Below are 115343 nucleotides of genomic sequence, written 5' to 3'. Positions count from 1 at the left end.
TTGCTCCTCGTTGACACTCTCACCGCCCTCCAATGGTTTAATCCCGCCATCTGGATGCTGCGTAGCGACTTGCGCGCTATTCATGAATACGAGGCCGACGGTGCAGTACTCTCTCAAGGGATCAATGCGCGTCAATATCAATACCTGTTAATCACAAAAGCCGCGAGCATTGGCGGGTACTCCCTTGCTAACGGTATCAGTCATAGTACCCTTAAAAACCGAATTAATATGATGTTACATAAAAAGTCTAACCCAGCCCGCATGTGGAAGCTTCTGATGCTGGCTCCGATAGTAGCCGTAGCGCTTGCCGTTAATGCCGAGACCGTCACCGATGTTGTGTATGTGCAGGACGAATCATCCAATGCTATCGTGACTAATAGTCAGGAGCAGATAGCCACCTTGGTAGAGGAATTAAAAAAGGAAACCGTCACGGTGACTTCTGACGAAAAACAGAAATTTGTGGCTCAAGGAATCATTTACGATTATAGTGAGGACAATCCAACACCTATCGTGGGCGCAGTTGTAGTGATTGCAGGTACTAAAGTAGGTACTGTCACAGATAAGGAAGGAAAGTTCAAGTTGGAGGTTTCAAGTGGTGATAAACTTACTGTATCTTATGTAGGTTACGAATCAACAACTTTTGCTGTTAGTAAGGCAGTATCAGAGAAGGGAAATCCTTACAAGATTGGTTTGCTGAAGGAAAGTGCTGACTCCAAAAATAGACCTTTCGATGTGGTGGAGGAGATGCCTCAGTATCCCGGCGGCTCAGCCAAGTTGTTCGAGTATCTGGCAAAGTCTGTAAAATATCCTGCTGATGCCGAGAAGGCTGGCGTGCAAGGTCGTGTCATAATTAACTTTGTGGTAGAGAAAAATGGTGCGATTTCTGATGCTCGTGTATTGAAGAGCGTGTATCCTTCGCTCGATGCCGAGGGACTGCGTATTGTCAATAGTATGCCACACTGGATTCCTGGCAAACAGAATGGTAAGGCTGTTCGTGTCAAGTACATTGTCCCAATAACTTTCGCTCTTCATGGTTCTTCTAGTGTTGCAAAAGCTGGTGATGGCGAAAAAGTTGAGGGTGCAAACGCGATTAGTGAATTGGTAGTAGTTGGTTACGGACAGAATGCCGACGCTGCATCTGCTAATCGACCCTTGGTGGTTGTTGATGGCAAGACTGTGGAATATGCAAATATGAAGTCGATCGATCCAAAAACCATCGACCATATGGAAATATTGAAAGATAAGTCTGCCACCGATAAGTATGGCGAAAAAGGCAAGAACGGTGTGATACTTATTACTACAAAGAAATAATTCTCTCTCTTTATGATGAAAATAGTATTAACTATTGTATCCCTCGTCCTCCTGGCGGTTCAATCCGTCAGGGGCGAGGGTCTTGATTCACTTACCATCTGCCTGCAGGCTGGCGACAGTTGCATGCAGCAGTATAATACTTTCGAGGCGCTGAAACACTATCAGAAGGCTTATGCCCTGAGTGATACGTTGATAACCCGTACCAAACTGGCTGATTGCTATTACAAACGTGCCAACTATCGACAGGCAGCCGAACTGCTGAAGAATATCCCCGAGGATAGTCTTTCGCACGAAGCCTTCCGACAGTTGGCGTTCAGCTATCAGAAACAGGGTGACAACGACTCTTTTGTCTTTTGGGCTCAGCAGTTGGTTGCACGTTTCCCTATGGATGGTGAGGTGGTGGCTGGATTGACGCTTGGCTATACCAAAGCAAGTCAACCTGATAAAGGCATTATCTGTGGTTTGAAATACACACTCAAGGATTCTACTAATATAATGGTTAACAGGGCTTTAGCCGATGCCTGGTTTGTGAGTCGTAATTTCACTGCTGCTGGTATGATGTACGAGCGTTTAATGGAACAGGGCGATTCTACGTTCAATACCCTCTATTCAGCTGGCATGAGCTATTCGCAGTTGGAAGATCTGGATCGTTCTTATAAGTATCTGCTGAAGGCCTTCCTCCTAAGTGGCATGCAGCATGCAGGTTGCGCTTATCGTTTGGGTGTGGTCTGTGTTGATCAGCATAGTTATGACGAAGGATTGGGCTATCTGCATTTGGCCGAAGAACTTATGCTACCTGATACAACCGTCATGAAGGCTGTGACTCTCTCCGAGGGCGAAGCTTATTATCTCACTAAACAGTATGATAAGGCTGTAGAGGCATGGAAGCGTCATCTTACGTATAATCCTGGTTCTGTAGCCACATATTATAATATCGCCAGCGCTTATTATTACTTCTTGCCAGATGGTCAGCAGGCTAAGACTTATCTCGAAAAGTTCCTGCAAGTAGCCCGTCAAGAAGAAAAACCAACACAGCAGCTGAAGGATATGATGGACAAGGCTGCAGAGTTGCTCCGAACCACTAATTTCGGACCTTCGAAGAAGGTAAAGCGTTGACTGCATGATAATTTACAAAAAAATGCTGGTTGTCTATGTCTAATTCGTAAAAAGTTTGTAACTTTGCAGTATGATAGCGACAAACTTTTATGATGTGGCTGGACATCGGTTTTCTGTTAGTGGCGAGGATGAATACGTGGTGCTGATGGAAAACTATGCGCCTTTTGCTTGTGAAGAAGGTGAGACTGTGTTTTCGTTAAGTATTGCTCGTGGAGAAAAACCTGCCTGTTCAGAAGAACTGAGGCAGGAAGACGAGGGGCAAGTTATCATCTGTGGACATACCGATAATGGGGATGCTGTTTTTGAATTTGACTGGTGGGGAGCAACTGCTGGATGGCTTGTTTGTACTGCCGACTATCGTGTGGGACGACTTGTCATCACCGGTGAACATACAAAGATGGCTATCGACAATGCGCTGATGATTATGTTTGCCTTGGCAACGGCCGATAAACGCACAGTGCTGTTCCATGCGGCTATCGTGAGCTATCAGAATAAGGGATATATGTTCCTGGGCCCCAGTGGTACGGGCAAGAGTACGCATGCCAGGTTATGGCTGCAGTATATTAAAGGGACAGCATTGGTAAACGACGATAACCCGGTGGTACGTATCGGTGAGGATGGTATCGCAACGGTTTACGGCTCGCCCTGGAGCGGCAAAACACCTTGCTATCGTAACGTGAGCTATCCCTTGGGTGGCATTGTGATGCTCAGTCAGGCACCTTACAACAAAATACAACGCTTGGGCGGACTGCAGGCCTATGCAGCCCTGGTGCCCAGCATCAGTGGCAAGCGTTGGGACGCACGTATAGCCGACGGCCTGCATGCTACCGAGAATACCCTGGCCATGCAAGTACCCATGTGGCACCTGGAGTGCCTGCCCGATGAAGCAGCTGCCCTGCTTTGTAACCAAACCATTGCAGTATGAATGATCGCTATATCATAGAAGAGGCCATCCGACTGGTGGATGAGGGCGTGAGTGTGACGCTGCCTGTTGATGGTCGCAGTATGCTGCCGTTTATCATCGGCGGTCGTGAGAGCGTCGTTCTGCAGAAGCCCGATAAGTTAAAAGTGGGCGATATTGTTCTAGCTTGGGCGGATAATACCAAATATGTGGTGCACAGGATTATACTTTTTGATGGCGACTGCGTCATATTGATGGGCGACGGTAATTTGGTTGGCATCGAGCATTGTTCTTTGGCTGATGTAAAGGCTAAGGCCACCCATGTGGTTGATTCGCGAGAGAAGTTGCATGACCTATACACTCCATGGCGCTGCTGTGCTGGCCGGCTGTGGTGGCATCTGCGACCCATCCGACGATACCTGTTGGCCATTTATAGGAGAATGTAAAAATGTAAGAATGTAAAAATGTAAAAATTAGAAAAATGAGAATAAAGAAAGGATTTGTGCTGCGCCAGGTATGCGGTGAGAATGTGATAGTAGGTGAAGGACTGGGTGCTGTCAACTTTGGGAAGTTGTTGGCACTGAACGAAACGGCTGCTTGGCTTTGGGGACAAGCGCAAGATCTGAGCGACTTTACCATAGACCAGTTGGTTGAGAAACTTTGTGATGAGTACGAAGTGACAACCGAGGAGGCTAAAGCCGATGTGACAGCCATCGTCAACGAGTGGCAGCAAGTTGGTGTCATTGAGTAGTATTGTTCAATGAAGTATGTAGCTTGGCTTTGGCATTATAGCCATGGTGTTCGCAGTACAGCAGTGGTGCGTATCATGGCTGGAGTAGGGCAGGTGGTGTTCGGCCTACTGATGGTGTGGCTAAGTCGCAGATTCATTGATGAAACCATCCGTAAAGGGACAGCCGATGATGTACTGTATATGGTTGGCTGTCTGCTACTTACAGTGGTGGGTGGTGTCGCACTGCGCCAACTGGGCTATTGGCTTACTACAACTGCTGATGTGAAACTTACCAATGCCTTACGTCTGCATATCTTCGGTAGTTTGTTCCGAAGACAGCTTTATGATGGAACCGAGTTGCATTCAGGTGATGTGTCGTCGCGTCTGGCCAAGGATATCGAACAGGTGAGCACCGTCTGTGCCGATACTGTACCACAGATGGTTATCACGATGTTGCAGTTGTGTGGCGCCTTCCTGCTGATGCGCTGGTTTGATGCCCGATTGGCATGGGCACTGTTGTTGCTCACGCCTTTGGCCATTATCTTCGGTAAACTGATAGCTCGCCGACTGCGCAAGATGACACTCGATATCCGCGAAGACGAGAGTAAGATTCAGATGCAGGTGCAGGAGAGTATGGAACACAATGCCGTGCTGCGCTCGTTAAACTCAGAGCAGTGGGTGACTGATCGTTTGGAGTCGATGCAGCAGCGCCTCAAGGGCAACGTCATGCGCCGTATGCGTTTCACTGTGGCCATGCGTATCATCATGGGCTGTGTGTTCGGTCTGGGCTATCTGCTGGCCTTCGTATGGGGCGGCATCTGCCTGCGCAACGGCACCATCACCTTTGGTATCATGACCTCGTTCCTGCAGCTGGTAGGTATGATTCAGCACCCCATACTGCAACTGCTTAACATGGTACCCACGGTGATACACTGCACAGCCAGCATCGATAGGTTAGAAGAACTGTCGGCGGCCAAGGAAAACGAAATCCGTGTATCTCCGTGTAAATCCGTGCCTAATAATATGGTTAGGTTTGATGATGTCAGCTTCCGCTACGCCAATGGCGACAGCGAGATATTACAGCATTTTTCGTATGTGTTTGCCCCTGGCACCAAGACGGCTATCATGGGGCAGACGGGTATTGGCAAAACCACCCTGTTCCGATTGATTCTCGGCTTTATCCAGCCCACCAGCGGACGGGTAGAGGTAGGTGGTAAAATCTGCTACGTGCCGCAGGGCAACACCCTGATGAGCGGCACCATCCGCTACAACCTGCAGTTGGCTAAGCCCGATGCCACCGACGACGAGCTGCGCCAGGTGCTGCACACCGCCTGTGCCGACTTTGTGTTCGACTTGCCCGACGGCCTTGATACCGAATTAGGCGAACGCGGTTGCGGCCTGAGCGAGGGTCAGTCGCAGCGCATAGCCATCGCCCGCGGCCTGTTGCATGGCGGCGATATCCTGCTGCTCGACGAGATCAGCAGCTCGCTCGACGAACCCACCGAACGCGAGCTCTACCAGCGCATTTTTACGGCTCACCCCCATAAAACCATGCTATTCATCACCCATCGCCCCACGGTGTGCCAACTGTGCGACGACTCCATCTTAACCCTCAGTTAAACGAACTAACAAAGAAAAAAATGACGATAGAAAACTATTATTACGGACTGGCGGCACTCATGTACCTTACCACCTGCTGGATGTTTGCTGCAGTGCGCTGGTTCCACACTTGTAAACAACCCAAGAGCACCCACCGCTACATCTGGCCCGACCGCAAGCTGCAGTGCCTGCTTTACAGCTGCGCCTCGGTGCTGCTGCCCTACGTTATTAACCCCACCGATGCGTCGGCATGGCTGCTCATCAAGAGTTACTTCCCCGCCACCTATTATTTCTACTGCGGCGTGCTGCTGCTGTGCTTTGCCGGCACCGTCAAGCAGTGGAGCCAGTGGAAAGGCATCAGCTGGGTGGCTGCCATCATCGTTATCGGCACCATGCTGGTGCCCGTGCTTAACGCTTGGCTACCCACCGGCATTCTCAGCGCCGACGGTCTGCGAATCTGGCAGTACGTGGTGCTGGCCGAGAGTATGGTGATGGTGGGCTATGTGGCACTGGCCATGTGGCAGGTAAAACACTGGATGGACGAGGCCCGCGATGCCAACTACTCTAACCCCGACGACTTCCCCGCCGATTACGCCAGTCGTGTATGGCTCTATCCTGTATTCCTCACGCCCCTGATATGGCCTGCCTACATACTCGATTCGCCTGCTGCCATGGCCATCCAGAATGTGCTGCTGGCAGTGTCTAACGTGTGTCTGCTCATCACCGTCATGCCCGTTTGGCGCCGCAAGGCCCTGCTTGTTACGCCCGAAACCGCCCACCTGCAGGAGTGCGACGAGCAGGAAGATGCCAATCACGACGATCTCATCGCCCAGACCGCTATCGAGATCGAGGCATACATCCGCGACCAGCAGGCCTATCTTAATCCTCACTTAAAGATCGACGATGTAGTAGAGCATTGCCAGCTGGGCCGTTCTTACGTCTCGCTCACGTTCAGCCGCTGCTTCACCTCGTTTGCCTACTATGTCAACAGCTTGCGCTTGGCGCACTTCGATCAGTACATGGCCGACCATCCTGATGAGACCAAGGAGTCAGCCGCCCTCGCATCAGGCTACGCGTCGTATAACTCCTATTACCGCGCCAAACAGAAAATGGAGCGCGCGTAACGAATATAGTGCAAAACAATAAAAAAGTCCGAGTTCATCGGACTTTTTTTGTGTGGATTCTTGCATGCTATGGACAATTTTCAATGTTTATTGTGCTAAAATGCAATCAATTTGCAGCGTATTGCAACATACATGTACAATTTTCAATGCCCCGTTTCATGGAAATAGTGTACCTTTGCGGGCATAAAATTACAAAACCGTAAATAGTTATGAATCAACTATCATCAATTACTCCTTTGGAGATTATTCTTATTGCCCTCGCAGCCGTGGGCATCTTTTTCTTTTTCCGGGCCTGCTGGCGCAACATCAAACGCAGCCGGCAGCACCTCGGTGTAGCCCTGCTCACCCTCATGATGACCCTCACCGCGCAAACGGCCACAGCCGCCGTGGGCGACGTGGTGGATAGCGGTACATGTGGTAAAAACCTCGCATGGACACTGACCGACAACGGCGGCACCGTCACGCTCAGCGACGGCGACTACTCCACTCTCACGCTGACCATCACCGGCACGGGAGCCATGTACGACTACACCAGCGACACCCGCCCGTGGGGTACAGCCGACAAAATCAGGTACCGCATCACGACGCTCAACCTGCCCGAGGGCATCACGCACATAGGAGACCATGCCTTCTACTTCACCAACTACTCTGGTCCGCTTGTCATCCCCTCAACGGTCAAGACCATCGGCGCGTTCGGCTTCTACGCCTTCTACGGCGCCACTTCGGTCACCATCCCCGCCAGCGTCACCAGCATAGGCGAAATGGGATTTTTGGGATATGGCGGCAAAGTTTCCTTCGCCGAGGGAAGCCTGCTCACCAGCATCGGCGCCAATGCTTTCGAAAATGTCGGCGGCAGTATCAACATGAAAAACTGCACCAAGCTTACGGCCATCACCGCTGAAAATGTTTTTATTTACTTTGAGAAGACCGTCACCTTCCCTCGCACGATGACCAGTGTCTGCAAAAACGCCTTCAAATATGGTTCTAAATCGCCCGCCGTCAGGATGGACTGCGACGGTCTCCTCACAGTGAACGGCTACGAAACAAAGGAATTCGTTGGGAAAGGATCGTACGACATCACCTCCTGCTTCCGCGTCTTGAATACTGGTAGCAGAGCCGTAACGATGAAACATATTAGCTTTAGCGACATGGGTGTGCTTACCCTCGACGAGAACATCACCGCTAGCGGCTCCACCGTAGAATACGACTCTAAGACTTACTACTACGGCACAGTTACCCTTGGTTACAGCGGCGTGGTGCCTACGGGCGGCATCGTAAAGTACGCCGTCAACGGTGATTACATCAGCGGCAATGAGTTTACTATCAGCGGCGACGCCGATGTTACCGCCATTGTGGTATATCCCTATGCCGACATCAGCGGACTCACCTATCACGGCAGCACTTTTGACATTCTCGGCAACACTTACGTCACATCCGGCAGCTACTACGAAATCAACGATGAGCAGGATCTCATTGATTTTGCCAACTACGTTAACGCGGGTAACACCTGTGCGGGGCTGACATTCAAACTGACCGCCGACCTCGACTTTACCAATATGCCCAAAGATTTGGAAAATGGCATGGGTAACTTCTTGCCCATTGGCTTTGGGCAACATCTTTTCGAAGGTCACTTTGACGGACAGAACCATAGTATTACCGGTTTGTACTTCAACGGTGTTTCCCCACGTGTAGGTCTGTTCTGTATAATTAAGAATTCCGGCATAGCCGTCGAAAATGTAACACTCGTCAATCCGAATATCACAGCAGGTCATTCAGTCGGCGGCATCGTTGGACGCATTACAAATGGTACCATAAGCAACTGTGCCATCGTAGGTGGTAGCATTACCGGTATAGATAATGTCGGCAGTATCGTAGGTGAAACTAAAAACACTACAGTAAGCGGCTGCTCAGTCATCGGCACAGCCATCACCGCTGGCAACCCCGTCGGCATCATCGCAGGTCCCAACGATGGTGGCCTCACCATCAGCAATTGCAACTATTACAATATTACTAACGGACTGTCTATATGTGGCAGCTCAAACCCATACACCGACGGTGGCGGCAACCAGCGAGTTTATCAGGTAACCCTCGGTGAGGGCATTACTGCTACCAGCCCTGCCTTCGCATACGGCAACAAGGCCTACTACGCAGAGAACGCCACCGTTACTCTGGGCAGCGCCCGCGATGGTTATGCCTTACTCGGTTATCAGAGCGATGACGTGACCATCAGCAACGGTACGTTTACTATGCCTGCCAGCGACGTTAGCATTAACGCTAACTGGGCCGAACCAAACGACTTCAGTGTAAATGCTGCTGGCGATGAATACACCATCAAGACCGCAGCAGGCTGGGGCGTGTTCTGCGACATGCTGGAAGGCGGCACTTCGTTCACCGGTAAGACCGTGTATCTGGACAAGGACATCAGCGTGACACGCATGGCGGGCAGCAGCAGCCATAAGTTCACCGGCTCGTTCAACGGACAAGGTAATACGCTGACCGTCGACTACACTGGCACATCCTACGTCGCACCCTTCCGCTACGTGGATGGCGCCACCATTCAGAACCTGCGTGTTGAAGGCACCATCAACAGCAGCGGCACTCGTGCTGCCGGAGTCATCGGTGAGACTGGGTCGACTGGGTCGACTGGCACGAGCCATATCACCAACTGCATGAGCAGCTCCACCATCAGTGGCAGCGACTATACAGGCGGCTTCAGTATCGGCGGAAACGTGGAGATAGAGGGCTGCGTGTTCAACGGCACCATCAACGGCAGCAGCCGGAGCGGTGGCTTCGTGGGTTACAGCCAAAGCACGCTCAAAATCACCAACTGCCTGTTTGCACCGCAGGATGGCTCCACTATCAGTGGCGGCACGTTCTACTATAACGGCGGCGGCGACATCACGCCTGTCAACTCGTATTACACTCAGGCTCTCGGCACGGCACAGGGCAAACAGGCCCGCAGCATCACGGCAGGTGAGAATGTAACCGTGGCAAATGCTGGCAATGCCACCGAATACACCGTCAGCGACATTACGGCCTATGGTACGGGTATTAAGTATGGTGGCGTGCTCTATGCAGGAGCCGACGAGGAAGTGAGTCTGACCCTTAGCCATACCGACCGCGATAACTATGCCTTTAATGGTTATACTGCCAGCACATGTACGCTCAGTGGCTCGGATAACCCCTATACGCTCACTATGCCCAATGCCGACGTGACTATCACCGGCAACTATCTCTCGACCCTTACCAGCGGTACTTGCGGAAAGACAAGCAGCGACAACGTGACATGGGAGTTGACAGGCGATGCCGACCATTACACACTTACTATCAGCGGTACGGGCGATATGGCGGATTATACGTTGGTTAAACAGCAACCCTGGAGATATTATGCTTCTTCGATTACGAGCGTTGTAGTTGGGAACGGTGTAATGAGCATCGGTGAGAACGCCTTCAATGGATGCAAATTATCATCAATCACTCTCCCAGAAGGTTTGACCACCATTAATGCAGCGGCTTTTGCCGACAACGGAACAACCATAGCGACTGTTTCTATTCCGCAGTCGGTTACTTCGATAGGTGATCATGCATTTGACGGAACAAGCGTTACACACTTCTACATCAATAACATACCAAGCAAGATTGCGATTAGCGCTAATACGCCATTCGTTGCATCAGGTACCACCTTCCATGTGTTTACTCAGATGCTGGATGTTTTCGCGAATGCCACAAACTGGTCAAATTACGCTGGTCACTTCCTGGATGACATAGATATCACCCATGTGGCATCTGTTGCTCTGGATAATGAGCGTATGATTGTGAAAACACTGGCTTCGGGCAGGCTGAATGCAACCATCAATCCTGCCGACGCTCGTGTTAAGGACGTCATGTTTACAAGTAGTAACGACATGATTTTCCGCATCACAGATGCTGCTACAGGCGAATTCCAAGCAGGTTCAATAGAGGGTGAAGCAACAATCACCTGTACGGCCATGGACGGTAGCGGAGAATATGCAACTTGTGTAGTTCGGGTTAATAAAAATCTTATTCCAGCAGAATCAGTTACACTCAATAAGTCAGAGAAAAGTATGAATGTTGGCGAAACATTCAAACTTACTGCTACTGTCAATCCAGGTAATGCCACGCACAAGAATTGTACCTGGCGTTCTTCTGATGAGAATGTCGCAACTGTAAGTAGTAACGGTATGGTTGCAGCCGTAGCGGCAGGTGTGGCAACTATCACAGCCATCTCAGGGGATGGTAATGCGCGTGCAAATTGCGTGTTAACCGTTAAGGCCCCCGTCACCACATCGTATGTTGATGCCGATGGCACATTGCACGAGAATGTAACTGCCATGCCGCTTGACAATAGCATGACGACACTGGCTGCGGGCTGGTATGTGGTGAACGAAGATGTAACCTTTACAAGCAAGATTACCCTCGATGGTGATGTGAATTTCATCCTGGGTGACGGCAAGACGATGACTGTGACGAACACGGGGACAGACCATGAGGACCGTGCCATCTACGGTAATGAGAAGACGCTACACATCTACGGACAGAGCCAGGGTACGGGCGCGCTGACGGCTACAGCTGTAGGAGGTGATGCTGCAATCTGTTTGGTGATTAATCAAAAAGCTACAAGTATGCTTGGCATCCACGGCGGTGTGGTATCGGCTTCGACAGAGTGCGCCAGTGGCAACGGAATCCTAGTGCAGTGCGAAACTGATGCCGGCGGCATCGTTATCGATGGCGGACAGGTGACGGCTTTGGGCAAAAAATACGGCATCTACTGCGAGGGCGGACACTTCGATATTATTGGAGGACAGGTGACGGCCACGGGCACAAATGGTTACGGATTAGTCATTTGTGACTGTAGTTTAAATCCCGGTGTGCTGACACTTGGCTACTCAAAGGCTACCGACTTTGTTAGCACCAACAGTATATACAACTACAGCGGCGAGAGTTTTGTCGGCGAGGTAAAGATTGCCGACGACCAGACGTTGGTTGACGGAAATGGAAACATCTGGAGCGGAACGCTCAGTAATGATGAGATCCAGAGCATCCGCAACCAGACACTGCGACCTGTTACGGGCGTGGCGCTGACGAAGGATGGTTCAGGCAACATCTCAGCCACATTCGATGGCACATTGCTTGAGACAGTGAACATCCCCGTGGGCGTGACGGTGAACAGCGTGACGTTGAACCGTACGTTCACTCCAGGCAAGGCTTCGACGGTGATGCTGCCGTTCGACTATACCTGCACTGGTAACGAGGGCGGCACGTTCTATAAGTTTGTAAGTATGGAGAAAGAAAATGACCAGTGGGTGGCCACCATGAAGGCAACGGGCGACGACACAAACAACGTTGGCACGCTGACCAAGAATACACCATACCTGTTCCTGCCGACAGCGACGGGCATCGCGTTCACCATTCCTAACGAGGGTGTGACACTCTGCACGGAGGGTGGCGGCAATTGCCAGACAGCGGATGCAGGCAGCCACTGGACGTTCAAGGGTACCAATTCGTATATTAAGTGGACTAGCAATACGGCGGATGCTGATTATACCCAAGAACGTGCCGATGAGATTGGTAAGGTTTACGGTTTTGCTGGTGTTCAGAAAGATGGCATAGATGTGGGCGACTTTGTGAAAGCTAAGAGCGGTGCCAAGATCCGTCCGATGACTTGCTATCTGATTTGGAACAGCACACCCAACCGTACGCGCGGCATGACTCGTGGCACCATTGACGAGCTGCCCAGTAGCATTGTGGTACGACTGCTGTCGAGTGTGGGTCCTGGTAATCAGGGCAACGACAATGGCAATCAGGGTAACGACGACAATGGTGGCACAACTGCCGTTGGTACGCTGGATACCGAAACGGATGAGATTGACTTTGGTGGCTGGTACGACATGAGCGGACGTAAACTCTCAGTCAAGCCCACTCAGAAAGGACTGTATATTCATAATGGTAAAAAGGTTATAATTAAGTAAGGATATGAAAAAGAAAGTATATATTAAACCATCTATGCACGTAGTAGAACTGCGCCATCAGGCCTGCCTACTTCAGGCAAGTTCAATACCACCCGATGGGGATGAATTTGATGATTGGTTTGGATAAAAAGAATTATCAATAGATACTACTGATATAAACAGCATGGCATAACTGTCTGATAACATCCAATCCTCTTGCAACTTTATAAATAGGTTGCAAGAGGATTCTTTTTTTTGTGTTCAATCAATTTAATATAAAAAAAGATGGGTTTTGTGATGGGACAAGTGGTTGAATATCAATAGCTTGGCTTGTTAATCTGATTGAAAGTGTGATTTAGTGCATTTATAATATGCAACATTTTTCTATTCAAAAATATTAATGTTATACATTTTCCTTTTTTGTAAACTAAAAGTTATATATATCTAATTCACTAAATCACATATTATGTGTAATGTGTTAAATATCAGTAAGTTAGGGGTGAATTTGTTTTTAATGGCGATTATGTTAGAAGCATATAGTTTGTTGGGATGGCACTTATGCCTTGCTCAGACGTAGCGAACCACTCGTTCGGATTATCTCTATACCCCTATAGGAATTATTTGAGCATCTGATAGAGATTATCTGGATGACACATGCGGATTATCTGAACAACCCATGCCTTACCCCGGCTTGATGGCAGGATTATTGAAAATTGGCGGGGGTGGTGCCGGTGACTTGGCGGAAGGTGCGGTGGAAATACTCGCGACTGCTGAATCCGCAGTAATCGGCCACAGTCTCTGTAGACCATTCGGGGTGCTCTTTCAGCACCCTTTTGGCTTCGTTAATGCGCAGCGTGGTTACCAGGCCGGCCAGCTTGCCGTATTCCGACTGCCGCAGCCACTCCTGCAACTGGCGTTGCGGCAAGCCCATCTGTCGGGCCACAATGGCAATCGTCAGGTTGTGCTCGCGGTAAGCCTCGCTGGCTTTCCACTTTTCTACAGCCTGGGTGATGGCAGGATCGATACTCCCCTCGCTTTTTGGAGAGGGGCTGGGGGAGAGGCTCGCTTCTTCCACCCTTGTGATATTCTCGCTGATGCCATAGCTGTACAGGCTGATGGTGCTGTAGGCGATGGCAAAGAAGTAGGCGATAGAGAACAGTACCAGCGGGGCGCCCTTAAGGAATAGCACCACCGGCACGAAGATGGCCAGTACGGCCATGGTGCGCATGCTCCATCCCATCCAGCCGAACAGGTCGCGGCGGCTGCGGTCGTAGTATTCGTCAACGGCCTGCTTCAGTCGTAAGTAGGTGGTGTACTGGTGCTTGAAAATGTAGATCTGCATCACCACGTAGAGCACGGTGCCCGCGTATTCGGTCATGCGCAGCAGGGGCGATTCCTGGGCGAATGGCACCCCATCCAGCAGTACTACACCTATTAATATGATAGGTACCAGCGCGCAGATGCCGCCAGCCGTAAGCCACTGTCGACGGCCGATGCGCCCCTGACGTTGAACGTAGAGCACGGCCATGCTGCACAGCAGCGATGCGGGGGTGAAAAACAGCAGATTGCAACACACGGCCTGGGTGACACCCATCTGCCTGAATCCGAAGATGTGCTGCAGCAGGAACTGCACGGCAATAAGGCCCGTGCCGGCCGCCATCATCCATCGCGCGCGGGCAAAGCTGCTGCGATGGGCTGAGCGATTGGGGATGCATGCCGAGAGCATGGCCGACAACATTATCATTGTCAGCATGCCGCTTATCTGCATCTCGCCAATTGTAATCATGACGGCAAAGTTAAGAAAAAACTACGAACCACCAAACAAAAGTGTGAAAAAATAGGTGTTTTTTCACACCTAACCCCCGGTTTTTTCACACCAAGTGTGTTTTGTTCACACCAAGTACGGGAATTATTTCATAATTTCGCGCTCGAAAAAATTAACTTATTTATCTATATGACAAACTTAATCAATTACCTAAAGTTAACGATGCTGCTGGCAGCACTGGTAGTAGGCCAGAGAGCGTTGGCCGACAGTAAGTGGACTGTTACGAACGAAAACGGCGGCAGCAACACATTTACCATCAAGCGTAGCGAGACGGGCTACGCCCAGACTGTGCACTTCCGCACTATCAGCCTCAGTGCATACGCTGGGCAGCACTTCACAGCGGTTGACATGGACTATACCTTCCTCGATAACGAGGACGAGAAGATCGTCACCGTAACGGAGATGAACCCAAGCACCAATGCCTACAAGTACCAGACTGGTGCCTCGCGCAAGTACGGCTTTGAAGTCATCGACCGTGCCGGCTTCCGCTTAGCCTACGCAGAGCGCAGCAAGACGTGGGGTACTAGTGTGACCAGCAGCGGTGTGTTCGACATCAAGGATGTTACTATTCAGACCAGCGAGTACACAGCCAATGACGACGGCTATGATGCGAATGGCTACAAAAGTGTAGACGCTGACAAATATTGCACCAGCGGCACGCAGGCCTATCTTGGCTTCCTGAATGCCCAGCTGCGTATGACGTTGAGTTTCGATGCCAAGGAGAACGACGATGCCTATGAGTATCTGCAGATTCTGTTCGACGAGACCAGTAACTGCGACAATCGCAAAAATTGCAGCAACGGTGACCCTGGTAACATTAACTATTCAAACTACATGGCAGGCTTTGAAATGGATACCAAAAGCAAAGATGGCGAATATAAGAGCTATACCTTCCCTGTTGCTGAGGTAGACGTGAATGGCAGTGCCGCTGATCCATGGGGCTATGGAACAAAATACCCTCTTTCTAAGCAGAAGTTCAAGGACGGTTCGTGCGCCACTGATGATGGCAGGCTGATTGTTCCTACGAATTTCTCCACTCTTGTGCTTCGCCTCAATGCTTCAGGCAGCAGCGGCAGCGATGAGTGGGCCGTAAAGAATGTTGTAGCCCATATCCAGGCAATGGACGGCACCGCACCTACCGCCCTTGAATACAGCCTTGCTCCCGGAAGGCATTCCAAAGGCAATACGGTGTATGTCAGCGTGGCCTTCAGCGAGATTGTGACCGTATCGGGCACACCTACGCTGACTACCACTGCCGATAATAAATGGGGCAACCTGACGTATGTGGATGGCTCAGGCACCAACGTGCTCACCTTCAGCACCACCATCCCGCAGAATGCTACTGGCGACCTCAATATCACCGGCTTCAGTGGTACCATTACAGACATGGCAGGAAATGCCCCGTCGGCTATCAGCCACAGCAACCTCTGCACCCTCGATAACGACTTTGCCTACACCATCAACGACTTTCAGCAGGAAGGCGACAACTACCTTATTAAGACGCATGAAGACCTGATAGGTCTGGCCGGATACGTTAACGGCGGTGGAGTAACCGAAGGCAAAACTTTTCTGCAGGTGGCCGACATCACCTTCGCACACACCACCAACTGGAACGACGCCAACAGCACCGAGAACAACTATACCGCCATCGGCTATTACAAGGAAATATATGACCAAAAGAACTTTGAAGGCACCTACGACGGCGGTGGCCATACCATCAGTGGCATCCGCATCTATAGGGGCGGCGAAGGCAATATTGACGAGTGGCAGGGCATCTTTGGTGGTACTCATGGTAAGGCTACCATTCGTAATGTCAACCTTGCCAACACCCGCATTACTGGCTTCCATAATACCAGCGGCTTTGTCGGCTATAACTATGCCACCATCGAGGATTGTACCGTAGCTGCCAACGTCTGTATCCATGCATTAAATAATTGCAGTGGCCACGGTGGTATTGTAGGTAGCAACTTTGGAACTTTGAAACGTTGCATCAGCAGCGCCCGCCTCACCGTGAAGAGCGGCATTTCAGCCTGTACTCATTTCGGAGGTATTGCAGGTTATACCTACAGTAGTCACGAAATTACAGACTGCATTGCCGATGGTGCTGTCATCCCCAACGTCAAAGCCCGTGGTGCCATCGTCGGTCTCAATCAAGATAATGCAACACGCCTAACCCGCAACTACTACCATGGTTGTAAGGTGGCCAGCAACGACGTGACACCCTCAGGCGTAGGCCAGGGCACTGGAAGCAGTACTACCACCAGCGACGTGGACGGTGCTCAGCCTCTCTGGGCCGTCACTCTGCCGACTCATGCCTCAGTGGTGCGCACACCTGCCACCGATCCGCTGCCCGGCACTAACAATATGAACTACGACAACGGTGCTGATATCAACGGCGTGCCTTACGCTAAGGGTTCGTCGGTGGTCAACCTTTCTTACGATCCCGCTACAATCACCGAGGGTTATGATGTGCTGCTTTCTGTCAAGCAGACTTCAGGCAACACAGCTGTAGCGTACACCGATAATGGTAACCATACCTACACCATCGCCTCGATGCCTGCTGCCGACATCACCGTCAGCACCACCGAGATACCCGTCATTGCCTATGTCGATGCCGACGGCAACCCGCAGAGCCACGCCTGCACACCCATCGTGAACAGCAACTCTGATCAGAAGCTGGGCGCTGAAGGATGTACCAACTGGTACGTAGTGAGTGGCGAAGTGAGCACCGAGAGGCTCCAGTTTAAGGATGCCACCACCAACATCATTCTTTGCGACGGAGCCACCCTCTCCATCAGTCCTGGTCAGTCTAATAATGCTATCTGGTGCAGATATGGTTCTATCAACATCTTTGCTCAGAGCGGCGGCACGGGTGCCATTACCGTCACCACGGCATGCAGTCGTGGTATTTATGCCAACAATTCCATTGATATCAACGGTGGTGCGATTACGGTAAGCAATGCAGACAATATTGGAATCACTGCCTCCAATGGTGACGTAACTATCCGACGTGGCAACATTAATGTTCATGGTACAGAGAATGGCATACATGCGTCTCATAACGTCAACATTCAGGGTGGCATCGTCAATGCAACATGTAACTCTGGCGCTGGACGATATGGCATTAAAGCCACCAACAACGGCTTCCTTACCCTGGGCTGCAGCAGTCCTACTGACCGCATCTGCGCCAGCAGCTACTACGCCAAAAATAACAATGTACAGGTGGCCGACGGCCAGATACTTTCCGACGGCACTGCCACCTATAGCGGCAAGCTGACGAGCGACGAGATTGCTGAAATCGCCGGCAAAACGCTGTCGGCTGCCATTCCTTACATCGATGCCGACGGCACGACGAAGTACAAGGCCAGCCACGACCTGACGTTTATCACCACCAGCAAGACCAGCTATGGTAATGCAGCCAATACCGAAGGCTGGTACTGCGTGAATAGCGACGTGAACTTTAGCAGCACTGTCTCGTTCAGTGACCAGCAGGCCAACATCATCCTTTGCGACGGAGCGACGATGTCTGGCGCAGTCAGAGGCAGCAATAGAGCATTGAATGTAGGAAATGGTTCCTTAGCCATCTACGGTCAGTCTCTCGGTACAGGTACTCTCACAGTCAGCAGTACGAATTTTAGTGCTATTTCCGCAAAAACCAATATCGATATCAACGGTGGTATCATCAATGCCAAATCAATGAGCTCCACTGGTTTATATGCTGGTAATGGAAACATCACAATCCGCCGCGGAAACATTACGGCAAAGGGAGGTTCCGCAACCTATGGCATCATAGCAACCACTATCACCCTGGGCTGCCCCACAACTGCGGACCGCATCTATGCCAGCAGCTACAATGGCACAGTTACTATCGCCGAAGGCCAGACGCTTACCGATGGCTACTCTGCTAACACCTACACCGGTCCCCTCAATGATGATCAGAAGGCTGCCATTGCAGGCAAGACGATGATGAAGGCTTTGGGCGACGTCAGTTATATCGACGAGGACGGCCAAAAGCAGACCTGCAGCAATTACCAAATCCTCTCCGATGGTGTTTTTATCTCGGATAACATAATTGGCAAAACACTGCTGGACACCTGGTACGTAGCCAGCGGCAGCTATACTTTCAATTACTCTTATCTCGAAACTCGCGGACACGTACATGTTATATTATGCGACGGCGCCAACTTTACCGTCAACGGTAGTGGTAGCTATGGTATTTATGCCTTAAAAACCCTCAGCATCTACGGCCAGAGTCAGGGCACCGGCACGCTTACGGTCAATGCAGCTGATGAGAAGGGTAAGGCTTTGTATGTTGATAAAGGCGGCCTCGCTGTAAACGGTGGCGTGGTCAATGCGAATGGCGGCGAGTATGGCATCTATATCAACATAGGACATCTGGCAGCGAATGGTGGCACCATTAATGCTACCGGCACCACCAGCGATATCTACGCAGGTGTGAGAATCGAAAAGGTTAACGGAATCCTGACAGCCAAGTTTAGTGGCACATCGCTCGAAACGGTGAGCTTCCCCTGGGATGTTATGGTTTACGGCGTAACGCTTACGCGCAGCTTTACCGCGGGTAAGGCTTCTACCATCATGATGCCGTTTTATTATACCTGCAACGAGGCAGATGGCGGCGAGTTCTACGATTTTGTGGATGTAGTGAAGGATGAGAAAAACAATCAGTGGGTGGCTACCATGACGAAGGTTGACAAGCTTACGGCTAATACCCCGTATATGTTTATGCCTGCAAAGGACCTCAGCGGCATTACGTTTACCCTGCCCGAAAAGGTTGCGCTGAACACCACCGGGGGTGGCGAGTGCCGGAAGGCCGATAAGGGTAGCAACTGGACATTTAAGGGTACCTACTCGTATATGAAGTGGACCAGCGATACCGAGGATGCCGAATATACCAAAGAACGTGCCAATGAGATTGGTAAGGTTTACGGCTTTGCCGGCGTACAGAAAGACGGCATAGAACTGGGCGACTTTGTGAAGGCCAAGAGCGGTGCAAGAATCCGTCCGCTGACTTGCTACCTGATTTGGAACGACACACCCAACAAAACACGAGGCATCGACGAGGAGTTGCCCAGCAGCATTGTGGTTCGCCTGCTGTCGAACATAGGGCCTGGTAATCAGGGCAACGACGACAATGGTGGCACAACTGCCGTTGGTACGCTGGATACCGAAACGGGCGAGATTGACTTTGGTGGCTGGTACACTCTGAGCGGCCAAAAGCTTGATGTAAAGCCTACCCAGCGCGGCATCTATATTAATAATGGTAAAAAGGTAATGATTAAGTAAGGAAACAAACATATGAAAAAGAAAACTTATATTAAGCCAACTGTACAAGTGATAGTATTGCGCCATCAGGCAATGTTGTTACAGACCAGCCAAAATAAACAACGTAGTGCTCCTGAAGATGCTCTAGATTACGATGATTTCTTTGGCTGATATCAGGTCTTTTGCGGGTGAAAGGTATAAAAATTCTTAAAAGATACTATCAAACACTAACAATATTTGTGTATATTATATATTATTTGTACCTTTGCACCCGCAAAAGTGAGTATTGCGCTGGCCGTGGAGCTATCAATGCCCTGTAAAATAGCAACTTAGCCTCCGAAGACGGAGTGTCTTGAGTTCCTTTTTAAGTGGGTAATTTGTGTGCGCGGAAGTTGCGAGAACCACTTAAAAAGGAACATTTATTATATATTTTATAAACATTATTAATTTTTAAACTGAAATGCCAGGATTAATTGGAAGAAAAATCGGAATGACATCCGTTTTCAGTGCCGACGGTAAGAATGTACCGTGCACTGTTATCGAAGCTGGTCCTTGTGTTGTAACTCAGGTTAAGTCTGTTGAGAAGGATGGCTATGAGGCTGTTCAGCTCGCCTTCGGAGAGAAGAAGGAGAAGAATACTACCAAAGCAATGATGGGTATCTTCAAGAAGGCTAACACTACACCAAAGGCCCACTTGGCCGAGTTCAAGTTTGATACCGAGTTGAATCTCGGTGACACCGTTACAGTCGACATCTTTGCTGGTGCCGAGTTTGTTGACGTTGTAGGAACTTCAAAAGGTAAAGGTTTTCAGGGCGTTGTGAAGCGTCATGGTTTTGGTGGCGTAGGCCAGGCTACTCACGGTCAGGACGACCGTCTGCGTAAGCCAGGTTCTATCGGTGCTTGTTCTTATCCCGCCAAGGTATTCAAGGGAATGCGCATGGGCGGCCAGATGGGAGGCGATAGAGTTACTACTCAGAACCTCAAAGTGTTAAAGGTAATTCCAGAGCACAATCTTATCCTCGTTAAGGGTAGCTGCGCTGGTTATAATGGTTCAACTGTTTTAATTAACAAGTAAGATGGAAGTTAGCGTATTGAATATCAAAGGTCAGGAGACCGGACGTAAGGTAACTCTGAACGAGGCTATCTTCGGCATTGAACCAAATGACCACGTTCTCTACCTCGACGTAAAGCAGTATCTCGCTAACCAGCGTCAGGGTACAGCTAAGTCAAAGGAGAGAAGCGAGATTTCTGGTTCTACTCGTAAACTTGGACGTCAGAAAGGTGGTGGCGGTGCTCGTCATGGAGATATCAACTCACCTCTGCTGCGTGGTGGTGGTCGTGTATTCGGTCCTACACCTCGTGACTATGGCTTCAAGCTGAATAAGAAAGTTAAGGCTCTTGCTCGTAAGTCAGCTCTGTCTTACAAGGCTCAGGAGAATGCAATCGTTGTTGTAGAGGACTTCACAATGGATGCTCCTAAGACTAAGGAGTTCATCAACATTGCAAAGAACCTGAAGGTTGACGGCAAGAAGGCTCTCTTCGTAATGTCAGGTACTAATAACAATGTATATCTGTCGGCTCGCAATCTGCAGAATGCAGAGGTAATGGAGGCTTCACTGGTTAACACCTACAAGGTGCTGAACGCTGATACACTCGTTATCACTGAGAAGGCTCTGGAGACTATCGACGGTATCTTAAATAAGTAAAAGGAGGACTAAGGATATGGCATTTATCATTAAACCCCTGGTCACTGAGAAGATGACCAAGATTACAGACAAGTCTTCTGTAGAGAAAACTTATAAGGTAAAGGGCGAGGAACGTACCAAGAAGGCTGAGGCTAAGTATGGTTTCATCGTTCGTCCTGAGGCTAATAAGCTTGAGATTAAGAAAGAGGTTGAGGGTCTGTACAATGTTACAGTCATCGACGTGAACACTGTTCGTTATGCTGGTAAGCGTAGCTCACGCTACACCAAGGCTGGTCTGATCAAAGGTCAGAAGAACGCGTTCAAGAAGGCAATCGTTACTCTGAAAGAGGGCGATGTAATTGATTTTTATAGCAATATTGATTAATAAAAATGGCAGTACGTAAATTAAAGCCCGTTACTCCGGGTCAAAGACACAAGATTATTGGCACGTTCGAGGATATTACTGCATCCGTGCCAGAGAAGTCTCTCGTTTACGGTAAGCGTTCAACCGGTGGTCGAAACAACACCGGTAAGATGACTGTTCGCTACATGGGCGGTGGTCACAAGAAGAAGTATCGTCTGATCGACTTCAAGCGAGAGAAAGATGGTGTTCCAGCTGTAGTTAAGACAATCGAGTACGATCCAAACCGTTCGGCTCGTATCGCTCTGCTTTTCTACGCTGATGGTGAAAAACGTTATATCATTGCTCCTAATGGACTGCAGGTTGGTGCAACTCTGATGTCAGGTGCAGACGCAGTACCCGAAGTAGGTAATGCGCTTCCATTGGCCAACATCCCTGTTGGTACAGTGATCCACAACATCGAGATGCGTCCCGGACAGGGTGCCAAGCTCGTTCGTTCGGCTGGTAATTTCGCTCAGTTGACTTCTCGTGAGGGTAGCTATTGCGTAATTAAGCTCCCTTCAGGCGAGACTCGTCAGATTCTCTCAGCTTGTAAGGCTACTGTAGGTAGTGTAGGTAACTCAGACCACGCTCTTGAGGCATCGGGTAAGGCCGGTCGCTCTCGCTGGTTGGGTCAGCGTCCTCACAACCGTGGTGTTGTTATGAACCCACATGATCACCCAATGGGTGGTGGTGAAGGACGTCAGTCTGGAGGTCACCCACGTTCACGTAAGGGCTTGTACGCTAAGGGTCTTAAGACTCGTGCACCTAAGAAGCTTTCAAACAAGTACATTATTGAAAGAGCTAACAAGAAGTAAACAAGTTAATTAGAGTAAATTATGAGTCGTTCATTAAAGAAAGGTCCATACATCAACGTATCACTCGAGAAGAAGATTCTCGCTATGAATGAGAGTGGTAAGAAGAATGTCGTTAAGACATGGGCCAGAGCATCAATGATCTCACCCGATTTCGTGGGACACACTGTTGCAGTTCATAACGGTAACAAATTTATCCCTGTTTACGTTACAGAAAACATGGTTGGTCACAAGCTCGGAGAGTTTGCACCTACACGTCGTTTCGGTGGTCACGCCGGTAACAAGAAGTAATCCCAGGGAGAATTTAAGAATTTTAAAATTGAAGAATTAAAACAATGGGAGCAAGAAAACATATTAAGGCTGAAGAAAGAAAAGCAGCACTTAAGACACAGTATTTTGCAAAGCTGAATGGCTGCCCCTCTTCACCCCGCAAGATGCGCTATGTTGTGGACATGATCCGCGGCATGGAGGTTAATCGCGCACTGGGTGTACTCCGTTTCTCGAAGAAGGCAGCTGCAGCTAATGTAGAGAAACTCCTCCGCTCGGCTATCGCTAACTGGGAAGCCAAGAATGACCGCAAGGCTGAGGATGGTGAGCTGTTCATCACTCGCGTATTCGTTGACGAGGGTGTTACAATGAAGAGAATGAGACCTGCACCACAGGGTCGCGGCTATCGTATCCGCAAGCGTTCTAATCACGTGACTCTGTTTGTTGATGCTAAAACTAATGATGTAAAAGAATAAGTATGGGACAGAAAGTTAATCCAATTAGCAACCGTCTTGGTATCGTAAGAGGTTGGGATTCAAATTGGTTCGGAGGCAAGGACTTCGGAGATAACCTGGTAGAGGATCAGAAAATCCGTAAGTACCTGAACGAGCGTCTGGCTAAGGCTAGCGTATCGAAGATTGTCATCGAGCGTACATTGAAGCTGGTTACCATTACTATTTGCACAGCCCGTCCAGGTCTCGTCATTGGTAAAGGTGGACAAGATGTCGATAAACTGAAGGAAGAACTGAAGAAGCTCTACGATAAGGAGATTCAGATTAATATCTTCGAGGTAAAGCGTCCTGAGCTCGATGCCACGATTGTTGCTAACAACATCGCTCGCCAGGTAGAGGGCAAGATCGCTTATCGCCGTGCCATTAAGATGGCCATCCAGAACACTATGCGTGCTGGTGCTGAGGGTATTAAGGTTCAGATTTCAGGTCGTCTTAATGGAGCTGAAATCGCACGTAGCGAGATGCTGAAGGAGGGTCGTACTCCTCTGCACACCTATCGTGCTGACATTGACTACTGCCACGCTGAGGCACTCACTAAGGTTGGTATCCTGGGTATTAAGGTATGGATTTGCCGTGGTGAGATCTATGGTAACGTTGATCTCGCACCTAACTTCACACAGGAGAAGACTGGTGGCCGTTCAAACGGCGGTAATGGTCGTGACAGAAAGTTCCGTAATAAGAAGAAGTAATAACGATTAAAAGTAGAAACTTATTATGTTACAGCCCAAAAGAGTAAGATATAGAAGACCTCAGGATGGTCGTGGCAACAAAGGCAACGCCCACAGAGGAACAACACTGGCTTTCGGATCTTTCGGTATCAAGACATTGGATGCCAAATGGATCGACAGCCGTCAGATTGAGGCAGCCCGTGTTGCTATCAATCGTTATATGAACCGTGAAGGTCAGGTATGGATTCGCATCTTCCCTGATAAGCCAATCACTCGCAAGCCTGCTGACGTGCGAATGGGTAAAGGTAAGGGAGATCCCGCAGGATGGGTTTCACCTGTTACACCAGGCCGTATTCTCTTTGAAGTAGAGGGTGTTCCTTTCGACATCGCTAAAGAGGCTCTCCGCCTCGGCGCTCAGAAACTGCCCGTTAAGACTAAGTTTGTTGTAAGACGTGATTTCGATAAAAACGCTTAATTGAGTATGAAGATTAAAGAAGTAAAGGAGCTCGAGACCAAGGACTTGGTAGAGCGCATTGAGGCTGAGGTTGCTAAGTACAACCAGATGAAGTTGAACCACGCAATCACTCCACTTGAGAATCCATCTCAGATTAAGGCCGCTCGTCGCGATATCGCACGAATGAAATCAGAACTTCATCAGAGAGAACTTAATAAATAACAATGGTCCAGATGGAAACAAGAAATTTAAGAAAGACAAGACAGGGTGTCGTTATCAGCAACAAAATGGATAAAACCATTGTTATTGCAGCTAAGTTCAAGGAGAAGCACCCTATGTATGGTAAGTTTGTCCAGAAGACAAAGAAGTATCACGCACACGATGAGAATAACGAGTGCAATGTAGGTGATACAGTGCTCATTATGGAAACCCGTCCTCTGTCAAAGACAAAGAGATGGAGATTAGTTAACATCGTAGAAAAAGCTAAGTAATTATGATACAGACAGAATCAAGACTTACAGTAGCTGACAACAGCGGTGCACGTGAGGCTCTCTGCATCCGTGTATTGGGTGGCACAAAGCGCCGTTATGCCAGCGTAGGTGATATCATCGTTGTGTCTATCAAGAACGCGATCCCTACAAGTGATGTAAAGAAGGGTGCAGTATCTAAGGCTTTGGTTGTTCGCACCAAGAAGGAAATCCGTCGCGCTGATGGTTCTTACATCCGCTTCGACGACAACGCTTGTGTGTTGCTGAACAATGCAGGTGAGCTGCGTGGTAGCCGTATCTTCGGCCCCGTTGCACGTGAGCTCCGTGCCGTGAATATGAAGGTCGTTTCTTTGGCACCTGAGGTACTGTAATAGTTAATAATTAACAGTTTAGAGTTAAGAGAAATGGCAAAGTTCAATATTAAGAAAAACGATACAGTCATCGTTCTGACCGGTGAGGATAAGGGCAAGACTGGTAAGGTGCTCAAGGTTTTGACCGATAAGCAGCGTGCACTCGTTGAGGGCATCAATATGGTCAACAAGAGCGCCAAGCCAAGCGCCAAGAACCCTCAGGGAGGCTTTGTGAAGATGGAGGCTCCTATTCACATTTCGAATATAAGTTTGATTGATCCGAAGAGTGGCAAGGCTACCCGTGTTGCTATCAAGCGCGAGGGTAAGAATGTCGTTCGCGTCGCTAAAAAGTCAGGAGAGGAGATTAAGTAATGGCAAATACAGCACAGTTAAAGAAAGAGTATAAGGAGAAGATTGCTCCCGCTCTTCAGAAGCAGTTCAACTACACTTCTGCAATGCAGATTCCCGTCCTGAAGAAGATCGTTGTGAACCAGGGTCTTGGTGATGCAACTCAGGATAAGAAGATTATCGAGGTTGCTATCAACGAGATCACCGCTATCTGCGGTCAGAAGGCTGTTGCAACATATTCTAAGAAGGATATCGCAAACTTCAAGCTTCGTAAGAAGATGCCTATCGGTGTTATGGTAACTCTCCGTCGTGAGCGTATGTATGAGTTCCTCGAGAAGCTCGTTCGCATCGCTCTTCCTCGTATCCGCGACTTCAAGGGTATCGAGAGCAAGTTCGACGGTCGTGGTAACTACACACTGGGTATCCAGGAGCAGATTATCTTCCCAGAGATCAATATCGATTCAGTTGACCGCATCCAGGGTATGAACATCACCTTCGTTACATCGGCTCAGACCGACGAGGAGGGATATGCTCTGCTCAAGGCTTTCGGTCTTCCATTCAAGAACGCTAAAAACGATTAAGAGATATGGCAAAAGAATCAATGAAAGCCCGCGAGGTAAAGCGCGCTAAGCTCGTGGCTCGTTACGCCGAGAAGCGTGCTAACCTGAAGAAGGTGATCGCTACAACAGAGGACCCCGCCGAGGCTTACGAGGCTGCTCGCAAGCTGCAGAGCATTCCTAAGAACGCTAATCCTATCCGTCTGCACAACCGTTGCAAGATTACAGGTCGTCCAAAGGGATATATGCGTCAGTTCGGTCTTTCTCGTATCCAATTCCGTGAGATGGCATCAAACGGACTGATCCCTGGAGTAAAGAAGGCCAGCTGGTAATTCAACTGATTGAAGCAAAAAGAGATTTATTAATTTAATATTGTCGGGGTAGTCCCGATTAATTAAAAACTTTATTTTATGACAGATCCAATAGCAGATTATCTGACAAGACTCAGAAACGCCATCATGGCACATCACCGTGTCGTTGAGGTTCCTGCGTCAAACTTGAAGAAGGAAATCACTAAGATCCTCTTCGAGAAGGGCTATATCCTGAACTACAAGTTCATCGAGGATGGTCCTCAGGGTACAATCAAGGTTGCCTTGAAGTATGACCCTGCAACTCGTGAGAACGCTATCAAGTGCTTGAAGCGAGTATCAACACCAGGTCTTCGCCAGTACACTGGCTACAAAGACATGCCGAGAGTAATTAACGGACTTGGAATCGCAATCCTTTCCACGTCTAAAGGTGTAATGACAGACAAAGAGGCCGCAGCCCTGAAGATCGGTGGTGAGGTTCTTTGCTATGTATATTAATTGGAGGATAGAATATGTCAAGAATAGGAAAATTGCCAATTAGTATCCCTGCCGGCGTTACTGTTGCTCAGGACAAGGACGGTGTTGTTACCGTAAAGGGTCCTAAGGGAGAGCTGACACAGAAGGTTGACCCCTCTATCAAGATGACTATCGAGGATGGTCAGATTAAATTTGAGATTGATGAGAATAGCCCTGTAAACATCAAGCAGAAGCAGGCTTTCCATGGTCTTTATCGTGCGCTCGTTAACAACATGGTTGTTGGCGTTAGCGAAGGCTATAAGAAGGAGATGGAGCTCGTAGGTGTAGGTTACCGTGTTTCTAACCAGGGTAACATCATCGAGTTCGCTCTCGGTTATACTCACCCCATCTTCATCCAGCTTCCTAAGGAGGTTAAGGTTGAGACTAAGTCTGAGCGTAACCAGAATCCTCAGATTATCCTCGAGTCATGCGACAAGGCGCTGCTCGGTCTGATTTGCGCTAAGATTCGTTCTTTCCGTATGCCTGAGCCTTACAAAGGAAAGGGTATTTTGTTCAAGGGTGAGGTTATCCGTCGTAAGTCGGGTAAGTCAGCATCAGCTAAGTAACTTTAATTGATTGAAGATTATGACAACAAAGAAAGTAGAAAGACGAATTAAGATCAAATATAGAATTCGTAAGAACGTTTTCGGCACAGCCGAGCGTCCTCGTCTGAGCGTTTTCCGCAGCAACAAGCAGATCTATGCTCAGGTGATCAATGACTTGGAAGGTAAAACACTTGCTTCTGCATCATCTCTGGGTCTCGAGGCTATGCCAAAGATTCAGCAGGCTGAGAAGGTTGGTGAGCTCGTAGCCCAGAAGGCTCTGGAGGCCGGCGTTAGCGCTGTTGTCTTCGACCGTAACGGTTACCTGTATCATGGCCGTGTAAAGTCGCTTGCAGACGCAGCTCGTAAAGGTGGACTTAAATTCTAAACGATTATGGCAATGAACAAAGTTAAGATAAGTAGTGACATTGAGTTGAAAGAAAGACTGGTTGCCATCAACCGTGTTACAAAGGTAACAAAGGGAGGTCGCACCTTTACATTCGCAGCTATTGTTGTTGTCGGTGACGGCAACGGTATCATTGGCTGGGGTCTTGGTAAGGCTGGCGAGGTTCAGGCAGCTATCGCCAAGGGTGTTGAGGCAGCTAAGAAGAATCTTGTTAAAGTTCCCGTACTCAAGGGTACCATCCCTCATGAGATGGAGGCCCGCTTCGGCGGTGCTCAGGTTTTCCTGAAGCCAGCTGCAGCCGGTACAGGTCTCGTTGCTGGTGGTGCTATGCGTGCCGTACTGGAGAGTGTAGGTATTAAGGATGTGCTCGCTAAGTCTAAGGGCTCATCAAACCCTCACAACCTGGTTAAGGCTACTATCGTAGCTCTCACTCAGATGCGTGATGCTTATACTGTAGCAGGTACTCGTGGAATCAGTATGGATAAAGTATTTAGAGGATAAGGAGAAATAACTATGGCAACAATTAAGGTAAAGCAGATTAAGAGTAAGATCGGTTATCCAGTAGATCAGAAGCGCACTCTCGAGGCTCTCGGACTGCGTAAGATCTCTCAGGTTGTTGAGGTAGAGGATACTCCTTCAATCCGTGGCATGATCCGTAAGGTACACCACCTGGTAACTGTCGTTGAGTAATTAACATTTTAAAAGTAGATTCGATTATGAAACTGAATAATTTAAAGCCGGCTGAGGGTTCTACCCACTCTAGTCGTCGTATCGGTCGCGGACCTGGTTCAGGTCTGGGTGGTACTTCTACTCGTGGACACAAGGGTGCCAAGGCTCGTTCTGGTTATAAGAGAAAGATTGGATTCGAAGGTGGTCAGATGCCTCTCCAGCGTCGCGTTCCGAAGTCTGGTTTCAAGAACATCAACCACAAGGAGTACTTTGCAGTTAACCTCTCTACACTTCAGAAGCTTGCTGAGGAGAAGAACCTCACTAAGATCGGTGTTGAGGAGTTGATCGCTGCTGGTCTCACCAATGGTAAGGAGCTCATCAAGGTTCTCGGAAACGGTGAACTCAAGGCCAAGGTTGACGTAGAGGCTAACGCTTTCTCAAAAACTGCCGAAGAGGCTATCAAGGCAGTAGGTGGTAACGCAACAAAAATCTGATATTCAAAATGAAGAAGTTTATAGAGACACTAAAGAACATCTGGAAGATTGAGGATCTGCGTCAGCGCATTCTCATTACTCTCCTCTTTGTAGCGATTTATCGTTTCGGCTCGTTCGTTGTACTTCCTGGTATCAACCCAGCCATGTTAAGTCAACTTCAGTCACAGACTGCTGGTGGTTTGATGTCGCTGCTCGACATGTTCTCTGGTGGTGCATTCTCCAACGCATCTATCTTTGCGCTTGGAATCATGCCTTACATCTCTGCTTCTATCGTAATGCAGCTTCTTGCAGTCGCTGTGCCCTACGTTCAGAAAATGCAGCGTGAGGGTGAGAGCGGCCGCAAGAAGATCAGCATGTACACCCGTTGGCTCACTGTAGCTATCCTGGGTTTCCAGGCTCCGGGTTACCTGATGAATCTGAAGATGACTTCTGGAGCTGCTCTGGCAACAGGCATCTCATGGTCATACTTCATGATTCCTGCTGTAATCATTCTGGCTGCAGGAAGTATGTTCATTCTGTGGCTTGGTGAGCGCATTACGGATAAAGGTATAGGTAATGGTATTTCACTCATTATCATGATCGGTATTATCGCTCGCTTGCCTCAGGCTTTCATCCAGGAGGTGAGCTCACGTTTCACTGCCATCACCGGTGGTGGACTGGTTATGTTCTTGGTTGAGATCATCATTCTCTATGCAGTTGTTTGCGCATCTATAGTTCTGGTACAGGGTGTTCGCAAAGTGCCCGTTCAGTACGCAAAACGCCTCGTAGGTAACAAGCAGGTAGGTGGAGCACGTCAGTACATACCACTGAAGCTGTTCGCAGCCAACGTGATGCCAATCATCTTTGCTCAGGCTCTGATGTTCATTCCGCTGACTATCGTTCAGTATTCAGCACCAGAGAATGCAAGTTGGTTCGTTCGCACGATGCTCGATCATCACAGCTGGACCTACAACATCATTTTCGCTATACTGATTATCGCTTTCACATACTTCTATACTGCCATTACTCTGAATCCTACTCAGATGGCAGAGGATATGAAGCGTAACAATGGTTTCATTCCTGGCGTTAAGCCCGGTAAGGAGACAGCTGAGTATATCGATACAGTAATGAGTCGCATTACTCTGCCTGGTTCATTGTTCATCGCTTTCATCGCAATTATGCCTGCATTGGCTAGCTTGCTGAATGTTCAGGATGCGTTCTCTCAGTTCTTCGGCGGAACATCACTGCTGATTCTTGTCGGTGTTGTGCTCGATACACTTGCACAGATTGAGAGTCATCTGCTGATGCGTCACTATGACGGTCTGCTCAGTTCTGGTCGCATTCATGGACGTGGAATGGCTGCTTATTAATCTTCTATGAAGATATTCCTGAAGACAGAAGATGAGATAGAGCTGATGCGCCAGGCCAACCAACTTGTTGGTCGAACGCTTGGTGAATTGGCTAAACATATTAAGCCTGGTATAACGACCCTCCAGTTGGATAAGATAGCGGACGAGTTCATTAGAGATAATGGTGCTATTCCAACATTCAAGGGTTTCCCCAATCCATATGGAGGGCCGTTTCCTGCCAGCATCTGCACATCGGTAAATGATGTAGTGGTTCATGGAGTGCCCAACGCTGAGACTGTTCTCAAGGAGGGTGATATCATCTCCATTGATTGCGGCACATTGCTGAACGGCTTCAACGGCGATTCTTGTTACACATTTTGTGTGGGCGAGGTTTCAAGTGAAGTCAAGCAATTGCTGAAGACAACCAAAGAGTCGCTCTACAAGGGCATCGAGAATGCCGTAGCTGGACGTCATCTTGGTGATATCAGCAGTGCAGTGCAGGAGCATTGTGAGGCACAGAAGTATGGTATCGTACGTGAATTGACCGGCCATGGTATTGGTCGTGACATGCACGAAGATCCACAGGTGCCAAACTACGGAAGACGCGGCAATGGTATCATGCTGAAAGCTGGTATGTGTATTGCGATCGAGCCTATGGTAACTATGGGTAAGCGCGACATCTGGATGGACGCTGATCGCTGGACTATCCGCACTCGTGACGGTAAGCCAGCTGCTCATTTCGAGCACACTATCGCGATTAGAAAGGGTCAGGCTGAGATCCTATCTTCGTTTGATGAAGTAGAATTATTGGAAGGTAAAATTTATTAAACAACTTGTATGGCAAAGCAATCCGCTATTGAGCAGGACGGAACAATTGTAGAATCGCTATCTAACGCGATGTTTCGTGTAGAACTAGAAAATGGGGTCCAAATTATTGCGCATATCTCTGGTAAGATGAGAATGCACTATATTAAGATCCTGCCCGGTGATAAGGTTAAGGTGGAAATGAGCCCCTACGACCTTACTAAGGGACGAATTGTATTCAGATACAAATAAACAATACGAATTTAATATGAAGACAAGAGCATCATTGAAAAAGCGTACCCCAGACTGCAAAATCGTACGTCGTAAGGGCCGCCTGTTCGTTATCAACAAGAAGAACCCTAAGTACAAAATGCGTCAGGGTTAATGTTAAATAAGCATAAAATGGCGGAGAATTGAAAAATTCTTCGTAACTTTGCATGCTTTTTAGCAAGAAATGTATTTTTTAAAGTAATTTATTTTTATCTTTTTAATTAACAATGGCAATAAGAATTGTTGGAGTAGATTTGCCCCAGAATAAGCGTGGCGAAATCGCATTGACTTATATCTATGGTATAGGTCGAAGTAGTTCAGCAAAGATATTGGATAAGGCAGGTGTCAGCCGCGACCTGAAGGTTAGCGAGTGGAACGACGACCAGGCAGCCAAAATCCGTGAAATTATCGGCGCTGAATTCAAAGTAGAAGGTGATCTCCGTTCTGAGATCCAGTTGAATATCAAGCGACTGATGGATATTGGTTGCTATCGTGGTGTACGTCATCGTAATGGTCTTCCCGTTCGCGGTCAGAGCACAAAGAATAATGCTCGTACTCGTAAGGGTAAGAAGAAGACTGTTGCTAACAAGAAGAAGGCTACGAAGTAATTCTAAGTTGAACAATTAAAGATTTGAGAATTATGGCAAAGAAAACAGTCACTTCAAAGAAGAGAAACGTGAGAGTAAATGCTATTGGCCAGCTCCACGTACACAGTTCTTTTAATAATATTATTGTATCACTGGCTAACGACGAGGGTCAGATTATCTCTTGGTCATCAGCTGGTAAGATGGGCTTCCGCGGCTCAAAGAAGAATACTCCTTATGCTGCCCAGATGGCTGCTGAGGATTGCGCTAAGGTTGCCTATGACCTGGGTCTTCGCAAGGTTAAGGCATACGTTAAGGGTCCTGGTAACGGTCGTGAGTCAGCTATCCGTGCTATCCACGGTGCTGGTATCGAGGTTATGGAGATTATCGATGTTACTCCACTGCCACACAACGGATGTCGTCCTCCAAAGCGCCGTCGCGTTTAATCTTGGATGCTTCGTGGTTTAGAAGATCCCGTTTTATTTATTAGAAAATTATTTTATTATTATGGCAAGATATTTAGGTCCGAAATCAAAAATTGCGCGTCGTTTTGGTGAGCCAATCTTCGGCGCAGACAAAGTTTTGTCTAGGAGAAACTTCCCTCCTGGACAGCATGGCAACAATCGTCGTCGCAAGATGTCTGAGTATGCCGTCATGCTGGCAGAGAAGCAGAAAGCCAAGTACACCTACGGCGTACTCGAGCGTCAGTTCCGTAATATGTTTGAGAAGGCAGCTAAGGCTGAGGGTATCACCGGTGAGGTTCTCTTGCAGAACCTTGAGAGTCGTCTCGACAACGTGGTATTCCGCCTCGGTATTGCTCCTACCCGCGCTGCAGCTCGTCAGCTCGTTGGTCACAAGCACATCACTGTTGATGGTCAGGTAGTTAACATCCCTTCTTACGCTGTTAAGCCTGGTCAGGTAGTTGCTGTTCGTGAAAAGTCTAAGTCACTTGAGGTTATTGAGGCTGCTCTCGCAGGTTTTAATCACAGCAAGTATCCTTGGATTGAGTGGGATGAGAATGTGAAGGGCGGTAAGTTCCTGCACAAGCCTGAGCGCGCAGACATCCCTGAGAATATTAAGGAGCAGTTAATCGTTGAGTTGTACTCTAAGAACTAAAATCATTTAAATTAATGGCGATATTAGCATTTCAAAAACCCGATAAAGTCGTAATGTTGGAGGCCAACGACAAGTTCGGCAAGTTCGAATTTCGTCCTTTGGAGCCTGGCTTCGGTGTAACCATTGGTAACGCCCTGCGCCGCATTCTTCTTTCATCACTTGAGGGTTATGCTATCAACACAATCCGCATTGCGGGTGTTGAGCATGAGTTCTCATCAGTTCCCGGTGTAAAGGAAGATGTAACCAACATTATCTTGAATCTGAAGCAAGTTCGATTCAAGCAAGTAGTAGAAGAATTCGAGAACGAGAAAGTCACTATCACGATCGAGAATTCTACCGAATTCAAAGCCGCTGACATTGGCAAGTATCTGACTGGATTTGAAGTGTTAAATCCCGATTTGGTGATTTGTCATTTAGATTCCAAAGCATCGATGCAGATTGATCTTACAATCAACAAAGGTCGCGGATATGTACCCGCCGATGAGAATCGCGAGTTCTGCACCGACGTGAATGTAATTGCAATCGATTCTATTTACACTCCGATCCGTAACGTAAAGTACTCAGTTGAACCATATCGTGTTGAACAGAAGACCGACTATGATAAGCTGGTACTGGAGGTTACTACGGACGGTTCCATTCACCCAAAGGATGCGCTGAAAGAGGCTGCTAAAATCCTTATCTATCACTTCATGCTGTTCTCTGACGAGAAGATCTCTCTCGAGAGTTCTGAGACTGAGAGCAACCAGGAGTTTGACGAGGAGATCCTGCACATGCGCCAGTTGCTCAAGACTCGTCTCGTTGACATGAACCTCTCTGTTCGTGCCCTCAACTGCCTCAAGGCTGCTGATGTGGAGACACTTGGTGATCTGGTACAGTACAACAAGACAGACCTCCTGAAGTTCCGTAACTTTGGTAAGAAATCGCTCACTGAGCTTGATGATTTGCTCGAGAGTCTGAATCTGTCGTTTGGAACTGATATTTCAAAATACAAACTGGACAGAGAGTAATCGCTCTCATGCCCAATAAAAGAACATTAAGAAAATGAGACACAATAAGAAATTTAATCATCTCGGTCGTACTGCATCTCACCGCAGTGCCATGCTCGCTAACATGGCTATCTCGCTGATCATGCACAAAAGAATCACTACGACCGTAGCAAAGGCTAAGGCCCTGAAGAAGTATGTAGAGCCCCTGATCACTAAGGCTAAGGAGGATTCTACCAACTCTCGTCGTGTAGTATTCAGCTACCTGCAGAACAAGGAAGCTATCAAGGAGCTTTTCTCTACTGTAAGTGAGAAGGTTGGTGATCGTCCCGGTGGATACACTCGTATCATCAAGCTCGGTACTCGTCAGGGTGATGCTGCTCAGGTTTGCTTCATCGAGCTCGTTGACTTTGATCCAGAGATGGCAAAGGAGACTAAGAAGAAGTCAACTCGTCGTTCACGCAAGGCTGCACCAAAGGCAGAGGTTGCTGAGGCTCCTGTAGCTGAGGCTCCTGCTACTGAGGCACCTGCTGAGGAGGCTAAGGCTGAGTAATCTATAGAATTTTTACATTCTACTCTATAAAGTTTAGGGGTTTCCCTACCACAGTGTGGGGGAATTCCTTTTCTTTTTTGTTTTTCTCTGCGTATCTTTGCACCGTTAATTGTTAGTTAGAGTTATGAAGAAGTTGGTTGTTTTGACACTGGGTGCCCTGCTGCTGTTAAGCAGCTGCGGCACCTACACCGAGACCGGTGCAACAACTGGTGCTTGGTTTGGTTCTATCATCGGTTCGGCTATTGGTGGTATATCAGGAGGACCGCGTGGTAGTGATGTTGGCACACTGATTGGCATGGCTGGCGGTGCAGCTGTTGGAGCTGCCATTGGTAATGCTGCTGATGAGGCACACCAGAAAGAGATGGAGGAGTATAGGCAGCGACGTATGGAACGCGAACAGGCGCAACACTATCCAGAGTATGGTGTTCCTGATAACAGAGGTTATGATGCGTATAGGCCGGATGGTTTGGAGCTACGTCGCCTGATGCTTATAGATGCTAATCGCGATCGAGTTCTGAGTAGAGGTGAAGAGGCTCGTGTAGTTTTCGAAGTCTTCAATACTACCAACCAAACGCTCTATCGTGTTCGTCCTGATGTGGCTGAAGTGACCGGAAATAGGCATATAAGCGTCTCTGACAACGTAATGATTGAGAGTATAGCTCCTGGCAAGGGCATAAGATATACAGCGCTCATACGGGCTGATAATAGGTTGAAAGACGGTGAGGCTGTTTTCAGTATAGGTATTTTTCAAGGTAATAAAAAGATTGTATCCCAAACAAGGGAGTTAAGGATTGAAACAAGTAAGCGATAGGACTTCCTATCGCTTCTTTTTTTCTTTCTCTTTCTCTGTCTGCTGTTTCTTTTTCATGTGGTCTCTGAGTTCTATCCAGATAGGCTTAGAGGCATCTTCATCGGTAGTACTCAGGTCAAGTTCAGGCTTGCTGAATATCTCTGCAGGTTTGAACGGGATGATAGAAGGATTGAACTCTTCTACCAGTACCGGTGCAATGCCCTTAGCCATAATACCTAACTCTTTAGCTGCACGCATAGAGAGGTCGATGACGCGCCCCTTAACATAAGGACCTCGATCAGTAACCTTTACGATGACGTGCTTACCATTCTCTGGATTTGTTACCAGTAGTAGTGTGCCGAAAGGGTAGGTGCGGTGGGCACATGTAAGACTATCGTGGTGCAGGCGCTCGCCACTGGCAGTGCGACGACCACTGGATTTTTTAGAATAGAAAGAAGCCTTACCGCTCTCAGTCTGTGCCAGAGCGGTAAAGCTTATTAGCATTGCGATGGTTGTTACAACTGTAACTATCTTGTTTTTTAATATCATACAATGCCTTGAGCGAGCATGGCCTTAGCGACCTTCATGAAGCCGGCTACGTTGGCACCCTTCACATAGTTGATGTAGTTGCCTTCCTTGCCATACTTCACGCACTGCTCGTGGATGCCAGACATGATCTGATGCAGACGCTGGTCAACCTCCTCGGCAGTCCAACTCATACGCATAGAGTTCTGGGTCATCTCCAAACCTGATGTAGCCACACCACCGGCGTTAACTGCCTTACCAGGTGCGAACAACTGACCAGCAGCGATGAACTTGTTGACAGCCTCGGCTGTGCAGCCCATGTTAGACACCTCAGCTACGCAGAGTGGCTTGTTGGCCAAGATCATGTCGGCATCAGTGCCGTTCAATTCATTCTGGGTAGCGCATGGCAGATAGATATCTGCTTTCTGCTCCCATGGCTTCCTACCAGCGAAGAACTTAGAGCCCTCAAACTCCTCCTCGTAAGGCTGACATACGTCGTTGCCACTGGCGCGAAGCTCCAGCATATATTCAATCTTCTCGGCATCAAGACCAGCAGGGTCGTAGATGTAACCGTCAGGACCAGAGATGGTGATAACCTTAGCACCCAACTCAGTGGCCTTCTTGGCTGCACCCCAGGCTACGTTACCGAAACCTGACAGGGCAACAGTCTTACCCTTGATGTCGAGTCCATGAGTCTCCATCATGTGGTGTACAAAGTAGAGTGCACCGTAACCGGTTGCCTCTGGGCGCAGGATAGAGCCACCCCATTCCATACCTTTACCGGTGAGGGTTGCACCATGGAACTGGCTGGTGAGCTTCTTGTACATGCCGAACAGATAACCAATCTCACGACCGCCCACGCCGATATCACCGGCAGGAACATCCATGTCAGGACCAATCACCTTGTAGAGCTCGGTCATAAATGCCTGACAGAAACGCATGATCTCTGCATCGCTCTTACCACGGGGAGCAAAGTCAGAACCTCCCTTTCCGCCGCCCATAGGCAGGGTGGTGAGGGCGTTCTTGAAGGTCTGCTCGAAACCGAGGAACTTCAGGATGCTCAGGTTTACTGATGGGTGGAAGCGCAGACCGCCTTTATAGGGGCCAATAGCGCTGTTGAACTGCACACGGTAACCGATGTTCACCTGTACCTCGCCCTTGTCGTCAACCCAGGGCACACGGAAGGTTGTGATACGCTCTGGTTCTACAATGCGCTCTATGATCTTGGCTTTCTCAAACTCGGGGTGCTGGTTGTACACATCCTTGATGCTGTCCAACACCTCTCTTACTGCCTGTAAGTACTCCATTTCGCCTGGATGTTTCTGCTCCAAGGCTTGCATAATTTTCTCAACTTCCATTGTCGTTAAAATGTTTTAAGTTTACATTTTGTTACTTATCTTACTGCAAAAGTAGGAAAATTATCGATAACTACCAAGTAAATAACCGAAAATTTTATGCGCAAAGTTACATTTTGTTAATTGTGCGCGTTCCCAGGAATTTATGGAAGGCATCTTGGTAGCCATTGGGTACGTGAATAATCTCGTTGTGGATGTAGATACAGTCGTTGCGGTCCACCTTTCTTATTTTATCTACTGCTATAATATATGATCGGTGTACGCGCAGGAATCGCTCTGGGGGGAGCATCTCTTCTACAGCCTTCATCGTCATGTGGGTTATCAGTGGCTTAGTCTCTCCTTCCAGATAGAACATCACATAGTCTTTCATGCCATTCACGTAGATGATATCTTTGATGTTGATATTGCGCAGTTCGCCGTCAACCCGAACAAACAGGCTCTGTGGACCGTCCTCAGTTTTCGCTCCGCACTCCGCATTCTGCTTTACACACTCCTCATTCCTCATGGAAAACCACTCCTTTGCTTTCTCTACTGCCACCAGAAACTTGTTATAGCGTATGGGCTTGAGCAGGAAGTCGAGGGCTTTCACTTCGTAGCTTTCGAAGGCGTACTCTTTGAAGGCCGTGGTGAATATCACGCGCGTCTCGGCAGGAATCATGTGTGCCAGTTCCATACCGTTCAGATCGGGCATTTGGATGTCGAGGAACAGCAGATTGGGTTTCAGCTCCTTGACAGCGTTGATAGCTTCTACCGAATCGGTAAAGCTGCCCAATTGTTCCAAATCGGGTGTTTTGTCAACAAACGACTCCATCAGTTTTACTGCCAGAGGTTCGTCATCTACTATGATGCATGTCAGTTTACAGCTCATAATTCATTATTAATAATGGTGATGCGTATATGATAGATGTCGCCTTCAATCTTCTGTTCCCAAGTGTAACGGTTGGTGTACATCAGCTCCAGTCGGCGCCTGGTGTTCTCCAGTCCGATACCAGATCCGCTGCGATCGGCATCGTCTTTAGGGAAATTGGTATTGTCGCAACAGAATATCAGGGCATCATTGGTTTGCAATAGTTGAATGTCAATCTTTGATGGCTTGTTACTGCTCACGCCGTGTTTGAAAGCATTCTCGACAAGTGATATGAACAGCAGCGGAGCTATCTCTATATTTTGTTTGATGTCGAAAAGAGTCGTTACTTCAGTCTTGTCATTGCAGCGCAGCTTCATCAGTTCGATATAGTTACGCATAAACTCCACTTCGCCTTCGATGGGCACCGTTTTCTTATTGGTCTCGTACATGGCGTAGCGCAGCAGGTCGCTCAGTTGTGCGATGGCATCTTGGGCGGCATCAGCATCAATCTGACAGAGACTTGAGATGTTGTTGAGTGTATTAAATAAGAAATGTGGGTTGATCTGATTCTTCAGCCATGCCAGTTCTGCCTCTGTGTTCTTGGCCTTCTCATCCTGTAGCTGCTGTTTGATCTGCCGGGTGCGCATGAAGTGGCGTATGCCAATGGCAACGGCAGCAACCACACAGTTGAGCAGCATGAACATGAAGAAGCCCGAAAAGAATCCTATCCACATGTTGGATGTCATATTTACTTCGTGCGGAATCCTGTCGCGGGCAAACCATAGCATGATGAACGGACTGTTGAGAAGTAGGATGGTGATGAGGTTCAACAGACCGAACCACCAGTATCGGCGACGGAAAAACAAGAACGGGCCGAACAAGTAGAAGTTCAGGAAATAGATGATGAATGGTGAATGCAGTATTCCCCATACGACAAAGAGCGATGTCTTCGTGTCGTGCAGGTTCTGGGTGCTCAGGAATGTGGCTAAAGGCATGGATAGTATGATGATAGCCCAAACGCCCAGTTGTGTCAGTAGTAACCAGAGGTCTTTTTTCTCTATCTTCTTCATAACGTGTGCAAATATATGAAAAAAAATAGAATAAAGCGCCTTTTTTTGAAAAAAGAACGCTTTATTCTTAATTGATTGTTACATCTCGTTGCCGATGCTGTTCAACATCTCACCCTGCGACTGCTGCTCGATGAAGTCGTTCTGTACGCGGCTCTGGTGCTGCTTCTGCGACATCTTTGAGTTACCGAAGGTGTAGCTGACAGTGAAGGTTACGCCGTATATGGGCACTTTAATCTTGGTGTTGCTGGTGAAGTCCTTGCCACGGCTCGAAGTCTCGATGTTGATATTGCCGCCCTTGTTCAGACCCATCATACCCGAGATGCTCAGGTTGAGCTTGTCTTTAAGCAGCGATTTAGACAGACTGGCTGTTACCAGGTTGAATCCGCCAGAATAGCCCTGCAGGGTGTAGCTCTTGGTAGAGGTGATGGCGAAGGCGCTCAGCTTGAGGTTCCAAGGCAGTGTCTGCTGTATGCCGGCCATGATGTTGGCAGTCCATCCGTTGTTCTTCTGGTCGAGTGCAGTACTGCGCAGGTCGGTGTAGTTCAGTCCGCCATTGAAGAAGATACGGGTATCCTTGGTGAGCAGGTAGTTGACGTAGCCGCTCAGTCCAGTCTGATGACTCTTTACCACGTTGCCGTATGTGGTGTTGAGCAGGTTGTCGTTATCGTAGAAGCTGTACTGTGAGATAGCGTTATCCACAAAGTTATGGTGCAGATTCAGGTTCACCATCAGCTTCGATGTGAAGGCATTGTAAACCAGCGATACGTTGTGAGCCTTCTCTACATCCAGGTCGGGATTACCATAGCTCAGTGCGATAGGATTAGTCTTATCTACGTAGGGGTTGAGGTAAGAGATACCGGGGCGACTGATGCGCATGTTGTAGGTCAGTCCCAGGTTAGAACCCTGCGAGATGGTGTACTGCATACTTGCTGTAGGAACCAGACTTCCATAGCTGGTACTGAAGTCATCGCCATTGCCCAGGTGATACTCTACGTCCTGCCAGGTATATTCGTAACGCAAGCCTGCCTTCAAGCCGAAGCTGCCATAATTGCCTACATACTCACCATAGCCAGCCAGAATAGAGTTCTTGTACTCATAATCAGAACTTGAACTTGGGTCATACACATTTTTCAGATAATACTTGGCATCCGATGTGGCGTCGTGCAACTGGAGTTTGCTACCCAGATTCAGACTCTGGCCTTTGCCCAATGGCATGGTGTAGTCAAGCTGGAAGATGTGGTTGGTGGTCTTATCCTTGTTCTCAGAGTAGCGGTTGGTCAGATCGATGATGCTAGAGTTGGTACCGAAGTTGTTTGTCATTTCGGTGGTGGCGGGGCTGTAGTTCAGCTGGTAGGTCAGAGCCAGGCTCTGTGTATGCTCCTTGTTGAAGAAGCGCTGATAGTCGATGCTTCCGCTGAATGAAGTGCGTGAGTTCTTCATATCAGTAGTGCTGCCATAGCTGAATTCATTGCCGTAGGCATTGCCGCCCATTGTGGTGGTTGATGTGCCGGTACTCTTCATATTCATCGAGTTCACCTGAGCTGTCAGGTTCAATACGCTCATCGAGTCGAGCTGGTATCCCAGTGTCAGACTTCCCATAGTGAATGGTGTCTTCACGTTGTTGCTTGATGTCATCAGCTGACTGGTACCGTTGTCCTGTATCTGTTCCATCTCGGTAGTGGTGTTGCCTGGCTTGTTGTAGCTGGTCATCACATTGGCGCTATAGCTCAGTTTGCCCTGCTGTCCGTTCAGGAATACGCTTCCACCCATTTGCTTGTTGCCTGCCGATGCACGTACGGTGCCGTTATAACCGTTCATGCTCTGTGCGGCCTGTGGATTCTGCTTGTTCATCACAATGTTCAGTACGCCAGCAGCACCCTCTGCATCGTACTTGGCTCCAGGGTTGGTCATCACCTCAATGCTCTTCACGGCTGAGGCTGGCATGCTCTTGAATACCATCGATGGGTTAGAAGAGAACATCACGTTGGGCATACCATCTACATAAACCTTGAATGAAGATGATCCGTTCACCGTGATGTTGTCCTGTCCGTCGACAGTCACCATGGGCACTTTGCGCAGCATGTCGAGCACTGTGTTCGATTTCGAGTCCTCATCCTCGGCCACGTTGTAGCTCATCTTGTCCACCTCCATTTTTACCAGTGGCTTCTGTGCTACTATCTCTACACCCTTCAGCATCGTCTCGCTATCCTTTGTATAGATGGTGCCCAGATCGATGGGATTCTCATTGCCTAGTTCGATTGTCTGGCGCAGCTCTTCCTTTCCCACGCTGCTGAACACGATGTCGAACTTACCCTTGCCCTTCAGCTCCTGCTGGAAGTGACCGTTTTCGTCGGTGATAAACATGGCGATAGGCTTGTCGGTTTTGCCGGCCTTGAACACACGAATAGTGGCGTAGGGTTCACCCTCATTCAGACTCTTGTCCATCAGCACACCACTTACGGTGGTCTTTTGGGCCATAACTACTGCTGAAACCATCAGCATCATTGTTGTGAGAAAACATCTAAACTGTTTCATACCTTATATATTTTTAATTATTACTTTTCTAATTATTATATTTTTAAATTTTTCTGTTGCAAAGGTATGAAAAATGGGGGCAAGCGTGAAATCTCTTTCGACGTTTGCCCCCATGTGTTTCGACGTTTCGACGAATCGCCCTATTTCCAAGGTCCGTAGGTCACCTTTTTCTCATCCCACTTGTCCTTTGGCTGTGCAGGACGCTCTGGGTTTGGATAGCCTATGCGTACGGCACACATAGGAATGAGATGGCTTGGCAGATTCAGCTTCTGCTGTACGCCCTCTACGCGCTTTTCCAGTGGGTAGATGGTGGTCCATACAGCGCCTAACTCAAGAGCGTGGGCTGCCAACAGGTCCTCATTGCCAGCTTTCACCCACTTGCCGCCATTGGCAGCACTGCCGTAGGCACTCAGTCCCAAGGGGATGACAGCCGAGTAGAGTTTGCCGTTAGCCTCTACGATACCCGAGAGAGTGACATACTCGCCTGTGCCCAGGAAATTCTCAGCCATGATCATGTCGCGGTTGGCGGTAGTACCCTTCTCTGCGTCGAGATAGGTCACCGAGATGCCAGCTTCGTGCATTCTTCTTGGTCACCACATTGATGACACCACCAATGGCGTCAGTGCCGAACTCTACAGGTACTACACCACGATACACCTCAATATGGTCGGCATACGTCACGGGGATGTTGTTGAGGCCGAACGACTGGCCGATGCCCTCCTGTGGCACTCCGTCTATAAACACCTTGATATGCTTGCCAGAGAAACCGTCCAGCATCAGTTGCATGTCAGATCCCACACCGCCAGTCTCGCGCAGCTTGATGCCAGGCACCTGTCGTAGTGCATCGCTCAGGTTCAGCGTGGTGTTCTGTAGCGATTTCGTATCTACGCCAACGGCATTAAAAGCCGATTTGTTGATACGCTTCACGCTGCTCGAAACCACCGTAACCTCCTTGAGTTCTATGGGGGCGGATGAGAACTTGCTTTTGTGCTTCTTGTCGCCTTCATCTGTGTTGGCAAAAGTGTTCAGGCATGTCGCAAATAGCAAGCATGCGAAGAGCTGTCTTTGTGTCATACTAATACCTATTATTCCTGTTTTGATTTCCGGGGTGCAAAGGTACGGTGTTTCTTTCATTCCTGCAATACACAGAAATGACGAAAAAGAAAGTCGGAAACCTCTGTTCTAGGGCTCCCGACTCATCTGATGTTAGTATTATCTGTATCTTTTAGATCTTTTCCAGTGCCTGCTTGATGTCGTTGAGGATATCTTCAACATCTTCGATACCTACACTGAGGCGAATCAGATCTGGTGCTACACCAGCCTCGCGCAGCTGCTCATCACTCAGCTGACGGTGAGTATGACTGGCAGGATGCAGCACACAGGTGCGGGCATCAGCCACGTGAGTCACGATGTTGATCATCTCCAGTGAGTCCATCCATTTGATGGCCGTCTCGCGCGTACCTTTTAATCCAAAGGCAATCACACCGCAGCTACCATTAGGCAGATATTTCTGTCCCAACTCATAAGCCTTATCTGTGGGCAGACCACAGTAGTGCACCCAAGCCACCTTGTCGTTGGCGTTCAGGAACTCAGCCACCTTCTGAGCGTTCTTGCAGTGCTGCGCCATGCGCAGGTGCAGTGTCTGCAGACCTAAGTTCAGCAGGAACGAATTCTGAGGAGCGGGGATAGATCCCAGGTCGCGCATCAGCTGAGCCACCAGCTTGGTGGTATAGCCCATCTTGCCGAAGGCTTTCACATAAGTCAGACCGTGATAGCTCTCATCGGGCGTGCACAGTCCGGGGAACTTCTCGGCATGAGCCAGCCAGTCGAAGTTGCCGCTGTCCACTACACATCCGCCTACCTGGGTAGCCATGCCATCCATATATTTTGTAGTAGAGTGGGTTACGATGTCGGCTCCCCATTCGAATGGACGACAGTTGATAGGTGTAGCAAACGTGTTGTCAACTATCAAGGGCACACCATTCTTATGGGCAATACGTGCAAACTTCTCGATGTCGAGCACAGCGCAGCCGGGGTTAGAGATAGTCTCGCCAAACAGCGCCTTGGTGTTGGGGCGGAAAGCCTGCTGAATTTCCTCCTCGCTGGCCTCGGGTGATACAAATGTGCACTCGATGCCCAGTTTCTTCAGTGTTACACCAAACAGGTTGAATGTGCCACCATATATTTCATTTGATGTTACGATGTGGTCGCCAGCCTCACAGATATTGAATACTGCGTAGAAGTTGGCAGCCTGACCGCTTGATGTGAGCACTGCGCCAACGCCACCTTCAAGAGCAGCAATCTTTGCGGCTACAGCATCGTTGGTTGGGTTTTGCAGACGGGTGTAGAAATAGCCCTCCTTCTCCAGGTCGAACAACTTAGCCATCTCCTCAGAGTCATCATACTTGAATGTGGTGCTCTGGATGATAGGCAGCTCTATAGGTTCTCCGTTTTTGGCCTTGTAACCGGCCTGTACACAAAGCGTACCTTGTCTTAAATTCTTTGCCATCTTGATCCTTAATTTAGAAATTTTGGTTGCAAAGATACAAAAATATTTGCAAAAGTTGGCGTTAATCCATTTTTATTTGTATATTTGCCCCATGAAAGATAAAGTTGACCACTATACTATATGTTTTATCGATAACTGTCCGCTACACAAGCATTGTCTTCGCTGGATGGTAGGTCGTTATGCCGATCCCAGTCGAACTGTGTACCTATCTATTAACCCTCACAATCCTTTAGTTGCCAACGACGATTGTCCGCAATACCGCGAAGATATCCGTGTGAAGATGAAGAAGGGCTTTGTTAATATCTACTATGACATGCCAGGCCACATGGAAGCCAAAATCCGCCAGCAACTTATCGCCAAGTTGGGGCGCAAGCCGTATTTTGAGATGCGCAAGGGTCAGCGTCTTATCACCCCCGAACAGCAAGAGTTGATAGAGCGCGTGATACGTGCCAATGGCTGGGAAGGCCCCATCCGCTTTGATGGCGAGGAGGAAGATTACTTGTGGTAAGTCAGATTGTTAAGCCAGGTGATAGATATTACGTATCTATCGCTACTATCACTTACAGTAAAACAAGTTGTTTTACTTTATAAAAGATAGCTTCTTGATTGGCAAGAGATAACTTCTTAGAGAACAAAACAACTTGTTTTGCTGTATAAGATTATATCTCTTCAACTCGGATACACGGCACTTTGTTAATGTGTATTACATAAAAACGTGTATAATCCCCTAAAAAAGTGATACTTTTGAATTTTTGAGCACTTTAAAATGAATGTAGTGTACTGAATAAGTTGACAAAATATGAGTTCAACTTATGTGCGGATTATTCACATGCCGAATTGCTAGGCGCTGCTTAGTGATTGGTGTATTCTGATGGGGATACGCCAACCATTTTCTTGAATACCTTCGAAAAATAGTTCGGGTCGGCAAAGCCACAGCTGTAGGCTGTTTCTGATACATTATGCCCGTCGGCAATCATCTGACAGGCTTTCTGGATGCGCTTGTGTCGGATATAGTCGCCTGCCGAGGTGTTCATCAGATTCTTCATCTTGGTGTGCAGCAGACTGCGGCTCATGCCCAGTTCAGTTGTGATATCAGTAACCGAGAAGTTGGCGTTGCCGATATTATTGTCTACCAATTCTATCAGTCGCTGGATGAAGTCGCGGTCCAGCTGGGTCAGACTGTCGTTCTGTTCCACCTCTGCTTCGCCATCATCAAATATCGATTTCTGTCGGTTCTCTATCAGTCTGAGCAGGTTGCAGATCTGCAGTGACAGGGATTCCGGGTCGAAAGGTTTCAGCACATAGGCATCGGCACCATTGCGATAGCCCTCCTTCACATCCTCTGGATCGCCCTTGGCCGTGAGCAGTATCACGGGGATATGACTGGTGCTCATGTTGCTCTTCAGCATGTTGCACAGTTCGGCACCTGTCATCACAGGCATCATTACATCCGATACCACCAGGGCGATGTCGGTGCGACTGATGGCGATATCCCACGCCTGCTGACCGTCGGGGGCTGTAATCACATTGTAGTCGGCTGCAAACAGTTGCTCCAGAAAGTGCAGCATGTCTTCATTGTCTTCTACCACCAGGAGCGTCTGCTTGGTGGGAACCGTAGGCGATGGGGAAGTGGTGGCAGAGATGGCATTTCCTGCTATGTTCACTTGCGTGGCGTCGAGTTTGCTCAGGTAGTTATCTACGGTAGCTTGTTCGCTGTCGGCAGATATCTTGTTCTTGTCGGAGAAGGCATGGCCCGAGATGTTGAGCATCACGGTAAAGGTGCTGCCCTTGCCCAGTTCGCTTTCTACCGATACCGAGCCTTTGTGAATCTCTACCAGGCGGTGAACCAGTGCCAGGCCGATACCCCAGCCACTGCTGTTGGTGGCGTAGCCACGCTTGGTTTGGTAATAGCGGTCGAAGATGGTCTCCTGCTCACTCTTGATGATGCCGATACCCGTATCTGCCACCTGCATCTTCAGGTAGAGGTCGGGCGACGATGGCTGTTGCGTTATCTCAGCATTGATGGTGATAGAACCGCCATTGCCAGTAAACTTGATGGCGTTTGACATCAGGTTGTTCAGGATATGCTCGATGTATGAGGGTGAAAACCAACCGTCTTCTCCGTTGTCCATACAGTTCACATTCAGGTGTAGGCCTTTGGCAGAAACGGCCTCGATGAAATTGCTGGCCACGACGCTGACGAACTCTACGGGGTTGCCCTGCTGTACGTAGAATGGGAAGTTGTCGGATTCTATCTTGTTGAATGTCACCAGTTCATTAATCAGATGCTCCATCTTAGAACAGTTGCGGATGGCCATATTCAGCGACTCGCTCATCTCCTTGTCCATCTTCGATGCGCTGATGCTCTTCAGTGGTGCGATAATCAGCGAGAGTGGTGTCTTCAGTTCATGCGAAACCATGGTGAAGAAGTTTGATTTGATACGGTCGATCTCTTCAACCTTAGCTTTCTCCATGTTGGTAAGTCTGATCTTGTTGCGTTCCTTCATGCGCAGGTTGTAGAGGAAGAGTCCGCCGCCTACCAGTGCTGCAAAGCAGATGAAGTAGATGATGTAGGCGAGGGTTGAGAGATAGAAGGGTGCCTTGATCACGATGGTGAGAGTACGCTCGGGGCATTCGTCCCAGTCGCTGTCGTTGTTGTTAGCTCTCACGTGCAGTTGGTAGGTGCCCGGACTGAGCAGATAGCCATAGAACCGTCGCTCTGTGCCCACGTCGCGCCAGTCGGCATCTATGCCATCCACCTTTATCTGGTATTGTATGCCCTGCACATTCTCTGGCATCACCACACCATATTCAATATGGAACGAGTGCGACTCCTCATAGCTCAGCGTGATACGGTCGGTATAGTCGATCTGCTGTTTTACTTGGTCGTTCACAAACAACTTCTTAAAGTGCACATGCATATTCTTTGCTTCGGCATGCATCTGCTTGGGTACAAATGCTATCAAACCATCGAAGGTGCCCATGAGCACACGGCCATCCGAAGCCAGATAGGATGAAGTGAAGTTGAACTGGTTGACAGGCAACTCTGCCCCTGCCGAGAAGCAGCGGGTGTGTCCGTCGCTCAGTCGGTGGCTATACAATCCCTGGTCGGTACCAATCCAGAGGCAGCCTGTTCTATCCTCAACAATGCTACAAACGGTGCACTGTCGTGGTATCCATGAGCCTGCTTGATGCACTTTCCCGTTGAGGCTGTCAAGCCAGAACAGACCATTGTTGTTAGTACCAATCCACAGTCGGCCTTTCGAGTCCTCGAAGGCTGTGATGATATAATTGTCGGTCAGTCCGCTACCATTGTCTTTACTGTAGTTTTTAATCTGGTTTTTGCTGATGCAATATACACCACATGCCACCGTGCAAGCCCATAGTTGATTGTGCCTATCCACAAACAGCGAGTAGATAAAGGTGCGATCCAGCAGGTCGTGACCTAATGCGCAGAAGGTATCGGTCTTGTCATCATAATAGCGCAATCCCTCCATGGTGGCCACCCACAGTAGGCCGTTCTTGTCGCGGGTCAGATAGAAGATACCCTCTGATGTGAGTCCTTTGGTTCGGTAGTACTGTGTGGTCTTATGAGTCAGCAGATTATATCTGTAGAGTCCTTTGAATCGGGTGCCTATCCATATTTCCGACTGTTTGGCATCGTAGTAGATGCTGTGTGTGTTAGAGTCGAGATGAGGAATGCCGTTGAATGGCGTAAAGAGGCCCGATGACGCGTTGTAGATGTTCACTCCCTGATCCTCGGTAGCCATCCAGAAAATGCCTGGTGCCGTCTCGGTGATCATGCGTGGGATGCGCGCTTTTAGTTCGCCATTGGCGGCACTTGGCTCAAAGTGGCGGAACTGTGGCTTTTGGCTCGACAAGAAGTCAACACCTCCAAAGTAAGTACCAATCCAGATGTTGTTCTGCCGGTCGGCCAGGATGGTATATACAGCATTGTCCGAGAGTCCGTCGCTGCCATAGCCTTTCTGTGTGAGGATGCTGCTGCCGTCAGGATTCAATGTGAGCAATCCGTTCTCTGTGCCAAACCAGATGCGGTGCTGCTTGTCTTCTTTAATCACGCGTACAATACCCCCCGTCAGTTGGTTGGCGGCATAGCGTTGCTGGGCGTGCGTCTTCAGATTATAGCAGATGGCACTACCATCGTTGCAGCCTATCCAGAGGTGTTGGCGCGAATCTACCAATAGGGGAAGGATGGCGTTGTGGCTGGCAGGCTGTCCGCCGTTGATACTCACGTTGAGTGGTAGAATCCTGGTCAGACTGGCATCCATCGAAAAGATCATCTCGCTGGCCGAGACATAGATATTACCCGCCTTGTCTCTCGACAGTGATGCTATCGTGCCGGCATTGAGCGAGGGGATCACCACGAAAGAGTCGATCTTGGCATCATAGGCATATAGCTGGTTCGAACCCGTCAGCACGCGTCCGTCGTTGGTCTCCACAAAGTTGGTGCAGTAGCCACGCACGTTGAGGTAGTTGCGAAAATCGTTGGTCTCCGGGCGATACAGGCTTACACCATTCTCTGTACTAATCCAGAGCCGGCGCTTGCTATCTACGAACAGCCCATGAACAAAGTTATGCACTAGCGAGTGCTGCTCACCTTCCACATGATAGTAGGTCTCCACGTTGTAGCCATCATATTTGGCCAGTCCGTTACGCGTACCTATCCATATATAGCCTTCTTCATCCTGAACCAGACTCTCTACCTGTTGGTTTGGTAGACCATATGATGTGTTAAGATGCTGGAACTTAAATTCTGCAGCATCTGCCAACAAACTCATAAAGAGCCATACAAGGATAAAAGAAAAATGTTTCATCATGTCGTTATATCTGTGTGCAAATTTAGCGATTAATCCTGAATTAATCTATAATTATGTTCATTTTTTCTGTACTTTTGACAATGTTACCCATTTCGTGGACAATTTTACCCGCCCATAAATTCTTATTTGTCTATTTTTGCAGCGAAATCTTTATCAACAACTCTTATTATAACTAAAATGTATAAAAAGCATAACTTACGATTGTCTTTGACTATTCTTGGAGTGCTGTCTGTTTTGCCATCGTGCAGTTCGAATGAAACTGGTAACGATGTCATTCAGGTTCCCGATGCTCCTGCAGTACCTAAGAAGGAGATTCTGACAGAAGCCGACCCAACGATATTCCTTGATGAGGATGGTACATATTATTTATATGGCACCGCTAGTAACTCTGGCTACGGATTCTATGTCTACCAATCGAATGACCTGAATACTTGGCAGGGGCCTGTTGGAAATGCCAATGGCTTCTGCTTGTCTGGTGCTACTTCATTCGGTACTACAGGCTTTTGGGCACCACAAGTATTTAAGAAAGGCAATACCTATTATATGTTCTATACAGCCAATGAGCAGATTGCTGTCGCAAAATCGAACTCGCCAAAGGGGCCTTTCACTCAGGATGTAAAAAAGGCTATTGCTACTCCTGGTAAGGCTATTGATCCTTTTGTGTTCTTTGATACAGATGGTAAGGCGTATCTCTATCATGTACGATTGCAGGATGGTAACCGTATTTTCGTGGCAGAGATGACAGATGATCTGATGGGTATTAAGGAAGAAACTGCTAAAGAGTGCGTGTATGCCACTGAACAATGGGAAAATACTGCCAATGCCAATTGGCCGGTAACCGAAGGACCAACAGTGCTGCACATAGGCGATACCTATTATATGTTCTATTCGGCCAATGACTTCCGTAATATCGACTATGCCGTAGGAGTAGCCACAGCATCATCGCCTTACGGACCGTGGGCCAAATCGAAGCAATCTGTTATCAATCGTTCCAATATTGGCTATTATGGTACTGGTCATGGTGATATCTTTAAGGATGCCAATGGTGACTGGAATTATGTGTTCCATACCCATCAGAGTTTTACAGAGGTTAGTCCTCGTAAGACAGCTGTAGTGGGATTGAAGTACCTTGGAACCACTTTTTGCGTGAGTGATGATACATTCCATTATCTATCGAAATAGTAGAATACATAAAACCAACAAAAACTTTAAAATATGAACAGAAAATTAATTTTAGTTTCGGCCTTAGCTGTTTTTTCGCTTACGGCGTCTGCCTTTGATATTCAGACGAAGATAAGCATCAAGCAGCCAGGTAATCCTGCAGAAGTGATTAGTCTGCATGCTGAGGGCAATGAACTGAAGGCTCCTCAGGGTAAGACATTGCCGCTGAGTATCAGTCAACAACTGTCTGACGACGGCGATGGCAAAGTTCTTGCCCTCACCATCCGTGCCAATGCTACAACCTATTATAATATAGGTGCAGCAATTGCCACAGGTATCAAGTCGGCCGACAGTGAGTTCTATCTGCCAGGTTTCTGGTACCATCGTAACCTCCGTTCGCCAAAGGAGGCGCCTTCATTCCATACTTCGAAGAGTTGGAACTTTCGCGAGGATCGTCTGTCGTCGCCAATGACCAGCGTCTATGATGAAGCTAATGGCAAATCAATGGCCGTTATCCGTATTCTCGACAAACCACAGGAGTGCCTGACCACCCATCAGCAGGGAGAGATTATCCTGAGTGGTGAGACCTCATTAGGTTACCTGGGTCTTGACTGCGAGGAGCAGGAGGCCAAGCTCACTTTCGGCTATCCATATATCGAGACACCCAAGCGCTACATCCGTAAGCTCACCTTGGCCGCTCCTGTCTTTGCTTTTGCTAAGATAGAGAAGGGTCAGACCAAGACACTTAAGTGGCGTATCAGCAAGAGTGAAGCCAAGGATTTTGGTCAGCATGTCACTATGATGTGGCAGCGTTGTTTCGACAACTTGAACCCACAGCCTTTGAAGGCCCGTTTTACGCCTGAGGAGATGAAGAAGGGACTGACCAATTATTTCCGTCAGGCCTATGTTGGCAACTTCCCACTGAAGTATCATTCTGGTCACACACTGCTCACCAACGATTGCAAGCCTTTCCCCGAGGCACAGATTGGTTTCGTGGGTCGTGTATTGCTCAATGCCTTCAATGCTATTGAGTATGGTGAGCAGCATGGTGAGCAGGATATCGTTGCAACTGGTCAGGAGATCCTTGACAGCTACCTGCAGCATGGACTCACCAGTGCAGGCTATTTCTATGATAACGTGAATTTTGAGCGTGGCTTCCCCCTCGACGAGAAAGTGGTTCACTCTATCCGTCAGCAGTCGGAGGGTGTCTATGCCATCCTGCTCTATCTCAAATATGAGAAAGCCCACGGGCGTAAGCATCCCGAGTGGGAGGCTAAGATTAAGACTATCCTCGATGGCTTCCTGAAGTTGCAGAAGGCTGATGGAAGCTTTGCCCGTAAGTATAAGGACGATGGCAGTGATGTGGATGGCACTGGTGGTAGCACCCCATCTTCAACCTCAGCACTCGTCATGGGCTACCGCTACTTCGGCAAGAAACAGTATCTGGAGGCTGCTCGCCGCACCGTGAACTACCTGGAGCAGAACATCATTTCTAAGAGTGATTATTTCTCTTCAACCCTCGATGCCAACTGCGAGGATAAGGAGGCTGCTATTGCTGCCGTCACCGCTACCTATTATCTGGCAGCCGTGACCAAGGGTAAGGAGCGTCAGCACTATATCGACCTCTGTGAGAAGGCAGCTTATTTCGCTCTGTCATGGTACTACATGTGGGATGTGCCATTTGCTCAGGGACAGATGCTGGGCGACTTAGGTCTGAAGACCCGTGGCTGGAGTAATGTATCGGTAGAGAACAATCATATCGATGTGTTTGTATTCGAGTTGCCACATATCGTGAAGTGGCTTGGCGAGCAGAAGGGTAACACCCGCTTCCTGCAGATGCACGATGTGATCTTCAACTCACTCAGTCAGCTGATGCCTACACCAGAGCGTCTCTGCGGCATCGCACTGCCTGGATTCTATCCCGAGGTGGTACAGCACACCACTTGGGACTATGGTATGAACGGTAAGGGATTCTATAATAACCTCTTTGCTCCCGGCTGGACCGTTGCCTCGCTTTGGGAGATGTATTCACCAACACGAACTGATGATTTTCTAAAAAAATAGTTTTAAATTAAACCTAACAATCAAATGAGAAAAAGATTAATTACCTCGTTGGCAGGTGCAGCGCTCCTGATGGTAGCTACGCCTTCGTCAGCTGAACAAAAACTGGCTTTGTCGGTTTATCCCAGCAGCTATGCAGCCACCCAGCAACAGCGTGTTGTAACAGGTAAGGTTGTAGATGCTCAGGGTGAGCCTCTCATTGGCGTTACCATCAAGGAGCAGGGCACTCAGAATGCCGCTGTCTCTGATATGGACGGACGTTTCAAACTGCCACTCAGCAAGTCTGATGCACAAGTTGTCTTTACCTACATTGGTTATGTGGATGTGGCGGCGCGTGCTACCGACAACATGGTGGTGACCATGAAGGAAGACAGAAATGAACTTAACGAGATAGTTGTGGTGGGTTATGGTACCCAGAAGAAGGTGAACCTGACCGGATCGGTTGTATCGGTGAACCTAGAGAAGGAGACCAACTCACGTCCGGTTACCACAGTAGCCCAGGCTTTGCAGGGTATGGCTGCCGGTCTTGATATTCTGCAGGGCTCTGGTAAGCCAGGTGCCGAAAACTTCTCGGTCAACATCCGTGGTGTTGGAACCATGAATGATGCCAGTCCGCTGGTATTGGTGGATGGTATGGAGATGAGTCTCTCTGATGTCAACCCTATGGATATCGAGAGCATCTCAGTACTGAAGGATGCTGCTTCGTGCGCCATCTATGGTAACCGTGGTGCTAACGGTGTTATCCTGGTCACCACTAAGAGCGGTACCGAGGGTAAGGTTAGCGTTACCTATACCGGTCGCCTGTCTGTCAACAAACCTTCAAAACTGGTTCGCTTCATGTCGAACTATGCCGACTATATGGAGATGGTGAACGAGGCCAGTGAGAATATCGGCACTGCAGGCAAGTATCCGCAAACCGTCATCGACCAGTGGCGCCAGGCTGAGGCTAACCCCAACGGCATGGCAGAGTCGGGTTATCCCAACTACGTGGCTTATCCTAACACCGACTGGTACGACGAGATCTACCAGACCAAGGTGATGCAGGAGCATGCCATCTCACTGTCGGGTAAGGACACTCGCACTCGCTACAACCTTGGACTTACCTACCTCGACAATCCCGGTATGATTGTTCGTTCGGGTGAGCAGAAATACTCTCTCAATCTGAAGCTGATCTCAGATGTGACCAACTGGTTGCAGATGGGTGCACAGGTCTGGGGCTCTCACAGCGATCGCGATCGTAACAATGTGGATGCCCTGTCGAGCTGGGAGTTCCTGAAGACCGTACCAGGCATCTATCCTTATTATGATGGTAAGTTTGGTGGTATCGAGACATCGGTTGAGGATGGTGCTGCCCACAACCCCATGCAGTTACTCAATGGCGATGGCGACAGCTACTTCAAGACCACACATGCCTATGCCACAGCCTATGCACAGGTTAAGTTCCTGAAGGACTTCACCTTCAAGTCAACCTTTGGTTATGATTATTTCAACACCCGTCATAAATATACCGACGGACAGAACGAGAGCTATAGCTTCAGCCGTAATGAGGTAGTGGCATCGCCCGCTGCACTCGAGGCCCTCTCTGGCTATATGTATTATCACCATTACTACAACTGGAAGGTGACCAACACCCTGAACTGGGCTCACACCTTCGCTCAGAAGCACGATGTGGCAGCACTCGTTGGTTTCGAGGAAGGTAAAAACAGCGATGGTAATACCGACGTGAAGAAGATGGGTATGATTGATGCCACCCTGACCGACCTGAGCACACTGACCTCAGAGGAGTATATCCGTGGCAATTTCACAGGCTACACCTATCGTTCATGGTTCGGTCGTCTGAACTATGCTTTCGATTCACGCTACCTGTTGGAGGCCAATTTCCGTTACGATGGTTCTTCGCGTTTCTCGCCCGATAACCGTTGGGGTTTCTTCCCCTCAGCATCAGCTGGCTGGCGCATCAGCGAGGAGGCTTTTGCCAAGAACTCTTTCCTGAGTGCATTCGATAACCTGAAACTGCGTGCATCGTATGGTAAACTGGGTAACTCGTCGGTTGATAACTACGCTTATCAGTCATGGTACGAGACAGGCTATACCACTATGGGTGGTAAGAAGGTGCCTCGCTTCTACCTGCGCAACCTGCCCAACATGAACGTCACTTGGGAGACCACCAAGACCTTCAACATCGGTCTCGACTTCTCTACCCTCGGTGGTCGTCTGTCGGGTGTCATCGACTACTACGACAAGCAGACTTCAGGCATCCTCTATCGTCCATCTATCGGTTTGATCTTTGGTGATAAGGTGGCACCTCTGCAGAATCTGGCAGGTGTGAGCAACCGTGGTCTTGAGATGACCTTCCGTTGGGAGGATAAGATTGGCGACGTCACCTATGGTGTATCTGTCAATGGTTCATTCAATAAGAACCGCGTCACCAACTATAAAGGTGGTGTCATCGAAGGTTGGGGCGCCGATCCTAACAACCCAGATCCAAATGTTTACTACTCAAACCTCGGTGAGGTGTCTTCAGGTGGCACCCAGCGCCTGGTTGAGGGTCACATGATGAACGAGTTCTATGTTTATCCTATATATAATGGTACAGGAAAGTACTACGATGCTAATGGCGTTGTCGATCCCAATGGTGGTCCTCGCGACGGTATGATTCGTACCCCACAGGATTTGAAGTGGGCACAGGACATGGTGGCTGCCGGCTACTCGTTCGAGCCACAGCATGCTGTAACACCTAATGCCATCTGGTATGGTGAGTATATCTATGCCGACACCAATGGCGACAAGGTTTTTGGTGGCAGTCACGACCAGCAGTTCATGGGCGAGTCGAACGTGCCTAAGTTCACCTTTGGTGTGCAGATGCATGCAGAGTGGAAGGGTATCGACCTCTCGATTAACTGGGGCGGTGCCACAGGCTTCTCTACCTACTGGCGCGAGATTGGTCAGAACTCATCTAACGTTGTGTTCGGTCTGTCTATCCCACAGTGGATTGCCGACGATCATTATTTCTATGATCCCAACAACCCCAGCGACCCACGCACCAACATCACATCTAAGAACCCACGTATGTCGCTCGAGAATCCAAGTATGAGTGATGCACTCGACAACACATTCCACTTGTATAGCTGCGACTATCTGAAGTTGCGTAACCTCACTATCGGCTACACACTGCCAAAGCATATTTCTCGTAAGATTTATGCAGAGAATCTGCGCTTCTACTTCTCTGGTGAGAACCTGTTGACCATCACCAGCTTCCCCGGACTGGATCCTGAGATGCGTTCTGGTGAGGGTTATGCTACCATGCGTCAGCTCTCATTCGGACTGAATGTAACATTTTAACCATCAACAATGAATAACCTATTATGGAAAAGAAAATAATCAATAAAATGTGCAGCAGCTTAGCTCTTGCTGCCGCGAGTGTCGCATTGACGGCTTGTAATGCCGACTTCCTGGATACTCAACCTTCCGACCGTGTAGGTACCGACCTGGTGTGGTCGACCTATAACATGGCTGATGCCGTGGTGAACGGTGCTTACGAACGCTTCTATTGGGAGAACCAGGGCGAGTGTGCCGACTGGCAGAATTTTGATGCCGCCACCGACGTGTGCGACCTGGATGCCAACTGGGGGGGCTACGACTGGGCTCGTGGCCGTTGCAACGCCAGTTACTGGGGCTTCAACGACATGTGGAAGCGCCTTTACGAGGAGATTTATCGCACCAGCAACGTCATCAATAATCTCGATAAGTGCGAGGCTATGTCGGCTAGCGAGCGTGCTCGCGATATCGCCGAGTGTAAGTTCTTGCGCGCTTGGGCTTACTATCGTGCCAACGTACTGTGGCGTGGCGTGCCCATCTATGATGAGCCTGTAGAGTATGGCGAGGACACCAAGGCCCGCAACACTGCCGACGAGGTTTGGCAGTTCATCCTGAAAGACCTGTCTGATGCCATTGCCGAGCAGAATCTGCCAGGCAAGTATGCCACCTCTGATAAGAACTATGGTCGTGTCACCAAGGCCTGCGCCTACTATCTGCGTGGTCAGGTCTATATGTGGCTCAAGGATTGGAGCAAAGCTGAGGCTGATTTCACAGCCATCACCACTATGGGCTTCCAACTCTTCCCTGACTATAAGAATATGTTCAAGGCTGCCAATGAGCGCAACGATGAGTACATCTTCCAGTATCAATATACCGACGAGGATGGCATGGGCTCGCTGTTAGGTCGTACCCACGGCAACCGCAATACCTATACTGCCGACGGCTTCGGCTGCTGGAACAACCTGATTCCGAATCCTTACTTCGTAGATTCTTATGAGTATGCCGATGGTAAACCATTCAGTATGGACGAGGTGTTCCCTGGCTATTCAAAGATGGACCCCAAGGCTCGCTCGGTTTACTTCCTGCGCGATGGTCTCGACCCCAACTCTCCCAACGAGAAGCTCAAGGCCGGTTACCAGCAGATGGTGAACTATGGCTCCGACATGAGTCAGTATGATAAAGATGGCAACGAGGCACGTATTCTGGCCATCTATCAGAACCGCGACCCACGTATGCTGATGAACTTCATCACACCTTACTCTACTTATAAGGGCGGTTCAACCTCCGACTGCTGGGACTACACGCTGCGCTGGCCTTATATCGGTTCAGACAATGCTGCGCCTTACGACCTGCGTACCGATACCAACGACCGCTTCTATTATCTGTGGCGTAAATATGTGCCCGAGGGTCGCGAGACCAAGAACGGACTCAACAGCGATATCGATACCCCTATCTTCCGCTATGCAGGTGCACTCATCTCGCTGGCTGAGGCGCTCAACGAGCAGGGTAAGACCGATGAGGCTGTGAAGTATATCAATATGGTACGTGCCCGTATCCCAGGTTTGGCACTTCTCAACAGCAATGCTTACACGAAGGTTTCCGGTCAGGACAACATGCGCGAGCGTATCCGTAATGAGTATGGCTGGGAGCTCTGTGGCGAGGGTCAGCTCTACTGGAAGCAGCTGCGCTGGGATACCTGGCTCGATCGTAAGGTAGGCACCAATCGCACCACCGTCAGCGATCCGTCACAGTTGAATGGTGCCAATGGTATGACCGAGATCTGGGGCACTAAGCGCTACACCAATAACTATATAGGCGAGCACGTGAAACTCTTTGCTGTGCCGCAGGGTGAATTGGAGCGCAATCCTAATCTTACACAAAATCCTGGTTGGTAATATGATAAAAAAGAAAAAACCAAATTACATGTTTTCTATAGTTAGTATAATTGTTGGCATTATGCCTATTCTGAGCTGCTCATCGTCGGACGACGGTGGGCACTCTCAGGATATTACACCTACCCCTGTTATTCAAAAGTATCGTAACCCTATCATCGCAACCTCGTTGCCCGATCCCTCTATCGTGAAGTCGCCCGACGGCGTGTTCTATCTCTTTGCTACCGAGGATATCCGCAACCTGCCCATCTATCGCTCTACCGACTTGCTGAAGTGGCAGTATGTGGGCACTGCTTTTACTGATGAGAGTCGCCCCAAATGGAATCCTGGTGGTGGCATCTGGGCACCTGATATCAACTACGTGGATGGCAAGTACATGCTCTATTACTCTAAGTCAGTATGGGGCGGTGAGTGGAGTTGTGGTCTGGGTGTTGCTTCGGCCACACAGCCACAGGGCCCTTACACCGATCATGGTGCTTTGTTTATCAGCAGCGAGATTGGGGTTCAGAATAGTATTGACCCCTTCTACATCGAGGATGGTGGCAAGAAGTATGTGTTCTGGGGCTCATTCCATGGCATCTATGGCATAGAGCTCAGTGCCGATGGTCTCACCATCAAGCCAGGTGCCAAACCCATCCAGGTGGCTGGCAATCAGATGGAGGCCACATACATCCATCGTCGTGGTGGCTATTATTACCTCATAGGTTCTAATGGTTCATGCTGCGAGGGTAACAACAGCACTTATCAGGTTATTTATGGTCGTTCTGAGAATCTGTTCGGTCCCTACGTCACCAAGGATGGTAAGCGCATGCTTGATGGTGCCTTCGATGTGCTGCTGCATGGCAGCAATGGTGTAGCTGGTCCTGGTCATAACTCCGAGTTTATCACCGATGATGCCGGACAGGATTGGATGATATATCATGGCTATATGCGTACCGATCCCGATGCAGGCCGTCAAGTGTTGATGGACCGTGTAGAGTGGGTTGATGGTTGGCCTTTGGTGGCTGGCAGTCAGTCGTCGGTAGAAAGCCGTTGTCCTACGTTTAATAAGTAAGTTAGATATATGAGAAAGAGAATCAAGACTATTCTTTGTGCCGCATTGCTTATGCTCAGTCTGCAGGCTGTGGCCAATGTGGTTTATCAGGACGCACATGTGCGTTTTACCCTGATTGATGAAGGTACCGTCCGTTTGGAATATGCTCCCGATGGTAAGTTTGTTGACAACAAGAGCTTTGTGGCAGTCATCCGCGAGTATCCAAAGGTGAACTGCAGTATTAAAAACACTGCCAAGCAGGTGGTTATCAGCACCGCTAAGATGAAGCTGGTTTATAAGAAAGGCTCAGGTCCGCTTACCAAGGATAACCTGACTATCACCAGCACTAAGGGCATCAATACACCTTTCGTATGGAAGCCTGGTATGGTGCAGAAGCACAACCTGAAGGGTACCTATCGCACCCTTGATGGTTACGATGGCTCTGAGTATCAGTACAGCAACCCTAAGCAGCAGATGCCTATCGAGGACGGTTTGCTGGCAACAGATGGCTGGACCCTCATTGACGACAGTCACCGTCTGCTCTTTGATGGTGCCAAGGACTGGGAGTGGGTGGCTGAGCGTCAGAGTGCAGAGGGTGCTCAAGACTGGTATTTCATGGCTTATGGTCATAACTATAAGGCTGCCCTGCAGTCGTTCACTAAGTTTGCTGGACGTGTACCCCTGCCACCACGCTACACCTTCGGTTATTGGTGGAGCCGCTACTGGAGCTACAGCGACCAGGATTTCCGCGATCTGATTGGTAACTTCCAGCGCCTCGACTTGCCACTCGACGTGCTGGTTATCGATATGGACTGGCACCCCATCAGTCCTGAGGCTGGCGGCGGTTGGACCGGTTGGGACTGGAACGAGCGCCTCTTCCCCGACTATAAGGCCTTTCTGAAGTACCTCGACCGTCAGGGTGTGAAGGCTACGATGAATCTGCATCCTGCCGATGGTGTGCGTCCTTATGAGAAAAAGTATAAGGAGTTTATGCAGCGTCTGGGCAAGAATGATGGCAAGACCTACGAGTGGCTGGGCTCTGACAAGCAGTACGTGAAGGCTATCTTCGACACCTATCTGCATGATTATATGGCCGATGGTATTGATTTCTGGTGGCTCGACTGGCAGCAGTGGCCCAAGGACCGCAAGATTGATTCGCTCGACAATGTGTTCTGGTGCAACTATATCTGGTTTAGCGATATGGAGCGCAATGGCGACAAGCGTCCTATGCTCTATCATCGTTGGGGCGGACTGGGCAACCACCGCTATCAGATTGGATTCTCGGGTGATGCCTTTATCACATGGGCCAGTCTGAAGTTCCTGCCTTATTTCAACTCTACTGCCTCTAACGTGCTCTATGGTTATTGGAGCCACGACATCGGCGGTCACCAGAGCAAACAGTGGGGCACACCTGTAGAGCCACAACTCTATACCCGTGCCATGCAGATGGGACAGTATCTGCCAGTGCTCCGTTCGCACAGCACCAAGGACCCCGCCCTTAACAAGGAGCCTTGGGCTTTCGATCAGACCACACAGCAGCGTCTCACAAATGTTATCAACGGTCGCTATGCGCTCGTACCTTATATCTATACAATGGCTCGCAAGACCTACGAGAGTGGTCTCGCCATCTGTCGTCCGCTCTATTATGACAGTCCCGATGCCCCCGAGGCTTATGAGTATAAGGAAGAGTACATGTTTGGCGACAATATGCTCATCGCACCAGTCACCAGCGAGGTTAATCCCGAGGACGGCTTTGCCACAGTGAAGGTATGGCTGCCTGCTGGTCAGTGGCTGGAGTACGAGACAGGCGAACTGCTTCAGGGCGGCAAGACTTATGAGCGCCGCTTCACCATGGACGAGTATCCTGTCTATATCAAGGCCGGTAGCATTCTGCCTTACTTCGGCAAGGTGAAGAATCTTTCTGGCACCAATCAGCCAGTCATCGTTCGTGTGTTCCCTGGTGCCGATAAGGGCAGTTTCGAACTTTACGAGGATAATGGTGAGGACAAGAACTACGTGGCTGAGTATGCCACCACACCGCTCTCTTATGTCCGTCAGGGCAATAAACTCGTAGTTACTATCGGTCAGCGTCATGGACAGTATAAGGATATGCCAGCTCAGCGCCATTACTATGTGTCGCTGCCCTGCCAGAAGGCCCCTGTCAGCATCACTTGCAATGGTAAGTCGCTGCCATGCACTTACGATGGTATGAACCTCGAGGCCACAATCGACCTTGGTATGGTAGCTGCCGCTGCTGGTGCTACCATCGAGATTGAACTGCCTGCCGATTATGTCCTAGCAGATGGTACGAAGGCCAACTTCCGTCATATCCAGACCATGGTGAAGGACTTCAAGCAGCACGATGCCGGTATGGTTTATACCGAGGATTTCGGCTATCTCGAGGCCGCTCCACTGCGCCTCTCATACCATCCTGAGTTGCAGGATGAGACTCTCAAGACCTTCCGTGAGAAGTTCTGTCGCATCAACGAGGTACTTCTCGAACAGATGAAGGAGGGCGACAACCTCACCCGCGCCAAGCGCCTGCTTAATATTCAGTAAATAGAATTATAGATAATTGATGAAGCCCCTGTATCGTGATGGTACAGGGGCTTTTAGGAAAAATACATAAAAATACTCAATTTTTTTCGACCTTTATGAAAAAATGCGTATCTTTGTGCGCAATATGACACAATTTTAAAATCCGATTGAGAGAAAGATGATTACAGAACACCTGATTATGAATGCCAATCCCATCGTGGTGGCGTTGCAGAAGCCGGCGGCAGAATTTACAAAGGCAGATATCATGGACTACATCGTGCAGAACCAGATCCGTATGGTGAATTTTATGTATCCTGGCGGAGATGGTAAACTGAAGACACTTAACTTTGTGATTAATGATTTGGCTTATCTGGATGAGATCCTCACCTGTGGCGAGCGCGTGGATGGCAGCAGTCTGTTCTCGTTTATCCAGGCAGACTCGAGCGACCTGTATGTGGTGCCACGTTTCCGTACAGCTTTTTTAGATCCCTTCTCAGAGATTCCAACAATATCGATGCTCTGTTCATTCTTTGATAAGGATGGACGCCCCTTGGAGTCTTCGCCAGAGCACACGCTGCACAAGGCGGCTGAGGCTTTCCGTGAGGTAACAGGTATGGAGTTTCAGGCGATGGGCGAGCTGGAGTATTATGTGATTAGTGATGACGAGGACGTGTTCCCAGCGCAGGATCAGCGTGGCTATCACGAGTCAGCTCCTTATGCCAAGGCTAATGAGTTCCGCACCCGTTGCATGCAGTATATTGCGCAGGCCGGCGGACAAATCAAATATGGCCACTCAGAGGTGGGCAACTTCTCGCTTGATGGTAAAAACTATGAGCAGAATGAGATAGAGTTTCTGCCTGTGAATGTGGAGCAGGCTGCCGAACAACTGCTGATAGCTAAGTGGGTGATTCGTAACCTGGGCTATCAGTTGGGGTACAATGTGACGTTTGCACCCAAGATTACAACCGGTAAGGCTGGATCAGGACTGCATATTCATATGCGCATGATGAAAGACGGTCAGAACCAGATGCTGACAAATGGTGTACTCAGTGAGGCAGCCAGAAAGATGATTGCCGGTATGATGGTGCTTGCTCCTTCGATAACGGCCTTCGGCAATAAGAATCCTACCAGCTACTTCCGTCTGGTGCCCAATCAGGAGGCGCCTACCAGTGTGTGCTGGGGCGACAGAAACCGTAGTGTGCTGGTGCGCGTGCCATTAGGCTGGGCTGTTGAGGCTGATATGTGCAAGTCGGCCAATCCATTGGAACTCATGGCAGATTACAATACGAGCATCAAGCAGACCGTGGAGATGCGCTCGCCCGACGGCAGTGCCGATATCTACCAGTTGCTGGCAGGTCTCTGTGTGGCTTGTCGTTATGGTTTCGAGATTGATGGTGCCTTGAAACTGGCTGAGAAAACGTATGTGAATATGAATATTCATGCAGCAGAAAATGCCGACAGACTGAATAACCTGGCTCAGCTGCCTGATTCATGTGTGGCATCGGCAGATTATCTGAATCGTCAGCGAAAGGCTTACGAGGAGTATGGCGTGTTCTCGCCTGCCATGATTGATGGCATCGTAGAGCAGTTGCGCGCCTTCGATGATAAGAATCTGAGAAAGACCATTGAGGACTATCCAGAGGAAATACAAAAGTTAGTGACACGATACTTCCATTGTGGCTGATTTTCAAGCCACTGGAAGTTCGAATATAAATCGGCTACCCTCATGGTAGTCGGTGTCAAGCTTAAAGCTTCCACCCAAATTTTCGGCATGACGTTTGGTGAGGGGTAGGCCCAGTCCTAAACCCTCGCTAAAGTCGTCGATCTTGGTAAATAACTTGAAGATATTTTCACGATCGGTCTCGGCTATACCCTTGCCGGTATCTTGTACGATGAATTGCACCACATTCTCTTTGCGCTCTACGCGCAACAAAACGTGTTGCTTGTCTGAATAGCGTACAGCATTGTGTAACAGCTCTTCCAGACTATAAGTGAGGTAGCGGCGATTGGTGTGGATACAGAAGTCGTTCGATACCTCTGTGGCAAAAGTGATGGGCACGTCAGGATGGTGATCATTCAGTAATTCCAGTGCTTCCTGGCAGGCGGCATTGCAGGACACCATCTCACGTGTGTTGCACTCGGCCGACTCGGCCTTGCCCGAATCAGAACTGTCGAACAGCATCAGCACCATGCGATACAACAGATGACTGTTGTGCGTCATCGTTCCGGCGATACTCTTGATCTCCTCTTCGCCAAATTCATCGCTCAGCGAGCCGTCGCCAGCAGGATTATTGAGCACTTGGGCAAAGCCCATGATGATGTTGAGCGGGGTGCGTATCTGGTGGGTCACATTCTGGATAAACAGCGTCTTCTGGTGTTCTGCCTCCAACACCAGTTGAGTGGTATGCTCCAACTCGCGGTTATAGCGCTTGGTTTGGTCGGTGGCGGTGCGCACACTATTGATATAGTAATTGAGCGACTCAAGCATGGTGGCAAAGCTGTTTTGTAAACCACCAATAACATCAGTACGTTTGCTGTGGGCAATATCCACATCCAATCTTCCATTGGTTACTGCCCGCGCCTTCTCAAGCAGTTGTTTCAGTGGTTGGAGTGACACGGTTACCGCCCTGTGGCAGTTGATAAAGATGAGTATCAAACCGATTAACAGCAGTGCTATCACGATATATGTGAGGCGGTTGAATCCCTTCATGACATCGCTCTCAGGACAGATGATTGCTAGGCTCCATGGTGTGCCCTCTACAGGCATGTAGCATACCAGCGATTTGGCATTATTAATCGTTACCACCATGCTGCCCTGGTTTCCCTTGGTCATCTCGTATCCTAATGCGATGAGGTCAGCCTGGCGCTGCGGATCGGCTACGCTGAAGATAGTCTTGCCCGAGAGACGGGTAGAGTCGGGATGCCCCACATAGTGTCCTTGTTCGTCGAGCATCACATAATAGGAATGCGGATAAGGGCGCACCTCGGCCAACAGCTGTGAGATGTGCTGGAGTGAAAGCCAGGTAGAGATGATGCCCGCAAACTGCCCCTTGCTATTGAAGAGTGGACGGGGATAGGAGGCAATCATCGACCCCTCTTCCATGTCGAGGGCATCTTTCTTATCCTGCGAGAGTATCCATAGCGATTTTTGCTGAATACGCGGAACGCTATACCAGCGCTCATGGAAGTAGCTGTGGTCGGTTTCTATAAACGACTTGATGATGCCTTTGTCATTAAATGCCACAGCCATAAATCCTTCAGGATAACCCGTGATGACGCCAGGCTCTGTGCTGATGGCGCAACCATCAGAATAAGGATTTGTGGCTGCAATACGGTTGGCAAACGACATGAGTGAGTCGGCATTGAGGTTCTCTTCTATCATCCAGGCATTGGTATTGCTGGCTGTTTCAACGGTAATGAGATGCCGGTTGATGCGATGCATGGCGCATGCCAGCACACCATTAGCTCTGTCAATAGCTTCGGCGCGTATCAACTTGTGTGACTGCCAGAACAGCAAGCCTATCGATGCCACAAACACGGGTACAGCTATGAGGAGCACCCATATGATAACTTTGGCTGAGAATGACGGGTGGATGCGTATCATAGCTCACCTCCTTTCTCCTGTTCCATCTCTTTTTCAGAGAGATTGATGAGGTTGTTAAGAATCTGTGTGATGGTGTTGCCGTTTTGCTGGATGTTATCCACCAGCTCATTGATAGGTTTGTCGTAGTGGTCTTTGTCATAGCGGCTCAGTGTGGTCACATCATTGTCGATAGCCATCGTGGGCGCCACCATCTGGTCGGTCATATTATGCAGAAAAACCGTCTTCATGTGGTCGGCTTTCTTGGCTTGTTTGTAAGCGATGTGCAGTTCCTTGCTGCGTTCTTGGATGGTATCCGTTAGCTCATGAAGTTCGTTGATATTGGTTGAAACCGAACGCTGCATCTTCTGGAAGTGTTTCAGCAACTTACCAATCTCGTCGTGATGCCTTGCGCCAACAGGAGCAGGCTCGTTGTAATGTCCTTCCGCTATCCGCTGTGTGAAATGTGTCAGCTTGTTGAGTGGTTTCAGTCGGTGGCGGATAATCAGGCGTGTGTGGAGATACATGAGTATCATACCCACAAGCGCAATGATAAGTACATAGTTGAATAGGGCGTTATATTCGCCAAAGATGTCTTCCTCAGAAAATGCGATGCCGATGCTCCATCCCAGATTGTCGTTAGAGCGATAAGGCACCTCGGCCAGTACAAATGGCTTATAGAAAAGATAAAAGTCATGGTCGTTTATCTCGAATGGCAGATAGCCCTTATCACCCGACATCATGCTCTTAACAGCCTGCTTGACTGATGCACCAGGTAGGTTCATTGCTTTTGTCTTAGACAGATAACCGCCTGTAGGGTCAACAATAAACGTGCCGTGACGATCCAGTAAGGCGCAATAGGAATGGGGCGACGGCTTGGCGGATGCGATGATACCTGATAGCAGACTAGTGGATACAAAGGTGCATATAACGCCTATTGTCTCTCCATCTTTATCGATGATTGGTGCGCTGACGGCAGTCAGGGGCTCGATATCCGACTTCATGCCTGCCAGCGGGTTCAGCCATGCAGCCTTGTTCATCGCCATGGCGCGCATATACCACACCTGACGGGTGTAAGGTTTGGTGCCAAAGCTGTCGGCAAGAACGATGGGTGCTTGGGCATAGTTGTGATGGGTGCTGTCAAGTCGCTGGGCATAAGTCATAAACTTGTCGCGCCCCTTAAAATATCCAGGACGAAAGGCGATGGCACAACCTTTCACGTAGGGATTAATCTCTACTATCTTTCGTGCATAGGTATGGAACCGTTCGGGGTTGTCGAATTTCATGTTGAAATACACGTTGCCCACGGTTTCCTCTACACTGAGCATGATATTGTCAATCTTGGTGGTCACACGGTCCAACGTATAACTGGCTTTGGTCAGTGCATCCTCTTTCATGGTTTTTCGTGAATAGCTCATCATGATAAGTAGCGCTATGGTGAGCAGCAACGACACGGACAATACAATCATCAAACTGATGCGTAACGGTAAGTCACGTTTAATCTTGTTAGTTATAAAATTCATATCTCTGCACAAAAAGTAATTAGATTAGTATTCCTTATTGTGCAAAGATATGAAAAATAATATATTGATACAAATTTTCTGTCTATTTTTTCAATTAATTAAGTATATACGACAACACCTGTTTGTTTCTTGCCATCCATCATAATCTTCAACGGACGCTCGAAACGCACGTGGCGCACATATTGGGTTTCTTCTACAGCAGGCATCTGGTCGAGCAGTTCCTTCTGGAATACACCATCGCCGGTATAGGTGTTGATGGTGAAGTAACCCACACCAAAGGAGGTGAGATTCTGGAAGAAGTGTGTGCCCTGCGAAGGATCCACACGATAGTTTTTCAATCCAACCTCCACAATCACTCTGGCGGCTGAGATATGTGGCCATTTCACTGGTATGCCCAACCAATAGTCACTCGATCCCCAGCGCCCCGGACCAATCAGAACATAGTTCTTATCGTTCTGCAGGAACTTGCGGTTTATCTCTTCAATCTCATTGGCGATTGTTGGATTGTTGACTGCAGTAAATTCATCGTCGGTCTTAACATATACCACATCCACCACATCTTCAGATATACCATGCCCCAAAGAGTTGTATGAGCGTAGCAGACAGTCGCTATCGGGTATCTGTTGCAAGTCTTCGTCGAGCACCTGCTTGGCATCTACAATAGGACGTATCTGAAGCAGATAGAACTCGCCTGTGCGGTCGTCGTTCAGATTGCAGGCAAACTCTATCTCTACAGGGCGTTTCATTTCATCGGAACCTAACTTCTGGGCCATCTGTAGCAGTTCTGGCAATGGGAAAACATCGTGCTGCAGTACACCGCAGAACGAGATAACCTTGCGACCACCCTCATAGATGCCGTCGCGAATGATGTTGTCTGTAGGATCGTAGGTCGATGCCAGATAGGTGAGCGCACCATCTTCGGCGGCCTGTTTCACACGTACTTTCTTAATATTAAAGCCATCGTCAACCTTAAAATCATCGCCTATATGCGCCATGTCGAGCGCGTAGAATCGCGTTTGCGTATCGCTCAAGGCTGTCTCCATCTCCGATGTCTGCAGCACTTGCTTGGGGTGATAGGGCGACACACGGAGTGTCTGTCCGCCATCTACGATATATTTTCCTAATCCTACGGCCAATGAGGCTATTCCTTCTTCAGCAGTCTCATCGCCGATGGGGTAGTAGTTGAGTGAGCGCAGCACACCACTGAAGTTGGGGTAATACAGGTCGCCATACTGCTTACCCACAACCTCCTGCAGAATCACTGCCATCTTCTCCTGGTCGATGACATTCTGCGTAGCCAGCATATAGGCTTTTGAATCTTTATAGTAAACCGAGGCATACACACCCTTGATGGCACAGGCCAGCATGCGCAGCATCTCGTATTTGTCCTCAAGATAAGGAATCATATAGGTAGAGTAGATGCCAGCGAAAGGTTGATAGTGCGAATCTTCGAGCAGCGAACTGGAGCGAATGGCAATAGGCGACCTTACAGCTTCGAAGAAGGTGAAGAAGTCAGCTATCAGCGAGTCGGGCAACTGTGCGCGCATAAAGTGCTGCAGTATTTCCTCGTCGCTGGCATCGCTCAAGGCTATGGGGTAGAGATTATTCTTCTCCATAAACTCATCGAAGAAGTCGGTGCACAGTACCACCGTTTTAGGGATAGACACCTTGGCCTGCTCAAACTGGTTGAGCTCTGGGTGGCGCTTGATGATATTGTCGAGGAATGCCAGGCCACGGCCCTTACCGCCCAACGAACCTTCGCCGATGCGGGCAAAGTGGGCATAACGGTCGAACTTCAGACGGTCGAACACGGCCACCACACCAATATTCTTCATGTGGCGGTACTGCACGATAGCATCAAAGATAATCTGACGGTGTGCATCTACGTCCTGCAGTTTGTGCCAAGTGACATGCTTCAGAAAGGCTGATACAGGGAATATGGCACGCGCTGTAAGCCAACGACTCATGTGGTTGCGGCTCACGTGGTAGAGCATAGAGTCGTAGGGTATTTTGAAAATATTATCCTGCAACTCTTTAAGCGACGACACGCGGAACACCTCTTCCTTGGTCTTGGGGTCGCGGAAGATGAAGTCGCCAAAACCCATATGCTCCTCCATCAGGTGGTGCAAATCCACATTCATCTTCGTAGAGTTCTTGTCGATGAAGTGGAATCCTTCTGCCTCTGCCAAGGCCTTGTTGGCGATTTCTGAAGAATCGAGAATCAGAGGCACATATTCGTCGCGGCGGCGTATCTCCTTCAGCAGTTTCAATCCTGCTTCAGGGTCGCCTTCCTCCACGTGGCTCAAGCGTCCTTCATGTATATGCATCGGGAAACGGGTATCGCTGATCACACCAAGTGTGTTTTCATGATACTTCTCATACAGCTGCATAGCCTCTTCGTAGGTAGTGGCCAGCACCACCTTGGGGCGGCCTCTTTTGCGCTGGGCTGCAGCATGTGGGTTTAGTGCCTCTGTTGAAAAACGCTTGCTCTGCGCCAGAATATAATTATAGAGGTTGGGCAGTACGCTCGAATAGAAACGGATGTTATCTTCAACCAGCATAATCATCTGAACACCTGCTTCCTTGATGTCGTGCTCGATGTTCATCTTGTCCTCAATGAGCTTGATGATGCTCATGATGAGGTTGGTATTGCCCAGCCAGCAGAAAACGTAGTCGAACACCGACATATCCTCATCTTGAATGCGCTTGGTGATACCATGCGAGAAGGGGGTGAGCACCACGCATGGGATGTGGGGATGCTCGGCCTTGATTTCGCGTGCTACGGTAAATGCATCGTTGTCAGCATTACCTGGCATACAGATGACCAGGTCGATATCGGTGCTATGCAGAACGGCGTTTGCTTCTTCTGTGGTAGATACCTGTCGGAACGTGGGTGGGTAACGCATACCCAGCTCCATATACTCGTCGAAAATCTTCTCATCCACGCGGCCATCATCTTCGAGCATAAATGCATCGTAAGGGTTGGCCACAATCAGCACGTTGAAGATGCGCTTCGTCATCAGATTAACGAACGATACATCCTTCAAGTAGAATTTGTTCCACTCCTGTGGTATCTTGTTTACTTCTTCCATATTCGCGGGCAAAGATATAAAAAAATCCTTAAAGATTGTTGGCTTTCGCGTTTTTTTTGTATTTTTGCAGCCGTTAATTTATGATTTAAAAGCATATGAATACAACAGCTATTAAGCCTTATTACCGTCTGCTGGCCTATGCCGGAGGTGTTTTCGTGTTAATTCTCGTTTTGTTTGCCACCTGTTGCACGGTTGTGGATTCTGGTGAAGTGGGTATCCGTTTTCACAAATGGTCGCTCAATGAGCAGGACTATGGCGGTGTAGAGGGAACTTGTAAGGGTTGGGTGTTTTATAACCCCATTACCACCAATGTGTTTACCTATCCAACGTTTACCCAGCGTAAGCAGTATGAGACATTCTCAGTGAATGCCAAGGATGCTTCGCTCTTCGAGATGGATCCTACCATTGCCTATCGTATCAATCCCGATAAGGCATGTGATATATTTACCAAGTATCGTGTGGGAGTTAAGGAACTTGAAGAAGGTTATATCCGCACTTGTATCTACGAGGCCTATCGTACCTGTGCAAACCAATATACCTCTGATTCGCTCATGTCTAACCGTGCCAATTTCGAGCGTGACGTGCGTGCCCGCCTGGAGAAGTCGCTCATGAGCGAGGGTTTCCTGGTTGAGGAGTTCACCTCAAAGATTACTCCACCCTCATCGCTCCTTTCCATGATCGATGCTAAGAACACCGCCATCCAGAGTGCACTGAAAGCTGAAAACGAGGTGAAGGAGGCCGAGGCTAATGCAAAGATTGCTGTAGCCAAAGCCGAGGGTAATGCCAGGGCCATGAAGATTAAAGCTGATGCTGAGGCTTATTATAATCGCACCATTGCGGCCTCTCTGTCGCCCATGATTGTTCAGGAGGACATGATTGAGAAATGGGATGGCAAGATGCCTCAAATCATGACCGGCAACGGCGGCATGATGATGGATATCTCGAAAGTTATCGGTGGCGGTGCTAAGAAATAGCACCCCTCCAACTCTTTATCATCTATTTGAATAGCGAGTACTCTGGCACATCCCAGGCCAGGGCACTGGCTCCTAACACATCGCGCTCAGCATCGTCGAGGTCTGACAGCATGATGCGTACCTTGCCGCGCATGTTTGTGAACACGTGGCTTTCGAACGACTCACGTGTGGGGTCGAGCAACCAATGACCAGCACGCGAGACACCGCCTGTGATGATGATGGCCTCGGGGTTCACAATCGAGGCATAGGTGGCCAGACCACGACCAAACAGATCTCCGGTGTGGCGATAGACCTCGATGGCCAACTGGTCGCCTTCTTCGCATAGACGAGTGATGTCGGGGGCTTCCAGATTTTCTATCTCGCGCATTTTTGATGGCATGTCGCTAGCGGCCATCATCTCTTGGGCTGTCTTGACGATTCCTGCCGATGCTACATAAGCCTCCAAGCATCCCTTTAGACCGCAGGCACATGGGCGTCCATTGTTTTCGATACAGGTATGTCCTATCTCACCGGCATAGCCTTCGGCACCATGATGCTCGTGACCTTCGGAGAAGAAACAACTGCCTAGGCCTACACCCAGGTTCAGTACAATGAAGTTCTTCATACCATGCGCACTGCCATACATCTTCTCGCCAAGGGCAGTGTTGTGGGCATCGTTACCCACGGCGACAGCCAGTCCCAGGCGGTCGCGCAGCATGGCTCCAAGTGGTACGATACCTTTCCATGGCAAGTTGGCTGCATTCTCGATGCAACCCGAAAAAGCTGAAGCTGCAGGACAGCTGACACCTACTGAACGGATTGTCTCGAATCCGCCCTGGGCTTCAGCCATCATGATGATCGACTCCGTCAGTTTTTCAACAAACTTGTTGATGTCGGGATAATTTGTTGTTGGGAATGACTCGCTTGCAACCACATTGCCGCGAACATCCACGATGGCGTATGTCGTTTTTAGGGTGCCAATATCTACTCCAATAACGCGTTTTTTGATACTAGTTCGTTCCATAGGTTCTCTTTTAGTTATATTTTGGGGGCAAATATAGCTAAAAATATTGAAACGAGCAAATAAAATGCCCAATTAATGAAAAAAACATCCGTTAATAGGTTGCTATTTTCCGGATATCATCTTCAAAAGTTTCCTTATTAAAAGCTCTGGCTTTAAGTTTGGAACGATAGGTATAGATAGTGGTGATGCTGGAGCGCAGAATATCGGCTATCTCCTGGTTGTCGGTGATGTCGAGTCGGATAAGTGCCAATATGCGCAGTTCGGTGGTCAGTCGTTTGTTGGGTGTTCCCTCGTCATCAGTAGCAAACTGGTTGTCAGGTGTGAGCAATTTGTTTACTTCGCTGATGAAATGCGGATAGATATTCAGGAAAGCTGTGTCGAAATGACTATGGAAGGTACGGATGCCTGTGTTCACAGGTTCCATGGTCTTTAGTTCGGCATAGAGCTCTTCCAGTTTCCTCTCTCTGGCCAGCCGGTTCAGTAGTTTCAGGCGTTGCTCTGTGTTGGATAGTAGCATACTGCTCAGTTCCAGGAAGCGTCCGATATATTCTTCCTTGATGCGGTTGGCTTCTTTCATCTGGCTGTTGGCAATCTCAATCTCCTCTGCATGTTGTGCTAGCATCTTATTCATCTCGATAATCTGTTTGCCGGCTGCATGCTTCTTGCGATACAACCAGAGTGTATAGACAATGATACCGGCTAGAATAAGTGAGATGATAGAGATGACTGTCAGGAAGAGATAGGTGCGTCGCTGGGTTTGAGAGCGTTCAGCATCGTAGAGTTGCAGTATCTGAGGGGCCATGCGGCCAACCTGCATCATGCGGATACGACTGCCATAAAACTTGGCTTCGCTGATGGCCTGGTAGAGGTATCGGTAGGCATCGTCATTGTTGCCATGCGTCATCAAAACTTCAGATAGTGAGCGCAGTGAGTTGTTCTCACGTATGGCACTGCGTTCGTCGCTGATGGCGCTAAGTAGCAGGTAGCGCTCTTGTTGCTCCCACATCTCTTTGCTCTGGTAGAAAAAGGCCAGTGTGCTGGTTACGATACTATAGGTGCGGGTGCCTTCTTTGAGCTGTTGCAGATAGTCTTCAAGCTTTTTGATAGCACCATCGGTATCACCCGCCTCGCACATATAGGTGGCTTGGTTGAAGATGTAGTCGAAACTGCCTTTAGGGGCTATCTGCATCACCAGTTGCCTATAATATTGGGCTCGTTGTATATAGTCGTAGAAATAGGCGGTGGATTGAGCCATCTCCGAACGATAAAGATTCAGTTCGCTCTGCTGGTTGTAATAGGCTATCTTCTGCTGGTCATTGATAGAGTCAGGATTAACAGCGTCCAGCATCCTGCGGGCACGGTCGAAGAGTCCTGTTACTGCTAGGATATGTGCCATACGAACGGCACTGGCTGCAAAGCGGTTGTGATCGCTCGATGAGTTAAGAGCTTTCACGTTCTTATCGATATAATAGAAAGCGGAATCAAACTTGTAAGCTACATATTCGTCGTATAACCGCTGATTGAAGTCATACTGCTGTTCGGGTGTCAAGGTAATCCCCTTCACACCTTCTTTGATGGCTGCTACACGACGTTCCTTCTCTGCCGTGAGCTGGTCGTAATGCTCTATCAAGCTGTCGAGTGTCTGATAGAGTTGACGATTATTGGTCTGCTGAGCATTACCATTTGTAGCTAATAGTGTAAGCACTAATAATATCCAGAGTCGAACCATAAGTCTGCATTGCTTTTTGTTAGAATGATGTGGCAAAGATACAATAAGTTTATGAAATGACCAAATGTTTTGTTTCAAATATGGCCGAAATGCGGTTGAATATCTTTTGATTTTTTAAAGGTGCTGAAAATGTAACTTCCTGATAAACACGAAGTTATATTTTTGGTAGTTTAGATATTTGTTTGTTGCGCTTGGTATGGATGGATTAACTGCCTACCTTTGCGGCAAAATTCCAAGAATTATGAATATACTGAAGTTTGTTAAACTTGTTTTATTAGTTGGTTTTACAGTCTCTGGCGTTCGTCAAGCGAGCGCCGCAAATGTTAAGGTTTCTTCGCCCGACGGATCCGTGACGGTTTCCGTCGGCGTGAAGAACAAACAACCTTTCTATATGGTAAACTATAGTGGTAAGGTGCTTGTGGCACCATCGCATCTGGGTTACCAATTAAACGATGGCGCATTGGGTGCCAACGCCAAAATGGTTAAGGTTGTGCGTTCGTCTAAGGATGAAATCTGGACTCAGCCTTGGGGCGAATGCGAGACTACACGCAATCATTACAACGAGTTGACAGTGCATTTCCGCGAACAGTCAGGTCCACTCATGCAGGTGGTGTTTCGTGTGTTCAACGATGGCTTCGGTTTTCGCTATATCCTGCCAGGGAGGAAGAATGGCAAAGAATATCAGGTGATGGACGAACAGACAGAGATGACCTTGGTTCACGATGCTAAGGCTTGGTCTATTCCATCTAACCATACAGAGTATTTCGAGGGTATCTATCAAGCTGATCTTTTAAGTAAAAAAGATACCGTTTGTACACCTCTTACTATAGAATTTGAAAAAGACTTGTTTCTGGCTGTTCATGAGGCAGCTCTTGAGGATTATGCCAGTATCAATATGACGCCGCGTCAAGACGATAATGGTGCAGTTCGCCTGCTCACAGCGCTCACCCCATGGCGCAATGGTGTTAAGGTGTATGCCAAAGGTGAACTGAAGAGTCCTTGGCGAACAATGATTATCAGTCCAACAGCAGGTGGCTTGATTACCTCTAACCTGATGCTGAACCTGAACGAACCATCACAAATTAAAGATACATCGTGGATAGAGCCAGGTCGTTATATCGGCATCTGGTGGAGTATTCACAAAAAGCAAAACACCTGGGAGATGGGGCCTTCGCATGGCGCTACTACTGAGAACGTGAAGCGTTATATGGATTTTGCAGCCCGTCATGGTTTCAGCGGTGTGCTGGCCGAGGGCTGGAATCCCGGTTGGGGACAGGGCGAGAAGATTAGCTATCTCGAGTCGTACCCCGATTTTGATATGGATGAGGTCACGCGTTATGGTCTGCAGAAGGGGGTGCGCTTCATCGGACATACGGAGACTTGGGGCAATGCTACCCTTTTGGAGAACCAAATGGAACAGGCTTTTAGTTGGTTCGAACGTTTGGGCATTCGTGCCGTAAAGACTGGCTATGTAGGTCGTTATTTTGATGGTAAGGAGTTGGCAAAATCACAGTATGGCATTCGTCACTACCGCAAGGTGATTGAGTGTGCTGCCAAGCACCATATCATGATTGATAATCACGAGCCTGCCATGCCCACTGGTATCCAGCGCACTTGGCCCAACCTGATGACTCAGGAAGGTGTACGCGGTCAAGAGTATAATGCCTGGGATCGTCGTGGTGGTAATCCGCCATCGCATACGGTCACACTGCCGTTTACCCGTGGGTTGGCTGGTCCAACCGATTTCACACCTGCTATCTTTGATTTTTCAGAGATTGTGCCTGGCACTCATCCGCATTCAACGCTGGCCAAACAACTGGGTGAGTTCGTGGTTATCTATAGTCCATTGCAGATGGCTGCCGATGCCATCGAGAACTACGAGGGACAGCCTGCACTCAGCTTTATTGAGAGTTGTCCCACCACATGGAGCCGCACTTTAGTGCCCAATGGTGAGATTGGGAAATATATCACTATTGCCCGCAAAGAGCGTGGTGGTGACCGGTGGTTTTTGGGTAGTATTACTAACGAAGAGGCACGTCAACTGGATGTGGCACTCGATTTCCTTGACGAGGGGGCTACCTATCAAGCTGTTATCTATGAGGATGGTCCTAAAGCCGACTTCGAGCATAATCCTTACGAGATGACGATACGTCGGATATCCGTAACCAAGGCCGATACGTTGCATCTGCGTCTGGCTCGTAGCGGTGGTGCTGCGGTGAGGGTGGAAAAGATAGAATTTAAAAATTGAAACTATATTTCTATAACTCTAATTTTAACAAAAACCAAAGAAGATGAAAAGATTAAAGAATCTTTATTATCGCCTGCTGATGATGCTGGCGGTGATGTTTTTCGCCTTGGATGTTTCGGCACAGACCACCATCAACGGTCGTGTGAAGGACGAGATGGGCGAGGCCGTTATCGGTGCCTCGGTTGTTGTCAAAGGAACATCTAACGGCACAGTGACCGACTTCGACGGAAACTTCAGTCTGAAGTGTAAGCCTGGAGTAACGTTGGTGTTCACCTACGTCGGCTACAATCCCCAGGAACAGTCTGCCAATAACGGTATGGAGATTGTGCTGAAGGAGGATGTGGCGCAACTGAACGAGGTCGTAGTGGTTGGTTATGGCTCGATGGCTAAGAAAGAGATTTCTAGCTCTGTGGTCCAGATCAACAAGGATCAGTTTAACCAGGGCGCAGCCAGCGACCCAATGGCGCTGATTGCTGGTAAGGTGGCAGGTTTGAATGTGGCTGCTACAGCTGATGCTAACCCTAATGCCATGACCGATATCCAGGTGCGTGGTGCAGGATCGCTCACAGCCAGCAATGGTCCACTGGTTGTCATCGATGGTATTGCTGGTGGAGACCTGCGTAATATTGCTACCCAGGATGTTGAGTCGATTACAGTACTGAAGGATGCCGGCTCGGCTGCTATTTATGGTACACGTGGTGCCAATGGTGTGATTCTGGTTACTACCAAGAAAGGTTCGGGCACTACAGGTGTGACCAATGTCACCTACGATAGCTATATCGCTCTGAATATTCAGAAACCTCGAGTAGAGATTCTTTCTACCGACGAGTTCCGTCGCTCACGTCGCGGTCAGGACTATGGTGCCGACACCGATTGGTGGGATGAGATTACACGTCCTGTCAGCTACAGCTTGAACCAGTATATCTCTGTTGATTCTTCAACAAAGAATGGTTATTTCGGACTCTCTGTCAATTATAAGAAAGGTAATGGCTTGGATATCGTGTCAGGCCGCGAAGAGTATGGTGGTCGTTTTGTAGGCGAACAGCGCGTGCTCAACAACCGCTTGCAGTTCAATTCATCGCTCTCGGCCCGTAAGGTGCATGAGAAGTGGGGCAACGACGGATTGTTTGATACGGCTCTGACCATGAACCCCACAATCCCTGTTAAGAATCCTGATGGTAGCTATTATCAGCCGAATTCACCAACAGATATTCACAACCCTGTGAACGACTTGAAGGAGAATGTTAGTCAGGGTGATCGTATCTATCTGCTGGGTAATGCCGATGTGAAACTGAATATCTTACAGTTGGAGCAGCATAACCTGAATACCTCGCTGAGTTATGCACTGCAGTACAACGATCTGAAGGATAATTTCTATACACCTTCTACATCGAGCGAGTCGTTCTGGAACGGCTATGCCGGTCGTGCACGCATCAACTACCAGAAATGGTGGACCAACCGTTTGGAATATCTGATCAACTATACCATGACGCTCAAGCAGCATCAGTTGAAAGCTGTGCTTGGCTACTCATGGGAGCGCAGCAAGTGGGAGCAGAGTGGCAATGAGAACATGGGCTTTGTTTATGATGCCCTTTCGTTCCATGGTATTGGCAGCGGAACTTATCTGCGTGATGGTAAAGCAAACCTCTGGGCTGGTTCTTCCGAGTCAACGCTGATTGGTTTCTTCGGTCGTTTGAATTATAACTTCAATGATATCATCTACGCCTCGGCTTCTATGCGTCGTGAGGGTAGCACCAAGTTCGGTGCCAACAAAAAGTGGGGTAGCTTCCCCTCTGCCTCGTTGGCTTGGGAAATCATCAATACACCATTCGCTCAGGGTTTGCAGCAGACATTCCAGAGCTTGAAACCACGTGTGAGCTATGGTGTAACCGGTCGTTCCGACTTTAATGCTTATCAGAGTATTGCTACTTATAGCACACGTGGTGCTTATCTGATTGATAATCAGTGGACTAATGGTTACGCACCTTCATTGAATGCCAACCCCGATCTGGCTTGGGAGAAATCTACCGCCTTTAACGTAGGTATAGATTTCGTAGCTCTTAACAGTCGTCTGCGTGGTAGTGTGGAGTATTTCGATCGTCGTTCGCAGGATCTGTTGTATAACTACACCGCTCCTCAGCCTCCATTCATCTACAACACCATTCTTGTTAATGTAGGAACCACCAAGAATACGGGTATCGAGGTTTCGCTCGACTACGATGTGATTGCTAAGAAGGGCTTGAAATGGACCACCGGTATCAACTGGAGTATGGGTGATACCAAACTTACCAAACTTTCGAGTGATGCTTACCAGATGGCTTATTTGGATTTGTATCAGAAACCAGGTCCTGGCAGTAGCGAGTATTTCTTCCGTGTTGAGGAAGGTGGAAAGATTGGTCAGTTCTATGGCTACGAGCATGCTGGTGTAGATGAGAACGGACTGCTGCTTATCTACGATAACAATGGCAATGCCATCCCTGCAGCACAGGCCGATCCCGCTTATAAGCGTAATATCGGTAATGGTGCACCAAAGCACTTCCTGTCGTGGAGCAACTCTTTCAGCTATAAGAACTGGGATCTGAGCATGCTGTTCCGCAGCGCACTGGGCTATGATATCTTCAATATGCGTAAGTATGGCATGGGCTTGAAGGGATCAGGTACTGACAATGTTCTGCGTAAGGCCTATACCGATTATGCTGATGTTGAGTCGAGTGGTGGTATCATCACAAGCTATTTCTTGGAGAAGGGCGACTATGTGAAGTTGGATAACGTGACTTTGGGTTATACTTATTCGCCCAAGAACCGCCAGCTGATTGAGAGTTTCCGTGTTTACCTCACAGCTAAGAATGTGTTCACACTCACAAGCTATAAGGGTAATGATCCTTCTATCGTTGCATCTACAGGCATCACCCCAGGTATCGACTCAAATAGCGCCTATCCACAGGCCACCCAGGTTAGTCTTGGTGTAACACTGCGCTTTCATTAATTGAAAATTGAATATTGAAAATTGAGAATTATGATAACTATTAAGCATAAAATATTTGGCGCAGTCTGCCTGATGGCAGGACTCACCGCTTGTACCGACCTGGATGAAAAGGTGTATGACCGTATCGATGCTGGTGTCTATTATCAGAATGAAGCCAGTGTGAAGGGCGCTGTGGCTGCCATTTATGGACAGACATCGCAGACCCTGGCTGGTGAGAATTTCTTCCATCTCTCAGAATATCCTGCCGACCAGATTACATGGCGTGTATGGAACGGTGGTCTTTGGGGATGGGATGAGGCTATGAAAACCGTGCTCTCATGGCATAACTGGACATCGGAATCTACCATCATCAATAATGCATGGAACGGCGCTTGGACTGCCATCGGTCTTTCTAACCTGTTGCTGAGCGACTTGGAAGGACTGAGCGCAGCCAGTCTCGGTATGACTGATGCTCAGTTGGCACAGTATGTTGCCGAGGTGCGCACCATTCGTGCCTGGAACTATTACTGTATCTTCGAACTTTGGGGTGGTGCTCTGCCACTCAATACTTCGGCCAGCAGTGAGGTGCCTGGTAGTGCCGATCCCGATTGGGACACATCGTGCAAGAAAATTTATGATTTTATTGCTACCGAACTCGACGAGACTGTTGGTGCATTGGCTAAGGACGATGAAAACCACTCGATGGTGAACCGTGCCAATCAGGCTATGAACCGTTTGCTCAAAGCTCGTTTGCTGCTTAATGCCGAAGTGTTTATCGGCGAGAATCACTACGACGAGTGCGAACAGCTCTCTAAGGATATCATCAGTGGCACTTATGGTAATTATGCGATTGATAGCAACTACCGTAACCTGTACTCTATAGATAATGTAAAGAGTCCCGAGGTCATCTTTGCTCTTGCTGCCGAGGATGGTCAGGGAGCAGCCAACGCTATCTCTAACGTGCGTACCATGGTGGGAATGTGGTATGGTTATGCCGACTACTTCGGACAGAGCTACGATGGTATCGGTGCCTGGAACTGCGTTTGCCTGGTGCCTTCTTTCGATAACGCTGGTACTGTTCAGCCCACTGGTGGTTCTATCGGTGCTAAGTGTTTCTTGGACTATGGCGATAAGTTGGGCGCACCTTATGAGCGTTTTGACGATCGCGATATCCGTAAGCAGAACTATACTTACGATGCTACTACCAAAACTCACGGTCCTGGTATGTTCCTGAAGGGATTGGTACGTGCCGACTTTGGTAAGGGTGATGTGCTGAAAGCCGATGCCGATCGTGATGGCCAGGATTTGGTGTTTGTCGATCAGTTAGGTACCTTCCTGAATCAAGGTCGTAACCTTGAGACTGTGATGAGTCCTCGTTGGGGAGAGACTAACTCTGGTGTACGTCTGGTTAAGTATCCACTTTATCCTAACGATGAACAGGGTGGTTTCAAGAGTATCGACGATGTTCAGTTCCGTTTGGCCGAGGCTTATTATAACGTAGCTGAGTGCGAGATGCGTAAGGGCAATAGTGCCGAGGCTAAGAAATATGTTGATGCCGTGCGCCAGCGTTATTTCAAATCGTCAGATCGTAATGCGGCACTCAATGTACCAGGTCCTGGCTTCGATAATTTTGATATGGACTGGATGCTGTCAGAGTGGGGTAAGGAATATCTGGGCGAGGGCAACCGCCGTCGTACCGACCTGCGTCGTTTCGACAAGTTTACACAAGGTCAGTGGTGGTTCTGGGGCCGTGCAACCGAGGATGGTATCAACCTCCCAGCAAAACGCGACCGCAAGTACGAGTGGTATCCATTGCCACAGACAGCCATCTCTGTAAATCCAGGTCTGGTTCAGAATCCAAACTACTAAGGTTGAAAAATTGAAGAATTGAAAAATTGAAGAATTTTAATTATGAAAAAGATATATAGTCTGATGCTGGCGCTGTTCGCCTTGACAGGTGTGATGAGCAGTTGTTCAAGTAGCGACGAGCTTGTGTTTGATCACGAGCGCCAGCAGTTCGATACACGTACCGATCGTATCCTGTTGGAGTTTATTGCCCCCTTTGGCACTACTGCCGATGAGGAGATTTATATCACTGGAGCCTTTAATGGCGACGATGAGGCTATAGGTGATCCACAGTATTTGTTGACCAAAGCGCCAAACAGCAATGTAAAGTGGGGTATCTACCTCGATCCCAACAGCTTTGTAGCAGGTAAGTCGTTGGCAGATGGATTCAGCTTCTATTCTAAGAATCAGGGTAAGGAGTTTACTACCGCTGGCGAGGCCGCTATGCATACCGATAACCCAGGTGTTGGCACCTTTACAAATGTTTGGGGACAGCGCTGGGAGAGCTACTACTGGAGTGGTGGCGAGGCACCCGAGCCTGAACACGACGGTTTCTGTGTTTATGTTGACGACCAGACAGGTTGGGATGCACTCACACTCTATATGTGGGGTGATATCAATAATATGAATGGCGACTGGCCTGGCATGCAGGTTACTGGCACCTGGAACCACGATGGCATCACCTGGAAGTATTTTGATATGGGAGCTGCCAACACCGGACTGGTTGAGAACCTGATTTTTAATAATGGTGGTAACGGTGTACAGTTGGCCGACTTTAATTTCACCATCGATCGTGATATCTACCTCCGTCTTACACCTGATGGAGTAGAGGAGATTGGTGTTGAGCCAAAGGTCGAGCACGATGGTTATGCACTGTTTGTCCTGAACGAGTCGAGTCAGACCGATTTCGCCCTTTATGCTTGGGGTGATGCCGAGGCCTTTGGAGGTTGGCCTGGTATTCCTGTCACCGGCACTCAAACCATTGGAGGTGTCGATTACCTCTATTTCGATATGGGTGCGGCTAATAACGGTCTGAACCTGAACCTCATCCCCAATAATAACAATGGCGGTGTACAGTGGGAAGGTAGCGATTTGAACTTTACACTCGATCACGATATTTATATCCGCATATTTGATGGTGGCTATGAAGTATTGGAGTAGTCTTATTCTCACCGCAGTGCTGATGCTGTCAGCCTGCGGTGGGACTTCCAAAAGCCTTGTTGTAGATTGCACAAAACCTGTAAGCGATGCCAACCGCGTTATCTACCAGATGAATGTGGGGGCTTTCACAGGCGAAGGAACCTTCAAGGCTGCCACACAGCAACTGGATCGTCTCGATACGTTAGGAATCGACATCATCTGGCTCATGCCCATCTATCCGCGTGGAGCAAAGATGAACAGTCCTTATGCTGCTATGGATTATAAGGCTGTGAACCCCAAATATGGTACGATTCAGGATGTTAAGGCTTTTGTGGCTCGTGCCCACGAACTTGGCATGAAGGTATGGCTCGACTGGGTTCCTAATCATGTGGCTCAGGAGAATCCTTGGGTGCAGTCGCATCCCGACTATTTCACACGTGATGAGAAAGGTCAGTTGATTCACCCTCATGGATGGGGCGATGTGTTGGAACTGAACTATCAGAATCCTGCTTTGGTGGCCGAAGTAAACAGTGCGTTGAAATTCTGGATCAACGAGTGCGACATTGATGGCTACCGCTGCGACTATGTGTCGAGTCCAACCATCCCTGTGTCCTACTGGCAGGACATCATCGCTCAACTGAAGACGCTGAAGCCTGGTAAGAAAATCGAGATGATGAGCGAGACGGATATTACCGATCGTCATAACCAGCGCATCGACTCGTGCGGGTTCGATTATGACTATGCCTGGAGCTTCCAGGGACAGATGGCTCGCTTGTGCCGTCGTGGATTCAATACCGATTCATTGAAACAAATCTGTCTGCGATTCCTTGATAAGTCATCTCAGGTAAAAAATCGTCGTATGGTTTATCTTACCAATCACGACCAGAACTACAATGATGGTGGCAACACGCTGCGTAAGTTCTATGGCGAACACCGTTATGGACTCACCGTGTTGGAGTTTACCCTGCAGGGTATGCCACTCATCTATAACGGTCAGGAGATTGGCGATCCCGATACTCTGAACTATTTCACGGATGCAAAGGTTAAATGGGATCGGGTAGATCATAAAATGCTGAATACCATTCGCACGCTCATCGCCTTGCATCACCAACAACCAGCTTTGGCCGAGGCTGCTCCTGTGCAGTTTCTCGAAACCAGCGATGCTAATGTATTGGCATGGCAGCGTGATAATGTAGTGGTGGTAGTGAACTTTGGTGGCTACGATGTTGATGTTGTCATCCCTGCGCTTACAGCAGGTCACTATCAGCAGTGGCTTAACAGCCGCACCATTTTGGGTGGACCAAGTGTCACAGATTGCGAACTTACGTTATCGTCGCCTCTCAAATTAGAGGCAAATGGATATGTAATATATGTCAAACAGTAATCACCTGCTTCATCATTAAAAGGTATTACTGAATTGGAGTACTCTAGAAGGGGCTGACTGTTCTGTGAAGAACGGCCAGCCCCATTTTCATAATTTCAGTTGGTTACGAATGAAAATTTAATTACGTAGTTAGATAATCTGCTCGTAAGGCAATCCGAATACATCGGCTACAGCCTTATAAGTCACCTTTCCTTCTACAATGTTCAGGCCCTTGGCCAGTGCCGGGTCGTCCTTACAAGCCTGCTGCCAGCCCTTATCGGCCAGTGCAATGGCATATCGCAACGTAGCATTGGTGAGGGCGAGGGTAGAGGTGTTAGGTACCGCACCAGGAATGTTGGCCACGCAATAGTGTACAATACCCTCCTCGGTATAAACGGGCTCGCTATGCGTGGTGGGGTGTGATGTCTCGAAACAGCCACCCTGATCGATGGCCACATCAACCAGCACTGTTCCAGGCTCCATCAGTTTCAGCATCTCGCGTGTAATCAGGTGTGGTGTCTTGTCGCCTGGTACTAACACGCTACCTACCACAATGTCAACCGTTGGCAACATCTGTCGGATGTTATGTTCCGACGAGTACAGGGTGTGCACGTTGGCAGGTGTCTCAATATCCAACTGGCGCAAACGTGGCAGCGAGATATCGGCGATAGTTACGTCGGCACCCAGTCCTGCGGCCATCAAGGCGGCAGCCTCGCCAACCACTCCGCCACCGAGCACCAGCACCTTAGCCGGACTCACCCCAGGCACACCACTAATCAGTTTTCCCTTTCCACCTTTGGTTTTCTGCAGATAATACGCACCATTCAGTGTGGCCATGCGTCCGGCCACCTCACTCATAGGCTGTAACAGGGGGAGCGAACCATTAGGCAGTTGCACCGTTTCGTAAGCCAGACAAACAGCTTTACTCTTCAGCATGGCCTCTGTAAGCTCCTTTTCGCAGGCAAAGTGGAAATAGGTGAATAGCAACTGCCCCTCGCGCACCAGCTCATATTCGGGCTCGATGGGCTCTTTTACCTTTACAATCATGTCGCACTCACGATACACAGCTTCGATGGTTGGTAGAATGCGCGCACCAGCTTTCACATAGTCGTCGTCGCTGAATCCGCTACCTTCGCCAGCCGTATGCTGCACACTTACCTCATGACCGCGGCGTGTGAGTTCGGCCACACCTGCAGGCGTCATACCTACGCGGTTCTCATTGTTCTTAATCTCTTTTGGAATTCCTACTTTCATAAGCCTCAAGGTTTTTGTTATACATACTTTTATGGTGCGAATATACGAAAAAAATTGTTAGGTGATGCACTCTTTCCAACTTTTTTTTATCGTGGTCCTAAGTATGATGTCTTCAGACCTCCCCAGTCGATGATGACTTTCTGAACAATCTGCTGTGGGTCAAGTGCTTTGAAGCTGATCTGGTGCTGCTGTTTGTGCTTGTCGATGGCAAAACGCATGTGCCCAGCTTTGCCATTGCGCATCACCTGGTCTTTCCATGAGCGCCCGTATTCCTTGAAGTTGTTTTCGAAAATCTGTGGCTCACTGCCATCCACACTTACTGCTATCCTGTTGCTCTTTCCTTTATAGATAGGCCAGAAAGGTACAACGTCGAATCTGACATCAATACTGTCTGCATCTATCTGCTGCAGTTCATAAGCAGCCTCGCCTAATTGTATGGCTTGCCAGTCGTAGCCAATACCTTTCACTAGTTTGGCATCACTCGATTTACTGATATACTTGCTGAGGTCTATTGCCTGACAACCATCCAACGTATATGCTTTTGGCGTGATATCAACAGCCTGTTCGCCAGCTCCTTCTGTGTAGGTAACGTCTGGCTTGTTTTGGAATAGTGCACAGAAAGCAGGTGCCAATGCCATCATGCCACGCCACTTGCCGTCAAGAAGTTCGTTGTAACGGTGGTTCAGTGCTTCTATACTGTCGTAGGCGGCTTCCATCTGCTTGGCTGCCCAGTTGGCTTCGGCCTTGCGTCCTTGGGCCAGTAGCTCATGGTTTAACTGTGCCATCAAGAACTTACGATTCATTTGATAAGCACCCTGAACAGGAAACTGAACAAGTTCGAAGAAAGCAGCACTGCCATCCGATAGCCTCTCTACCTCATCGCTCAGTCGTTGGTAGTCGGCCAGGCGCTGTTGTGCCTCGCTATAATGATTGAATGAGAACTCTGTATCTTTCAGTCCCGTATGAGCAGGGTCGTCCCATTCGTATTCCCAACCCATAAATTCAGGTTTTCTGCTCCAAGCCAGTCGCATATAGGTGTCAAGTATTTCTTGATAGTTGCCTTTGCCGAAGATATTTTCGAGCATGTTTGCCTGATGCAGGTTCACATTCTCGATGTCGAAGTTATGGATATTCCAAGCCATATCCATAAACGTCTGTATGCCAAGCTCCATGGGTTTGATGTCGCCCACATTCAGTAGCCAGTAGCGATCGGCGCCATGGTCGTAAGCTTTCTTCAGTTCTTCATACATCAGCACGGGTGGGGTGCTATATATCCATAGATAGTCGTGAGGCGCTCCTAGATATGATATATGATAATACACACCAGCCCCGCCAGGTCGTTTCTGTTCTTCTGGGTTCGACACACGTTTCATGTAGCCATAGTTGTCATCAACCCATACCAGCGTGATGTCATCGGGCACTTTCAGACCGTTCTCGTAGATGTCCATCGTTTCTTTGTAAGGTACGAATATCTGTGGAATCTCAGTGGCTTTCTTGCCGATATGCCTTTCCAGTAGCTGGCGCTGATCCTTGATTACCTGTGCAATGAGTGGTACCCGTTCTTCTAAAGGTAGATTGCCACGCAGACCGGCATCGTGCACACCTCGCATGGCGGTGGTATAGATATTCTCATACTGTGAGGCTTCGGCCAGGCGGTCGTCCCATTTCTTGAGAATGGTTTGGCTGTTGGTCTTATAATTCCAGTCTCCATCGCGGCTTTCCTCCCATTCGCTGGCAGCAGCATTGTTCAGCAGCAGCGGCTCACAGTGCGAGGTGGTGATGATGATACCAAAAGAGTCGCACACCACTTTACTCTCAGGATGACTGTAGAATGCGCCTGTGCAAGAGTGCATGGCTGGCGCCAGCATGTTGGCCTTCAGTCGCAGTAGCAATTCGCACACTTTACCATAAGTCTTAGGACCAATATCTCCCAGCTCCTTCTCGAAATTGTTGGTGGCCCAGGGCTTCAACCCCCAGTCCTCATCGTTGATGAAGATACCGCGATATTTGATGCTTGGTTCGCCCGAGGCATAATAATCACAATCTACAGCAGCTTCGGCATTTTGCTTCACAGGAACATCTGCCCACCAATACCATGGCGACACGCCTATGCGTTGCGACACATCGTAGATGCCATAGATAGTGCCACGCTTATCGCTACCAGCAATCACCAGGCGCGGCTTCTTCTCGTTGGTTACTGTGATGACGTAGCTTTCCCATTTGCCTTTCAGATCTTGTTCGTTGATAAAGCCCTTGACAATGAGTTTGCTGATGGTTTTGCTGCCATACGTACCAACGATAATCTGTGATGCCCCTTTGCCTGCAGAACCTGTCACCATAGTGATATCGTGCTTGAGGTCATCAATGGCACGCACCACCTGATAGGATTCACTGTTATCAAAGTTGATGACAGCATTGCGAACTTTTAACGATCGCCCCTGCATGCAGAGTGGGAGAAGTAGTAATAGGTAAAATAATCTTTTCATAAACTAAGTCTATATTTGGGTGCAAAGATAATAAAAAATTTTCTATTTTTAAAGAAAGACCCAGACTTTCTCAAGCCTGGGTCCTCTCCTTAGCTGAAACTAACTAATTAAGTTAACTGCTGATAAACCTGATCAAACCAATTTATGATTATTCTTCGCATTAATATCCAGGATTTTGTTCTAACGCGCCATCCTTGTTAGCCTGAATGGCCGACAGGGGGATGGGGAATAAATCGAAATGAGCATCGTAGTCCTTGCCGTCGGCGCTATGTGCAGCGCTGAAATAGGGATTGTATTTCTTGATGCGTTCACTCAGTTTTCCAACACGAACCAAGGTAAGACGGCGCTTCTCTTCACAAGTAAGTTCACGCAGGCGTTCATCAAGGATATAGTCGATAGACATCTCTTCTGCAGAACAAGGTGCAGCTTTGGCACGGGCATGTAGCACGTTGATATCGGCAGCAGCTTCAGTCTTCTTACCGGTGTTTACGTATGCTTCTGCACGCAAAAGATAGGCTTCAGCTAGTCGGAAGAAATATTGGTCTGTATAGGTCTTACCACCCGTACCAGCTAACTGGTAAGTGTTCTTGTCTTGATATTGTGCATCTGGATAGTGGAATGGAGTAGTCATCTTGGTAGAGTAGCCGCACATGAAGCGGTTAGGCAACTGGGTGGTGGCATTGACACCTCCTCCGAAACCTGTTTCCATGGTGTAACCCTTTGGCAGTACGGTGTGCTCCAGGTCAAAGTAACCGTCGGGCATGGCAGCCTTCAGTTCTGGGTTGTCGTTCAGTACATTGGTGCGATGAATCTTGAAACGGCGTGGCCAGTTATACTCAGAGTTACGCATGTCATTAAAGTCTGCTGTCCAGATACCATTGTAGAGATGGTCAACAGCATAGTGTGTACCGATACCACGTCCACCTGTCATGTCGCCGATAGGCCAGTTGAAGAGCTGAAGACGAGTGCCGTCAGGCTTGATAATCTGGAATTTGTCCACCTGCGGGGCAAAAAATCGCTCTCCCCAGAAACTTCCTGGATTCCAGAAGAAATGGCTGGTGTTATTACCACCACCTTCTACGTTTGTTTCAAACTGGATAACCCAAATCCCCTCAGTATTGCCTGAAGCGCGGTTCTGGTTGTTGGGGCGGAACAGGTCGTAGAATACATCACCGTCTTCTTTAGCTTGCGAACCGAAACGCTCCGTCATAAGTTTGAGATTCGGGTTGCTGATGACGGCTGTAGCGGCGTTGATAGCTTTGTCGTTAGCACCTGTGGCTAGAGCCACTTCGGCCAGCAGCATGTTGGCAGCAGGCTTACTGATCTCGCCATCGCGCACTTGATTGATCTCAGGCAAGTTGGCTGCGGCAAACTCCAGATCCTCAAGAACCTGTGCCAGCACCTTCTCTTTTGATTCGCGTGCAAAGTCGGTCTTAGGCTCTGTCACTTCTTCAAGTTGCAAGGGCACACCACCATAGAGATAGCTCAGGGTGCGGTAGCCTAAAGCGCGGAAGAAACGAGCCTTAGCCTCATATACTTTTTTCTGTTCGTCGGTCAGTCCTGTGGCATTACTCAAACGACTGATCACGGTGTTGGCCTGTGCAATCAGCTTGTAGTTCTCATCCCAATAGAATTTTGCAATAGCACCTGATGGCGAGAGGTCGGCTGTGACGTTCGACTGCAGTGGATCGGCAGTAATCCACATATCAGCAAACTTCGACAAATCGGTGGTGCGGTCATATGTGGTATAGAACTCTTCACGTGTCAGGTAGTAGAGTTCTGTGATGGCAGCATCGTAGTCGGCTACTGTGTTATAGGAGTTAGAAGCCGAGTTGAAGTCAAGGGCTTTCTCCTCAAGGAATTTATCCTCGTTACATCCTGTCAGCAGCAGAGCTGCCACCATGGAGATTATATATATCTTTTTCATAAGTGTCTTATAGATTGATGTTGATACCTAATGTCATACTCTTCATAACCGGGCGGTTGTCATAGCAGCTACCAGTTGTGCGGTTTTGGCCGTTGATGTCCTGATAGGTCATGTTTGGCTCTGGATCCCAACCATGCCATCCACTGATGGTCAGCAAATTCTTACAGCTCAGATAGACGTTGATGCCGTCAATATGAATCTTCTGCATCCACTGTTTAGGCAGGTCGTATGAGAGTGTGATATCCTGCAAACGCAAGAACGAACGGTTTTCGTATCGATATGGGTTGATAGCAGGATTGGCGTTGTAGAGTGCATATATACCTCCAGGGTTGCTTGGTGTCCAGAAATTGTCAACCTGCTCTGTCAGACGGTTGTGTCGCAGGGTGTTGTCGTTCACTAGCTCTGCGTATGAGTTCTTGCCCAGATAGCTCTTGCTACCACCGATAACGGCATTGAGGAAGAAACTCAGGGTGAAATCTTTATACTTCAGCGTGTTCAGAAGTCCCATACGTACCGATGGGTCGTTCTTACCGATGATGCTTCGGTCGTTCTCGTCTATCTTACCGTCGTCATTGATGTCTACAATACGGTAGTTTCCTGGGTGATAACCTTCAGGGATGTTGTCACCTACTTGCCAGATACCATCAATGGTGTAGTCATAGATGGCAGAGAGTGACTCGCCAATGAACAGTGATGATGAGGTGAGGTCATCTTCCTTACCATCGCCGTTGGTATCGAGACCAGCCAACTTGGTAATCTTGTTGGCATTGGTAGAGAGGTTGAACATCGAGGTCCATTCAAAGTCCTTGGTTATGATGTTGCGTGAGTTGATAGTCAACTCGAAACCTTTATTCTTGATTTCTCCCACATTCGACATGATAGAGGTGAAACCGGTGATAGAAGGGATAGATACAGCATAAAGCAGATCGTTAGTCTTGGTGGTATAATACTCGATATTACCAGAGATGCGACTGTTGAACAGGGCAAAGTCGATACCAAAATTGAAGCCGGCTGTCTTCTCCCATTTCAGGTCAGAGTTCTGCATCGAAGCTAACTCCTGACGCATAGCCCCCGACACACCATCACCGAAGATATAACCGATAGATGAATTGACACGTGCCAATGAAGAGTAGCGTGAGGTCTGGTTACCGCTGACACCATAGCCTGCGCGCAGCTTCAGATAGTCGAGCTGAGGTACTTTGAACCACTCTTCGTTGGTGAGAACCCAACCCAGTGCTACTGATGGGAACACTGCACTCTTATTATTTGAAGAGAAACCAGAGTAACCATCGCGTCGAACGGTGGCAGTCAGCATATAACGACTATCATAAGAGTAGTTTACACGAGCCATCTGATAAAGCAAAGTCTCCATCCATGCATCTGAGTTGGTGGTTTGGGTAGAAGCCAGCTCCAATGAGTTGTAACCCAGTGTCATGCGTGGGAAGAGTTTCGCATCGGCAGCTGTATAACTGTATTTACGGCGTGAGGCACCATAAACCAATGTAGCACCTACACTGTGCTTACCGAAATCATTCATGTAGTTCAGAATGTTATCGAGTGTATAGTCATAATAGGTAGAGTGGTGTTTGTAAGCCTGACCATTGTTGTTTTCAGCAAACTCACTGGCATAGTGGTGCTCGCCGATACGGTAGTTGTTACCAAAGTTCAGGCGATATGTCAAACCTTTCAGTGGTAGCTGTACTTCACCATAGATATTTGCGAAGAATGAGTTGTTGCGATCATAGTCGTCAACGAGTGATCCATGATATGGATTCTCGCGTGCATCATGGGCTGGGTAGTGAATCATGTCGCCATTCTCATCGTAGGGTTTGGTCAGAGGACTGCACTCAATCAGGAATGGCAGATATGTCTCCTGGCCATCGCGCTTTTCAAACGAACCGAATGCTTGTACACCTGCCTTCAGCCATTTCACGGGTTGGATGTCAAGGTTTACACGGATAGAGTTGCGGCTGTAGTCATCGTTCAACAGATAGTTCTTCTGCTGGGTGTTTCCTACAGAGATGAGGTACGACATGGCATCACTGCCGCCAGAGATATTCAACTTGTTCTCCCAGATAGAACCATTGCGTGTGAAATCATCCCACCAGTCGTAGTCGCCAGGGATGATATTACCTTGGTCGTCGGTCATCCAAGCATCTGGCATACGTTCAGAGAGCTTGAAGTTCGGATCTTGTTGTGTATAGCCAGAAGCCTCAGTCTTAGAGAACTGCCATAAGCACTCGTTATCAAAGTTTAGCATCTTGTCGCGGTTCATGGTGTTCATCTTGTTTGTCGGGGTCTGTACACTGTAGCTGCTTGAGAATGATACCTTTGCCTTACCTTTTGCACCTTTCTTACTTGTAATAAGCAGTACGCCGTTGGCAGCCTGTGCTCCATATACGGCTGTTGCCGAAGCATCCTTCAGTACATCCACACTCTCGATATCTGCAGGGTTGATACTTGAAAGGTTACCAGTGTAGATGATACCATCGAGGATAATCAGTACGCTTGTGCTTCCAGAAATGGTGCTGGTACCACGAATAGAAAGTTCGGGACTTGCGCCAGCCGAACTAGCCTGACCGACATTTAGTCCAGGTACGGTACCCTGAAGCGACTGCAGTAGGTTGGTGTTGGTCGATTTTTCAAAAGCCTGGATGTTTGCTCTGCTTACGGCACCTGTTACATCCGATTTTCTCATTGTTCCATAACCAACAACAACAACTTCATCAAGAAGTTTCTGGTCAGGATGCATGATTACTTCAATAAAGTTTTTGCCTTTGATTGCAATAGTACTGGTTAGAAAACCAACATAAGTAACCTGAAGTTCGCCTTTCGTGACGTTTCTCAGTTCGAAGTTTCCGTTGAAGTCGGTCACAGCTCCGTTCTGAGTGCCTACTTCTCTTACAGTAGCTCCAATGACGGGCTCACCGCCGTCATCTTTCACAATACCTTTAATGGTGCTCTGTGCAAACAGTAGCATAGGACTGGCTAGCAGTACGAGCATCATGAGGATTTTTCTCATTGCTTTTTCTTTCATACAAAAATGAATTTAATTATTAGTAAAGATAAAACTGTGGCAAAGGTATGCTAAAATATGGTTTTTGTTGCAAGAAAAATGTTTCATAGCTCTTCGATTATCTTGCAAATAAAACTGTTTCGATATTTTGCAACAAAAACGCAAAATATCGAAACAATATCCCCTATAGTGGTTTTAGCTATGCTTGATGCCTTTCTACATATTCTGAGGGCGACATGCCATAATGTGTCTTAAATGCAGTTGAGAAATGGGCTTGGTCAGCATAGCCTACCTTGTAGGCAATCTGTGAAATGTTCACTTTCCCTTCTCGCAGCAGTCTTGCTGCCTGTTCCATTCGCAGGTTGCGCAAGAACTTACCGCTGGATATGCCTGTGATTTCTTTCATTCTTCGGTGAAGTTGAGCGCGACTGATACCAACCTCGCTTGCTAAAGTATCAATATTAAAGTTGGGGTCCGACATGTTGGCGTTTATACATTTCATGACGCGTTCCATCAGTGCATCATCGTTGCCCTTCACCTGTATGTTCTCCACGCGCTCTTCCTGTTGGGCTGCACCGCTGAATTTGCCGCGCAGTCGGCGAACATTGTTAATTAGATTGTCTATTTGAATATGCAATTCTTCCATATTGAAAGGTTTGGCAATATAGGCGTCAGCTCCTGATTTTAATCCTTCGAGCTTATGCTCTACCTCGCCTTTTGATGTCAGCATGATAACAGGTATCTGTGAAATCTGTACGTTGTCTTTGATACATTTCAGCATGGTTATACCATCCATTTCGGGCATCATGACATCACTGATAACCAAGTCGAATTGCTGTGTAAGGAGTAGCTTCAGTGCTTCTTTACCATTGGGTGCATGGTCGAATTTGTAGTGATGGCCCAATTCACTATCTATATAGTTTGCTATCTCCGGGTCATCATCCACCACCAGAATGTGGTACTGTTTGGATGCCGTTCTTGAAATACTGCCTGATGAGAGTACTTCTCGGGCAGGCATGTCTGTAAGAATCTGATCGGGTTTAAGATGAGCATTACCTTTAGGTAGCGTTACGCAGAAGTAAGCACCGCGTACTCCATCCTTGCGGTTCATGGCCTTTATCTGCCCACCATGCATAAGTGTAATCGATTTGCTTAGATTCAAGCCGATGCCTGTTCCTTTCATTCCTAAATCATCAGCGTTACGACCTTGGAAGAAGCGATCAAACAGTTTGTCTGCTTCTTCGTCCTTGATGCCTACACCAGTGTCAGTAACAACAATTTCTATATCCTTTTCTGTTTCATGGAGTATCACCTTCACTTCTCCACCATCGAATGTGTATTTAAAGGCATTAGAGAGTAAGTTAGAGATGACTTTGTCGAAATTGATGCGATCTATCCATGCCAAGACATGTTTCTTGTCGTGTTCAAACAAGAAAGTAATATGGCGTTGGGTGGCATTATACTGGTACAGTTTGCAGATGCCACTGATGAACTCCACAAGATTTGTTTCGCGACAGTGTATGCGCATTTGTTTTTTGTCAATGCGTCGCTCATCTAATATCTGGTTGACGAGCAGCATCAGTCGCTGTGCGTTTCTGTTAATGGTATCAATATATTCCTGTTCCTCGCTGTTGGTAGCGATAGACTTCAGTTTTGCTAGTGGCCCCATGATGAGTGTCAGTGGCGAGCGTATGTCGTGGGTGGCATTGATCAGGAATTTCATCTTTTCCTCATCCATTTTCAAATGAGCTTTGCGTCGCAGATTCCACCCGATACTCAGCAATAGCGCAAAGGCTGCTAAAGAGTAGAACATATAGGCCCATGTAGATTGATACCATGGCGGGGTTACCACAACGGTAATAGTTTTGCTGGATGAATATACACCTGCTGATAATGCTCTTACCTCTATTTTATAGGTGCCAGGCTGTAGATGACTGAGTTGGATACTGTTATCTCCTTCAGCCTCCTGTATCCATTGCGAACCGTTGATCTGGTACTCATAGATGATATTGTCGGGATCAGCAAAATCAAGTAGTGAGAATTCTAGGGTGATATTATTGTCAAGATACGACACCTGATAAGTGTCTGTTTCAATTACAGGTCCCTCTGTGATGGCATTTCCTGCGATGAAGAAGCCTGTGAGTTGTAATGATGGCATGTGCGGGATACTGTTTGCTACTAGTGTAGAGTTGAAGACTGTCAAACCATCATTGTTGGCAAAATATATCATGTCGTCAGCGGTGTGCATGCCAATGCAATTGATATATTCTTTTGTGGCAATGCCATTACCCCTTATATGACCGATAAAGTGTTTCCGTTGCTGGTTGAAATGCCATATCCCCATAGATGTGGCGCACCAGATGTCACCGTTGTTGGCTTCTACGATTTTGCCAATCACCATGTTGGCAAGAGCATCGTTATATTTGAAACGTTCGGCTTTTCGATCTCCTGGGTGATATTCAAACAGCCCTTGGTCTGTACCAATCAGAATATCGCCGTTTTTTGTTTCGCAGAGCGAGTAGCACATCATGCCGTCTAACAGGTTGTCCCATCCGTATGGCCTGAAATAGTCATTTTGAGGATCGTAGCAGGTGATACCAGCTGACGTGGCCATCCAGATATGCCCTTTACTGTCGGGCATCATGGCTAAGATCCAGTTGTTGTGCAGAGCGCCTTTCTTTGGGTCGTATTGTGTTGAAAGGTAATGTTTTACGCTGCGGTCTTTTGGGTTGTAGATGCAGAATCCCCGCGAGTATGTGGAGATAAACAAACGACCGTCATTGCTCTCTGTGATGTCGTTTAATTTGTCGCAAACGAAGGATATCTGGTATTGTGACTTGCCTGTCAACGGGTCGTAAGCATACAAGGCTTCGTCACTTCCAATCCAGTAGCGTCCTTGTTTGTCGCGATACAGAAATTCTGCCGATGGTGGTGCTACAGGATGTGCCACGATATGGCCGCGCTGGTCGAAGCCATACACGCCGCAGCCTTGTACGATAGTCCATACGATGCCATGGTCACCTTGGCATATTGAGTTGATGGTTGAGCTGATACGATAGCCTTGAGATGCAAAACTCCACGATGAGAACAGTGGTTGTGCCTTGGGTATCATCACTAGTCCTTTCGACTGGCACCCCAGCCAGATATTGCCTTGTTGATCTTCGTAGATAGACCGTATCTTGGCTGTGTTCAGGTCCAAACCATTTAGTTGGCACTCTATACGTTTCACTTTATGGCAACCTTTCTTCAGCAGGAAGAGACCATCACCTCGGGTACCTATATATATATCACCCTGTTTGCTCTGATAAGCACTGCTGATAACCACATTGCTGCCTCCAAGATCCGACATGTCTATTTCTGCCTCGGTTATCTGCCCTTGGTGATAACGGCAGATACCGTGTTGACAGATGATCAGGATGTCGTCGTTAACTTCGGTAAAACGCGCTACGATACCTTGATAGATAAAGAATTGATGCACGCCCTTGTTGTCTTTCATAGTAATTTCCTCGCCATAGCCGCATTTCCAAAAACGGCCCTGTTGGTCATCCAGCATTTGGTTGAAATACCAGTTGCCAGTCTCTGTGGTATAGCCGTCTGTAACTTTCTGGAGCAAGTTTCCTGTCAATTTGAACAGACCTCTACCAGATGTTCCAACGAGAAACTCACCATTCTTTCGTTCCAGAAAGGCAATGACGCGCGGTTTTATCTGCGACTGAAAGGTGTAGTTCTTAAAGTGGTCGCTAGTATAGTCATAGCGTGAAAGACCTGTTCTTGTGCCCACCCACAACTGACCTTTCTTGTCGCAATACAGCTTAGTTACAATATTGCTGCCTAAGGTTGTCGAATCGTCGGGGTGTGACAGATAAGTGGTGAAGCGATAACCATCAAACTTGTTGAGTCCGTTTTCTGTGGCTATCCATATATATCCATATTTGTCCTGGCAGACGTCGTTGATGAGTCCGCTAGAGAATCGGTCAGACGGAAAGAAACGCCCCGTTTGCCCGTAGGCTGTTATTGATAAAATGGAAAAAAGTAATGATAGGAATAGTTGCTTCATAAGTGTCTTTGGTGTCTTTTTCGGCTAATTGGTGGTCACTTCCACTACCGTCAGAACATCGTCGGCCACTTTGAATCGGATGTCGAGGTTGAGGAAGGGCATACCGTAGATACGGTTGGGATCGTTGTGATAGCGTGGTCGTGGGTCTTGCTCCAGGGTTGAGATGAGTGAAGCTATCTCGTCGTGGGGTATCTTAGCTGCCAGTTCGGTTGGTAGCTCCACTTTCAGTGGCTGCCATTCTGTGTTATCCACAAAACCACTGCGGGCATCGGGGTGTGCATCAGCATATGCCACATAAGGTTTGATGTCGTAGATGGGGGTGCGATGCATCAGGTCTGCTCCCTTTACGTAAATCACGGGGCCTAACTTTGCATCGTGCTCAATGCGATCAATGCGGACACACGACAGACCTAGGTTGTTTGGTCTGAACGGTGAACGGGTGGCAAACACGCCCATGCGCTGATTGCCGCCCAGTCGGGGTGGACGAACCGTGAGACTCTTCTCGGCATCGCGGTTAGCTGAGAATTCCCATATGAGCCAGAGAAAATCAAATGCTTCGAGACCACGCACGGCCTCCATTTGTCGGTATTCTGGTGCAAAGACGATACGCCCCGTCAGGTCGGGTACTAACCCGCTCTGACGAGGAATACCAAACTTTGTAGGGAATGGTGATTCGAACCAAGCTATCGGTTTTATCTCCATTTGTTGTTATTATTGTTGAAACACAAAATCCAAAAGTGTGCAGATTGATTTCTGCTTGTTGGCAGATGCAAACTTGAAGAAGATGGCATGCTTGCCTGTGAGTTTGGCCAGTTCAGGCAACTTGACAGTCAGCTCTGTGGGCTCCTGTGGCATGTCGGCTTTCAGTTCGATGGTGCCTAAGAGTTTGCCCCCTTGCGATGTCCAAGGTCTATCCACCATAATCTGTATGGTGCCATTGATGCCGCCAGGGATGGCATTCAGCGACAGTTGTAGATTCTGCTTGCCCTTGGTCTCGTTGAAGTTGAAGTATTTATATCCCACAATCGAACCATTGGTGTTATTCACTACGCGGTTCGTATTGTTCTTCAGGGCGTAAGGCTCGTCGAAGTTGCTATCGCTACCATACGATGCCTCTACATACGATCCCGAGAAGATATTGTTGGGCCATTCGTGTACGGCAGGCTTAGGACCAGTGAGCCAGCAGGCAATACCAGCCGAATGGCGTTCCAACGGGTTGAGGCCGTTAAGGGCAAAGCCCTCAGAGTTATATTCACCCTCGCTGATTTCTACCTTACCACCTTTGCCTTCTTCCACATTCACTTCGATAGGCGCTACCATAGCCTGTCGGGCATACTCGTTGGTGCCTGTCTGGCGGTGATAGAACACATACCACTGTCCGTTAATCTCACAGATAGAGCCATGGGTGTTACCATCCACAACAGCCGATGCGATGGTGTCGCCTTGCTCGTTTATCTCACGGCCACGAGCGTCAATAATGGTGCCGCCATAAGTCCATGGACCAAGAGGCTTGTCGCTATAGGCATATGCCAGGTTATAATTACTGCTGGGCAGCCCAAACTCACCTTCTTTGGTGAATCTGCTATAGATAAACACATACTTATCCTTTATTTTGCGTATGCTCGAAGCTTCGAAGAAGTTGAAGATACCCTCTTCGTTACGTCCCGACACCATGCCGTCGATGATCTGAGTGCCTGGTTTCACAGTGCACATCGTGGCAGGGTCAATCTCGGCAGCATACGAGTGCTCAAAGCCCCAGTAGCCATACACACGCTCGTCATCGTCAACAAATACTGCTGGGTCGAAACCATATATACCTTCTACCTGGTTGGGGTTGTTCTCCTTCCAGTTGCACACCTTAAAAGGACCGTCAGGACGGTTGCTTTTGGCTATGAGTGCGTTGCGGAATCCTGTTTGGTCATTTGGGAACAGATAATAGGTCTTTTCACCAGTGGTATCAGTCACCATGGTGATGTCGGGGGCGAAGAGCACGTCGGCAGTGCCAGCCGAGTCGAAGGCTTCTCCTCTGGCATTTCTGTTTACGGTCAGGATGATGCCATCGTAACGCCAGTTGTTCAGGTCGTCGGTAGCTGCCGACCACACCACCTGGTCGCGCCCGCAGTAGGCGTCTTTTAGGTTGTCGTGCGAGCCATAGATATACACGCGTTGCTTTCCAGGATTGTCTGGATCGTCAAACACATAGGGCTCACCGTCAGGGATGTGTTCCCACAAGGGTAAATAGGGATTACCTACAGTGGTTAGTGCGGTTGATTCCTGGCTGTTTTCTACTACAGCCCTCTGGGTGCATGAAGCGCCCCAACCCATGCAGCATACAGCTGCAAAACCGAGTTTTAGGATGTTTGTTTTCATCTTGCTTTATTGTTAGGCTTATTATCTGGCTGCAAAAATACAAAAAAAATCCGAAAGCGTTGCACTTTCGGATTCTTTTTTATTGATTGCTTGGAAGTGATTATCCGAGCTTGCCGTCTGAACCGAGTACGTTCACAATCTTGTGGATGTACATCTTCTTCATGTTCTCACGAGCGGGCTTCAGGTACTGGCGAGGATCGAAGTGATCTGGGTGCTCAGCCAGGTACTGACGGATAGCAGCAGTCATAGCCAGACGAGAGTCAGAGTCGATGTTGATCTTGCAAACAGCGCTCTTAGAAGCCTCGCGGAGCTGCTCCTCGGGGATACCTACAGCGTCGGGCAGGTTACCACCGTACTTGTTGATAGTGTCAACCTCGTCCTGAGGAACTGAAGAAGAACCGTGGAGAACGATGGGGAATCCAGGAAGCTTCTTCTCGATCTCGTGCAGAACGTCGAATGCGAGTGGGGGAGGAACGAGCTTACCGGTCTTTGGGTCGCGTGTGCACTGCTCGGGCTTGAACTTGTAAGCACCGTGTGAAGTACCGATAGAGATAGCCAGTGAGTCGCAACCTGTACGTGTAGCGAAGTCGATAACCTCCTCAGGCTTTGTGTAGTGTGACTCCTCAGCAACAACCTCATCCTCAACACCAGCGAGAACGCCGAGCTCAGCCTCTACAGTTACGTCGAACTGATGAGCGTACTCAACAACCTTCTTTGTCAGGGCGATGTTATCCTCGTAAGGCAGTGAAGAACCGTCGATCATAACGCTTGAGAATCCCATATCGATACAGTCCTTGCAGAGCTCGAAGCTATCACCGTGGTCGAGGTGGAGAACGATCTCAGGCTTCTCGCAACCCAACTCCTTGGCATAGGCTACTGCACCCTCAGCCATGTAACGCAGGATTGTAGCGTTAGCATAGTTACGAGCACCCTTTGAAACCTGCATGATAACAGGTGACTTGGTCTCAACAGCAGCCTGTACGATAGCCTGCATCTGCTCCATTGTGTTGAAGTTGAAAGCGGGGATAGCATAGCCACCAGCTACTGCCTTCTTGAACATCTCGCGAGTATTCACGAGTCCTAATTCCTTGTAATTAACCATAATATCTCAAAATTTAAATGAATAATTTTCGCTTTAACGCCTGCAAAGGTACAAAAAAAAGTAAGAAGGGAATGAAGTAAAAAGGTAAAAGTGAGTGGTGAAGTGCTTATTTTATCACTTTTTTACTCTTTTACCTTTTTACTTTTTTACCTTTGCAAAACGCAGTTTACAATATTACACCAGCGTGTGCTCGTCGAAATACTTCTGAACCTCTTCCTTATAGTTGTCGGAGATAGGTATCATCACATCGTCGAACACAATGCGGAACTTGTCAACCAGTGGTGTCTCTGTCATATGTACGATAAATGAGCGATGCGTGCGCAAGAACTCAGGCTTGGGCAGATACTCCTCCAGCTTCTTCATAGACATGAGCGACATGATCCTGTCGCCATTCTTCAGGTAGAAGCGCACATAGTCTTTCAGTCCTTCTACATAGAGGATATCATCGAGAGCCACGCGCTGCAGCTTGTAGTCGCTCTTTACGAACATGAAGCGGTCGCGGCGGTACACGTCCTGTCTCAATGAAACACTGAACCACTCGATGGCCTTGTCGGTGGCCTTGATGAAGTCGTCATACGAGATGGGCTTCAGCAGGTAGTCCAGACCGTTAACCTTAAAACCTTCGATGGCATACTGTGGGAAGGCTGTTGTAAAAATTACCTTAGTGTCCTTGGGCAGGATTTTGGCAAATTCGATACCAGAGAGTTCGGGCATCTGTATGTCAAGAAACAGTAGTTGTACGGGGTTCTCACGAAGATCCTTCATGGCCTGTACGGCACTGTTGTAAGTTCCTTGAAGACTTAAATAAGGTGTTTTTTTGGCGTAGCTCTCAAGCAGGCCTGCTGCCAGAGGCTCATCGTCGATGATGGCACAAGTAATAATCATAAATCTATATGTATTGTTGATGTATAAATGTTTCCTTCTTTATTGGGGCCTTTCTCCCAAGTGTAGCGGTTGGGATAGGCTAGATCTAAGCGGCGTTGCACCTGATTGAGCCCGATGCCATGCCCGCTGCGGTCGTCAATCGATTTGGGATGGTTGGAGTTCTCAATCTTGCAGGTGATGTCGTGTTCTGTTGCGGTAATGCTGATATGCACAAAACTGGGTTCAACAGGACTCACGCCATGTTTAAAGGCATTCTCAATCAGCGAGATGAAGATGAGTGGAGCCACCTTGATACCAGGTAGTGTCACCTGCCGGTTGAATTTTACCTCTACATTCTGCGACAGACGTATCTTCATCAGACTGATATAGTTCTCTATAAACAGCATTTCATCGGCCAGCGACACCTCTCGTTCCTGATTGTCGTAGAGCAGGTGGCGCAGCATTTTCGACAGTTGCTGTATGGCATCCTGAGCGCGTGTCTGGTCGATAGCGGTCAGGGCATAGATGTTGTTCAGCGTGTTGAGCAGGAAGTGCGGATTGATCTGCGACCGCAGATTGTAGAGCTCAGCCTGTGTGCGGGCAGCTTCCGACTCCTTGAGCTGCTGATTGGCCGTCGACCATTTTCGGGCCAGTGCCAGTGCTGTTGAGCCTGCGGCAAAGATGGCCAGATTCAAACAGTCGCGCAGGATATTGGTCACGTCGTTAATCGCATCATCAAAGCGTTGATGCACGCCATACAGTTCGTTGGCATAGTCGTTCCAATAATGCAGAGAGACACCTAACGTGGTAATCAGTACCACATTGATGAGCAGGTCGTAGCGATGCTTGCCTGACACAAAGAATTTGGGCGCCAGATACAGATAGTTCAAATAGAATATGAACATCAACATAGCTGGTTGCAGGCAATACATCAGGTATTGCGGAAATTTGAATCCAGTGCCTCGCCAGTAAGTCAGAGGCGACAGGAACATAAATGCCCATAGGGCCAGGTGACATAGACCTGCTAAATGCTTATTCATCCGAATCATGTTATTAGTCGTCGGCAAAGGTAATAAGTTTATCGATAATTTCCAAATAAAAATGTTGACGGTTAGTAGATTTTAACCGTCAACATCATTTTTTAGATAATTTTTTTAAACTATTGTATGTTACCTAACTGCTTGATACGTCGTTCGAAACTCTCGCGATTGTCAAGTGCACCGTTTTTGATACGCGCGCGATAATTATATATGGTGTTAACCGAGTAGTGCAGGAATTCAGCAATCTTCGATGAGTCTTCGATGCCCAGTCTGATGAGGGCAAAAATGCGGATTTCAGTTGTCAGTCGGTTCTCCTCCTTGGGGTGCACCTGTGTGTCGTCCTGTAGCAGTGCGTTGAAGTCGTTCACAAAGTTGGGGAACAGATGCAGGAACACCGAGTCGAAGTTTTGATACAACTCCTCCAGCTCTTTCTCTTTCAGCTCTGTCGATTTCGACAATCGGAACAAATCCTCCAGTTCCTTATTCTTCATTTTCTTGTTCACCATCTTGCGATAGTTATCAAGCTTGTCGATATACTGCGAACACAAGCTCATGAAGCGTCCGATATACTCCTCTTTTACGCGGTTGCTCTCTGAAAGTTGAGCGTTGAGTGTTGAAAGTTGAGCGTTGAGAGTTGACAACTCTTCGGTCTGTGAGGCCAATTGCTTGTTGGCGGTGGCCAGTTCGTCGTTCTTCTCTTTCAGTTCCTTTCTGGCGATATCCAGCTGCAGGTTGCGGCGGCGCAGGAATATCAGCACGCCTAAGAGCAGTAACAGCAGCAGACTGATGGCCACCAGCAGCATGCGCAGCTGGTTGGTGGTATGCTCGCTCTTCGCTTTGTAGTTCTTGGCAATGGTAGTCAGTAGCGGTGCTATTTGCCAGTTACGCTGGCGTGAGCCATAGCGGTTAGCACAGTCGCTGGTAAAACTGATGTAGCTCGATGCCTTGTCGATATCTCCGTTCAGCATCAGTTCGTTGGCCAGTTCCCACATAGAGCCCTGGTCCATGGCCGCGTTGCGTATGTCGGCCAGCACCGATTCCACCAGCCAGTGCATCATCTGGGGTTTATTGCCTTGCAACTTGTATTCGATGTAGCGGTACAGTGCCACCAGCGCATAAGGATGACTGCCAGGTTCTACCGTCTTGAGCCATTCGTCGTTTATCCTCATGGCCTCGTCCAGTTTCCCTTCCCCCTGTGCCTTTTGTTCCAGTCGCAAAAAGCGCGTTTCGTATGTTGGCGGCAGTATCTCCATCATCAGTTTGTTGTAATGGTTGGCCTTGGCCTGGTAAGCCTGTCGCATGTGCTCCAGTCGGGTGTAGTAGGCCAGTTCGCTATACACATTGTCGTAGGCCTCATAGTATATGCCTAATGACAGGGTGTCAATACCAGCTGGATTGATCGAGTCGAGCGTGTTGAGTGCTTCGTCATACATGCCGATGTTCGAGCATCTGATAGCCATCAGCGCGCGACATTTCGCTGAGCCCGATTTGTCGGCCAACTGGTCGGCAAGCCTGATACACTCCGTCAGATAGAACATAGCTGAGTCGCTCACAAACGGTTTGTAGAGCTCATACAGTTTGAAATTTATCTGATATTTGTTTTTGGGAGATGTTTCCAGATCCAGTGCCCTTTTGGCCTCGCCGATTTTCTTTTCGTGTGCAGCCACATAGTCGGACGAGTGTGCTATGGCATGATCTATCTGTTGGCAGTAAGCCTCCAAATTCAGTTTGTCGCCGGCTCGCATTGTGTTGGAAATTGCCAGCAGTAAGCATATTAGAAGTAGTCCTTTCTTCATCTTTTAGTTAATTGTTTCGCGTGCAAAGATACAAAAAAAATTATAAAGTGCATCTTCATTTGAAAATTATTTCTTAATATTTGCACACCAAGAATCGTATGACTTTTAAGAAGTGTGTGCTCGGCTCTTGATTCTTGAGCGCATGCTTCTTACCGATGTACGTTTCACATCAAGAGCGACAGAGATGGCCTCGTCGTCGTAGTGCAGGTCGTCTTGCATAATAAGAAAAACGTATTGTGCAGTTGAAAGATTGCTGTATTGACGGTTCCACTCCTGCCAGCGCTTCGGACGCAGTTGGGCGAAGAACTCTACAAGGCATTGCTGCTCCTTGGCTGTAGCCTCGGCGATGCACTGGCGCTGCTGCAACTGGCTGAACATCTGCGTACCAATCAGTAGTGTGCCCGAGATGCGCTCCATGCGCTTCTCTAATTCCTTTTTCAGCCGTGCCATCTCCTGCCCGTTCTCTTGACCATTCTTTTCCTGCAGTTCAATCTTCGTTCGTAATTCTGCAATGCGCTTTGCGTCTTCGTCCTGTCTGAAGCTAAGCCGACTCACCTTCCTACGGTAGAGCAACGCACCCACTCCAGCTGCGAGTATTGCAATAATGACGAGGGCAATCAATGCCCCTTGCATCCACGACATACGCTTGAGAAATTCATTTGTCTGCCGTTGCTCGTCAAACTTCTGCTGCCAGTCGATCATCAGCATGGCCTGATTATTGTATTTCAAATCGTCATACTTATGTATCATCATCCTTGTTTCTGATGCCTGCTCATGGTCGCCCGTCAGTTCATATAGTTCAGATAGAAGTATCAGGCATTTCCTGCGTGTCCTCTGGTCGCCATCCTCAAGGCCCATCTTTGCCAGTCTGATAGCTTTCTCATATTCTCCTTGAGCTTTTCGTATGTAAGCAGGTATCAGATACCATGTAGTGTGATTATAGCCTGTTTGTCTCCATTTATTCAAATATTCCTTGGCCTTGATAGCTTCCCCCTTCTCCGCATAGATCTCTGACATCATGCTATAGAGGTCTGACAACATAGACATGTTGGCGTGTCTCTCCAGTTCGATACTTTTCTTAATATAGGTATAAGCGCTATCCAACTTGTCCATATCGGCATAAGCAGTAGCACACATGAGCAGGCTTTTTGCCATCATCGTACTGTCATGGAGCTCTGTGCTACTGTCGAGCAACTTATGTGAATACTTTACAATAGATGGATAGTTCCTGAAATAATGGTTGGCATGAGCTAAATATTGATAAACCAGACACTTCAGTTCCTCATCGTCATTTCTTTCTGATATGGCCTCCGCCACTTTGAAGTCTCTGACGGCATCAATAATATTGCCGAATCTGTACAGCCTGATAGCACCACGATATAAATAGGCATGACTACGGAGCCAGTCACCGCCATGCTGGTCATAATAGGTGATGCTGGCCGAAATGAGTGAATCATTTTCCAGTTTTCGATTTGATTTATAGGCCACTATCGTTTTCAGTACCTCGTATTCTGCCATTCCACTCTCTGTTAGAAAGTCTGTGTTTACCTTATCTAAAAGAGCTTTTGCCTCCTTTGGTCTATGAATCTTTTTCCAGACCTGCTTAAATTGTGGGGTCGGCGGTTCGCTACATCCAATGATAGCCGTCATGATGATTAATATAATAAATAGTTTCTTCATATGGTTAGTTATTTGCTTGCAAAAATACATTCTTTTCATTATACGAACAAACTTTTTGCTGTTTTTTTCACTTCACCCCCGTTCCTCTCAGCAGCTTTTTTGTGAGTTTGTTTTTGTGTATTTACTTCAATATCAATAGTTTAGATTGTGATAATATGCAACACACCCAATGATAATTTCTCACTCTAATCCTTGTACGGTTCGCAGATTTCTCTTAACTTTGCCAGCAAATCAAATCTAACTTCAATTAAACAAAAATCAATTATGGTCAAGAAAACTATTATTACAATGATGCTCGCCCTCGTTTGGATGACTGGATGGGCACAGACAAAGACAGCAACTGTCACAGGTTACTCACCCGCACTGAAAGACGGCACGCTGGTGCTGGCTGGTACTGGCACTTTTGGAAGTGTTGTTGATACTGTCCAAGCCGGACGTTTTGCCTTCACTTTACCCGTAGAGGAACTCACCGAAGGTTTTCTCGGTTTTATAGGCGATGGCTGCCCCAATTATTCTATGCCCCTCTTCCTACGTCCAGATGTGACTGTGAACTTGACGGGCACAGACTGCTTCTACCCTTTATGGAAGGTTGAGAGCCCCTTGCCTGAGCAGAAGACCCTGGACCGTTTGACGGAGTATTGCCGAGACGTAATAACAGAAATTCTACAGATGGATTTGGATCATAAGCCTCGGGCAGAAAGAGAACCTGTTCAGACAAAATATATAAAACAGCAAATGGACATTCTGCCCTCACTGCCCGTCGATGCTGCGACCATTCGTGTGCTATTGAGCATATCTCCGATAGCAAAGAACACTCCAGACTTCCCATATATGGAACAGTTGAAGAAATTGGAAAAGACTATTGCTGCCAGAGCACCAAAAGGTTTTGAAGAAGCATTGGCAGAGATTCACAACAATGTCTATCCACCACGCCTCTTGCAGGTGGGCGAAGAGGCAGAAGATGCTGAACTTTTCGATATGCAGGGAGAGAAACATCATCTATTTGAAGCCTTTGGCCATGGCAAATATGTGTTACTCGATTTCTGGGCCATCGGCTGTGGACCTTGCATGAAGTCTGAACCTGAGATGAAAGTATTCTATGAGAAGATGAAAGATAAACTGGAAATCGTCTCTATCAATGAGAATAGATTCGCAGAGTGGCAGAAGCATGAATTCAGCCAGCGTATCGTCGGAAAGAACTGGAACAATGCCATGAAGGATATCAGTAGTAAATACTGTGATATAGCTGCAATTCCTTATTACGTCCTGATTTCGCCTGACAAGCGCATCGTGTGGAAAGCAGTGGGGTATCAACCTGGAGATTTTATGGGGCTGTCTGAATCCCTCAATGGTCCCAAACAGGACAACAGTTCCAATCTCCAGTTCGCCATCCGGAAAGTCGAAACCAACGCTGGTGGTACCATTATCAGTTTCCGCTATTACGCAAAGAAAGGTTACTGGTTCCGCATTGCCAAGGACTCCTATCTTGAGGCTAATGGAAAAAAATACAAGTTGACAGCAGCCGACGGCATCAAGCTCGACGCAGATAATTATGCTGAGGTAAATGCCTTTACTGCCAAGGAAGAGTACATAGGCGAAATAAACTATAGCGACTTCACGCTGACCTTCGAGCCGTTTGAAGCCATCCCCGCTACCTTCGACTTCATTGAAGGCGATGTTCAAGGTGCTTTCGTCATCCGCAATATTAGTCTGTAAAAAAAGAAGCTTGCTCGAGTTAATCGAGCAAGCCTTTTTCTTCGCGGTGGACGCTGAGGCCGAAGCCATATAGGGCTACCACGATATAACAGAGTAGGGGGATGATGAAGGGCACCACCATGTCGGTAGCATCGGCTATGATACCTACCAACAGGAAGCCACATCCGCCCACAGGTGTCATCATCAGGATGCTGGAGGCACTCTTGGTGAGCGAACCTAATCCACGAACGGCCAGCGAGAAAATGGTGGGAAACATAATGGCCTCGAACAGATAGTTGCCCAGCAGACCTATCAGCGACAGACGGCCGAAATTCATGAGCACAGCCATGATGCACAGCACGCAACCACAACCGCAGATGAGCAGCATGTGCTCGGCTGGCAGCCAGCGCATGATGAAGCTACCTACAAAACGGCCCACCATGAAGAATGCCAGAGCACCCGTGAGCACCAACGAGGCCGTGCGGTCGTCCATCCATCCCATGCTGGTGACGTAGTTGATGAAATAGCTGTTGATAGAAATCTCGGCCACCTCGTAAGACAGCAGAGCGATAAGGCCATAGACAAAATACTTGTGGCTCCAGATGCGCTTGAGCGGCTCGCGACCATACTTGGCCTTCTCTTCCAGTCCGTCGTTGTGCTTGATCTCTGGCAGTTTCACACGTGCAAAGATGCAGGCTATTGCTAATACCACTGCACCTAAGATAACATAGGGTATCGCGATGTTGCCACCACCATCGCTGAACAGGAACTGGCCCACAGCAAAAGTGGCAAACAGGCAGCCAAGGCCGTTGAACGACTGTGAGAGGTTCAGGCGGCTGCTGGCCGACTCCTTCGCGCCAAGCTCTGTCACATAGGGGTTGGCAGCTGTCTCCAGGAACACCAAGCCCACGCTGATGATAAACAGCGCAAACAGGTAAGCATCCAGTGTGCCAGCCTCGGTGCAGGGCACAAAGAGCCATGAGCCAAGGCCGAATAGCAGTAGGCCGAACACCACACCACGGCGGTAGCCAAAGCGGTTAATAAACAGTCCTGCAGGGATAGCCATCAGGAAGTAGCCCATGTAGGTAGTCACCTGGATGAGGCTCGACTGCGTGATGCTGATATGCATCTCGTTCTGGAAATGCTTGTTGAGTACGTCTAGGATAGCTCTTGCAAATCCCCACAGAAAGAAAAGTGTTGTAATCAATACAAACGGCACCAAATAGTTGGCGCCGTTTGCCCTAAAAAGTCCGTTGTTTTGTTTCACTATAATCTTTAATGTTTAATGTCAATAAGTTTCCAGATGCCGGCAGCGCATGCACCACCTGCGAATGGACCCACGATGAATATCCACAGATTAGACAATGCCGAACCACCCTCAAAGATGGCAGGAGCAATAGAACGGGCAGGGTTAACCGATGTGCCCGTATAGCGGATGCAAACCAGGTGAACCAGTATCAGCGACAGGCCGATAGCCAGTCCGGCAAAGTTGTTGGTAGCACCATTGGTCTTGGCTGTGGCACCTAATACCACGAGCACAAACACACAAGTGAAGATAATCTCAGCCAGCAGTCCGCCCAGCATGCTTACGTTGGCCTGCAGGTCGTTGGCACCAGTACCCTCAAGTCCTGGCACATTCTCAGTGAGTATATACAATAGCAGAGAGCCGATGAAGGCACCAATCACCTGGAAGAGGATGTACATGCCGCAGTCTTTGGCGCTGATACGTCCGCTCAGATAGCAGCCCAGCGTGATGGCAGGATTGATGTGGCAGCCGCTGATACCACCGATGGTATAAGCCATAGCCACTACTGAGAGGCCGAAGGCAAATGCCGTGCCTACCACAGCGGGGATGTTGTTAACAGGATCACAACCCAGGCTCACGGCCACACCGCAGCCCATCAACACGAGCACCATCGTGCCCACCATTTCTGCTAAATACTTTTTCATAATCCTACAGTTTAAAATGTTGATTGTTAATATGAAAATTTGCTTGCAAAGATACAAATAATTTCGTTTCGTGCAAATTTTTTCGCCGTAATTTTGTACTTTTGCACCATGATGGATTTATTTAAAGGAAAAAAAGTGATGTATGTGCACGGCTTTGGCTCATCGGGTCAGAGTGGTACCGTGACACGTATCCGAGAGGTGTTGACTGAGGCCGAGGTGATAGCCCCCGACCTGCCCATCCATCCCGAGGAGGCGATGGACTTATTATATAAGATGTGTGAAACCGAGAAGCCCGATTTGATTATCGGCACTTCGATGGGTGGCATGTATGCCGAGATGCTGCATGGCTTCGACCGTATTCTGGTGAACCCCGCCATGCAGATGGGCGACACCATGAAGGAGCACGGCATGATTGGTGCCCAGCATTTTCAGAACCCTCGTCAGGATGGTGTGCAGGATTTTATCGTCACCAAGGCCCTGGTCAAGGAGTATAAGGATATCACCGAAAAGTGCTTTGCCGATACCAGCGAAGCCGAGCAGCAGCATGTATGGGGGCTCTTTGGCGACGAGGATACCACTGTGAACACCTACGACCTGTTTCGCCAGCACTACCAGCAAGCCGTGCGTTTTCATGGCGAGCACCGTATGAACGACGGCTCGTTCATGCACTCGGTGGTGCCAGTCATCCGTTGGGTGAGCGACAAGCAAGAAGGCCGAGAGCGCCCCATCGTGTATATCAGCACCAGTTCGCTCATTGATGCGTATGGAAAGCCCCGCAGTTCGTCGCAGAAAGCCATCCGTCAGTTGCTCGAAACCTATCAACTCTATTTCGTGGCACCTGCTACAGTAGATGCCAAGGATTATGCCGACGTGAACGCTTGGCTCTATGAATATGTCAACGTGCCTGCCTACGGGCATACCATTTTTACCAATCAGAAGCATCTGCTCTATGGCGATTATCTGATAGATACACACAAGGTTGATGGCATGGCCACGCTGATAGAGTTCGGCTCTGACACCTTCAAGACCTGGGACGACATCATCCCATACTTCGAACGCTTAGGGGGACAATAAAAGAAAAAATCGCAACGCCTTTTGAAGGGTTGCGATTTTCTCGTTTTCAAATACGTCGGCAATCATTATGGACATTCTGTTGTCATAATCTAAATGTTTAAATTGTTAAACCTATATATTGAACTTTAATCCTCACATTCGTCATTTGTTGTATCGCCGGTTTCGCTGTTCATCTTGATACGCATATAGGCGACCTGAACCACAGCAGGTATAGTCACTCTGTAGGCCGGACCTGCAATATCGATGGCCGTCCAAATAGCGGTTACAGTCCAACCTATAGGGCCTGAAAAGATGCTTAACCAGCGAGTGAGTGCAGCGTTCGACGCTATTGTCAAGCCTCTACCCAACAAAGCCCTACTTACAGCATTTGCAACGATAACAGCCATCTTGTAGGAAGAGAAGCCTCCTCTCTTTATCGCCATCTGTAAAGCTGCAATAAAAGCCTGCTTACCAAAACCTTGGTTGGGAATATTCATCTCATCCAGGAGTTTCTTCATATCCTCTGTCGACATATTATCCAGCGAATCTAACAATATCTTCTGAAGAAGATTGTACTCTATCATCTCGACAGAAGCTTTACTGTTGAAGTTTACATCCATCTTCTTGCATACATCAATGAGCAATTCGCGATACTCTACACCATGTCCTCTTAGGATATTCATGAATGTATTACCACCATAGAGCTGCAGTTCCTCTGCAATGTCTTCTGCCATCAACTGTAATTGATCTGGATAATACTTCTTGTAGTTCTCTGTCATCGTTAGCTTTTCAGTAAAACGGTTTTCACCATCTTTCGTTTTTGTCAGATAATCAACCAGTACCTTAAGGTCGCTACCGTCTGCATTACGCAGAAAAATCAAATCTTTATCCATAACTTTATTATTTTTAAGTGAATTATTATTGTTTAAACTATCTTCATTCTCGTCATCTTGCTCTTTTAGCACGAAGTCTTCACAGTCATTCATATAGCGAAGCGAGTTGTTGCCATACGAATCGTTACCCATTTCGCAATACTCGTCATTGCAGTTGCGAGTGCAAATTCTACACAAACCGTTAATTCCCTTTTTCATTATATTCTTTTCGAGAGTCTTACTCTCTGGATCATCCTACTGACCCTTTTAATGTTATACATAGATGCAAAAGCACCAGACTCATTTGAATCTGGTGCAAAGGTAGGCAAATCTGTGGTTCACCCAATAGACGTCTATAACTATCGATTTATTGAGCCGAAAATCTCAACTATTGTTTTTTCAGCTTCTATTTTCTTTTGTTTCTTGGCATACATTTTATCATACTTGCTAGGAACAGTTGGATCAGAGTACTGTCTTTTTAGATTATCCTTATATGTTTCGCCGTCCTTGTTTACAAATATCTTAATAACATTCTGCCATGGTACAGGTGCTTTATCTTCTTTTTTCTTTATTCCTATATATTCGCAAAAGGCTGCCCACAAGAAAGCAAAATCAACATTTTGCATTTTTACAGTCCAGCAGCGCTCGTAAGTTTCATTTCTTTCAATAAGGTTATTAGCAGACAGATACTCCATAAACCTCTTAAAAGCCTTAACGTTGTCATTTGTCTTTAATGACGACATAAACTCTGTATATGCATCTATCGTGAAAGCCGTCTTTGTTACGAGATTTTTTTCCTCTATCTCATGCTTAGTAAAAACAGTTCCGTTGAGGTATTTCTGATAGATATTCCGAATAATGATTGTAGCACGAGCAGCAACATCTATTATGTCTTCATCTTCATATAGAGATATCCAGAATGGCCAATAGGTATTGTCGTTGGCATTATTTGTGGGCTTAAAACGATGCGTATAGTCCTTTTCTGGGAAGGTATTGTTTAATACATAAAGAACTTCGTTGATTATTTCATTCCATTCTTCATCAAACTTAACTATTTCCTTGTCCACTTCACCTTCATGAATAAGTCCCTTGCATCCATAATAAATACCAACCGTAGGCTCCCATATATCGTATTCAACAAGGAACTCATACTCACGATGCCCATCTTTACTAAACAATGATTCTAGTTTATACATCATGTGATTAGATGCCTTATTGCCAAGGAAACTATCGTCACGGGTAAAACCATCAGCATCATCCAGAATATGCATTTTCTCTTGCAAATTCTTGGATGCAGCTTCAGTCAGCTTCCGCCAATATTTCTCATTTACTTCAGTTGGTGAATATGCCATATTAATTTAAAAGATAATCTTTTATTCAATAATAAGCCCAAGTTCTCTTAATTGTTTTAAGATACTTGACACACCAAGCGATGCCCTTTCCTCTGTAATCCCATATTTCTTTACCATATTTATTATTAATTCATTTTCGGAAGTATCGTTTTTTAAACAATCTATAATATAACCGGCAGTATCATTTGCCCTAATCAACCCATTGAATTTATCACTATCTAGAGAAACCATAACTTTTTCGTTATTTATCTCTTCACTCTCAAAAATATTCAGCAATTTCATAATTATCAATTATTAACGATTATATAATTTCTATATTCCTTTTTTATTGACAACTCTAAGTCCTTTAATATACTATCCTTATGGATTTCATTACAAACTGTTTTTTTTGAAGCAGGACATAGACTATTTGGGTAACAACATATATATAGTGGACAATCATTACAAATAGTCCCTTTGTCATATCTATATTCATAATAGGATGATGGCCTAAAACAGTACTCACCGTTACTAATCGAACCATATTGTTTGACATCAAAATCCTCTGGACAAAATGCCAATTCGCCATTTGGCTTTATTAACAAATACCTTCTGTCATCTGCAGAACATGAATGAGGGGTTAAACCTGTTAGTTCTCGGCTATTTACTCCTATCCCCTTTTCAAACAAGTATGTTTTAATCTCATTGATCCTATTGTAAATATGCCGACGAGCCTCAACACTACTTTCAATCGTAGAGAGTCTATTTGTATTTGACAATGGCCTAAACATAAAATCGAGCAGTTTTGTTTTGCCAAATCTTATACATATCTGATCTACGACTTCCTTGATTTCTTCAACATTATGCTTTTCAACATTTATTCGAATAGTTACAGAGACTCCTGCGCTCAATAAGAGTTCAACATTGTTCATAATATGAAGGAAAGGACTTTGAGAAGTATTTTTAAATTGTTTTATTTTGTTATGTGTTTGTTCTGCACCATCTAAAGTAATCCTTACATTTTTTAAGTTCCAATTTTTTGTCGCCTTTTGAATAATATTGTCTGAAAAAAGATACCCATTGCTAATCATTTTGGAGGAGAAAGCTATTCCCTGATTTGCAAGGCCTTCTGAAATCCAATCTATAGCTTTCGTATTCATCAAAGGCTCACCTCCATACCATCGTATGTTAGCTTCGAAGCCGCAGAGATTATTCTTAATGTATTGTACTACTTTCATTGCAGTATCTTTGCTCATTGACATTTGTTTGAAACCATTTTCATAACAATAACTGCAATTTGCATTACAATTGGTAGTCGTTAGTATCTCAAATCGATTATAACCAGGTTTATCCCTTTTATCGAGCGCTAATAAGAGCTTTCTCAATTTTGGTACGTTTTCTTTTTCGTTTAAGTCTTTCTCTACATAAAACCAATGTCTTACTAAATACTGGAATGCCTTTTCATGTTTTGTCACCTCCACCAATTCGCCTGTTAAGCATGAGTAGAATAAAGAAGAGTCTCCTATTTCACAACGAAAAATAAAATCAGAAAGACGATATTGGCGAGTAAAATTATACTTTTGTTCACCACATAAACTCATAACAGCAAAAGATGCTTCTCGAATAATGCGAAATCCCTCCATAATCTATTCAAATTTCAACTGACAATTGGTTATTTTTCTTGCAATTATCTTGATATACTCAAGAATACAATCAGGAAAAAAATAAAATAAATGTACAATCATATCATATCTTCTTTTCCTTCGAACGCGCATCATCTCATTTTTCCTAAGCCTGTTTACATAATTAATATAAACCGAATTAGACATATCATAATGCACTCCATCTCGATAAAATGCAGTCATAATACCAATAATATCTTCTTCCTTTATATTCTTCTCTATCTTTGCACAATTATCACCTAATATATTATATCTATTATTTGGAAGTACACTAACAATCCTATGCAATACTAAATGCCCGTTTTTTTTAAATAAAACGACATCGTTTTCAGAGCATTTAACATCTGGTTCTCTTTTAATTATTGTAACTAAATCACGGTTTTGACGAATCATCGGTTCCATGCTTTTACCAACGACCTTGTATATTATCACTCCTTCCGATACAAGATAGTCTTCTAATGTAGTAGCAGTAATGTTCATCATCTTAGCTGTTCATACCATTATAAGCAACAACGGCTGCATCAATATTAGTATTGCAACCTAGTTGATAAAAATTCACGAAATTTGCACATTTCTTATACCATCGAAAGAGTTTTAGTAATATTTGCCCTTTGTCCATTATCATCGTTTGTTGTATTAAACTTCCAATAACATAAGAGTCTTTTTCTATTTGTCTAATTATATTGTTGTCATTCCTATAAATGAAACAAATTGCTTTTATTTTGACACGTTTATTAATCCCTATATTTTCTTTGCCCATCCATGGAGAACCATATCCATAAAGCCCGTCATCACAGATTCGGAGTAATGGCTTATCGCCATTTATTATTGTCGCTTGGCCACAAAAGTATCTTTCCCAAAGATTTGCATGCGTACTTTTCCCTACACCGGAATCTGCAGTGAATAGATAACCATCATTATTCATCTCAATAAGAACTCCATGAAAAGTAACAACACCATTTTGAAAAAGTATTGGAGGTATATCTTGATATAAAACATTATATTCAGCGTCAGTATAAGTAAAACTGCGTTTGGGATATAAAGCTTGCAAGGTTTCCTTTTCTGTTGACATTCTTTCTTGAGATATAGTTAATAAACACTGTGCGGTATCCGTTGTAAAATAAGGAGAATAGCGAAATGCATTTTCCTTATAATTAAAATCAATTCCGATATTAACCTCAGCTAATTTTGCTGTACAAACCATTTCCCGAATTAGTGTTTGACAATTAAAACAAAATCCCATAAACACATGCTAGCAATACTAACATATGAATATTACGGAATTATAGAGTTTTATAATTCCGCAAGAGTAAAATACTGAACAAATTAGCTGATTTGATTCCAATCACATGGTCCGCTATCAGCTAATATCGAATTACCAGATAACTTAATCACCGTCAATACAGGATCGTTATACACCTTTTCTTTTATATTATTCTGCTTATCCATAATAATTATATTTTGTGGTAAATAAATCAATTTGTCAAATCATCTTATAAAAAAAGGTCTTTGCTAATGTTTTGGCCCATCTATCAATGGAAACCTCTTCTTCCTTTCTTTTTAAGTATTTTTTTATTTCAACAATATGTATCATAATACGATTTTCGTGTTAATGAGTTCTATTTGCAATATCATAGTCCTATATTCATAAAGTAATACCCTCTTTGCTGACGTTATTCTGGAAAGGAGTGAGGAATGGTCGATTCTCCCACTCTTTGCGAGGCATAATCATCAAACTTATGATAATGCCAGTGTCGAGCTCAATATCATAGAAGGGTGCGATGATGCGATCCTTGTCGTTATAAGTCAGTTTGTCTTTATCAACAAGCACCAGCAGATCGATGTCAGAATCAGGGCGTGCATCACCACGCGCCTCAGAACCATAAAGGATGGTCTGAGCGTGCGGACTCAACTTCCGAGCCTCCTGCCTGATTCTTTCTACAATTTCTGTCCTTCGCATATCCTTATTATAATCATATTGCGTTGCAAATATAGTGAAAAATGTATTATCAAACAAGAAAAAACAAGAAAAACTGTGCTTTAGCGTAAAAAAGAATAGGGTTCGCAATAATAAGAACCCAATTTTATCGATCGTGATTGACCAACAGAACCGTCCAAAATGAATATTAACGTGAGTTCGACGAATTCACGTTAATATTACGTTTAAAATTGTCGCTGTCAATAGATTACATACTGCAAATATAGTAAATTCTCGGCATACTTTCGGTAAATCGTATGTTTGATAATGTTAAATAGATG

Annotated in this window: 92 protein-coding genes and 1 pseudogene (1 of these 93 cut by a window edge); 57 read left to right on the top strand and 36 right to left on the bottom strand. The window is 47.7% G+C overall.

What is annotated here, in order from left to right:
• From T360_RS14590 to T360_RS16625, 9 genes are all read left to right on the top strand, one after another.
• Positions 1-1311, top strand: partial view of a TonB family protein gene (locus T360_RS14590; RefSeq protein WP_051523347.1) — the 3' portion only. Its footprint begins 537 nt before the window's first position; the window shows 1311 of its 1848 coding nt (coding positions 538-1848); the start codon falls outside the window, past its left edge; its stop codon occupies positions 1309-1311.
• Positions 1312-1323: 12 nt separating this feature from the next.
• A complete protein-coding gene (locus tag T360_RS14585) occupies positions 1324-2427 on the top strand; it encodes a lipopolysaccharide assembly protein LapB (protein ID WP_155949376.1) in 1104 nt (367 codons plus the stop codon).
• 70 nt (positions 2428-2497) lie between these two features.
• On the top strand, positions 2498-3352 hold the full coding sequence (locus tag T360_RS0103870) for a hypothetical protein (protein WP_028911623.1): 855 nt from the start codon (positions 2498-2500) through the stop codon (positions 3350-3352).
• A complete protein-coding gene (locus T360_RS0103865) occupies positions 3349-3774 on the top strand; it encodes a S24/S26 family peptidase (RefSeq protein ID WP_028911622.1) in 426 nt (141 codons plus the stop codon). The genes T360_RS0103870 and T360_RS0103865 overlap by 4 nt, the downstream gene beginning before the upstream one ends.
• Before the next feature lie 35 nt (positions 3775-3809).
• The gene (locus T360_RS0103860) at positions 3810-4079 is read left to right on the top strand and encodes a PqqD family protein (RefSeq protein WP_028911621.1); all 270 of its coding nucleotides are present in this window, start codon (positions 3810-3812) and stop codon (positions 4077-4079) included.
• A 9-nt stretch (positions 4080-4088) separates the two neighbouring features.
• On the top strand, positions 4089-5678 hold the full coding sequence (locus tag T360_RS14580) for an ABC transporter ATP-binding protein (RefSeq protein ID WP_051523344.1): 1590 nt from the start codon (positions 4089-4091) through the stop codon (positions 5676-5678).
• Positions 5679-5698: 20 nt separating this feature from the next.
• Positions 5699-6781: a helix-turn-helix domain-containing protein gene (locus T360_RS0103850; RefSeq protein WP_231488073.1), complete on the top strand. Its 1083-nt coding sequence runs from the start codon at positions 5699-5701 to the stop codon at positions 6779-6781.
• A 209-nt stretch (positions 6782-6990) separates the two neighbouring features.
• On the top strand, positions 6991-12771 hold the full coding sequence (locus tag T360_RS15665; protein WP_051523342.1) for a leucine-rich repeat protein: 5781 nt from the start codon (positions 6991-6993) through the stop codon (positions 12769-12771).
• 4 nt (positions 12772-12775) lie between these two features.
• A complete protein-coding gene (locus T360_RS16625) occupies positions 12776-12898 on the top strand; it encodes a hypothetical protein (protein ID WP_255326903.1) in 123 nt (40 codons plus the stop codon).
• A 555-nt stretch (positions 12899-13453) separates the two neighbouring features.
• Here the strand turns inward: T360_RS16625 and T360_RS0103840 are convergent.
• Positions 13454-14536, bottom strand: a complete 1083-nt coding sequence (locus T360_RS0103840) for a helix-turn-helix transcriptional regulator (RefSeq protein WP_028911619.1) — start codon at positions 14534-14536, stop codon at positions 13454-13456.
• Between the two features lie 168 nt (positions 14537-14704).
• Here T360_RS0103840 and T360_RS0103835 point away from each other — a divergent pair, with 168 nt between their 5' ends.
• The 32 genes from T360_RS0103835 to T360_RS14570 all read left to right on the top strand — a co-directional run bounded on the left by T360_RS0103835 (position 14705) and on the right by T360_RS14570 (position 35786).
• Complete coding sequence (locus tag T360_RS0103835) at positions 14705-19879, top strand: carbohydrate-binding domain-containing protein (RefSeq protein WP_155949375.1); 5175 nt, start codon at positions 14705-14707, stop codon at positions 19877-19879.
• A gap of 12 nt (positions 19880-19891) precedes the next feature.
• A complete protein-coding gene (locus tag T360_RS16340) occupies positions 19892-20029 on the top strand; it encodes a hypothetical protein (RefSeq protein WP_197019263.1) in 138 nt (45 codons plus the stop codon).
• Between the two features lie 289 nt (positions 20030-20318).
• The gene (gene rplC / locus T360_RS0103830; protein ID WP_028911617.1) at positions 20319-20933 is read left to right on the top strand and encodes a 50S ribosomal protein L3; all 615 of its coding nucleotides are present in this window, start codon (positions 20319-20321) and stop codon (positions 20931-20933) included.
• A gap of 1 nt (position 20934) precedes the next feature.
• Positions 20935-21564, top strand: a complete 630-nt coding sequence (rplD, locus tag T360_RS0103825; RefSeq protein WP_028911616.1) for a 50S ribosomal protein L4 — start codon at positions 20935-20937, stop codon at positions 21562-21564.
• Positions 21565-21580: 16 nt separating this feature from the next.
• Complete coding sequence (gene rplW / locus T360_RS0103820) at positions 21581-21928, top strand: 50S ribosomal protein L23 (protein WP_028911615.1); 348 nt, start codon at positions 21581-21583, stop codon at positions 21926-21928.
• Positions 21929-21933: 5 nt separating this feature from the next.
• Positions 21934-22761 (top strand): 50S ribosomal protein L2, encoded by an 828-nt coding sequence (gene rplB / locus T360_RS0103815; RefSeq protein ID WP_013064908.1) that lies wholly within the window; start codon positions 21934-21936, stop codon positions 22759-22761.
• A gap of 21 nt (positions 22762-22782) precedes the next feature.
• On the top strand, positions 22783-23049 hold the full coding sequence (gene rpsS / locus T360_RS0103810) for a 30S ribosomal protein S19 (protein ID WP_013065476.1): 267 nt from the start codon (positions 22783-22785) through the stop codon (positions 23047-23049).
• 44 nt (positions 23050-23093) lie between these two features.
• On the top strand, positions 23094-23501 hold the full coding sequence (gene rplV, locus T360_RS0103805; protein ID WP_013064877.1) for a 50S ribosomal protein L22: 408 nt from the start codon (positions 23094-23096) through the stop codon (positions 23499-23501).
• A gap of 2 nt (positions 23502-23503) precedes the next feature.
• Positions 23504-24226 carry a 30S ribosomal protein S3 gene (gene rpsC, locus T360_RS0103800; protein ID WP_028911614.1) on the top strand — a complete coding sequence of 241 codons (723 nt, stop codon included), beginning with the start codon at positions 23504-23506 and terminating at the stop codon, positions 24224-24226.
• Between the two features lie 25 nt (positions 24227-24251).
• A complete protein-coding gene (gene rplP / locus T360_RS0103795; RefSeq protein WP_028911613.1) occupies positions 24252-24680 on the top strand; it encodes a 50S ribosomal protein L16 in 429 nt (142 codons plus the stop codon).
• Positions 24681-24686: 6 nt separating this feature from the next.
• Entirely contained in the window at positions 24687-24881 is a 195-nt protein-coding gene (gene rpmC / locus T360_RS0103790) for a 50S ribosomal protein L29 (protein WP_028911612.1), read from the top strand.
• Between the two features lie 2 nt (positions 24882-24883).
• Complete coding sequence (gene rpsQ, locus T360_RS0103785) at positions 24884-25150, top strand: 30S ribosomal protein S17 (protein WP_013063072.1); 267 nt, start codon at positions 24884-24886, stop codon at positions 25148-25150.
• A 2-nt stretch (positions 25151-25152) separates the two neighbouring features.
• Positions 25153-25518, top strand: coding sequence for a 50S ribosomal protein L14 (rplN, locus tag T360_RS0103780; RefSeq protein WP_013065032.1), 366 nt, complete (start codon positions 25153-25155; stop codon positions 25516-25518).
• Between the two features lie 33 nt (positions 25519-25551).
• Positions 25552-25869: a 50S ribosomal protein L24 gene (gene rplX, locus T360_RS0103775; RefSeq protein WP_028911611.1), complete on the top strand. Its 318-nt coding sequence runs from the start codon at positions 25552-25554 to the stop codon at positions 25867-25869.
• Positions 25869-26426 carry a 50S ribosomal protein L5 gene (rplE, locus tag T360_RS0103770; protein ID WP_028911610.1) on the top strand — a complete coding sequence of 186 codons (558 nt, stop codon included), beginning with the start codon at positions 25869-25871 and terminating at the stop codon, positions 26424-26426. Before rplX ends, rplE begins: the two co-directional genes overlap by 1 nt.
• A gap of 5 nt (positions 26427-26431) precedes the next feature.
• On the top strand, positions 26432-26734 hold the full coding sequence (gene rpsN, locus T360_RS0103765; RefSeq protein WP_028911609.1) for a 30S ribosomal protein S14: 303 nt from the start codon (positions 26432-26434) through the stop codon (positions 26732-26734).
• 78 nt (positions 26735-26812) lie between these two features.
• Positions 26813-27208, top strand: coding sequence for a 30S ribosomal protein S8 (gene rpsH, locus T360_RS0103760; protein ID WP_028902369.1), 396 nt, complete (start codon positions 26813-26815; stop codon positions 27206-27208).
• 14 nt (positions 27209-27222) lie between these two features.
• Complete coding sequence (gene rplF, locus T360_RS0103755) at positions 27223-27792, top strand: 50S ribosomal protein L6 (protein ID WP_013064742.1); 570 nt, start codon at positions 27223-27225, stop codon at positions 27790-27792.
• Between the two features lie 19 nt (positions 27793-27811).
• On the top strand, positions 27812-28156 hold the full coding sequence (gene rplR, locus T360_RS0103750) for a 50S ribosomal protein L18 (protein WP_028911608.1): 345 nt from the start codon (positions 27812-27814) through the stop codon (positions 28154-28156).
• A gap of 6 nt (positions 28157-28162) precedes the next feature.
• Positions 28163-28675: a 30S ribosomal protein S5 gene (gene rpsE / locus T360_RS0103745; RefSeq protein ID WP_028911607.1), complete on the top strand. Its 513-nt coding sequence runs from the start codon at positions 28163-28165 to the stop codon at positions 28673-28675.
• A 12-nt stretch (positions 28676-28687) separates the two neighbouring features.
• Positions 28688-28864: a 50S ribosomal protein L30 gene (gene rpmD / locus T360_RS0103740; protein ID WP_013063208.1), complete on the top strand. Its 177-nt coding sequence runs from the start codon at positions 28688-28690 to the stop codon at positions 28862-28864.
• Between the two features lie 26 nt (positions 28865-28890).
• Positions 28891-29337, top strand: a complete 447-nt coding sequence (gene rplO / locus T360_RS0103735) for a 50S ribosomal protein L15 (RefSeq protein WP_028911606.1) — start codon at positions 28891-28893, stop codon at positions 29335-29337.
• Positions 29338-29345: 8 nt separating this feature from the next.
• The gene (gene secY, locus T360_RS0103730) at positions 29346-30686 is read left to right on the top strand and encodes a preprotein translocase subunit SecY (protein ID WP_028911605.1); all 1341 of its coding nucleotides are present in this window, start codon (positions 29346-29348) and stop codon (positions 30684-30686) included.
• 6 nt (positions 30687-30692) lie between these two features.
• Positions 30693-31493 carry a type I methionyl aminopeptidase gene (gene map, locus T360_RS0103725; RefSeq protein WP_028911604.1) on the top strand — a complete coding sequence of 267 codons (801 nt, stop codon included), beginning with the start codon at positions 30693-30695 and terminating at the stop codon, positions 31491-31493.
• A gap of 9 nt (positions 31494-31502) precedes the next feature.
• A complete protein-coding gene (gene infA / locus T360_RS0103720; RefSeq protein WP_004341775.1) occupies positions 31503-31721 on the top strand; it encodes a translation initiation factor IF-1 in 219 nt (72 codons plus the stop codon).
• A 16-nt stretch (positions 31722-31737) separates the two neighbouring features.
• Entirely contained in the window at positions 31738-31854 is a 117-nt protein-coding gene (rpmJ, locus tag T360_RS0103715; protein ID WP_009160995.1) for a 50S ribosomal protein L36, read from the top strand.
• 112 nt (positions 31855-31966) lie between these two features.
• Positions 31967-32347 carry a 30S ribosomal protein S13 gene (gene rpsM / locus T360_RS0103710; protein WP_027448994.1) on the top strand — a complete coding sequence of 127 codons (381 nt, stop codon included), beginning with the start codon at positions 31967-31969 and terminating at the stop codon, positions 32345-32347.
• A 32-nt stretch (positions 32348-32379) separates the two neighbouring features.
• Positions 32380-32769 (top strand): 30S ribosomal protein S11, encoded by a 390-nt coding sequence (rpsK, locus tag T360_RS0103705; protein ID WP_013063216.1) that lies wholly within the window; start codon positions 32380-32382, stop codon positions 32767-32769.
• 61 nt (positions 32770-32830) lie between these two features.
• Positions 32831-33439 carry a 30S ribosomal protein S4 gene (gene rpsD / locus T360_RS0103700; RefSeq protein ID WP_013064747.1) on the top strand — a complete coding sequence of 203 codons (609 nt, stop codon included), beginning with the start codon at positions 32831-32833 and terminating at the stop codon, positions 33437-33439.
• Positions 33440-33453: 14 nt separating this feature from the next.
• Positions 33454-34446 carry a DNA-directed RNA polymerase subunit alpha gene (locus T360_RS0103695; protein ID WP_028911603.1) on the top strand — a complete coding sequence of 331 codons (993 nt, stop codon included), beginning with the start codon at positions 33454-33456 and terminating at the stop codon, positions 34444-34446.
• 34 nt (positions 34447-34480) lie between these two features.
• Positions 34481-34975 (top strand): 50S ribosomal protein L17, encoded by a 495-nt coding sequence (rplQ, locus tag T360_RS0103690; RefSeq protein WP_028911602.1) that lies wholly within the window; start codon positions 34481-34483, stop codon positions 34973-34975.
• 124 nt (positions 34976-35099) lie between these two features.
• Positions 35100-35786 carry a glycine zipper domain-containing protein gene (locus tag T360_RS14570; RefSeq protein ID WP_051523341.1) on the top strand — a complete coding sequence of 229 codons (687 nt, stop codon included), beginning with the start codon at positions 35100-35102 and terminating at the stop codon, positions 35784-35786.
• Positions 35787-35792: 6 nt separating this feature from the next.
• On the opposite strand, the gene T360_RS14565 is transcribed toward T360_RS14570, so the two are convergent.
• From T360_RS14565 to T360_RS0103645, 8 genes and pseudogenes are all read right to left on the bottom strand, one after another.
• Positions 35793-36314 carry a septal ring lytic transglycosylase RlpA family protein gene (locus T360_RS14565; protein ID WP_036928730.1) on the bottom strand — a complete coding sequence of 174 codons (522 nt, stop codon included), beginning with the start codon at positions 36312-36314 and terminating at the stop codon, positions 35793-35795.
• A complete protein-coding gene (gdhA, locus tag T360_RS0103675; protein ID WP_028911601.1) occupies positions 36311-37648 on the bottom strand; it encodes an NADP-specific glutamate dehydrogenase in 1338 nt (445 codons plus the stop codon). Before gdhA ends, T360_RS14565 begins: the two co-directional genes overlap by 4 nt.
• Before the next feature lie 106 nt (positions 37649-37754).
• Positions 37755-38513, bottom strand: a complete 759-nt coding sequence (locus tag T360_RS0103670) for a LytTR family DNA-binding domain-containing protein (protein ID WP_036928727.1) — start codon at positions 38511-38513, stop codon at positions 37755-37757.
• Positions 38510-39562, bottom strand: a complete 1053-nt coding sequence (locus T360_RS0103665) for a sensor histidine kinase (RefSeq protein WP_028911599.1) — start codon at positions 39560-39562, stop codon at positions 38510-38512. Before T360_RS0103665 ends, T360_RS0103670 begins: the two co-directional genes overlap by 4 nt.
• A 78-nt stretch (positions 39563-39640) precedes the next feature.
• On the bottom strand, positions 39641-42097 hold the full coding sequence (locus T360_RS0103660) for an outer membrane beta-barrel family protein (RefSeq protein WP_028911598.1): 2457 nt from the start codon (positions 42095-42097) through the stop codon (positions 39641-39643).
• Positions 42098-42237: 140 nt separating this feature from the next.
• On the bottom strand, positions 42238-42606 hold the full coding sequence (locus T360_RS16660) for a DUF4374 domain-containing protein (protein WP_369793488.1): 369 nt from the start codon (positions 42604-42606) through the stop codon (positions 42238-42240).
• Between the two features lie 52 nt (positions 42607-42658).
• A pseudogene (locus T360_RS16480) lies at positions 42659-43057 on the bottom strand (TonB-dependent receptor); the annotation flags it as partial.
• 265 nt (positions 43058-43322) lie between these two features.
• Positions 43323-44606: an O-acetylhomoserine aminocarboxypropyltransferase/cysteine synthase family protein gene (locus tag T360_RS0103645; protein WP_028911596.1), complete on the bottom strand. Its 1284-nt coding sequence runs from the start codon at positions 44604-44606 to the stop codon at positions 43323-43325.
• A gap of 91 nt (positions 44607-44697) precedes the next feature.
• Between T360_RS0103645 and T360_RS15655 the strand changes: the two genes are divergently transcribed.
• Positions 44698-45114 carry a DUF6078 family protein gene (locus tag T360_RS15655; protein WP_051523337.1) on the top strand — a complete coding sequence of 139 codons (417 nt, stop codon included), beginning with the start codon at positions 44698-44700 and terminating at the stop codon, positions 45112-45114.
• Positions 45115-45457: 343 nt separating this feature from the next.
• Here T360_RS15655 and T360_RS0103635 read toward each other — a convergent pair whose 3' ends face one another.
• Complete coding sequence (locus tag T360_RS0103635) at positions 45458-49444, bottom strand: two-component regulator propeller domain-containing protein (RefSeq protein WP_028911595.1); 3987 nt, start codon at positions 49442-49444, stop codon at positions 45458-45460.
• A gap of 207 nt (positions 49445-49651) precedes the next feature.
• Between T360_RS0103635 and T360_RS0103630 the strand changes: the two genes are divergently transcribed.
• The 7 genes from T360_RS0103630 to T360_RS0103600 all read left to right on the top strand — a co-directional run bounded on the left by T360_RS0103630 (position 49652) and on the right by T360_RS0103600 (position 63131).
• A complete protein-coding gene (locus T360_RS0103630; RefSeq protein ID WP_231488071.1) occupies positions 49652-50626 on the top strand; it encodes a glycoside hydrolase family 43 protein in 975 nt (324 codons plus the stop codon).
• 33 nt (positions 50627-50659) lie between these two features.
• A complete protein-coding gene (locus T360_RS0103625) occupies positions 50660-52669 on the top strand; it encodes a hypothetical protein (RefSeq protein WP_028911593.1) in 2010 nt (669 codons plus the stop codon).
• Positions 52670-52693: 24 nt separating this feature from the next.
• Positions 52694-56008: a TonB-dependent receptor gene (locus tag T360_RS0103620; RefSeq protein WP_051523335.1), complete on the top strand. Its 3315-nt coding sequence runs from the start codon at positions 52694-52696 to the stop codon at positions 56006-56008.
• 23 nt (positions 56009-56031) lie between these two features.
• Positions 56032-57879 carry a RagB/SusD family nutrient uptake outer membrane protein gene (locus tag T360_RS0103615; RefSeq protein ID WP_028911591.1) on the top strand — a complete coding sequence of 616 codons (1848 nt, stop codon included), beginning with the start codon at positions 56032-56034 and terminating at the stop codon, positions 57877-57879.
• A gap of 61 nt (positions 57880-57940) precedes the next feature.
• Positions 57941-58930 carry a family 43 glycosylhydrolase gene (locus tag T360_RS0103610; protein WP_231488069.1) on the top strand — a complete coding sequence of 330 codons (990 nt, stop codon included), beginning with the start codon at positions 57941-57943 and terminating at the stop codon, positions 58928-58930.
• A gap of 9 nt (positions 58931-58939) precedes the next feature.
• The gene (locus T360_RS14550) at positions 58940-61468 is read left to right on the top strand and encodes a glycoside hydrolase family 31 protein (RefSeq protein ID WP_051523333.1); all 2529 of its coding nucleotides are present in this window, start codon (positions 58940-58942) and stop codon (positions 61466-61468) included.
• A 157-nt stretch (positions 61469-61625) separates the two neighbouring features.
• On the top strand, positions 61626-63131 hold the full coding sequence (locus T360_RS0103600; protein WP_155949374.1) for a glutamine synthetase family protein: 1506 nt from the start codon (positions 61626-61628) through the stop codon (positions 63129-63131).
• Between the two features lie 3 nt (positions 63132-63134).
• Here the strand turns inward: T360_RS0103600 and T360_RS0103595 are convergent, their stop codons facing one another.
• From T360_RS0103595 to T360_RS0103585, 3 genes are all read right to left on the bottom strand, one after another.
• A complete protein-coding gene (locus tag T360_RS0103595; RefSeq protein ID WP_028911588.1) occupies positions 63135-65051 on the bottom strand; it encodes an ATP-binding protein in 1917 nt (638 codons plus the stop codon).
• Positions 65048-66550 carry a cache domain-containing protein gene (locus T360_RS0103590; protein ID WP_081772679.1) on the bottom strand — a complete coding sequence of 501 codons (1503 nt, stop codon included), beginning with the start codon at positions 66548-66550 and terminating at the stop codon, positions 65048-65050. The genes T360_RS0103595 and T360_RS0103590 overlap by 4 nt, the downstream gene beginning before the upstream one ends.
• Positions 66551-66648: 98 nt before the next feature.
• Positions 66649-69642, bottom strand: a complete 2994-nt coding sequence (locus T360_RS0103585; RefSeq protein ID WP_028911586.1) for a PEP/pyruvate-binding domain-containing protein — start codon at positions 69640-69642, stop codon at positions 66649-66651.
• Between the two features lie 95 nt (positions 69643-69737).
• On the opposite strand from T360_RS0103585, the gene T360_RS0103580 reads away from it, so the two are divergent.
• On the top strand, positions 69738-70616 hold the full coding sequence (locus T360_RS0103580; protein ID WP_231488067.1) for a prohibitin family protein: 879 nt from the start codon (positions 69738-69740) through the stop codon (positions 70614-70616).
• A 22-nt stretch (positions 70617-70638) separates the two neighbouring features.
• On the opposite strand, the gene T360_RS0103575 is transcribed toward T360_RS0103580, so the two are convergent.
• Positions 70639-71619, bottom strand: a complete 981-nt coding sequence (locus T360_RS0103575) for an ROK family protein (protein ID WP_028911584.1) — start codon at positions 71617-71619, stop codon at positions 70639-70641.
• Between the two features lie 91 nt (positions 71620-71710).
• Positions 71711-73348 carry a DUF6377 domain-containing protein gene (locus T360_RS0103570; RefSeq protein ID WP_028911583.1) on the bottom strand — a complete coding sequence of 546 codons (1638 nt, stop codon included), beginning with the start codon at positions 73346-73348 and terminating at the stop codon, positions 71711-71713.
• A gap of 241 nt (positions 73349-73589) precedes the next feature.
• On the opposite strand from T360_RS0103570, the gene T360_RS0103565 reads away from it, so the two are divergent.
• Genes T360_RS0103565 through T360_RS0103545 form a run of 5 tightly spaced genes read left to right on the top strand, consistent with a single transcriptional unit; the run spans position 73590 to position 82930 of the window.
• Positions 73590-75596: a glycoside hydrolase family 97 protein gene (locus T360_RS0103565; protein ID WP_028911582.1), complete on the top strand. Its 2007-nt coding sequence runs from the start codon at positions 73590-73592 to the stop codon at positions 75594-75596.
• A gap of 43 nt (positions 75597-75639) precedes the next feature.
• On the top strand, positions 75640-78582 hold the full coding sequence (locus T360_RS0103560) for a SusC/RagA family TonB-linked outer membrane protein (RefSeq protein ID WP_028911581.1): 2943 nt from the start codon (positions 75640-75642) through the stop codon (positions 78580-78582).
• Between the two features lie 30 nt (positions 78583-78612).
• Complete coding sequence (locus T360_RS0103555; protein ID WP_028911580.1) at positions 78613-80430, top strand: RagB/SusD family nutrient uptake outer membrane protein; 1818 nt, start codon at positions 78613-78615, stop codon at positions 80428-80430.
• Between the two features lie 42 nt (positions 80431-80472).
• Positions 80473-81567 carry a starch-binding protein gene (locus T360_RS14545; RefSeq protein WP_036928802.1) on the top strand — a complete coding sequence of 365 codons (1095 nt, stop codon included), beginning with the start codon at positions 80473-80475 and terminating at the stop codon, positions 81565-81567.
• Positions 81551-82930 (top strand): alpha-amylase family glycosyl hydrolase, encoded by a 1380-nt coding sequence (locus T360_RS0103545; protein ID WP_197019262.1) that lies wholly within the window; start codon positions 81551-81553, stop codon positions 82928-82930. Before T360_RS14545 ends, T360_RS0103545 begins: the two co-directional genes overlap by 17 nt.
• 129 nt (positions 82931-83059) lie before the next feature.
• Here T360_RS0103545 and ald read toward each other — a convergent pair whose 3' ends face one another.
• The 12 genes from ald to T360_RS0103485 all read right to left on the bottom strand — a co-directional run bounded on the left by ald (position 83060) and on the right by T360_RS0103485 (position 104501).
• The gene (gene ald, locus T360_RS0103540) at positions 83060-84163 is read right to left on the bottom strand and encodes an alanine dehydrogenase (protein WP_028911578.1); all 1104 of its coding nucleotides are present in this window, start codon (positions 84161-84163) and stop codon (positions 83060-83062) included.
• Between the two features lie 86 nt (positions 84164-84249).
• Positions 84250-86649, bottom strand: a complete 2400-nt coding sequence (locus tag T360_RS14540) for a glycosyl hydrolase 115 family protein (RefSeq protein ID WP_081772678.1) — start codon at positions 86647-86649, stop codon at positions 84250-84252.
• A 160-nt stretch (positions 86650-86809) separates the two neighbouring features.
• Positions 86810-88576, bottom strand: a complete 1767-nt coding sequence (locus tag T360_RS0103530) for a RagB/SusD family nutrient uptake outer membrane protein (protein WP_028911577.1) — start codon at positions 88574-88576, stop codon at positions 86810-86812.
• A 7-nt stretch (positions 88577-88583) separates the two neighbouring features.
• Positions 88584-91598, bottom strand: a complete 3015-nt coding sequence (locus tag T360_RS0103525) for a TonB-dependent receptor (RefSeq protein ID WP_036928798.1) — start codon at positions 91596-91598, stop codon at positions 88584-88586.
• Positions 91599-91791: 193 nt separating this feature from the next.
• Positions 91792-95649, bottom strand: coding sequence for a hybrid sensor histidine kinase/response regulator transcription factor (locus T360_RS0103520; RefSeq protein WP_028911575.1), 3858 nt, complete (start codon positions 95647-95649; stop codon positions 91792-91794).
• 24 nt (positions 95650-95673) lie between these two features.
• A complete protein-coding gene (tsaA, locus tag T360_RS0103515) occupies positions 95674-96351 on the bottom strand; it encodes a tRNA (N6-threonylcarbamoyladenosine(37)-N6)-methyltransferase TrmO (RefSeq protein WP_028911574.1) in 678 nt (225 codons plus the stop codon).
• A gap of 9 nt (positions 96352-96360) precedes the next feature.
• Positions 96361-98019: a family 43 glycosylhydrolase gene (locus T360_RS0103510; RefSeq protein WP_028911573.1), complete on the bottom strand. Its 1659-nt coding sequence runs from the start codon at positions 98017-98019 to the stop codon at positions 96361-96363.
• A 100-nt stretch (positions 98020-98119) separates the two neighbouring features.
• Positions 98120-99121 (bottom strand): class II fructose-bisphosphate aldolase, encoded by a 1002-nt coding sequence (locus T360_RS0103505; RefSeq protein WP_028911572.1) that lies wholly within the window; start codon positions 99119-99121, stop codon positions 98120-98122.
• A 174-nt stretch (positions 99122-99295) separates the two neighbouring features.
• Complete coding sequence (locus tag T360_RS0103500) at positions 99296-100006, bottom strand: LytTR family DNA-binding domain-containing protein (RefSeq protein ID WP_028911571.1); 711 nt, start codon at positions 100004-100006, stop codon at positions 99296-99298.
• Positions 100003-101025, bottom strand: a complete 1023-nt coding sequence (locus T360_RS0103495) for a sensor histidine kinase (protein ID WP_028911570.1) — start codon at positions 101023-101025, stop codon at positions 100003-100005. Before T360_RS0103495 ends, T360_RS0103500 begins: the two co-directional genes overlap by 4 nt.
• A gap of 119 nt (positions 101026-101144) precedes the next feature.
• The gene (locus T360_RS0103490) at positions 101145-102821 is read right to left on the bottom strand and encodes a DUF6377 domain-containing protein (protein ID WP_028911569.1); all 1677 of its coding nucleotides are present in this window, start codon (positions 102819-102821) and stop codon (positions 101145-101147) included.
• Between the two features lie 105 nt (positions 102822-102926).
• The gene (locus T360_RS0103485) at positions 102927-104501 is read right to left on the bottom strand and encodes a hypothetical protein (RefSeq protein WP_028911568.1); all 1575 of its coding nucleotides are present in this window, start codon (positions 104499-104501) and stop codon (positions 102927-102929) included.
• A 264-nt stretch (positions 104502-104765) separates the two neighbouring features.
• On the opposite strand from T360_RS0103485, the gene T360_RS0103480 reads away from it, so the two are divergent.
• Positions 104766-106217: a TlpA disulfide reductase family protein gene (locus tag T360_RS0103480; protein ID WP_081772677.1), complete on the top strand. Its 1452-nt coding sequence runs from the start codon at positions 104766-104768 to the stop codon at positions 106215-106217.
• A 19-nt stretch (positions 106218-106236) separates the two neighbouring features.
• On the opposite strand, the gene T360_RS0103475 is transcribed toward T360_RS0103480, so the two are convergent.
• Both T360_RS0103475 and T360_RS0103470 read right to left on the bottom strand, forming a co-directional pair.
• Positions 106237-107463, bottom strand: coding sequence for an MFS transporter (locus T360_RS0103475; protein ID WP_028911566.1), 1227 nt, complete (start codon positions 107461-107463; stop codon positions 106237-106239).
• A gap of 8 nt (positions 107464-107471) precedes the next feature.
• Entirely contained in the window at positions 107472-108146 is a 675-nt protein-coding gene (locus T360_RS0103470) for an MIP/aquaporin family protein (protein ID WP_028911565.1), read from the bottom strand.
• Positions 108147-108254: 108 nt separating this feature from the next.
• Between T360_RS0103470 and T360_RS0103465 the strand changes: the two genes are divergently transcribed.
• The gene (locus tag T360_RS0103465) at positions 108255-109220 is read left to right on the top strand and encodes a YqiA/YcfP family alpha/beta fold hydrolase (RefSeq protein ID WP_036928708.1); all 966 of its coding nucleotides are present in this window, start codon (positions 108255-108257) and stop codon (positions 109218-109220) included.
• Positions 109221-109345: 125 nt separating this feature from the next.
• On the opposite strand, the gene T360_RS14535 is transcribed toward T360_RS0103465, so the two are convergent.
• The 7 genes from T360_RS14535 to T360_RS0103425 form a co-directional block, all read right to left on the bottom strand.
• Positions 109346-110080 carry a DUF3944 domain-containing protein gene (locus T360_RS14535; RefSeq protein WP_231488065.1) on the bottom strand — a complete coding sequence of 245 codons (735 nt, stop codon included), beginning with the start codon at positions 110078-110080 and terminating at the stop codon, positions 109346-109348.
• Positions 110081-110430: 350 nt separating this feature from the next.
• A complete protein-coding gene (locus tag T360_RS0103455) occupies positions 110431-111423 on the bottom strand; it encodes a hypothetical protein (protein WP_028911563.1) in 993 nt (330 codons plus the stop codon).
• A gap of 21 nt (positions 111424-111444) precedes the next feature.
• The gene (locus T360_RS0103450) at positions 111445-111705 is read right to left on the bottom strand and encodes a PqqD family protein (protein ID WP_028911562.1); all 261 of its coding nucleotides are present in this window, start codon (positions 111703-111705) and stop codon (positions 111445-111447) included.
• 5 nt (positions 111706-111710) lie between these two features.
• Positions 111711-113045: a radical SAM protein gene (locus T360_RS0103445; RefSeq protein WP_028911561.1), complete on the bottom strand. Its 1335-nt coding sequence runs from the start codon at positions 113043-113045 to the stop codon at positions 111711-111713.
• Positions 113046-113048: 3 nt separating this feature from the next.
• Entirely contained in the window at positions 113049-113567 is a 519-nt protein-coding gene (locus tag T360_RS14530; RefSeq protein ID WP_051523325.1) for a S24/S26 family peptidase, read from the bottom strand.
• Position 113568: 1 nt separating this feature from the next.
• Positions 113569-114288, bottom strand: a complete 720-nt coding sequence (locus T360_RS15650; protein WP_155949373.1) for a hypothetical protein — start codon at positions 114286-114288, stop codon at positions 113569-113571.
• Between the two features lie 441 nt (positions 114289-114729).
• Positions 114730-115044, bottom strand: coding sequence for a nucleotidyltransferase domain-containing protein (locus T360_RS0103425; protein ID WP_028911560.1), 315 nt, complete (start codon positions 115042-115044; stop codon positions 114730-114732).
• Between the last annotated feature and the right edge of the window lie 299 nt (positions 115045-115343).

Origin of the sequence: Prevotella sp. MA2016 (assembly GCF_000619825.1) — a bacterium.
In the GTDB taxonomy this organism is placed as follows: Bacteria; Bacteroidota; Bacteroidia; order Bacteroidales; family Bacteroidaceae; genus Prevotella.
Note: the sequence above shows the minus strand (reverse complement) of the source record. Positions and strands in the feature narration are given on the sequence as shown.

Excerpts from the sequence above, each read along its gene's own strand:
- T360_RS14585 (WP_155949376.1), top strand. The coding sequence starts at position 1,324 with ATGATGAAAATAGTATTAACTATTGTATCCCTCGTCCTCCTGGCGGTT.
- T360_RS0103870 (WP_028911623.1), top strand. The coding sequence starts at position 2,498 with ATGATAGCGACAAACTTTTATGATGTGGCTGGACATCGGTTTTCTGTT.
- T360_RS0103865 (WP_028911622.1), top strand. The coding sequence starts at position 3,349 with ATGAATGATCGCTATATCATAGAAGAGGCCATCCGACTGGTGGATGAG.
- T360_RS0103860 (WP_028911621.1), top strand. The coding sequence starts at position 3,810 with ATGAGAATAAAGAAAGGATTTGTGCTGCGCCAGGTATGCGGTGAGAAT.
- T360_RS14580 (WP_051523344.1), top strand. The coding sequence starts at position 4,089 with ATGAAGTATGTAGCTTGGCTTTGGCATTATAGCCATGGTGTTCGCAGT.
- T360_RS0103850 (WP_231488073.1), top strand. The coding sequence starts at position 5,699 with ATGACGATAGAAAACTATTATTACGGACTGGCGGCACTCATGTACCTT.
- T360_RS15665 (WP_051523342.1), top strand. The coding sequence starts at position 6,991 with ATGAATCAACTATCATCAATTACTCCTTTGGAGATTATTCTTATTGCC.
- T360_RS16625 (WP_255326903.1), top strand. The coding sequence starts at position 12,776 with ATGAAAAAGAAAGTATATATTAAACCATCTATGCACGTAGTAGAACTG.
- T360_RS0103840 (WP_028911619.1), bottom strand. The coding sequence starts at position 14,536 with ATGATTACAATTGGCGAGATGCAGATAAGCGGCATGCTGACAATGATA.
- T360_RS0103835 (WP_155949375.1), top strand. The coding sequence starts at position 14,705 with ATGACAAACTTAATCAATTACCTAAAGTTAACGATGCTGCTGGCAGCA.
- T360_RS16340 (WP_197019263.1), top strand. The coding sequence starts at position 19,892 with ATGAAAAAGAAAACTTATATTAAGCCAACTGTACAAGTGATAGTATTG.
- rplC (WP_028911617.1), top strand. The coding sequence starts at position 20,319 with ATGCCAGGATTAATTGGAAGAAAAATCGGAATGACATCCGTTTTCAGT.
- rplD (WP_028911616.1), top strand. The coding sequence starts at position 20,935 with ATGGAAGTTAGCGTATTGAATATCAAAGGTCAGGAGACCGGACGTAAG.
- rplW (WP_028911615.1), top strand. The coding sequence starts at position 21,581 with ATGGCATTTATCATTAAACCCCTGGTCACTGAGAAGATGACCAAGATT.
- rplB (WP_013064908.1), top strand. The coding sequence starts at position 21,934 with ATGGCAGTACGTAAATTAAAGCCCGTTACTCCGGGTCAAAGACACAAG.
- rpsS (WP_013065476.1), top strand. The coding sequence starts at position 22,783 with ATGAGTCGTTCATTAAAGAAAGGTCCATACATCAACGTATCACTCGAG.
- rplV (WP_013064877.1), top strand. The coding sequence starts at position 23,094 with ATGGGAGCAAGAAAACATATTAAGGCTGAAGAAAGAAAAGCAGCACTT.
- rpsC (WP_028911614.1), top strand. The coding sequence starts at position 23,504 with ATGGGACAGAAAGTTAATCCAATTAGCAACCGTCTTGGTATCGTAAGA.
- rplP (WP_028911613.1), top strand. The coding sequence starts at position 24,252 with ATGTTACAGCCCAAAAGAGTAAGATATAGAAGACCTCAGGATGGTCGT.
- rpmC (WP_028911612.1), top strand. The coding sequence starts at position 24,687 with ATGAAGATTAAAGAAGTAAAGGAGCTCGAGACCAAGGACTTGGTAGAG.
- rpsQ (WP_013063072.1), top strand. The coding sequence starts at position 24,884 with ATGGTCCAGATGGAAACAAGAAATTTAAGAAAGACAAGACAGGGTGTC.
- rplN (WP_013065032.1), top strand. The coding sequence starts at position 25,153 with ATGATACAGACAGAATCAAGACTTACAGTAGCTGACAACAGCGGTGCA.
- rplX (WP_028911611.1), top strand. The coding sequence starts at position 25,552 with ATGGCAAAGTTCAATATTAAGAAAAACGATACAGTCATCGTTCTGACC.
- rplE (WP_028911610.1), top strand. The coding sequence starts at position 25,869 with ATGGCAAATACAGCACAGTTAAAGAAAGAGTATAAGGAGAAGATTGCT.
- rpsN (WP_028911609.1), top strand. The coding sequence starts at position 26,432 with ATGGCAAAAGAATCAATGAAAGCCCGCGAGGTAAAGCGCGCTAAGCTC.
- rpsH (WP_028902369.1), top strand. The coding sequence starts at position 26,813 with ATGACAGATCCAATAGCAGATTATCTGACAAGACTCAGAAACGCCATC.
- rplF (WP_013064742.1), top strand. The coding sequence starts at position 27,223 with ATGTCAAGAATAGGAAAATTGCCAATTAGTATCCCTGCCGGCGTTACT.
- rplR (WP_028911608.1), top strand. The coding sequence starts at position 27,812 with ATGACAACAAAGAAAGTAGAAAGACGAATTAAGATCAAATATAGAATT.
- rpsE (WP_028911607.1), top strand. The coding sequence starts at position 28,163 with ATGGCAATGAACAAAGTTAAGATAAGTAGTGACATTGAGTTGAAAGAA.
- rpmD (WP_013063208.1), top strand. The coding sequence starts at position 28,688 with ATGGCAACAATTAAGGTAAAGCAGATTAAGAGTAAGATCGGTTATCCA.
- rplO (WP_028911606.1), top strand. The coding sequence starts at position 28,891 with ATGAAACTGAATAATTTAAAGCCGGCTGAGGGTTCTACCCACTCTAGT.
- secY (WP_028911605.1), top strand. The coding sequence starts at position 29,346 with ATGAAGAAGTTTATAGAGACACTAAAGAACATCTGGAAGATTGAGGAT.
- map (WP_028911604.1), top strand. The coding sequence starts at position 30,693 with ATGAAGATATTCCTGAAGACAGAAGATGAGATAGAGCTGATGCGCCAG.
- infA (WP_004341775.1), top strand. The coding sequence starts at position 31,503 with ATGGCAAAGCAATCCGCTATTGAGCAGGACGGAACAATTGTAGAATCG.
- rpmJ (WP_009160995.1), top strand. The coding sequence starts at position 31,738 with ATGAAGACAAGAGCATCATTGAAAAAGCGTACCCCAGACTGCAAAATC.
- rpsM (WP_027448994.1), top strand. The coding sequence starts at position 31,967 with ATGGCAATAAGAATTGTTGGAGTAGATTTGCCCCAGAATAAGCGTGGC.
- rpsK (WP_013063216.1), top strand. The coding sequence starts at position 32,380 with ATGGCAAAGAAAACAGTCACTTCAAAGAAGAGAAACGTGAGAGTAAAT.
- rpsD (WP_013064747.1), top strand. The coding sequence starts at position 32,831 with ATGGCAAGATATTTAGGTCCGAAATCAAAAATTGCGCGTCGTTTTGGT.
- T360_RS0103695 (WP_028911603.1), top strand. The coding sequence starts at position 33,454 with ATGGCGATATTAGCATTTCAAAAACCCGATAAAGTCGTAATGTTGGAG.
- rplQ (WP_028911602.1), top strand. The coding sequence starts at position 34,481 with ATGAGACACAATAAGAAATTTAATCATCTCGGTCGTACTGCATCTCAC.
- T360_RS14570 (WP_051523341.1), top strand. The coding sequence starts at position 35,100 with ATGAAGAAGTTGGTTGTTTTGACACTGGGTGCCCTGCTGCTGTTAAGC.
- T360_RS14565 (WP_036928730.1), bottom strand. The coding sequence starts at position 36,314 with ATGATATTAAAAAACAAGATAGTTACAGTTGTAACAACCATCGCAATG.
- gdhA (WP_028911601.1), bottom strand. The coding sequence starts at position 37,648 with ATGGAAGTTGAGAAAATTATGCAAGCCTTGGAGCAGAAACATCCAGGC.
- T360_RS0103670 (WP_036928727.1), bottom strand. The coding sequence starts at position 38,513 with ATGAGCTGTAAACTGACATGCATCATAGTAGATGACGAACCTCTGGCA.
- T360_RS0103665 (WP_028911599.1), bottom strand. The coding sequence starts at position 39,562 with ATGAAGAAGATAGAGAAAAAAGACCTCTGGTTACTACTGACACAACTG.
- T360_RS0103660 (WP_028911598.1), bottom strand. The coding sequence starts at position 42,097 with ATGAAACAGTTTAGATGTTTTCTCACAACAATGATGCTGATGGTTTCA.
- T360_RS16660 (WP_369793488.1), bottom strand. The coding sequence starts at position 42,606 with ATGGCTGAGAATTTCCTGGGCACAGGCGAGTATGTCACTCTCTCGGGT.
- T360_RS0103645 (WP_028911596.1), bottom strand. The coding sequence starts at position 44,606 with ATGGCAAAGAATTTAAGACAAGGTACGCTTTGTGTACAGGCCGGTTAC.
- T360_RS15655 (WP_051523337.1), top strand. The coding sequence starts at position 44,698 with ATGAAAGATAAAGTTGACCACTATACTATATGTTTTATCGATAACTGT.
- T360_RS0103635 (WP_028911595.1), bottom strand. The coding sequence starts at position 49,444 with ATGATGAAACATTTTTCTTTTATCCTTGTATGGCTCTTTATGAGTTTG.
- T360_RS0103625 (WP_028911593.1), top strand. The coding sequence starts at position 50,660 with ATGAACAGAAAATTAATTTTAGTTTCGGCCTTAGCTGTTTTTTCGCTT.
- T360_RS0103620 (WP_051523335.1), top strand. The coding sequence starts at position 52,694 with ATGAGAAAAAGATTAATTACCTCGTTGGCAGGTGCAGCGCTCCTGATG.
- T360_RS0103615 (WP_028911591.1), top strand. The coding sequence starts at position 56,032 with ATGGAAAAGAAAATAATCAATAAAATGTGCAGCAGCTTAGCTCTTGCT.
- T360_RS0103610 (WP_231488069.1), top strand. The coding sequence starts at position 57,941 with ATGCCTATTCTGAGCTGCTCATCGTCGGACGACGGTGGGCACTCTCAG.
- T360_RS14550 (WP_051523333.1), top strand. The coding sequence starts at position 58,940 with ATGAGAAAGAGAATCAAGACTATTCTTTGTGCCGCATTGCTTATGCTC.
- T360_RS0103600 (WP_155949374.1), top strand. The coding sequence starts at position 61,626 with ATGATTACAGAACACCTGATTATGAATGCCAATCCCATCGTGGTGGCG.
- T360_RS0103595 (WP_028911588.1), bottom strand. The coding sequence starts at position 65,051 with ATGATACGCATCCACCCGTCATTCTCAGCCAAAGTTATCATATGGGTG.
- T360_RS0103590 (WP_081772679.1), bottom strand. The coding sequence starts at position 66,550 with ATGAATTTTATAACTAACAAGATTAAACGTGACTTACCGTTACGCATC.
- T360_RS0103585 (WP_028911586.1), bottom strand. The coding sequence starts at position 69,642 with ATGGAAGAAGTAAACAAGATACCACAGGAGTGGAACAAATTCTACTTG.
- T360_RS0103580 (WP_231488067.1), top strand. The coding sequence starts at position 69,738 with ATGAATACAACAGCTATTAAGCCTTATTACCGTCTGCTGGCCTATGCC.
- T360_RS0103575 (WP_028911584.1), bottom strand. The coding sequence starts at position 71,619 with ATGGAACGAACTAGTATCAAAAAACGCGTTATTGGAGTAGATATTGGC.
- T360_RS0103570 (WP_028911583.1), bottom strand. The coding sequence starts at position 73,348 with ATGGTTCGACTCTGGATATTATTAGTGCTTACACTATTAGCTACAAAT.
- T360_RS0103565 (WP_028911582.1), top strand. The coding sequence starts at position 73,590 with ATGAATATACTGAAGTTTGTTAAACTTGTTTTATTAGTTGGTTTTACA.
- T360_RS0103560 (WP_028911581.1), top strand. The coding sequence starts at position 75,640 with ATGAAAAGATTAAAGAATCTTTATTATCGCCTGCTGATGATGCTGGCG.
- T360_RS0103555 (WP_028911580.1), top strand. The coding sequence starts at position 78,613 with ATGATAACTATTAAGCATAAAATATTTGGCGCAGTCTGCCTGATGGCA.
- T360_RS14545 (WP_036928802.1), top strand. The coding sequence starts at position 80,473 with ATGAAAAAGATATATAGTCTGATGCTGGCGCTGTTCGCCTTGACAGGT.
- T360_RS0103545 (WP_197019262.1), top strand. The coding sequence starts at position 81,551 with ATGAAGTATTGGAGTAGTCTTATTCTCACCGCAGTGCTGATGCTGTCA.
- ald (WP_028911578.1), bottom strand. The coding sequence starts at position 84,163 with ATGAAAGTAGGAATTCCAAAAGAGATTAAGAACAATGAGAACCGCGTA.
- T360_RS14540 (WP_081772678.1), bottom strand. The coding sequence starts at position 86,649 with ATGAAAAGATTATTTTACCTATTACTACTTCTCCCACTCTGCATGCAG.
- T360_RS0103530 (WP_028911577.1), bottom strand. The coding sequence starts at position 88,576 with ATGAAAAAGATATATATAATCTCCATGGTGGCAGCTCTGCTGCTGACA.
- T360_RS0103525 (WP_036928798.1), bottom strand. The coding sequence starts at position 91,598 with ATGAGAAAAATCCTCATGATGCTCGTACTGCTAGCCAGTCCTATGCTA.
- T360_RS0103520 (WP_028911575.1), bottom strand. The coding sequence starts at position 95,649 with ATGAAGCAACTATTCCTATCATTACTTTTTTCCATTTTATCAATAACA.
- tsaA (WP_028911574.1), bottom strand. The coding sequence starts at position 96,351 with ATGGAGATAAAACCGATAGCTTGGTTCGAATCACCATTCCCTACAAAG.
- T360_RS0103510 (WP_028911573.1), bottom strand. The coding sequence starts at position 98,019 with ATGAAAACAAACATCCTAAAACTCGGTTTTGCAGCTGTATGCTGCATG.
- T360_RS0103505 (WP_028911572.1), bottom strand. The coding sequence starts at position 99,121 with ATGGTTAATTACAAGGAATTAGGACTCGTGAATACTCGCGAGATGTTC.
- T360_RS0103500 (WP_028911571.1), bottom strand. The coding sequence starts at position 100,006 with ATGATTATTACTTGTGCCATCATCGACGATGAGCCTCTGGCAGCAGGC.
- T360_RS0103495 (WP_028911570.1), bottom strand. The coding sequence starts at position 101,025 with ATGAATAAGCATTTAGCAGGTCTATGTCACCTGGCCCTATGGGCATTT.
- T360_RS0103490 (WP_028911569.1), bottom strand. The coding sequence starts at position 102,821 with ATGAAGAAAGGACTACTTCTAATATGCTTACTGCTGGCAATTTCCAAC.
- T360_RS0103485 (WP_028911568.1), bottom strand. The coding sequence starts at position 104,501 with ATGAAGAAACTATTTATTATATTAATCATCATGACGGCTATCATTGGA.
- T360_RS0103480 (WP_081772677.1), top strand. The coding sequence starts at position 104,766 with ATGGTCAAGAAAACTATTATTACAATGATGCTCGCCCTCGTTTGGATG.
- T360_RS0103470 (WP_028911565.1), bottom strand. The coding sequence starts at position 108,146 with ATGAAAAAGTATTTAGCAGAAATGGTGGGCACGATGGTGCTCGTGTTG.
- T360_RS0103465 (WP_036928708.1), top strand. The coding sequence starts at position 108,255 with ATGATGGATTTATTTAAAGGAAAAAAAGTGATGTATGTGCACGGCTTT.
- T360_RS0103455 (WP_028911563.1), bottom strand. The coding sequence starts at position 111,423 with ATGGCATATTCACCAACTGAAGTAAATGAGAAATATTGGCGGAAGCTG.
- T360_RS0103450 (WP_028911562.1), bottom strand. The coding sequence starts at position 111,705 with ATGAAATTGCTGAATATTTTTGAGAGTGAAGAGATAAATAACGAAAAA.
- T360_RS0103445 (WP_028911561.1), bottom strand. The coding sequence starts at position 113,045 with ATGGAGGGATTTCGCATTATTCGAGAAGCATCTTTTGCTGTTATGAGT.
- T360_RS14530 (WP_051523325.1), bottom strand. The coding sequence starts at position 113,567 with ATGATGAACATTACTGCTACTACATTAGAAGACTATCTTGTATCGGAA.
- T360_RS15650 (WP_155949373.1), bottom strand. The coding sequence starts at position 114,288 with ATGGTTTGTACAGCAAAATTAGCTGAGGTTAATATCGGAATTGATTTT.
- T360_RS0103425 (WP_028911560.1), bottom strand. The coding sequence starts at position 115,044 with ATGCGAAGGACAGAAATTGTAGAAAGAATCAGGCAGGAGGCTCGGAAG.